Annotated in this window: 82 protein-coding genes, 2 tRNA genes and 1 riboswitch; of the genes, 64 read left to right on the forward strand and 20 right to left on the reverse strand. The window is 51.1% G+C overall.

The features are described from left to right. Nucleotides 1-76 precede the first annotated feature (76 nt). Nucleotides 77-865, forward strand: coding sequence for a carbohydrate ABC transporter permease (locus DXA36_RS21265; RefSeq protein WP_182479196.1), 789 nt, complete (start codon nucleotides 77-79; stop codon nucleotides 863-865). Nucleotides 866-886: 21 nt separating this feature from the next. Beyond that, nucleotides 887-2,428, forward strand: coding sequence for an ADP-ribosylglycohydrolase family protein (locus DXA36_RS21270; protein ID WP_118681468.1), 1,542 nt, complete (start codon nucleotides 887-889; stop codon nucleotides 2,426-2,428). A gap of 55 nt (nucleotides 2,429-2,483) precedes the next feature. On the opposite strand, the gene DXA36_RS21275 is transcribed toward DXA36_RS21270, so the two are convergent. Then, nucleotides 2,484-3,953, reverse strand: coding sequence for a helix-turn-helix transcriptional regulator (locus DXA36_RS21275; protein ID WP_182479197.1), 1,470 nt, complete (start codon nucleotides 3,951-3,953; stop codon nucleotides 2,484-2,486). A 253-nt stretch (nucleotides 3,954-4,206) separates the two neighbouring features. Between DXA36_RS21275 and DXA36_RS21280 the strand changes: the two genes are divergently transcribed. The 9 genes from DXA36_RS21280 to DXA36_RS21320 all read left to right on the forward strand — a co-directional run bounded on the left by DXA36_RS21280 (nucleotide 4,207) and on the right by DXA36_RS21320 (nucleotide 14,807). Beyond that, nucleotides 4,207-5,841, forward strand: a complete 1,635-nt coding sequence (locus DXA36_RS21280) for an ABC transporter ATP-binding protein (protein WP_118681470.1) — start codon at nucleotides 4,207-4,209, stop codon at nucleotides 5,839-5,841. Between the two features lie 226 nt (nucleotides 5,842-6,067). Then, a complete protein-coding gene (ybaK, locus tag DXA36_RS21285; RefSeq protein WP_118681471.1) occupies nucleotides 6,068-6,556 on the forward strand; it encodes a Cys-tRNA(Pro) deacylase in 489 nt (162 codons plus the stop codon). A 32-nt stretch (nucleotides 6,557-6,588) separates the two neighbouring features. Then, nucleotides 6,589-6,777 carry a hypothetical protein gene (locus tag DXA36_RS21290; RefSeq protein WP_118681472.1) on the forward strand — a complete coding sequence of 63 codons (189 nt, stop codon included), beginning with the start codon at nucleotides 6,589-6,591 and terminating at the stop codon, nucleotides 6,775-6,777. Nucleotides 6,778-6,897: 120 nt separating this feature from the next. Continuing rightward, nucleotides 6,898-7,986: an S-methyl-5-thioribose-1-phosphate isomerase gene (gene mtnA, locus DXA36_RS21295; protein WP_182479198.1), complete on the forward strand. Its 1,089-nt coding sequence runs from the start codon at nucleotides 6,898-6,900 to the stop codon at nucleotides 7,984-7,986. Nucleotides 7,987-8,030: 44 nt separating this feature from the next. Further along, nucleotides 8,031-9,311, forward strand: a complete 1,281-nt coding sequence (locus tag DXA36_RS21300) for an HD-GYP domain-containing protein (RefSeq protein ID WP_118681473.1) — start codon at nucleotides 8,031-8,033, stop codon at nucleotides 9,309-9,311. 517 nt (nucleotides 9,312-9,828) lie between these two features. Beyond that, on the forward strand, nucleotides 9,829-11,397 hold the full coding sequence (locus DXA36_RS21305; protein WP_118681474.1) for an ABC-F family ATP-binding cassette domain-containing protein: 1,569 nt from the start codon (nucleotides 9,829-9,831) through the stop codon (nucleotides 11,395-11,397). 96 nt (nucleotides 11,398-11,493) lie between these two features. Continuing rightward, nucleotides 11,494-12,195, forward strand: coding sequence for a LytR/AlgR family response regulator transcription factor (locus tag DXA36_RS21310; protein WP_118681475.1), 702 nt, complete (start codon nucleotides 11,494-11,496; stop codon nucleotides 12,193-12,195). Continuing rightward, nucleotides 12,192-13,487: a sensor histidine kinase gene (locus DXA36_RS21315; RefSeq protein WP_118681476.1), complete on the forward strand. Its 1,296-nt coding sequence runs from the start codon at nucleotides 12,192-12,194 to the stop codon at nucleotides 13,485-13,487. Before DXA36_RS21310 ends, DXA36_RS21315 begins: the two co-directional genes overlap by 4 nt. Before the next feature lie 201 nt (nucleotides 13,488-13,688). Continuing rightward, complete coding sequence (locus DXA36_RS21320; RefSeq protein WP_118681477.1) at nucleotides 13,689-14,807, forward strand: acyltransferase family protein; 1,119 nt, start codon at nucleotides 13,689-13,691, stop codon at nucleotides 14,805-14,807. A gap of 103 nt (nucleotides 14,808-14,910) precedes the next feature. On the opposite strand, the gene DXA36_RS21325 is transcribed toward DXA36_RS21320, so the two are convergent. The 3 genes from DXA36_RS21325 to ptb form a co-directional block, all read right to left on the reverse strand. Beyond that, the gene (locus tag DXA36_RS21325; RefSeq protein WP_118681478.1) at nucleotides 14,911-15,315 is read right to left on the reverse strand and encodes a C-GCAxxG-C-C family protein; all 405 of its coding nucleotides are present in this window, start codon (nucleotides 15,313-15,315) and stop codon (nucleotides 14,911-14,913) included. 33 nt (nucleotides 15,316-15,348) lie between these two features. Next, the gene (buk, locus tag DXA36_RS21330; protein ID WP_118681479.1) at nucleotides 15,349-16,416 is read right to left on the reverse strand and encodes a butyrate kinase; all 1,068 of its coding nucleotides are present in this window, start codon (nucleotides 16,414-16,416) and stop codon (nucleotides 15,349-15,351) included. 100 nt (nucleotides 16,417-16,516) lie between these two features. Further along, nucleotides 16,517-17,440, reverse strand: a complete 924-nt coding sequence (gene ptb / locus DXA36_RS21335; protein ID WP_118681480.1) for a phosphate butyryltransferase — start codon at nucleotides 17,438-17,440, stop codon at nucleotides 16,517-16,519. 408 nt (nucleotides 17,441-17,848) lie between these two features. On the opposite strand from ptb, the gene DXA36_RS21340 reads away from it, so the two are divergent. The 10 genes from DXA36_RS21340 (at nucleotide 17,849) to prfB (ending at nucleotide 30,933) form a co-directional block, all read left to right on the forward strand. Next, entirely contained in the window at nucleotides 17,849-18,580 is a 732-nt protein-coding gene (locus DXA36_RS21340; RefSeq protein WP_118681481.1) for a YveK family protein, read from the forward strand. 36 nt (nucleotides 18,581-18,616) lie between these two features. Further along, on the forward strand, nucleotides 18,617-19,378 hold the full coding sequence (locus DXA36_RS21345) for a polysaccharide biosynthesis tyrosine autokinase (RefSeq protein ID WP_118681482.1): 762 nt from the start codon (nucleotides 18,617-18,619) through the stop codon (nucleotides 19,376-19,378). 434 nt (nucleotides 19,379-19,812) lie between these two features. After that, nucleotides 19,813-21,027 carry a starch-binding protein gene (locus tag DXA36_RS21350; RefSeq protein WP_118681483.1) on the forward strand — a complete coding sequence of 405 codons (1,215 nt, stop codon included), beginning with the start codon at nucleotides 19,813-19,815 and terminating at the stop codon, nucleotides 21,025-21,027. A gap of 33 nt (nucleotides 21,028-21,060) precedes the next feature. Beyond that, nucleotides 21,061-22,275, forward strand: coding sequence for an extracellular solute-binding protein (locus DXA36_RS21355; RefSeq protein ID WP_118681484.1), 1,215 nt, complete (start codon nucleotides 21,061-21,063; stop codon nucleotides 22,273-22,275). A gap of 25 nt (nucleotides 22,276-22,300) precedes the next feature. Beyond that, on the forward strand, nucleotides 22,301-23,200 hold the full coding sequence (locus DXA36_RS21360) for a carbohydrate ABC transporter permease (protein ID WP_118681485.1): 900 nt from the start codon (nucleotides 22,301-22,303) through the stop codon (nucleotides 23,198-23,200). Continuing rightward, entirely contained in the window at nucleotides 23,197-24,054 is an 858-nt protein-coding gene (locus DXA36_RS21365; RefSeq protein ID WP_243114704.1) for a sugar ABC transporter permease, read from the forward strand. The genes DXA36_RS21360 and DXA36_RS21365 overlap by 4 nt, the downstream gene beginning before the upstream one ends. A gap of 50 nt (nucleotides 24,055-24,104) precedes the next feature. Further along, nucleotides 24,105-25,826, forward strand: coding sequence for an alpha-glycosidase (locus DXA36_RS21370; RefSeq protein WP_118681486.1), 1,722 nt, complete (start codon nucleotides 24,105-24,107; stop codon nucleotides 25,824-25,826). Between the two features lie 23 nt (nucleotides 25,827-25,849). Then, nucleotides 25,850-26,875: a LacI family DNA-binding transcriptional regulator gene (locus DXA36_RS21375; protein WP_118681487.1), complete on the forward strand. Its 1,026-nt coding sequence runs from the start codon at nucleotides 25,850-25,852 to the stop codon at nucleotides 26,873-26,875. Nucleotides 26,876-27,183: 308 nt separating this feature from the next. Continuing rightward, nucleotides 27,184-29,751, forward strand: coding sequence for a preprotein translocase subunit SecA (gene secA, locus DXA36_RS21380; protein WP_118681488.1), 2,568 nt, complete (start codon nucleotides 27,184-27,186; stop codon nucleotides 29,749-29,751). Nucleotides 29,752-29,807: 56 nt separating this feature from the next. Beyond that, a protein-coding gene (gene prfB, locus DXA36_RS21385; protein ID WP_118681489.1) for a peptide chain release factor 2 occupies nucleotides 29,808-30,933 on the forward strand; the annotation gives its coding sequence in 2 pieces (ribosomal slippage) (nucleotides 29,808-29,882 and nucleotides 29,884-30,933; 1,125 coding nt in all). Nucleotides 30,934-31,024: 91 nt separating this feature from the next. Here prfB and DXA36_RS21390 read toward each other — a convergent pair. The 3 genes from DXA36_RS21390 to DXA36_RS21400 all read right to left on the reverse strand — a co-directional run bounded on the left by DXA36_RS21390 (nucleotide 31,025) and on the right by DXA36_RS21400 (nucleotide 35,903). Further along, nucleotides 31,025-32,824 carry an ABC transporter ATP-binding protein gene (locus DXA36_RS21390; protein ID WP_118681490.1) on the reverse strand — a complete coding sequence of 600 codons (1,800 nt, stop codon included), beginning with the start codon at nucleotides 32,822-32,824 and terminating at the stop codon, nucleotides 31,025-31,027. Further along, the gene (locus DXA36_RS21395; protein WP_118681491.1) at nucleotides 32,821-34,602 is read right to left on the reverse strand and encodes an ABC transporter ATP-binding protein; all 1,782 of its coding nucleotides are present in this window, start codon (nucleotides 34,600-34,602) and stop codon (nucleotides 32,821-32,823) included. The genes DXA36_RS21390 and DXA36_RS21395 overlap by 4 nt, the downstream gene beginning before the upstream one ends. 350 nt (nucleotides 34,603-34,952) lie before the next feature. After that, nucleotides 34,953-35,903, reverse strand: a complete 951-nt coding sequence (locus DXA36_RS21400) for an AraC family transcriptional regulator (protein WP_118681492.1) — start codon at nucleotides 35,901-35,903, stop codon at nucleotides 34,953-34,955. 291 nt (nucleotides 35,904-36,194) lie between these two features. Between DXA36_RS21400 and DXA36_RS21405 the strand changes: the two genes are divergently transcribed. From DXA36_RS21405 to DXA36_RS21425, 5 genes are all read left to right on the forward strand, one after another. Further along, nucleotides 36,195-37,649, forward strand: a complete 1,455-nt coding sequence (locus DXA36_RS21405) for a Sapep family Mn(2+)-dependent dipeptidase (protein WP_118681493.1) — start codon at nucleotides 36,195-36,197, stop codon at nucleotides 37,647-37,649. Nucleotides 37,650-37,721: 72 nt separating this feature from the next. Further along, nucleotides 37,722-39,419, forward strand: a complete 1,698-nt coding sequence (locus DXA36_RS21410; RefSeq protein WP_118681494.1) for an extracellular solute-binding protein — start codon at nucleotides 37,722-37,724, stop codon at nucleotides 39,417-39,419. A gap of 98 nt (nucleotides 39,420-39,517) precedes the next feature. After that, nucleotides 39,518-40,465, forward strand: a complete 948-nt coding sequence (locus tag DXA36_RS21415) for an ABC transporter permease (RefSeq protein WP_243114705.1) — start codon at nucleotides 39,518-39,520, stop codon at nucleotides 40,463-40,465. 32 nt (nucleotides 40,466-40,497) lie between these two features. Continuing rightward, nucleotides 40,498-41,370: a carbohydrate ABC transporter permease gene (locus DXA36_RS21420; RefSeq protein WP_118681496.1), complete on the forward strand. Its 873-nt coding sequence runs from the start codon at nucleotides 40,498-40,500 to the stop codon at nucleotides 41,368-41,370. After that, complete coding sequence (locus DXA36_RS21425; protein WP_118681497.1) at nucleotides 41,370-42,359, forward strand: uroporphyrinogen decarboxylase family protein; 990 nt, start codon at nucleotides 41,370-41,372, stop codon at nucleotides 42,357-42,359. The genes DXA36_RS21420 and DXA36_RS21425 overlap by 1 nt, the downstream gene beginning before the upstream one ends. A gap of 19 nt (nucleotides 42,360-42,378) precedes the next feature. Here DXA36_RS21425 and DXA36_RS21430 read toward each other — a convergent pair whose 3' ends face one another. From DXA36_RS21430 to DXA36_RS21440, 3 genes are read right to left on the reverse strand one after another with little or no spacing between them, the layout of a single operon-like run. Further along, the gene (locus tag DXA36_RS21430) at nucleotides 42,379-43,293 is read right to left on the reverse strand and encodes an AraC family transcriptional regulator (protein ID WP_118681498.1); all 915 of its coding nucleotides are present in this window, start codon (nucleotides 43,291-43,293) and stop codon (nucleotides 42,379-42,381) included. Between the two features lie 4 nt (nucleotides 43,294-43,297). Beyond that, entirely contained in the window at nucleotides 43,298-44,050 is a 753-nt protein-coding gene (locus DXA36_RS21435; protein WP_182479199.1) for a DUF975 family protein, read from the reverse strand. A 21-nt stretch (nucleotides 44,051-44,071) separates the two neighbouring features. Continuing rightward, nucleotides 44,072-44,515 (reverse strand): hypothetical protein, encoded by a 444-nt coding sequence (locus tag DXA36_RS21440; protein ID WP_118681500.1) that lies wholly within the window; start codon nucleotides 44,513-44,515, stop codon nucleotides 44,072-44,074. A 313-nt stretch (nucleotides 44,516-44,828) separates the two neighbouring features. Here DXA36_RS21440 and DXA36_RS21445 point away from each other — a divergent pair, with 313 nt between their 5' ends. Together DXA36_RS21445 and DXA36_RS21450 are read left to right on the forward strand one after the other, a co-directional pair. Next, a complete protein-coding gene (locus DXA36_RS21445; RefSeq protein ID WP_118681544.1) occupies nucleotides 44,829-47,537 on the forward strand; it encodes a sensor domain-containing diguanylate cyclase in 2,709 nt (902 codons plus the stop codon). 164 nt (nucleotides 47,538-47,701) lie between these two features. Then, nucleotides 47,702-50,086, forward strand: a complete 2,385-nt coding sequence (locus tag DXA36_RS21450) for a Tex family protein (RefSeq protein ID WP_118681545.1) — start codon at nucleotides 47,702-47,704, stop codon at nucleotides 50,084-50,086. A 77-nt stretch (nucleotides 50,087-50,163) separates the two neighbouring features. Here the strand turns inward: DXA36_RS21450 and DXA36_RS21455 are convergent, their stop codons facing one another. Both DXA36_RS21455 and DXA36_RS21460 read right to left on the reverse strand, forming a co-directional pair. After that, on the reverse strand, nucleotides 50,164-50,850 hold the full coding sequence (locus tag DXA36_RS21455; protein ID WP_118681501.1) for an alpha/beta fold hydrolase: 687 nt from the start codon (nucleotides 50,848-50,850) through the stop codon (nucleotides 50,164-50,166). A gap of 16 nt (nucleotides 50,851-50,866) precedes the next feature. Beyond that, complete coding sequence (locus DXA36_RS21460; RefSeq protein WP_118681502.1) at nucleotides 50,867-51,634, reverse strand: M15 family metallopeptidase; 768 nt, start codon at nucleotides 51,632-51,634, stop codon at nucleotides 50,867-50,869. A 191-nt stretch (nucleotides 51,635-51,825) separates the two neighbouring features. Between DXA36_RS21460 and DXA36_RS21465 the strand changes: the two genes are divergently transcribed. The 4 genes from DXA36_RS21465 to DXA36_RS21480 all read left to right on the forward strand — a co-directional run bounded on the left by DXA36_RS21465 (nucleotide 51,826) and on the right by DXA36_RS21480 (nucleotide 56,285). Further along, nucleotides 51,826-52,782: a uroporphyrinogen decarboxylase family protein gene (locus tag DXA36_RS21465; RefSeq protein WP_118681503.1), complete on the forward strand. Its 957-nt coding sequence runs from the start codon at nucleotides 51,826-51,828 to the stop codon at nucleotides 52,780-52,782. 34 nt (nucleotides 52,783-52,816) lie between these two features. Further along, on the forward strand, nucleotides 52,817-54,091 hold the full coding sequence (locus tag DXA36_RS21470; protein WP_118681504.1) for an L-cysteine desulfidase family protein: 1,275 nt from the start codon (nucleotides 52,817-52,819) through the stop codon (nucleotides 54,089-54,091). Between the two features lie 334 nt (nucleotides 54,092-54,425). Next, complete coding sequence (locus DXA36_RS21475) at nucleotides 54,426-55,340, forward strand: nucleoside hydrolase (RefSeq protein WP_118681505.1); 915 nt, start codon at nucleotides 54,426-54,428, stop codon at nucleotides 55,338-55,340. A 57-nt stretch (nucleotides 55,341-55,397) separates the two neighbouring features. Continuing rightward, on the forward strand, nucleotides 55,398-56,285 hold the full coding sequence (locus DXA36_RS21480; protein WP_118681506.1) for a ribokinase: 888 nt from the start codon (nucleotides 55,398-55,400) through the stop codon (nucleotides 56,283-56,285). A gap of 61 nt (nucleotides 56,286-56,346) precedes the next feature. Here the strand turns inward: DXA36_RS21480 and DXA36_RS34075 are convergent, their stop codons facing one another. From DXA36_RS34075 to DXA36_RS34085, 3 genes are all read right to left on the reverse strand, one after another. Further along, entirely contained in the window at nucleotides 56,347-56,523 is a 177-nt protein-coding gene (locus DXA36_RS34075; RefSeq protein ID WP_330425083.1) for a hypothetical protein, read from the reverse strand. After that, nucleotides 56,504-56,662, reverse strand: a complete 159-nt coding sequence (locus DXA36_RS34080; RefSeq protein WP_330425084.1) for a hypothetical protein — start codon at nucleotides 56,660-56,662, stop codon at nucleotides 56,504-56,506. The genes DXA36_RS34075 and DXA36_RS34080 overlap by 20 nt, the downstream gene beginning before the upstream one ends. 125 nt (nucleotides 56,663-56,787) lie before the next feature. Continuing rightward, complete coding sequence (locus DXA36_RS34085) at nucleotides 56,788-57,702, reverse strand: AraC family transcriptional regulator (protein WP_182479200.1); 915 nt, start codon at nucleotides 57,700-57,702, stop codon at nucleotides 56,788-56,790. Between the two features lie 299 nt (nucleotides 57,703-58,001). Between DXA36_RS34085 and DXA36_RS21495 the strand changes: the two genes are divergently transcribed. From DXA36_RS21495 to DXA36_RS21500, 3 genes are all read left to right on the forward strand, one after another. Beyond that, nucleotides 58,002-60,350, forward strand: a complete 2,349-nt coding sequence (locus tag DXA36_RS21495; protein WP_118681508.1) for a glycoside hydrolase family 31 protein — start codon at nucleotides 58,002-58,004, stop codon at nucleotides 60,348-60,350. A 72-nt stretch (nucleotides 60,351-60,422) separates the two neighbouring features. Then, nucleotides 60,423-60,557, forward strand: a complete 135-nt coding sequence (locus DXA36_RS33885; RefSeq protein ID WP_279221559.1) for a hypothetical protein — start codon at nucleotides 60,423-60,425, stop codon at nucleotides 60,555-60,557. Then, nucleotides 60,551-62,038: a glycoside hydrolase family 28 protein gene (locus DXA36_RS21500; RefSeq protein ID WP_243114706.1), complete on the forward strand. Its 1,488-nt coding sequence runs from the start codon at nucleotides 60,551-60,553 to the stop codon at nucleotides 62,036-62,038. The genes DXA36_RS33885 and DXA36_RS21500 overlap by 7 nt, the downstream gene beginning before the upstream one ends. Before the next feature lie 23 nt (nucleotides 62,039-62,061). On the opposite strand, the gene DXA36_RS21505 is transcribed toward DXA36_RS21500, so the two are convergent. Beyond that, on the reverse strand, nucleotides 62,062-63,078 hold the full coding sequence (locus DXA36_RS21505; RefSeq protein ID WP_118681509.1) for a hypothetical protein: 1,017 nt from the start codon (nucleotides 63,076-63,078) through the stop codon (nucleotides 62,062-62,064). A 335-nt stretch (nucleotides 63,079-63,413) separates the two neighbouring features. Beyond that, on the reverse strand, nucleotides 63,414-65,336 hold the full coding sequence (locus DXA36_RS21515; protein ID WP_182479201.1) for a sensor histidine kinase: 1,923 nt from the start codon (nucleotides 65,334-65,336) through the stop codon (nucleotides 63,414-63,416). Between the two features lie 209 nt (nucleotides 65,337-65,545). Between DXA36_RS21515 and DXA36_RS21520 the strand changes: the two genes are divergently transcribed. The 3 genes from DXA36_RS21520 to DXA36_RS21530 all read left to right on the forward strand — a co-directional run bounded on the left by DXA36_RS21520 (nucleotide 65,546) and on the right by DXA36_RS21530 (nucleotide 69,314). After that, nucleotides 65,546-66,487 (forward strand): ABC transporter permease, encoded by a 942-nt coding sequence (locus DXA36_RS21520; protein ID WP_118681512.1) that lies wholly within the window; start codon nucleotides 65,546-65,548, stop codon nucleotides 66,485-66,487. Nucleotides 66,488-66,581: 94 nt separating this feature from the next. Next, nucleotides 66,582-67,508, forward strand: a complete 927-nt coding sequence (locus tag DXA36_RS21525; RefSeq protein ID WP_118681513.1) for a carbohydrate ABC transporter permease — start codon at nucleotides 66,582-66,584, stop codon at nucleotides 67,506-67,508. 45 nt (nucleotides 67,509-67,553) lie between these two features. Then, the gene (locus DXA36_RS21530; RefSeq protein WP_118681514.1) at nucleotides 67,554-69,314 is read left to right on the forward strand and encodes an extracellular solute-binding protein; all 1,761 of its coding nucleotides are present in this window, start codon (nucleotides 67,554-67,556) and stop codon (nucleotides 69,312-69,314) included. Nucleotides 69,315-69,361: 47 nt separating this feature from the next. Here DXA36_RS21530 and DXA36_RS21535 read toward each other — a convergent pair whose 3' ends face one another. Beyond that, nucleotides 69,362-70,855 carry a helix-turn-helix domain-containing protein gene (locus DXA36_RS21535; protein ID WP_118681515.1) on the reverse strand — a complete coding sequence of 498 codons (1,494 nt, stop codon included), beginning with the start codon at nucleotides 70,853-70,855 and terminating at the stop codon, nucleotides 69,362-69,364. A gap of 186 nt (nucleotides 70,856-71,041) precedes the next feature. Between DXA36_RS21535 and DXA36_RS21540 the strand changes: the two genes are divergently transcribed. The 10 genes from DXA36_RS21540 (at nucleotide 71,042) to DXA36_RS21590 (ending at nucleotide 87,682) form a co-directional block, all read left to right on the forward strand. Continuing rightward, complete coding sequence (locus tag DXA36_RS21540; RefSeq protein ID WP_118681516.1) at nucleotides 71,042-73,381, forward strand: glycoside hydrolase family 95 protein; 2,340 nt, start codon at nucleotides 71,042-71,044, stop codon at nucleotides 73,379-73,381. Nucleotides 73,382-73,402: 21 nt separating this feature from the next. Next, entirely contained in the window at nucleotides 73,403-73,609 is a 207-nt protein-coding gene (locus DXA36_RS21545; protein ID WP_118681517.1) for a hypothetical protein, read from the forward strand. Nucleotides 73,610-73,658: 49 nt separating this feature from the next. Then, nucleotides 73,659-76,502: an alpha-L-rhamnosidase gene (locus DXA36_RS21550; protein ID WP_118681518.1), complete on the forward strand. Its 2,844-nt coding sequence runs from the start codon at nucleotides 73,659-73,661 to the stop codon at nucleotides 76,500-76,502. Nucleotides 76,503-76,504: 2 nt separating this feature from the next. After that, nucleotides 76,505-77,434 carry a nucleoside hydrolase gene (locus DXA36_RS21555; RefSeq protein WP_118681519.1) on the forward strand — a complete coding sequence of 310 codons (930 nt, stop codon included), beginning with the start codon at nucleotides 76,505-76,507 and terminating at the stop codon, nucleotides 77,432-77,434. Further along, nucleotides 77,431-78,564, forward strand: a complete 1,134-nt coding sequence (locus tag DXA36_RS21560) for a trimethylamine corrinoid protein 2 (protein ID WP_118681520.1) — start codon at nucleotides 77,431-77,433, stop codon at nucleotides 78,562-78,564. The genes DXA36_RS21555 and DXA36_RS21560 overlap by 4 nt, the downstream gene beginning before the upstream one ends. A 61-nt stretch (nucleotides 78,565-78,625) precedes the next feature. Next, complete coding sequence (locus DXA36_RS21565; RefSeq protein WP_118681521.1) at nucleotides 78,626-81,355, forward strand: hypothetical protein; 2,730 nt, start codon at nucleotides 78,626-78,628, stop codon at nucleotides 81,353-81,355. Nucleotides 81,356-81,406: 51 nt separating this feature from the next. Then, entirely contained in the window at nucleotides 81,407-82,765 is a 1,359-nt protein-coding gene (locus DXA36_RS21570) for an alpha-L-fucosidase (protein ID WP_118681522.1), read from the forward strand. Between the two features lie 10 nt (nucleotides 82,766-82,775). Beyond that, nucleotides 82,776-84,839, forward strand: a complete 2,064-nt coding sequence (locus DXA36_RS21575; RefSeq protein WP_118681546.1) for a beta-galactosidase — start codon at nucleotides 82,776-82,778, stop codon at nucleotides 84,837-84,839. A 223-nt stretch (nucleotides 84,840-85,062) separates the two neighbouring features. Continuing rightward, a riboswitch (FMN riboswitch) is annotated at nucleotides 85,063-85,199 on the forward strand. Between the two features lie 287 nt (nucleotides 85,200-85,486). Further along, nucleotides 85,487-86,212, forward strand: coding sequence for an ECF transporter S component (locus tag DXA36_RS21585; RefSeq protein WP_118681524.1), 726 nt, complete (start codon nucleotides 85,487-85,489; stop codon nucleotides 86,210-86,212). 240 nt (nucleotides 86,213-86,452) lie between these two features. Then, nucleotides 86,453-87,682, forward strand: coding sequence for an ATP-binding protein (locus DXA36_RS21590; RefSeq protein ID WP_118681525.1), 1,230 nt, complete (start codon nucleotides 86,453-86,455; stop codon nucleotides 87,680-87,682). Nucleotides 87,683-87,903: 221 nt separating this feature from the next. Here the strand turns inward: DXA36_RS21590 and DXA36_RS21595 are convergent, their stop codons facing one another. Continuing rightward, nucleotides 87,904-88,479 carry an HDIG domain-containing metalloprotein gene (locus DXA36_RS21595; RefSeq protein WP_118681526.1) on the reverse strand — a complete coding sequence of 192 codons (576 nt, stop codon included), beginning with the start codon at nucleotides 88,477-88,479 and terminating at the stop codon, nucleotides 87,904-87,906. A 363-nt stretch (nucleotides 88,480-88,842) separates the two neighbouring features. Here DXA36_RS21595 and DXA36_RS21600 point away from each other — a divergent pair, with 363 nt between their 5' ends. The 3 genes from DXA36_RS21600 (at nucleotide 88,843) to DXA36_RS21610 (ending at nucleotide 91,878) form a co-directional block, all read left to right on the forward strand. After that, nucleotides 88,843-89,523, forward strand: a complete 681-nt coding sequence (locus DXA36_RS21600; protein WP_118681527.1) for a CPBP family intramembrane glutamic endopeptidase — start codon at nucleotides 88,843-88,845, stop codon at nucleotides 89,521-89,523. Nucleotides 89,524-89,549: 26 nt separating this feature from the next. Continuing rightward, the gene (locus DXA36_RS21605) at nucleotides 89,550-90,884 is read left to right on the forward strand and encodes an MATE family efflux transporter (protein WP_118681528.1); all 1,335 of its coding nucleotides are present in this window, start codon (nucleotides 89,550-89,552) and stop codon (nucleotides 90,882-90,884) included. A 241-nt stretch (nucleotides 90,885-91,125) separates the two neighbouring features. Next, nucleotides 91,126-91,878 carry a TraX family protein gene (locus tag DXA36_RS21610; RefSeq protein ID WP_118681529.1) on the forward strand — a complete coding sequence of 251 codons (753 nt, stop codon included), beginning with the start codon at nucleotides 91,126-91,128 and terminating at the stop codon, nucleotides 91,876-91,878. 207 nt (nucleotides 91,879-92,085) lie between these two features. Here DXA36_RS21610 and DXA36_RS21615 read toward each other — a convergent pair whose 3' ends face one another. Then, nucleotides 92,086-92,295 carry a hypothetical protein gene (locus DXA36_RS21615; RefSeq protein WP_118681530.1) on the reverse strand — a complete coding sequence of 70 codons (210 nt, stop codon included), beginning with the start codon at nucleotides 92,293-92,295 and terminating at the stop codon, nucleotides 92,086-92,088. A 345-nt stretch (nucleotides 92,296-92,640) separates the two neighbouring features. Here DXA36_RS21615 and DXA36_RS21620 point away from each other — a divergent pair, with 345 nt between their 5' ends. The 13 genes from DXA36_RS21620 (at nucleotide 92,641) to DXA36_RS21680 (ending at nucleotide 102,408) form a co-directional block, all read left to right on the forward strand. Further along, the gene (locus DXA36_RS21620; RefSeq protein ID WP_118681531.1) at nucleotides 92,641-93,345 is read left to right on the forward strand and encodes an ABC transporter ATP-binding protein; all 705 of its coding nucleotides are present in this window, start codon (nucleotides 92,641-92,643) and stop codon (nucleotides 93,343-93,345) included. Between the two features lie 117 nt (nucleotides 93,346-93,462). After that, nucleotides 93,463-95,280, forward strand: a complete 1,818-nt coding sequence (locus DXA36_RS21625; RefSeq protein ID WP_118681532.1) for an HlyD family efflux transporter periplasmic adaptor subunit — start codon at nucleotides 93,463-93,465, stop codon at nucleotides 95,278-95,280. A 42-nt stretch (nucleotides 95,281-95,322) separates the two neighbouring features. Further along, on the forward strand, nucleotides 95,323-96,534 hold the full coding sequence (locus DXA36_RS21630; RefSeq protein WP_118681533.1) for an ABC transporter permease: 1,212 nt from the start codon (nucleotides 95,323-95,325) through the stop codon (nucleotides 96,532-96,534). 119 nt (nucleotides 96,535-96,653) lie between these two features. Further along, nucleotides 96,654-97,133 carry a YcxB family protein gene (locus DXA36_RS21635; RefSeq protein ID WP_118681534.1) on the forward strand — a complete coding sequence of 160 codons (480 nt, stop codon included), beginning with the start codon at nucleotides 96,654-96,656 and terminating at the stop codon, nucleotides 97,131-97,133. A 17-nt stretch (nucleotides 97,134-97,150) separates the two neighbouring features. Next, nucleotides 97,151-97,600 carry a tRNA (adenosine(37)-N6)-threonylcarbamoyltransferase complex ATPase subunit type 1 TsaE gene (gene tsaE, locus DXA36_RS21640; protein ID WP_118681535.1) on the forward strand — a complete coding sequence of 150 codons (450 nt, stop codon included), beginning with the start codon at nucleotides 97,151-97,153 and terminating at the stop codon, nucleotides 97,598-97,600. After that, nucleotides 97,597-98,457 (forward strand): tRNA (adenosine(37)-N6)-threonylcarbamoyltransferase complex dimerization subunit type 1 TsaB, encoded by an 861-nt coding sequence (gene tsaB, locus DXA36_RS21645; RefSeq protein WP_118681536.1) that lies wholly within the window; start codon nucleotides 97,597-97,599, stop codon nucleotides 98,455-98,457. The genes tsaE and tsaB overlap by 4 nt, the downstream gene beginning before the upstream one ends. A 2-nt stretch (nucleotides 98,458-98,459) precedes the next feature. After that, a complete protein-coding gene (gene rimI / locus DXA36_RS21650) occupies nucleotides 98,460-98,894 on the forward strand; it encodes a ribosomal protein S18-alanine N-acetyltransferase (RefSeq protein ID WP_118681537.1) in 435 nt (144 codons plus the stop codon). A gap of 94 nt (nucleotides 98,895-98,988) precedes the next feature. Continuing rightward, nucleotides 98,989-99,237 carry a hypothetical protein gene (locus tag DXA36_RS21655; protein WP_118681538.1) on the forward strand — a complete coding sequence of 83 codons (249 nt, stop codon included), beginning with the start codon at nucleotides 98,989-98,991 and terminating at the stop codon, nucleotides 99,235-99,237. Between the two features lie 22 nt (nucleotides 99,238-99,259). Further along, nucleotides 99,260-100,168 (forward strand): ribonuclease Z, encoded by a 909-nt coding sequence (locus DXA36_RS21660; protein WP_118681539.1) that lies wholly within the window; start codon nucleotides 99,260-99,262, stop codon nucleotides 100,166-100,168. Between the two features lie 12 nt (nucleotides 100,169-100,180). Continuing rightward, a complete protein-coding gene (gene tsaD, locus DXA36_RS21665; RefSeq protein WP_118681540.1) occupies nucleotides 100,181-101,209 on the forward strand; it encodes a tRNA (adenosine(37)-N6)-threonylcarbamoyltransferase complex transferase subunit TsaD in 1,029 nt (342 codons plus the stop codon). A gap of 16 nt (nucleotides 101,210-101,225) precedes the next feature. Then, nucleotides 101,226-101,942: a 2-C-methyl-D-erythritol 4-phosphate cytidylyltransferase gene (ispD, locus tag DXA36_RS21670; RefSeq protein WP_118681541.1), complete on the forward strand. Its 717-nt coding sequence runs from the start codon at nucleotides 101,226-101,228 to the stop codon at nucleotides 101,940-101,942. A 191-nt stretch (nucleotides 101,943-102,133) separates the two neighbouring features. Further along, nucleotides 102,134-102,219: transfer RNA gene (locus DXA36_RS21675), tRNA-Ser, on the forward strand. A 100-nt stretch (nucleotides 102,220-102,319) separates the two neighbouring features. Next, nucleotides 102,320-102,408: transfer RNA gene (locus DXA36_RS21680), tRNA-Ser, on the forward strand. Nucleotides 102,409-102,549: the final 141 nt, after the last annotated feature.

The following is a 102,549-nucleotide window of genomic DNA, read 5'->3' on the forward strand; positions in this document are numbered from 1 at the left end:
CTTGGAAATACAAGGTTTTTAATAAAAAACGGGGTGTCAGACTTGACACTACCTACTAAGGAAAGAGGGTATGAACATGAAAAGAATAAAAGGAATGGGCAGTATTCTCCGGTACCTGATCTGTATAGCCTGTGTTGCGGTGATCCTTCTGCCTATCGGTATCCTCATCCATGGCTCTTTCCAGGGCGGCGGAATTAAAAATTATGTGGATATCCTGACCAAATACCATATAGAAACGTACTTTATCAACAGCCTGATCATCAGTGTGAGCGTGGTAGTGCTGGTGGTGGTCCTGGATGTACTGGCGGGCTTCGCCCTTTCCAAGCTGAATTTTCCTTTTAAGAACGGGATCTATATTTTTCTGCTGTCCGCCCTGCTTCTCCCGGCGGCGGCTATCCTCGTGCCGGTTTTCCAGATTAATTCCAAACTGGGGATTTTAAATACCTATTTGGCGGTACTGGGTCCATATGTGGTTCTCATAGCCCCCTTCAACCTGCTCACCATTAAAAACGGGTTTGACGCACTGCCCAATACCGTGTTGGAGGCGGCATTGATTGACGGCTGCGGCATCGTAAAAACCCTGTTTAAAATCGCGGTTCCCATGTGCAAGCCCTCCATCGTCATGGCGGTCATCTGGACCTTTTTGTCCAGCTGGAATGAATACATGATGGCGTTTGTAATGCTCAGAAAAGAAGAAATCATGACCATTACGGTTATCCCCACCAAATTCCAGTCCATGTACGGCGGAAATGTGGGAAAGCTGTATGCGGCTCTGTTTATCATACTGGTGCCGGGTATTATTATTTACCTGCTCATGCAGAAATTTATTGTAAACGGCCTGAATGCCGGGGCAGTCAAGGAATAACAAAAAGAAAGAGGTCAGAATATGAATAAAGAAGAATTTCGCAGCAAAGTATACGGCTGCTGGATGGGGAAAAATATAGGCGGAACCCTGGGCATGCCTATGGAATGGGAACGCTGTAAAAATGACATCACCTATTACACCCACGATCTGAACGGGGAGCCTCTTCCCAATGACGATCTGGATATCCAGATATTGTGGCTGCTTGCCCTGGAGGATCGGGGAATCCATGTCGATGCCAAGGATCTGGGTGAATATTTCAATGAATTCATGATATTTACCCATGCGGAATACGGCGTGGCGAAAACCAATTTACGAAGCGGCTTCCAGCCCCCCGTGACAGGAAGCTTTAACAACGATTTCAAGGACAGCTGCGGCTCCTATATCCGCTCCGAAATCTGGGCCTGCCTGTTCCCGGGACATCCGGATTTGGCGGCGCAGTATGCCTTTGAGGACGCCATTGTGGATCATGGAGACGGAGAAGGCGTGTATGCCGAGGTTTTTATTGCCGCTATGGAGAGCGCTGCTTTTTACTGCAGGGATATCCGCAGGCTGATCGAAATCGGCCTGTCTTATATTCCGGAGGGATGTGCCGTGGGCCGTGGTGTGCGAAAGGCCATGGAAACCTATGATGCGGGCATGGATGAAAAGGAAACCCGGGAATACATCATGCAGAATTTCATCGGACATCTGGAGTGGCACTACATATCCGAGGAGGATGAAGAAAAAGGATATAACAACGGAAAGATGGGCTGGGACGTGCCCTCCAATATCATGATTATTATTTACGGCCTGCTTTTCGGAAAGGGAGATTTTGAAAAATCCATTCTGACAGCCGTACATTACGGAGAGGATACCGACTGTACGGCAGGGACAATCGCTTCCCTGTTCGGAATCATGTATGGAATTGAATTTTTTGAAGAAAAATGGATTGAACCAATCGGAAGAAAAATCGTTACCTGCAGCATCGATCCCTTCCGTATGGCGGGCAGGATACCGGCTACGGTGGAAGAACTCACGGACAGGGTTCTCGCCCTTCATGACACGGCCCGGGAAGAATTGGCCCTGACGGAAGAGAACCGGGAAGAATGTTTTTACGCGAAGCCATACTTTGCAAATATTTATGATGAAATGAAAACAGTTAAGTATGAATTCCCCTATCTGAATGTACGGTTGGACTACTGCGGCGATCCGGTTATTACCAGCGGGGAACCCAAGAAAATCAAATTCATTTTATCCAACACCTCCCAGTCCGTTACCTCGGACAGGGTCAACGTCTACCTGTACAACCGGGACGGCTGTACCGTCCTTCCCCAGAATGAAGCCTCCGTATTTCTCACCATGGCCCACATGGGAGCAGGAATCAAGGAGCTGGAATATGAAATCAGCGCGGAAGGCCCCCTGAAGCCGATATACCGGTTTGCAGCCGAATTCACTTATGAGGAGAATAAGAACCGGCGCGTCATGTATGTCCCTGTGGTGCTGGTAAGCGAGACCGGAACTGTCCGGGAAGTGAAATGGGAAAAGAAAGGGCCGAGGGGAATTAATAACCTGCCCAGAATATAACCGCTCTTCCATATAAAAATCCGGGATGGAAAATTCCCGGATTTTTTTCTGTGTCTTACACCGGATGCCCGTGCCCGGACGGCGGCGGTTTTACCTCAGAAGGCGGGATTCCATGATATTTTTTGAACGTGTTCCGAAAATGCCGGATATCCTCATAACCCAGAAGCCGTGCGGTTTCATAGACCTTACAGTTTGCCGCCAGCAGTTCCCTCGCTTTATCCATCTTCAGTTTCGTAATATAAGAAATATAGGTCTGCCCGGTTTCTTTTTTAAACAAGGTGCTGAAATAAGAAGGGTTCACATAAAAATAACTGGCAATGGTATTCAGGGACAAATCATCCATGACATGATTGGAAATAAACTGCAGTACCTCCTGAATGCGGAACCCGGTATTCGAACGCGTCAGATCGAAATTGTCCAGAGTATAGAGGAGCCAGGTGACAAACCATTCCTCCAGCTCATCCAACGTGGATATATGAATAATCTCATGCACCTCCAGGCCCGATTTAATGCGCTTCAGTTTCAGGCCATACATATCAAAAAGCACATACTTAATACTGGCATACAAAATGATCATATCGTATTTGACCGCATCCGGTTCGTACTCCAGCCTCCGGTATTCCGCAAACCACTGCCGTGTATAAGCCAGCGCATTCTGTCCCTCCCGGAACTGGATATCCGTGCGTATGGACCGCTCAATTTCCATCAGCTTCTCCGCCTTTAACAGCTGCCCCGGAGGACTGGATATTTCCTCAAAACAGACACAGGGCGTGCGCAGCTTATTCACATAATACACCTGATCCGCTTCCAGAAACGAAGAGCCCAGCCCCATAAGCCCATGATGGATCACCCCGAACTTAAATGGCGGAAGGAAACTATTGGTTGCGCTTACCTGATCCATCAAAGTCTGCCGGTTTACTTCCAGCCGGGTGAAGCTTCCGGTATGATCATAGAGTACAAACAAAAGGATCCCCTTTTCTTCATTAAAATAAAGAAAAGAAAGCGGATATCTGCCGGCGAGGAAGGCACACGTGTCATACAGACCTTCTTTCCCGGAACAATCGGATATCCGTGCGGCACAGGCGGCAAAGCTTAAATGGGAATAATCCGGCAGATCCGGATTCTCCTGGGGAACAGCCTGCCGGATAGAGGTCAGCCCTTCCAGATACAGGCGGCATTTCAGACCGGACCCGTCAGGTATTTCCGCCCGGTCCGGCGTCTCCCCATCCTCGTCCAACAGCTTTTCCAGCTGTTCCCGAAAGCTGCCGCTCTCTTCAAAAGAAAACACAGGAACCTGGGGATATTGAAGCGGAAGAAGCGTCAGCCATGGATTTTCCGGAGCATACTGTGCGCTTGCGGAATCAACAATAAAACAGGAAGGAAGAATTTCCGGCAGCAGTCCCACAGGCCCTTCCGGAAATGCTGCAGTCTCTATCCGGAAAACCTCCGGAAGCCAGGAAGAAAACATTCCCTCCCAATCCATTTTAAGCCTGTCATTACCAGTAAACAGAAGAATATACAACATAAGTTCCTCACTCTCAAATTCGATTCTGCACAACATTTACAACAGTTACGTCCCATCAAGATTCTACCACATTCCCGTGCCCTCTACAAAGAAAACAAGATTCCAGCCGCAACAGGACATAACGTATCTCCACTATCGGTTTCGTCAACCCCTCCTTGCGTGATAGGAGAAGGAAAACATGATATGCTGGCCTCAACCTGGAAACAGAAAGATTGCCCGGCAGAACGGGCAGGAGAGGTAAGGATAGGAGATTATGAAACAGATTAGATGGATTTGGTCGCTTACGAAGAAGAAAAGGGGATTGCTGCTGGGGCTGGTAACCCTGGTCTGTGTGATTGCCGTATTTCAGGTGATTTTGGCAATCGCCGTTCAGTTAATTGTGGATAAAGCACAGGGAAGGGGCACGGTCCCTCTTTTTTACCTGATGGCCGGCGTGGTGTGTATCGGTCTTATCAGCATGGTGCTTGACGGCATTAAGCTCTATTTACAGAACCGGTCTGTCCTGGGGCTGGACGGAAAGCTGCGGGAAAAACTTCTGCTGCATATGGAGAAAATCCCGGTGCAGAAAAGCCAGGCGTACCACAGCGGCGATATGCTTACCAGGCTGACGGAGGATTCGGCACAGAGCGCAAAAGTAATTCCGGAGTCCGTTGTGAACATGGCGGCCGGGATATTTTCCTTCCTTTTTGCTTTTGCCTATGCGTTCCTTGTGAACTGGAAAATCGCCCTGGTGCTGGTGCTGCTTTCTCCGCTGCCCGTCCTTTTCAGTAATTTCCTCATGCCGGCTCTGCAGAAGTGGTCGCTGGAAGCGAAGGATGCGGAAGGAAAGGTGAGGGGCTATCTTCAGGAACAGCTTGCCACCCTGGTCAGCATTAAATGCTTTTCCGGCTACGAAAGGTCGGCCCGGGATTTCGGGCGGATATTCGGTGATAAAAAGAAAAAGCAGTTACAATCCGTGAAGATTCAGGCCGTGATGAATGCGGGCAGCGGGTTCCTGGGAATCATGATAAATTTTGCAGCTATAGGCATGGGCGCCTGGTTTGTGATCAAAGGAGAAATGTCCATCGGTGCGGTGCTGGGACTGGTGCAGGTGAGTAATTATATCTGCTGGCCTTTCATACAGATGATACCGCTGGTAGGAGAACTGCAGAATAATCTGGCCTGTACCAGACGGGTAATGGAAGTGATGGAAATCGAGGAAGAGCCGCAGACGGAGGAGCCGGACACGGACTATAAAGAGACGGCCGCCGCCCTGTGTTTTTCGGAGGTGTCCTTTGGCTATGGAGACGAGGAACGTGTGCTGGAGCGTTTCAGCCGGGAGATGGGAGGAAGCCGGATTGTAGGGATTTTCGGGCCGAGCGGCTGCGGCAAATCCACCTTCCTCAAGCTGGCCCTGGGCCTGTATGAACCCCAGGAGGGAGAAGTGGCCGTATGGCTTGACGACAGGAAAATTACCGGGACGGGGATGCGCCGCTGTATCTCCTATGTTCCCCAGGATCATATTCTGCATACCGGAACGGTGGAAGATAACATACGCTACGGCAATAGCGGAGCCTCCTTCGAGGCGGTTACGGAAGCGGCGTTGAAAGCCAATATCCATGATACGATTCTGGAGCTTCCCGAGGGCTATAAAACGATGATAGAAGAAAATGGAAAGAATCTCTCCTTCGGCCAGGCACAGCGCATTATTGTGGCAAGGGCACTGTTATCCGGCCGGCCTATCCTGGTTTTTGATGAACCTACCGCTTCCCTGGATCCTGTGAGCCGGGACGCCATCATCAATACCCTGGTGGAGGAGGCAAAGGAAAAGCTGTGTATCATCGTTTCCCATGACTATGACCTGAAACAGTACTGCGACACGATTATTGAACTGGCTTCCGCAGGCTGAACCGGGGAAAAGATAACAGTCCGGATAGTTTGAGGAGACTGGACTGATGGATGGAAAACCGGGAATCCGGCTGGGGGACAGCGGATTCCCGGTTTTTAACGTCCTGTGACAGTTATGTTTAAAACTATTTTAGTAATATCGGATTTGCGTTTCCTGATTTCCGTTTTCCGTTCTGTATGATATAATGATTTGGTATCAAGTCGGTTCACAGGCAGAGGGAACAAAAATGGCGAAAAGTAAAGATAGCAAAACCAATGCCATGCGCATTCTGGATCGTATGAAAATTCCTTATACGCATTATACTTATGCATGTGAGGAATTTGTGGACGGTATCCGGGTGGCGGACATGCTGGGGCTTTCCCATGAAAAGGTATATAAGACGCTGGTGACGCAGGGACCGGCCAAAGACTGTTTTGTGTTTGTAATCCCTGTTGCGGAAGAACTGGATCTGAAAAAAGCGGCAAAAGCCGTGGGGCAGAAGTCTCTTAGCATGTTGCATGTGAAGGATATCAATGGAGTCACCGGTTATATCCGGGGAGGCTGTACCGCTATCGGCATGAAGAAACAGTACCCCACCGTCATTGAGAAAAAAGCGGAAGGGCTGCCTTCGGTCATTGTGAGCGGCGGCCGTATCGGTTCTCAGATCGAACTGCTTCCGGCGGATTTGGCGAGAGCGGCGGAGGCACAATTTGAAGATGTGGTGACGGAACCGTAACCGTTCAGACGGTTGGAAAAGGAGATTTCACTATGGCTAAAAAAGCACTGACAACAGAAGAAAAAATAAAAAACTGGGAAAAGAAAATGGCCAAAAAACTAGACATCCTTATCCTAGGTATTTTCTTTCTAATCTTTGCCTCTGCAGCTCTCCTGCAGGCACTGGAAGCCAGAGGAATTACAGTGGGTATGCTGAAGGGAAAATTCGGGCAGGGAAAATAACCGGACGGACAGATGTTATGGACGGTTATCAGTAAAGCGGACAAGAGAAGTTTGAGTTCTCTGTGAGTGCATCCGTTTTGGCTCGTTGTTCGCAGATATAAAAAAAGGGAGATCAGGAAAATGACGGAAAAGAAAAATATAATGGATTATGAAACGGTGGAGCTGGATGATCAGGAGAATGCCCTTGTCATTATTGATCAGACAAAGCTGCCGGGAAAGACGGAGATCCTGCGGCTGAAAACGGCTCAGGAGATGTGGGATGCCATTTATCTGCTCCAGGTGAGAGGCGCCCCGGCTATCGGAGTGGCCGCTGCTTTCGGGATCTACCTTCTTGCCAAGCAGATTCAGGCTGCGGATTTTGATACGTTTTACAGCGAGTTCAGAAAGCAGAAGGAATATCTGGATTCCTCCCGCCCCACGGCGGTGAACCTTTCCTGGGCATTGAACCGCATGGAGAAAAAAGTAACGGACAATGCAGGCCGGACGGTGGAGGAAATCAAAGCGCTTTTAAAAGAAGAAGCCGCGGCAATCAAGGAGGAGGATATTCTGGTATGCAAAACCATCGGCGAATACGGGCTCAGCCTGGTTAAGCCCGGAGACGGTATTCTCACCCACTGCAATGCAGGGCAGCTCGCCACCAGCAAATACGGAACCGCTACGGCCCCCATTTATCTGGGGGAAGAACGGGGGTATCATTTCCGGGTATTTGCCGACGAGACACGTCCCCTTCTTCAGGGGGCAAGGCTTACCGCTTACGAGCTGCTATCCTCCGGTGTGGACGTCACCCTGATCTGCGACAATATGGCGGCTGCGGTCATGAAAAACGGCTGGGTGAACGCGGTTTTCGTAGGCTGTGACAGAGTGGCGGCAAACGGGGATACCGCCAATAAAATCGGTACCTCCAGCGTAGCCATTGCGGCTAAATATTATCATATTCCGGTTTATATCTGCGCACCCACCTCTACTATTGATATGGGCACGGCCACCGGTGCGGATATCCATATTGAGGAGCGTCCGGCGGAGGAAGTGACGGAAATGTGGTATAAAGAGCGTATGGCCCCGGAAGGTGTGAAGGTATTTAATCCGGCTTTTGATGTGACGGATCACGATTTGATAGCCGGTATTGTCACGGAATACGGGATTGCCACCGCGCCTTTTGAAGAATCTTTCCGGGAGATCTTTGCCAGAAAGGAAGAGGCGAAGGGGTAATCATCCAGACCTGTCTGAACGGTTACACGAAGGGAAAATAAATTATGATAGAATACACCAATTATATCGATAATAAGGGCATGATAGGCATCATCCGGCGCACCTGCAATTATGTGGACGCAAGGCTGGTGGATCATGGTTTCCGCGTGGCCCGCATGGTTTCCCGGCTCCTGGAGCGGATGGGAACCTGCGATACGGCAACGGCCCGGGATATCTCCATCCTTGCCATGTTCCATGATATCGGTGCCTATAAAACAGAAGAAATCAACCGCATGCTGGAATTTGAGACCTGCAATGTGCAGGAGCATTCGGTTTACGGTTATCTGTTCATTAAATATTTTACGCCTTTGACGAGGCTGGCCCCGGCAGTGCTTTTTCATCATACGCCCTGGTGTATTCTGGAAAATCTGGAAGAGGTGTCGGAAGAGAATAAAACCGTGGCCCAGCTTCTGAACATTACCGACAGGGCCGATGTATTTATGGAAAAAGAGGGAGGGAGCTTTCCGGATTTCCTCCGTCAGCTGCAGACCGACGGAGGAAAGAAATACTGCCCCCGGATAGCAAAGCTGCTCATGGATGCGGATTTTGCGGAGACCATGCCCATACAGGAGGAAGGGGAAGAAGAATTTTGGGAACGTATATGGAACTACCCTTTTTCCAGGGAAGAGATTCAAAAATATTTGAACATGGTTATATATACCATTGATTTCCGCAGCCGCCATACCGTAACACATACCATGACCACCACCAGCATCAGTTATGAACTGGCAAAACGTATGGGGGTTACGGGACAGGATCTGAGCGACATCTATTTCGGTGCCCTGCTCCATGACCTGGGCAAAATCGGGATACCGGTGGAAATCCTGGAATTTCCGGGAAAGCTGAGTCCCCAGGCCATGCGTATCATGCGCACCCATGTGGAGCTGACCGGCAGAATCCTGGGGCAGGACGTGGAAGAAAAAATCAGGAAGATCGCCCTTAGGCACCATGAAAAGCTGGATGGCTCAGGTTATCCAAAAGGAATCCCGGGGGCGGAACTGACCATGGGAGAGCGGATTGTGGCCGTGGCGGATATTGTCAGTGCCCTGGCAGGAACCCGGAGCTATAAGGAGGCTTTCCCGAAAGAGAGGATCCTGTCCATCATAGAAACTATGAAGGCGGATGGGCTGATAGACAGGGATGCAGTGGATAAAATAGCTTCGGACTTTGATGAAATCATGGAAGAGACCGCCGGACGCTGCCAGCCTATTTTGGACATGTATCATGGAATCCAGGCGGAATATCTTCAGATTGAAGGATATATGGCATATATTGGAAACAACTGAGACAGATTTGTGCGTGAACCGCACAGATCGTAAGAAAGTATATGGAAACAGAGGTGTTGACAAGATTTTATTCGTATGATAGCATAGTCAATATTCAGGGAAAGGCAGCGGAGAGAAGAAAATGAGACATCCATCAGAAACCGATCAGATAACAAGGCGAAGCAGCTCTGTACAATTGCAGTCGATGAAACATTGTACAGAGGTTAAATAAAGGTAAGAGAATTCATCGGAAAAACAGGGACAGAGAGAGCGTGTATCTGCCGTTTAATCAGTGACGGCGGGTTGTTTTTTGTATACCGGTTTTTCCAGAAGGTTCCTTTCTTTGGGTGAGGCCGCGGACAATGTTTTGTCTGCGGCCTTTTGTATTGTGCCGGGGAGCGGCATGATCTTTTCTGCAGCAGGGAGTCCCCGGCATCGGAAAGCAGAAGGCCGTATGTAAAAATACGGCCTTCTGTTTTTTGATCCGGGGGATTTGATCGGAAGTTTTTATGTATAAGAGATGGAGAGGAAAAATACAATGAGTTTATTAGATATAAAGGAACTGTCCCTTACCTTCGGGGACAAATCGATTTATAAGAATGCGGAGGTTGCTCTTTTTAAAGGAGAGCATATGGGTATTGTAGGAGCGAATGGGGTGGGAAAGAGCACACTCATACATTTGTGCGCAGGCCTGCTGGTGCCGGATGAAGGCCGTCTGGTATGGCAGCCGGGGATTCAGATTGGTTATCTGGATCAGCATGTGAGGACGGAGGGGAAGGAGACGGTTCTGGAATATCTGCACTTTCCCTTTGCCGGGCTTTATGCTCTGGAACAAAAAATGCTGGAGGCATATGAAAGCTGTGCGGCACAGGAGAAAGCCGGTCTGCCGGACAGCGGCGGAGAGGAGGCCTGGAAACAGGCCGAACGATATCAGCGGCTGCTGGAGGCTTCGGATTTTTATTCCATCGATTACCGGATACAGCGGATTGCCGGAGGGCTTGGGCTAACGGCGATCGGGCTGGATAAAGAGCTGGGAAAACTGAGCGGCGGGCAACGGGCGAAGGTGATTCTGGCCAGACTTCTGCTGGAGGAGCCGGATGTGCTCCTCCTGGACGAGCCGACTAATTTTCTGGATAAGGAGCATATCCAGTGGCTGTCCGATTATCTGGCGGCTTTTCCCAAAGCCTTTATGGTGGTATCCCATGATTATGGTTTCCTGGAAAAAATATGCACTTGTATTTGTGATATTGAGGAACGCGGTATCCATAAGTACACGGGAAAATATTCTGATTTTCTGAAGCAGAAGAAGCATCTGCGGGAGGAATATATCCGCCGGTATGCAGCGCAGCAGAGAGAAATTAAGAAAACGGAGGCGTATATCCGGAAAAATATCGCCGGCGTAAACAGTAAAATGGCGAAGGGACGCCGGAAGCAGCTGGAACGGCTGGAAAGGCTGGAGCCGCCGGCCAGGACACAGGTTAAGCCCCTTTTTGCCTTCCCTTTGGCAGGGGAACCGCATGGTGAGATCGCTCTGCGGGTATCCCATCTGGCGGCAGGCTATTATTATCCGGTTATTTGTGATATCAACTTTGAAGTGCGCAGAGGGCAGAAAATTGCGGTCACCGGCTTTAACGGCATCGGTAAATCCACTCTGCTGAAAACGCTGGTCGGGGAGCTTCCGCCGCTGCAGGGCGGTTTTGTCCTGGCGGATACCACCCGGATCGGCTATTATGAGCAGGAATCCGTATGGGAGGACAACGAAGCGACGCCTTTGTCGGTATTGCTGGACTGGTTCCCGCAGCTGACACAAAAGGAAGCCAGACGTCATCTGGCAGGCTGCGGCATAGACAGGGAAAAAGCGGACCGTCAGCTGTCTACCCTCAGCGGCGGGGAACAGGCCAAGGTAAAGCTCTGCCGTCTGACGCTGACGCCCTCAAACCTTCTCCTTCTGGACGAACCGACCAACCATCTGGACGAGCTGGCAAAGGACGCTCTCAAAGAGGCGCTTGCCGCATATGAAGGGACGGTTATCCTGGTGTCCCATGAGGAAAGGTTTTACAGGGATTGGACGGATAAGGTGATTTCCATGGAAAGCCCATGTCGGTAAAACCGGAATTATGATATACTGGGAGATAGGTAACGATAACAGCAGACCCCGCCACGGGCGGAGGAGTGTCTGACAACAGGGCGGAGAATATGGAGCATGCTGGAAATAACCATTTGTGATGATGAAAAGAAACTCAGAAACGACCTGCATCATATCATCGGGATGCAGTTGGACTTAAGCGGGATGGAATACCGCATTACGGAAATGGAGAGCGGGGAGGAGCTTCTGCGCAAGAACGGGGAAAGGCCTGCGGACATCATTTTCCTGGATATCGAAATGGGAGGGATGAACGGTATGGAGGCGGCAAAGGCGCTGCGGAAGGCGGGCGGTAATGCTATCCTCGTTTTTGTCACAGCCTATCCCGATTTTGTTTTCCATGGGTATGAAGTGAAGGCGCTGAATTACATTCTGAAACCATATGAAGACAAGAAAATCCGGGAGGTGCTGGATCAGGCCCTGCAGGAGCTGGATATACAAGCGGAAAAATATTACATCGTGGAACAGAAGGCAGGGACTTGCCGGCTTCCCCTGCGGGAAACCAGGTATTTTGTCAGCGAGGGCAGGAAGGTGACGGCAGTTACCGGAGGGGAACCCATCACCTTTTATGGAAAGCTGGGGGAAATAGAAACCGAACTGCCGGATACCTTTATCCGGTGCCATAACCGTTATCTTGTTAACCTGAGTTATGTAACTAAGCTGGAAAACGCCTCCCTACTGTGCGGCGGCGAGAAAATTGCCGTGAGCCGGTCCTGTGCCCAGGAAACGGCTGCGGCTTTTGCGAGGTTTATGCTGCGATGATACTAAAAGCATTGGAATATCTGATATTACTGACGGCAACGTTTCTGTACGTTTTCTATATTTACCGCATTACAGGCTGTTTTTTGAAAATAAAACAGGGGCCTGTCTGGAAAGCCGGCGCTTTTATCGGGATATGGCTAACCGGCGGCATGGTAGTATTCCCGGATGATCCCATTAACATTTTTGCCATGCTGGCGCTCTTTCTGTTGACCGTAGCTTTCTTTTACAGGGGGACAGCGACGGAAAAAATATCCGTAGTGCTGATTTTCTTTCCGATTATGGTATCCCTGAATTTCCTGACTACGGATGTGACGGGATTGATCTATTTCCGCCTTACGACAGGAGGATATTTTCTGGATCGGTTTTTGACGCTGGTAAGCTTTGTTATGCGTATCCTGTTCTGGGCAGGCGTCTATTATGGATTCCATAAAAAGCTGTCCGGAATGGCGGGGCTGATGAATGACCGGATGTGGCTGCTTCCGGATGTGATCTGTGCGGCGGCTTTTGCCGGCAGCATAACCGTCATTTCTACGGCCAGGCTTGAACAGGCCTGGATAGCTTATCCCTCCGGCATTGCCTGTATCATTACGGGGCTGGGCTGTATCTGGCTGTGCCTTTACATAGGCGGAGCCGTCCGGCAGGAACTGGAAAATGAAAATATGAAGCTGCGGCAGACCTATTATGAAGAATTGGAAAAGAACCAGCTTGCCATACGCAAGCTTCGGCATGATATGAACAACCACCTGGGTATCATAGGCTCTTTCCTGGAAACCGGGGATTATGGAAAGGCGCTGGATTATTTCAGGCAGCTGCATGTCGCCTCGGCGGCCCGAAGCCGTAAATTCTGTGATAACAGCCTGGTGAATGCAGTGATAAACGCCAAATACAATCTGGCGGAGGAAAAGGAAATCCCCTGCTTTGTCAATATGGAACTGAAAAAAATATATGACATAGACGATGTGAGTCTATGCACCATTTTTGCCAATCTTCTGGATAACGCCCTGGAGGCGGCCGCCTGTATTCCGGAGAAGGAAAACCGCAGGCTCGCCCTGAAAGCCCGTCTGCTTAACGATGCCTTATGCATTGAGGTGGAAAATACGTTTGCCGGGGAGCTGAAGGAAGTAAAAGGGAGGCTGGCGACCACGAAGGAAAAGACGGAGGGGCACGGCTACGGGCTGCGTTCGGTGCAGGATGTGGTGGAGCTGTACGACGGGCAGATGCAGATAAGCCATGGAGACGGTATTTTCCGTGTGGTCATCTGGATTGGGCATCTTTCCGGGGCAGGAGCCTGAAAACGGGAAAAGAGGAAGTTTTTTGTTGTAAATATGTTCTGTCCGCTAAGAAATTCTTAAAAATTTTTAAGGATATTCCATCTGGACAACCGTTAGGAAAAGGGCTATAGTTGGAAAGACAATTATAGCGTGACATCCCGGAGGTAAATCCTCTGTCCGCAGCGGGGTCGTATTTTGAACCACAAACACAGGAGGATTAACATGGAACAGAAAGTGGGGGCGGCCCACATGCCTGCAAACGGTATTGACAGAAGAAATTACCAGATGGATAACCTGAAGTGCCTGCTCATATTTTCCGTAGTTTTCGGACATATGCTGGAGCTGTTTATGGGAAAAAATTCGCCGGAAAGAGTACTGTATCTGGTGATTTATTCTTTCCATATGCCCCTTTTTGCCTTTGTGTCAGGGGTATTCGCCCGGTATAACCCGGTTAAAATAAAAAATAACATGATTTATCCCTATCTGATTTTCCAGACCCTTTATCTGCTTTTTTCCAACCGGATCCTGGAAAAGGATGCGGATGTACAATATACGACCCCATACTGGCTGCTGTGGTATCTGTTTGCCATCATTGTATGGAATCTGGTGCTGCCGCTGGTGCAGGTGGAGGGAGTGAAGAAAAAGCTCTTTATGCTTCTGGCGGCCGCGGCGGCCAGCGTGTTCATAGGCTTTGATGATAAAGCGGGATATTTTTTATCCGCATCCCGGATCGTGGAATTTTTCCCGTATTTCCTTCTCGGCGTTTATTACAGGGACATAAAGAGGAAGGCCAGGGAAAAGACCTGCGGGCTGCAGAAAGCGGCGGGACAGCCGGACGGCGTATGGGGAAAAAGGAAAAAATGGATTCTGAAAGGCGCGGCAATCCTTGTTCTCGGTATAATTCTGGGGGCCTTTATCTGGCTGATCGGACAAAATGTGGAGGACATCAAGTCCGCGTGGTTTTATGGATCCGTTTCCTACGAAAAAGGAAACTATGGCTGGCAGTTCCGGATTCTGAGTATAGGTGCCGCCCTTCTTTGGCTTGCCTTTTTCCTCCTGTGTGTACCGGCGGGGAAAATCCCGTTTCTGTCTTATATAGGGGCGAATACCATGCCGGTATATCTTCTGCATGGGTTCGTTATCAAACTGTTAAGCAAAGGTAAGTTTTTCAGCTATATCGAGAAGGAAGAAGCGGCGGCCTTCCTTCTCAGCATTCTGTTAGTGGCGGTATTTTCCTGGAAACCTCTCGTGGAATTCCTTTCTCCCCTGTTTCGCTGGAACCGGCAGGATTTTGGCCGGAGGGGAAGGAAAAGGATGGGGAACCGGATGAATATGAGCTGAATTAAGCAGTGCAGGATGCCTTCTTTTCTGACTATATAAAAAGTGCCGGTCCGGGCAAACTTGCCGGACCGGCACTTCTTGATCCTGTATTACAGGCAGGAATTTACAGCCCCAGGACCTCCTGGACAATTTCCACTGCATCTTCGATACAGCCGGGACAGGTGCGGAGCACCTTTCCGGTATCCACGCCTTTGAGATCCCTGCATATGGTAGAGCCGTTTTTTTCTTCGAAGCGTTTCACAATTTCCTTGGAAAGCCTGTAAGTATCGGCTTTTGTTTTGGGATCGTTCAGTTGTCCGTCACTGTTAAGGAAGCCTGCCAGCATTACCGCGCCGGAAATGGCGCCGCAGGTCCCTTCCATTCCGCCCATGCCCAGTCCGAAGGCTTCACCGGCCCTGAAGAGCGTTTCCTCATCCACACCGGTTTCTTTGCAGAAGGAGCAGGCTACGGCCTGGCAGCAGTTGTATTTCTTATCGTGGTTGGCAATTGCCAGTTCTTTTTTCGTCATATTCGTTCTCCGTCCTCTTTTGCGTGCTGCCGTTTAATAGGCTTTTGCCTCTTCCTCGCCCTTGATGACACGAAGGCCGCCCTGGGCCAGCGCAAGGAGTTCATCCTCGCCGGGATAGATAACAAAATCAGCGATCCAGCCGACACGCTTCTTCAGATCTTCACAGGTTACCTTGGAATAAGCAATGCCGCCGGTAAGGATGATTTTGTCTACTTTGCCGTTCAGGACAGTAGCCATGGCTCCGATATCCTTGGCGATCTGGTAATGGAAAGCATCCAGCACGGCCACATATTCCGGAACGCCTTCCAGTGCCTTGTCTTCCACGATACGGGCATCGTTGGTTCCCACATAACCGTTGAAGCCGCCGCCGCCCACCAGCTTTTTATAAATTTCTTTTTCCGTATAGTTACCGGAGAAGCACATTTTAACCAAATCACCTGCGGGTACGGTTCCGGCACGCTCCGGAGAGAATGCGCCTTCGCCGTCCAGGATATTGTTTACATCCACTATTTTGCCGCCTCTGTGCGCACCCACGGAGCAGCCGCCGCCCATGTGTACCACAATCAGGTTCAGCTGATCATAGGGAATGCCGGACTCCTTGGCGTATCTTCTGGCAACCGCTTTCTGGTTCAATGCGTGGAAAATGCTTCTTCTGGGAAGCTCGGGACAGCCGGAAAATCTGGCAATAGGCTCCAGCTCATCCACAACAACCGGATCCACGATGAAAGAAGGAACGCCGATGGAATCACCGATTTCCCTGGCAAGGATACCGCCCAGGTTGGAGGCATGCTGCCCCTGGTAGCCGATGGTTAAGTCATGAAGCAGTTCGTCACTCACCTTATAGGTGCCGCCCGGAATGGGTTTTAACAGACCGCCGCGTCCCACGATAAAATCAAGGGAATGGATATCAAAATTTTTCTCCTTCAGAAGGTCCGTGATAATTTCCTTACGGAAATCCTTCTGGTCGATGATGGAAGCGTATTTGGAGATTTCTTCCGTGGGGTGCCTTAAGGTTTCCTCAAAAAGAAGGGTTTCATCCTCAAATACACCAATTTTAGTAGAAGTAGAACCGGGATTGATGATTAAGCTCTTATAAGACATAGTTTTCGATCTCCTTTTCTAATCACAAGCGGCTGTGCCGCAAAGTTGTAACTTTTCGGAACAGTCCAGACTTATCTGAACTATTACAACGGTTCTGTTCTCAGCGGGTCTTGTTCAGTTCTTCTGCAACCACGGCGGCCAGAGCGATGGAATTGACCTTTGTTTCAAAGGAATCGGAGCGGCTGGTCAGGATGGCGGGCACCTTGGTTCCCGTTAAGATGCAGCCGTTCTTTACGCCGTCAACCATATGGACGATAGCTTTGTAAACCAGATTTCCCGCATGGATATCCGGGAAGAGCAGGACGTCGGCATCTCCCTGGATTTTACGGTGGGTTGCCCCTTTATGACGGGCTGCCTCTTCGTCGATAGCCAGGTCAAGGGATAGAGGGCCGTCTACGATACAGCCGGTAATCTTTCCTTCTTCATTCATTTTCGTCAGTTCTGCGGCATCCACGGTAACGGGCATTTTGGGATTCACAACCTCAACGGCGGCCAGAGGGGCTACCTTGGGATTGGGAACGCCGCAGGCATGGGCCACTTCCACGGTATTTTCAATAATATGTACCTTATCCTCCAGCGTGGGATAGGTCATGAAAGCGACATCGGTAAAGAAGAGAAGCTGTTCAATACCGGGGATATCAAAAACACAGACATGGGACAGAGTGCGTCCTGTGCGCAGGCCCACTTCCTTGTCCAGAATACTCTTTAAGAAGGTTTTGGTTTCCAGAAGTCCTTTCATATACATATCGGCTTTTCCGTCATGGGCAAGCTTCACGGCGGTAAGGGCGGCAGTCCATTCATCCGGCTCATTGATGATTTGAAAATCGGAAACATCAATTTTCAGTTCACCGGCAATTGCCTTGATCTTATCTTCGTCACCAACCAGAATGGCATTGGCAATGCCCCGGTCCTTGGCGGCCCTCACTGCTTCAAGAACGGCGCTGTCCTGTGCCACAGCAACGGAAACCGTCTTTTGTCCGCATTCTTTTACTTTGGAAATCAGTCCATCAAAACTTGTACTCATTTGTCCATACCTCATTTAATAGAATTGAATTTGTATAACAGGTAACAGGTTCACCGGGCACGGGAAGACACAGTGCCCCCTCAAAAGCCCATTGTTAAAATTATAACACTTCTATATATAAAGGTCAAGAGCAGGCTGAACGGTTACAAATGCTTTCTGCACTCATGCAGATGAGAGATGCGGAGGATATCTGGGCGCTTGACATGTTTTGTGTGGTATAGTATAAATGAGTTAAACGTTGTATATTAATTTGCGTCATTTGATTATAGTGTTACATAGGATCTGTATAGCGTTGCCTGTACGGATCCATTTTGTCTTACCGATACGGTTGGACTGCCGGGCGGCAGTGCAGCAAAAACAACAGAGAGAAACAAAGCGGGCCTTGTAAGGGCACAGTGAGGGAAAAACATGGAAGATAACAGAGGGTTCAGCCGGCGTGAGGAGGAATGGGAAATAGATATGGGAGATCTGGTGCGGATGCTTCTGCACCGGCTGTGGCTGATCCTTCTGGCGATGATAGGCGGCGCTGCGGCCGCGTTTATAATCAGCCGTTTTCTGATAACCCCCCGGTACCAGTCCACCACAAAGATTTATATTCTGAACAGAGAGAACTCCAATACGGTTACCGCTTCTGATTTACAGCTTGGGACGCAGCTTACGAAGGATTATGCCGAGCTTATCCAGTGCAGATATGTATTGGAAACCGTATCCAGGGATATGGGGCTGGGGCTGTCCTATAAGGCCATGAAGGAGATGGTAACGGTTGCGAATCCTGCGGATACCCGGATCCTTTCCATTACCGTTACGGATACCGATCCGGCAAGGGCAAAGGAGACCGCGGATTATATCAGGGATGTTTCCGCAGAGCATATACGGAAGGTCATGGATATTGAAGCCGTTAATATGGTGGAAGATGCGGATTTGCCTCCGGAACAGCACAGCCCTGATACTTCCCGGAATATGCTGCTGGGCGGTGCGGCCGGCGGTGCGGGAATGGTACTGATTCTGGTTTTGGTTTATCTGTTGGATGATTCCATAAAAGGCGCCCAGGATGTGGAGCGTTATCTGAACATGAGTGTATTGGCCGTACTACCGCTGGATGAGGAAGGAAAGACGGCCAAAAGCAAAAAAAGAAAATAAGCAGGTATAACAGATTCAGTCAGGGAGGGAACCCATATGCACCGGATTACACTGCGCGGACTTAAGGAGCTGGATTTCAGAAGGCAAGAGGCCTATCATACGCTGCGTTCCAATCTTGAGTTCTGCGGGAAAACAAATAAAGTGATAGAAATCACCAGCTGTGCGCCGGATGAAGGAAAATCCACGATAGCTGTATATCTGGCGAAATCGATAGCCGATAACGGGAAAAAGGTTATGCTGCTGGACGCGGATCTGCGTAAGTCCGCACTGGTTGAAAAATACCAGGGCGGTGGCGGGAAAAGCGGGCTTTCCAATTTCCTCAGCGGTCAGATGCCGTTTGAGGACATTTATTTTGAGACGGATATCCCTAATTTATATATTACCTTTGCCGGGCCGATCCCTCCGAATCCCAGCGAGCTTTTAGGAAGCCCTTACTTTCAGGGAGCGGTGGACACACTCAGGAGGACGTTTGATTACGTGATTATCGATACACCTCCGCTGGAAAACGTAATCGATGCAGCGGTTATTGCATCCTGCTGTGACGGTTATATTCTTGTGGTGGAAGATAACCGGATCAGCTACCGGTTTGCCCAACAGGTTAAAGAGCAGCTGGACAGGACCGGATGCCGGAACCTGGGATGTGTGCTGAATAAGGTAAACATGAGCGGCAAAGGGTATAACGGGAGGTATTACCGGAAATACGGTAAATATTCTTATGACGGCGGCTATTATGGACGGACCCGCGGCAAGGCATACCCGGATAATGCGATGGACAGGAAAGCGGACGGACCTGGATAATGCTATGGACAGAAAAGGCGGACGGAGAAAAAGCGGAAAAAGGCCGGATGCCGGAGAAGCATGCCGGCTTGCGTCAGCATCCGGAAGCGGATTTTGGGGAACGGGGGAATAGGAAATAAAAAGGAAACAGTTTCGTTAAAAATTCACAAAATTTCTGGTATATTAGTTAAAACGGAAAAATGATTGGACTTATCATCTAAAAAAGAAACGGAAAAATATATGGAATAAACAAAAAATAAGGTAAACGGTTACCTAAATACGGATTGCCGGCAGCAGTGAGGAATGCTAAAATCGGAGCATAATCAATCCGGATTCCCTTAAGGATGGGAAACGGGGATTTGGCAGGCGTCCCGGCAGAGAGGCGATCAGGTCTCCCCGGCAGGATCCTGCCGCAGCCATATGGAAGATAGAGAGAAAAACGAGGAGGATGGGTTATGCGGAAACGATGGAAGAATTGGGGGCTGTTTATCCTGGCTGCGCTGCTGTCTGTATTTGCAGTGCCGCTCACCGCCTTTGCCCAAAAGGGGGAAGAAAGGGCGGCGGTATACGTCCAGGTGCCGCAGGATTGGGAGAACCCCTGTATCTGGGCATGGGATGAGGAGGGGAACAATGCGTTTGCCGCATGGCCCGGAGAGGGAATGGATGCGGACAGCGCAAATGAAGGCTGGTATTATATATGGATCCCTTCCTGGGCGGATCATGTGATCATCAATGCAAACGAAGGAAATGTGCAGACCGGCGAGCTGCTGCTGGAGGGGACGAATACCTGGATTGTCATTACGGATGCGGAAAATACGGAGCTTTTCACTGAGCAGCAGACGAAGGGGGAAATCCCGGAATATGTGGAGAAATTCACGGTTCACGTAAAAGTGGAGGAAAGCTGGAAGGATCCGTGCCTGTGGGCCTGGTCGGCGCCGGACGGCACCAATGTGTTTGAGGCATGGCCCGGGGAAGCATTGGAACAAAAGGAAAGCGGATGGTACGAAAAGAAGCTTCCTGTATGGGTGAATTCCCTTATCGTCAATGCGGGCGGAGGCGAGGTGCAGACGGAGGATATTTCCATCGATCCCGCCGATCTGTGGCTGACGGTGAACGGGGACGGAAGCTATGATTTCAGCTATGAGGATCCGGATGCGGAGGAAGTTCCCGATATAACGGTGTGGGTGCAAGCTCCTGCGGACTGGGATACCCCGTGCCTGTGGGCCTGGTCGGCGCCGGACGGCACCAATGCTTTTTCTGCATGGCCCGGGGAACCACTGGAGGAGGACGCTTCCGGGTGGCTGAAGAAAACCGTGCCGGGTTGGATCAATTCCGTGATTGTGAACGGATCGGAAGGAAGCGTGCAGACCGGGGATCTTTCTGTGGATACCGGAAAGGATATCTGGGTGGTGGTGGACAGCCCGGAGGACGTGGCGGTTTCCTATGAAGAACCCGGGGATACGGCAGAGAAGAAGGATGCAGAACTGCAGACGGCGGCGGAGGAATCACAGGAGCAGCCGCAGGCGGCACCGACACAGGCACCGTCCGCAGAAGAAAATCTTCCGGCGGCACAGGATACCGGAAGCCGGATACCGTTGGCGGTGCTGGTAATTGTGCTGGCCGCGGCCGCCGCAGCGGCTGTGGTGCTGATAAAGAAGAAAAAATCGTAATGGAAAGCTCTTTATGAGGGCGGAAAGGTGCGTATGAAAAAGAGAATTCGAAGCGCGGTCCTTGCCTTTATCATTGCTGCGGCCTCCCTGGGGGGCTGCAGCCAGAGCGGGAAAGATACCGCGGATGCATCGGTTATTACCATATGGCACGATAAAGAGGATGCGGTGGCACAGGTACTGCAGAAGCAGCTGGATCAGCTGGCTCCGGAGGTGACGGTGAAGCTGGAGCGGAAAAGTGATTTGACCGAAGCCTTGAAGATGGTGGGAAACGATCCCAAGGCAGCGCCGGATATGTATTTTTTCGCCCATGATAAGATCGGCGTATATGCGGAAATGGGAATCCTGTCGCCTGTCACCGATTTTATCCCCGGGGAAGAGCTGGATCCGTATATGGATATGACGATACGGGCAGCCACCTATCAGGATGTGGTTTACCAGCTGCCGGTGTACTATGAAACACTTCTGTTTATGTATAACAAACGGTATATGAAGGAAGAGGAGGTCCCCCGTACCACGGAGGAACTGTATTCCTATATGCAGGAAAATACAAAGGGCGGTCATTACGGGTTCGTGGAGCAGCACAGTACGGCCTATTACAGCGCCGGATGGATTCACGGCTTCGGCGGCTATCTCCTGAATGACCAGGGGGAACCCGGACTGGATCTGCCCCAGACAGAGAAGGCGCTGGCCTATCATAAGAAGTTTGTGGATCTCATGCCCGGAGAGAGCGAATACGCTACGGTTAACACCCTTTTCAGCGAAGGGAAAGCCCATGCGACCATAGCGGGTCCATGGCTGGTGCCTACCGTACGGCAGGCGGGAATGGATCTGGGAATTGCCCCCATGCCCGTGGTGGAGGAAACCGGTATGGCACTGGCGCCCTACAGCGGGGTACAGGGAATCCAGGTGCTGAAGAACGCAGGGGAAACCAAAAAAGAAGCGGTGGAAAAGGTTCTGCGCAGTCTGATGGATCCCCGGCTGCAGGTGGATTTGGCAAAAGCCAGCGGCTGCGCCCCCGCAAGCGAGGCCTGTTATGACATGGAAGAAATCACCTCCGATGATGTGGTGATGGCTATGAAGCAGACGGCCGAAAATGCGGTCCCCATGCCAAACCGTCCGGAAATGGATGTTATGTGGACGGTGGCAGGCAATCTGCTGGCGGATATTAATATGAGCGGCAGGGATGTGGAGGAATGCTGTGCCGGTGCACAGAAGGAAGCGCTCCGCCTGATCGGGCAGATGAAGTGACCGTGCGGGAAGGGGGAGTACACAGATGGAGCGAAAGGGAAAAAAAGAAAAGATAATCGCAGCATATCTATGGTCGGCGCCGTCACTGCTTCTGATCCTGCTGATAGTTGTCTTTCCTATTATATATACGGGTTACATATCCCTGACAAATATGAATGTATACCATTGGTTCGATTACGAAATCATCGGGCTGGAAAACTACAGGGATGCCCTGCTGGTTTTTGACAGCGGGTTTCTGCAGGCGCTGGTGCTTACGGTCGTGTGGACGGCCGTAAATATGGTTGCCCAGCTGGTGATCGCTTTCTTTCTCGCCAGCCTTTTGAACCTGCCCGGGCTGCGGCTGCGCAATCTGTATAAAACGCTGCTGATATTCCCGTGGGCAATGCCCGGATATGTTTCTATCCTGCTCTGGAAAACGGGGATGTTTAATTCCCAGTTCGGGCTTTTGAACCAGTGGCTCGTGAAATGGGGGCTGGAACCGGTGGGCTGGCTGTCGAAGGATGCCCTGGCGTTCTTTTGCTGTACGGTGGTAAACCTTTGGCTGGCGCTGCCTTTTATGATAACCATCATTGACGGGGCGCTGCAGAGTGTGGACAAATGCTTTTATGAAAGCGCGCTGCTGGAAGGGGCGGGCTGGACGGCAAGAACACGGTACATTACCATTCCCATGATCCGGCCTATCATCGCGCCCTCCGTCGTCATAACCATATTCACTACGTTCAAGCAGTTTGACGTGATTTACCTGCTGACGCAGCAGGCGGGCGGAAAAACGGGAGCACATATCCATACGATTCTGACCTATGCTTATGAAAATGCATTCATAACCAATAATTACGGATACAGCTCGGCGGTTTCTATCCTGATTTTCGCCATGCTGATTCTGTTTTCCTGCCTCACCGGCAGAAAAGGGAAGGAGGAGGCATGATGTCTGTCAGAAGCGGTAAAAAAGCCCGGAAAGCGGCTTTGCTGCTTGCGGTCAATCTTTTTTTCCTCGTGTTGTGTTTTTTGGTGCTGGTACCGGTGCTGTATGCCTTTTCCGTTTCCTTACATGCGGGCAACAGCCTTCTGGGATCTGATTTTACTTTCCTTCCCAGGCAGATGACCCTGGCGAATTACCGGGCGGTATTTGTGGAGGAACCCATCCTGAGATGGTTTTCCAACAGTATGCTGATGGCGGCGGCAGCGGTGGCGGTATCCCTGGGGACGGGGATCCCTGCGGCCTACGTCTTTTCACGCAAACGATTTCCGGGCCGCAGGGTGATTCTGCGCCTGCTGATCCTGTTGTACGCCTTTCCCGCCCTGCTTTCCATGACGGCTTTATATAAGCTGTTAAGCCCCATGGGGCTTATTAACAGCAGGCTGGGGCTGATCATCGTGTATACGGGGACTATGGCGGTTTTTGCCCTGTGGAATATGAAGGGATATTTTGACACGATACCGGTGGAAATTGAAGAAGCGGCTATGATTGACGGTGCAAGGCCGGTGCAGATCGTGATGAAAATCGTCCTGCCGCTTGCCAGGCCGACGATTGTGGTGACCGGCATGATGGTGCTTATCTATGTGTGGAATGAATATATTTTTGCCATTAATTTTATGACAGGGGAGGATACGTTTACCCTGGCGGCAGGGCTGTATTCCCTGCAGGCTACGGAAATGAGCGGCAGCTGGCCGGTATTTGCGGCGGCCTCCATCGTGGTTTCTATTCCCATCCTGCTTATATTCTTCCTGCTGCAGAAAAATATGACAACCGGCCTGACCTCAGGCGGTGTAAAAGGCTGAAAGGAGATAACCATTCAGGATCGCCTGAACGGGTTACGATAGGATACGATATGAACAAAAAAGCTGTTTTGCATATACCCATGTCGCAGTACGCCTTTGCCCTGGATGAGGAGCGTATGGTTTTCCGGATCCGCACGGCACGGGGGGATTTGGATTCCTGCCGGCTGTATTACGGTGACCGTTCCTGCAGGCAGACACCGGTGCTGTTTGCTTCCCTCCCCATGGAAGCGGCGGCACGGGATGAGCTGTTTGATTATTACGAGGCGGAGCTGGTCAGCCCCTACAGACGGTTATGTTATTATTTTGAACTGACGGCGGGGGAGGAACGGGTTTTGTATTATGGGGATTTTTTTACCGATCATTGTGTGGAGGATCGTTCGGAATACTATCAGTTTCCCTATATGCACCGGGCGGATCTGGTCAGCCCTCCCGGCTGGGCACAGGATGCGGTGATTTATAATGTTTTTCCCGACAGCTTTGCCACCGGGGAAGGCTATATCAGCGGACGGGAGAGCCAGAAGGAATTCCGGGGCAAGACGGTGCGGGGAAAACGGGGAGGCACTCTGCGGGGGATAACGGAAAATCTGGGGTATCTGGAGGAACTGGGGATTAACACGCTGTATATGAATCCGATCTTTGCAGCGGGGGAATATCATAAGTATGATCTGCTTGACTATTTCCATGTGGATCCGTGCTTTGGTACGGATGCGGATTTCCGTGAGCTGGTGGATACGTGCCATGAAAAGGGAATGCGGGTTATTATAGACGGGGTGTTCAATCACTGCGGCTGGCAGTGGGACAAATTCGAGGATGTGGTGGAAAAAGGACAGGCTTCCCCGTATAAAGACTGGTTCTACCGGCTGGAATTCCCGGTGGAACGGCCGGAGGATCCGCAGGCCTATCCGGGGTATGAATGCTTTGGTTATGAACGGCTGATGCCCAAGCTGGCTACCGATCGGGAGGAGACGGCGGAATATTTCTGCGGCGTCTGCCGGTACTGGCTGGAGGAATTCCGCATTGACGGCTGGCGGCTGGATGTGGCAAGTGAAGTGAATGATGATTTCTGGCGCCGGTTTTACCGGACGGCAAAAAGTGTAAATCCGGAGGCGGTTCTGATCGGAGAGGTATGGGAGAGCGCGGGACACTGGCTGGACGGGAAACTGTTTGATTCCACGATGAATTATGATTTCCGCAAACACTGCCGCCGGTTCTTCGCTTCCGGCAGCATAGATGCCGCCGCCTTTGACGGACGGGTTACCCATATGCGGATGCGCTACAGGCGGCAGAGTGTTTACGCCCAGCTGAATCTCCTGGACAGCCACGATGTGAGCCGGTTTCTCTCCTTGTGCGGCGGGGATCGGGAAGCGTATGAGCTGGCCGTGCTTTTTCTCATGACGTTTCCGGGCATGCCGTGCCTATTTTACGGGGATGAGCTGGGAGCGGAGGGCGTCCGGGAGGATGCATACAGACAGGCCATGCCCTGGGGGAAGGCGGATCCGCTTCTGGCCTTTTACCGGACGGCAATCCGTCTGCGGAAGGAGATAAAGGCTCTGCGGCGCGGGACATTCCGCACGGTCAGCGCGCAGGAAGGGAGCCGGCTGTACGTGTATGAAAGAAGTCTTCCCGGGGAAAGGGTGCTGGTGGCACTGAACCGAGAGGAAACCCCTGCGGCGCTCCTGCCGGAATGGCTGGAAGGACGCGTGCTGTGGCAGCACAAGCTCCGGAAAGATGAGCTGGGCGGCAAAGGTTTTGCCGTTGTGAAAGCGTATTAAAAAAGAAGGTTGAGGAAAAGCATATGTCGGTGACAATCAGGGACGTGGCGAAGGCCGCCCAGACCTCGGCGGCTACGGTTTCCAAGGTGATGAACGGTTCCGGTTCCATTTCGCAGGCGACCATAGACAGGGTGGAGCAGGCGATGCGGGATTTGGGATACCATCCCAACGCCAGGGCGCGCAATTTCGCCAGGCAGACGAACAAAACGGTATTGTTTTTGACAACACTGGGGAAGGATGCGGGTTTTACCAATCCTCATATGTTTGAAATCATGGCGGGTATGGAAGAGGCCCTGTCCAAAAAGGGCTATTTGCTCTGTGTAAAAAGCATTGCGGCCGAGGATGCCTGTCCCTTTGTGGAACACATCTTTGATTCCGGGGAAGCGGACGGCGTGGTGCTGCATGCCTCCGTTATTTCACCGGCAATGGACGAGCTGGTTTCTGCGAAAGAGATCCCCCATATTGTGATCGGCATCCCGGACTTTCCCAGCCATTTGAGCTGGATAGATATCGATAACCGGCTGGGCGGCGAGCTGGCGGCCCGCCATCTGCTGCAGTGCGGTTACTGTTCCCTTGCTTTCTTAGGCGGAAGGCAGGAGGACCGTATCAGCGGCCACCGTCTGGAAGGGGTCCTTTCCGTGTTGAACGAGCACGACGTACTGATCCCCGGAGGCTATCTGCGCCGGGGGACATCCGACTGTGACAGCGGATATGCCATGACGGAGGAGCTGCTTTCACAGAAGGAGCGCCCGGATGCCATTATCTGCGCCAATAATTACATCGCCTACGGCTGCGTCATGGCGCTGCAAGAGCACGGGACGGCGATCCCGGAGGAGATCGGCGTCATTACCTTTGACGAGTATCCCCTGTCCCGTATTTTAAAACCCATGCTTACGGTCGTTGACATTGATGTGTTCGATATGGGATACCAGACAGGAAAATGTATATTGTCCAAAATCAGAAAGCCCAATCTGACAGTTCGCTATTACAGCACGCTGCCTTCCGTACTGGAACGGGAATCCACCAGGAAAAAAGGGTTGCCCCGGTAAGCCGCATTCCTTCCGTACTTATGATTACAAAATTTACAGACTTTTCATAGTTTATCTATGGATTTTTTTTGTGAAAAGTCATATAACAATAATGATGTATGGAAATGGCGGCCGGCGGAAGGGTATTTTTCCGGGATTGGCTGCAAAAAACAGGCTAAGGTTTTGCCGGAAAGCAGATAAAAGTTGAACAAAGAGCGCTTTTCTGCTATTATAAGGGGTAGTGCATGTCCGGCCTGTGCCGTAAATGGCAGGAAAACAGGCTGTGACAGGTTATTTTTGTCGGACAAAACGATTGGAGCAAATACAAAATGAATGTAATTCAAAAAGTTTTCGGCACGCACAGTGAGAGGGAACTGAAGCGCATCATGCCTATCGTGGACAAGATTGAGTCCATGAGACCTGCCATGATGGAGCTTTCCGATGAACAGCTTAAGGATAAGACGAAGGAATACAAGAAGCGTCTTTCCGATGGGGAAACGCTGGACGATTTGCTTCCGGAGGCGTATGCCACGGTACGTGAAGCGGCCAGGAGGGTACTGAATATGGAACCCTTCCCCGTACAGCTGGTAGGCGGTATTATCCTGCATCAGGGACGTATCGCTGAAATGAAAACCGGTGAAGGCAAGACGCTGGTATCCACGCTTCCCGCGTATCTGAACGCCCTGGAGGGCAAAGGGGTGCACGTGGTTACGGTCAATGATTACCTGGCCGCCAGAGATGCCGCCTGGATGGGCGCTGTGCATGAGTTTTTGGGCCTGGAGGTAGGTGTGGTTTTAAACAGCCTGAAGTCTGAGGAAAGACGGGCTGAATATGCCAAGGATATTACCTATGTTACCAACAATGAGCTGGGCTTCGATTACTTAAGGGATAACATGGTCATTTACAAGGAGCAGCTGGTGCTTCGTGATCTGCATTATGCCATCATCGATGAGGTTGACTCCGTCCTGATTGACGAGGCGCGTACGCCTCTGATCATTTCGGGGCAGAGCGGGAAGTCCACGAAGCTTTACGAAGCCTGCGATATCCTTGCCAAACAGATGGAACGGGGCGCGGATATGGAAGACCTGTCCAAGCTGGATGCCATCATGGGTGTGGAGCAGGAGGAAAGCGGCGACTTTGTTGTAAATGAAAAGGATAAGGTGGTTAACCTTACGGAGCAGGGTGTTGCCAAGGTGGAACGGTTTTTCCAGATCGAGAACCTTGCGGATCCGGAAAATCTGGAAATCCAGCATAACATCATCCTGGCTTTGCGTGCCAATAACCTGATGGCCCGCGACAAGGATTATGTGGTAAAGGATGATCAGGTTCTGATAGTCGATGAGTTTACGGGCCGTATCATGCCGGGACGCCGTTATTCCGACGGTCTGCATCAGGCGATTGAGGCGAAGGAGCATGTGCAGGTGAAGCGGGAAAGCAAGACGCTGGCTACCATCACCTTCCAGAACTTCTTTAATAAGTTTGAGAAAAAGTCGGGTATGACGGGTACCGCCCTTACCGAAGAAAAGGAATTCCGTGACATTTACGGGATGGATGTCATTGAAATTCCCACCAACAAACCGATTCAGAGACTCGATCAGCAGGATGCGGTGTATAAGACCAGGAAAGAGAAGCTGCATGCGATTGTGGAGGCGGTGGAGGCATCCCATGCCAAGGGGCAGCCGGTACTGGTTGGTACGATTACCATCGAGGCTTCCGAAGAACTGAGCGGGCTTCTTAAAAAGAAGGGAATTCCCCACAAGGTACTGAACGCCAAGTTCCATGAGCTGGAAGCGGAAATCGTTGCGGATGCCGGTGTACACGGGGCCGTAACCATTGCCACGAACATGGCCGGCCGTGGTACCGATATCAAGCTGGATGATGCCGCGAAGGGCGCGGGCGGACTGAAGATCATCGGTACCGAAAGGCATGAATCCAGGCGTATTGATAACCAGCTGCGCGGCCGTTCCGGACGTCAGGGGGATCCCGGGGAATCCAAGTTCTATATTTCCCTGGAGGATGATCTGATGAGGCTGTTCGGTTCCGAGCGTCTGATCAATATGTTCAACACCATGGGTGTCCCGGAAAATCAGGAAATTGAGCATAAGATGCTGAGTAACGCCATTGAAACGGCGCAGAAGAAGATTGAGAGCAACAACTTCGGTATCAGAAAGAACCTGCTGGAATACGATCAGGTTATGAATGAGCAGCGTGAAATCATTTATGCGGAGAGACGCCGTGTCCTGGATGGGGAAAGCATGCGGGATGTGATCTACAAGATGATTACGGATATTGTGGACAATACGGTGGACATGGTAATCGGGGAAGATGCGGATGTGGAGGACTGGAACTTCAAGGAACTGAATTCCCTTCTGCTTCCTATTATACCGTTGGTTCCGATAACGAAGGATCGGGTGAACAAGCCTAAGAGAAACAGTCTGAAACAGCAGCTTAAGGAAGAGGCTGTGAAGCTGTATGAGAGCAAGGAGGCGGAGTTCCCGGAGCCGGAGGCAATCCGTGAGCTGGAACGTGTTATCCTGCTGAAGGTGATTGATAATAAGTGGATGGCCCATATCGACGATATGGATCAGCTGCGTCAGGGAATCGGTTTACAGGCTTATGCCCAGAGGGATCCTCTGGTTGAGTATAAGATGAGCGGTTATGAGATGTTTGACAGCATGACCGACAGTATCAGGGAGGATACGATCCGTCTGCTGTTCCATGTGAGAGTGGAGCAGAAGGTGGAGAGGGAGCAGGTTGCCAAGGTGACCGGCACCAATAAGGATGATTCCGGCCCGAAAGCTCCGGTGAAGAGAGGCTCGGCTAAGGTATATCCGAATGATCCCTGCCCCTGCGGAAGCGGGAAGAAGTACAAGAATTGTTGCGGAAGGAATAAGTAACATTCCTTGGAATAAGTAACATTCCTATATTAAAATTGTAAAGGTGGTGTTCGGCATTGGTTTTATTAGATCAGATGAAACAGGAATTACAGGCTTACAAAACTCCATTGGCGGAAGTGAGGGATTCACTTTAACTTAGCAGAAAAGTTGAAGCGGATCGAAGAGCTGGAGCGCGAGATGGAGGCTCCCGGATTTTGGGATAATCCGGAGTATTCCAACAAGAAAATGAAAGAATTGAAGAACCTGAAGGATACGGTGGAACAGATAGAGCATCTCGGAACCCAGTATGAGGATATTGAAACACTCATCGAAATGGGGAATGAAGAAAATGATGAATCTATGGCGGAGGAAATCCGTTCGGAGCTGGATTCCTTTACGGATGAACTGGAAACGCTGCGTATCAGCACGCTGCTTACAGGGGAGTACGACAAAAATGGTGCTATCCTTAAGCTGAATGCGGGCGCGGGCGGAACGGAAAGCTGTGACTGGTGCAGCATGCTGTACCGTATGTATACCAGATGGGCGGAGCGTAAGGGCTTTGGCCTGGAGGTGCTGGATTATCTGGACGGGGATGAGGCGGGTATCAAATCCGTTACCTTCCAGGTAAACGGGGAAAACGCCTATGGTTACCTGAAGTCGGAAAAAGGGGTGCACCGTCTGGTGCGTATCTCCCCCTTCAACGCACAGGGAAAACGCCAGACTTCCTTCGTGTCCCTGGATGTTATGCCGGATATCGAAGAAGAGCTGGATATTGAAATCAACGAAGAGGATCTTCGTATTGATACCTACCGAAGCAGCGGCGCGGGCGGACAGCATATCAACAAAACGTCCTCCGCAATCCGCATTACCCATCTTCCTACGGGAATTGTCGTGCAGTGCCAGAATGAGCGCTCCCAGTTCCAGAATAAGGATAAGGCCATGCAGATGCTGAAGGCCAAGCTGTATATGCTTAAGCAGGAAGAAAATGCCCAGAAGCTTTCGGGTATCCGGGGCGAGGTAAAGGAAATCGGCTGGGGCAACCAGATCCGTTCCTATGTATTCCAGCCCTATACCATGGTAAAAGATCACAGGACCAACCATGAAACCGGCAATGTGGACGCGGTAATGGACGGCGCGCTGGATCCCTTTATCAATGCTTATCTGAAATGGATCAGCACAGGTAAAACAGCGGGGGATGAATAAAAAAGAAAGGCCATTGCATCCCGGGAGGAATCCTGGAAATGCAATGGCTTTTTTGATTTCCTAAGATACAGGGACGGCAGATAGTCACAGTTTACACAGATTCCTTTTCCTCCTGCCTTTCATACCACTGGGCCTGTTTCTCCCACATTTCTGCATATTTCCCCTTGCGGGACATTAACTCTTCGTGCGTCCCGATGTCGGCGATCCTCCCGCCGTCCATAACCACAATGCGATCCGCCAGCCTGGCGGATCCGATGCGGTGGGTTACCACCACTGCGCATTTTCCCCGGGCCAATTGTTCGAACTGCTTGTAAATCTTTGTTTCTTCTATGGGATCGATGGCGGACGTGGGTTCATCCAATACGATAAAGCCATTCACCCGGTACAGCCCTCTGGCGATGGCGGCACGCTGCCATTGCCCTCCCGATAAATCAACCCCTCCAAATTCCGGGGAAAGCATGTCGTCAAGCTTCCTTCCGCCCATCTCAAAACCGGCCTCGGACAGTACGGAACGGATTCGTGTTGGATCCGCTCCGGCTGAAACATCACTGATAGCCACATTTTCCTGAAGAGTCATCTTATACCGCTGGTATTTTTGGAAAACCCCCGATACCCCCTGATAAACGCCGGGAGCGGAAGCGGCTGCCGTATCCAGGCCGCCAAGGAGTACCTTCCCTTCCGAAGGGCGGTAAATCCCGGTAAGCAAGCGTACAAGCGTGCTTTTCCCGGCCCCGTTTTCCCCCACCACGGCAAGCGTTTCTCCGGGGGCGATCTCCAGGGATACCTTTGAAATAGCCGGCTTATCCCTGCCGGGGTATGTAAAGCTGATATCTTTTGCCGTGACCCCTTTGGTGAAATCCGGGATACCCTGCGTTTCGGTACGCTCCGGCATAGCAAGCAGCCGTATGAAATTCACGACCTTTCCCATATCCCTGTTCATGTTGCCGATATGCTGCCTGACAATTTCCTGCATAATGCCGAATATCTGCCCCAGTGCCGCGAAAACGGCGGCGAACATGCCTATGGTAATCTCTCCCGCCATCGTGGCGCGAAACAACATATAGGAAGAAAGCGCCATCCCCGCAAAGGAGGAGAAATCCAGCAAAAGCTGCAGCAGTGCCGTTTTACGTTCTGCTTTCCATATTTTACCGGTGAGCAGCATCAGGGTTTCCTCAAAGCGCTGATAAAAAAAAGTAAAAGCGCCCAGAATACGGGTTTCCTTGAAATATTCCCGATCGCAAATGGTTTTCTGGTAATAGGAAGACTCCCGACGGAGGGGAGCGCTCTGTTCTTCCAGCTTTGTAAATACTTTTATATTGACGGTCTGGGCAGCCATGGCGGGGAGAAAAGCCAGAAGCAATGTCAGGATCAGCACAGGCTTCAGCCGGAACAGATAGGCCCCTATCGACACAAAATAAACGCCGTAAAAGCTGACACAGACAAACACGATCATACAGAACATGGTGATGGCCCGGACGCCTTCTTTCGCTTTGTTAAGATCGTCCAGAAAACCGGTATCCTCAAAGTACACAGGATCGATACGTCCCAGCTTCTGATGAATCAATGCGGTCAGCCTTCCGGCCGATTTCGGAAGCAGCACACCGATTCCGTGGAAATTCTGGACGCCATTGATAATCTGCTGTCCGAACGTAAAGGCGGCTAAGATTAGAAGAGGAGACAGGCAGTCCCAAAAATCCGCTTTTCCCGCGGCGGCCCCGGAAATGGCATCAAACAGCTTCTGCGTTGCCGCCACAGTCAGGGTGAAAGACAGGCCGTTCATAATTCCCAGGGTATTTTCAAGGAGACAGTTCCATGGCGCAGACTTAAACTGTATGGGGATAATCCGCAGTATGACTTTTAGCAGACTGTACTTTTTCGTTTCCGTATTCATTGATACCACTCCCTCTGCGTCTCAAACATATCGGCATACTGTCCCTTTCGGGCCATCAGCGTTTCATGGGTACCCCGTTCTGCAATCCTGCCGCCATCGATTACCAGTATTTCATCCGCCAGCTTGGTCGATCCCAGACGGTGGCTGATAAACACCGTTGTTTTTCCTTCCATCAGCTTCTCAAATTCGCTGTACAACCGGCTTTCGCTGATGGGATCCAGGGCGGATGTCGGTTCATCTAGGATCCTTACAGGCGCCTGACTGATCAGTGACCGGGCAATCGCAACACGCTGCCATTGCCCTCCTGAAAGATCCTGCCCGCCCGGCAGGATCTTGCCCAGCGGCGTGAGGATCCCATTCTTCAGCCTGCCGATGGTTTCATCCAGTCCGGCTAAATGGGCCGCTTCTTTCTCGTTTCCTTTGGCATGTAGATTGCCAAGTGATATGTTGTCTTTCATTCCTATATAATATCTGGCGAAATCCTGGTATACCACAGAAAACATCGCCTTGACGGTGCTGGCAGGATAGGTTCTCAGTTCCCTGCCGTTTACCAGGATCTCTCCTTCATATTCCGTATATAAGCCGGTTAACAGCTTGGTGATCGTGGTCTTGCCGGCTCCGTTTTTACCAACGAAGGCATAGTGCCGTCCCGCTTCCAGCGTAAAAGACAGCCCGTCCAGAATATATTTGTCTCCATTCGGGTACCGGAAACGTACCTTACAAAATTCCAACCGTTCTATGGCTGTCGGTTTTGCATCCGGTTCCGTCAGGGCATCTCCGGCATCGCTCAGTGCAGCAAACGCACTCAAATCCTTCATAAATTCGCCCGCCCGCGATATATTCTCCAGAGAGCGTGACATCTGAAAACCCAGCTTCTGAATCATACCAAACACGGCGCTGATAATACCCATAAACATACCTGCCGTCATCTGTCCCTGTATGACCGGCCCGATCAGGGTAAGCGCCACCAGCAGCGAAATCAGTGCCAGAACCAGGCTGGACCCCTTGGTGATCAGGAACATTTTCGCCGTAACCTTCACCTGCATTTTTCTGCCTGCCTCGTACTGCTCCTGCCATTGCCGGTTGACCGCATCACTGTAGTCAAATAAAGTGCGCTCGTCCACATTATCCCGTCCGGTTAACACTTCCCCCAGATAATCCGTGCGGCGGTTGAATTTCTCCGCTTCCCGTTCCGCCTGGTAGTTCTTTTTTCCCGCGCGCATGGATAACCAGAACATGGGAACCGAAAATGCCAGGATGATCACCGCCGCCCACCAGACCTGTGTCACAATTAAAAGGAAAACCGAGGAAACGGATACCATGATCTGCAGAAACTGTATAAAAGCATCCGCCCCATCCATAATGGATTTCACCGGATCCCTGGATACACGCGATATTAATTCCCAGCTTTCCGCGTTCTCTATATGTTTATAATCAAAGGCCGCATAAATCCTGACGAGTGAAGGCTTGATTTCCCGTTCCAGCCTTACTCGGATCCGCGAACCCGCCAACCGTGCCAACGCACCCACAGTACCGGCCACCCCCAGCGTAAGCATCAACAAAACCAACGGCAGATAAATATCCCCCTGCGGCCGTAAATGGGTAAGGATTTCCGCAGCCGTATCCACAAAACCCGCCGTAGCCATGGCCATAACCGCCGTCTGCATGACGGACTGCGTAACGGACAAAACAAAATAAAGCACCATACAGACCGGCGATGCCTTCAAAGCCAACGACAATACCTCATATGACTGATATCTTTTATTTTTGATTATCATGTTCGCGCCCTCATCTCTGGCTGATTTTTGTAGTATATATAAATCCTGTCATGCACTCCCATTTTATAGCACCCATCTATGAAAAGGCTATTTTCCGGTTCTGAGGAGTGCGTCCTTTCCTTTGCCACCCTGCTGCCCGCAGAGCGATGTCCCCGGGACGGAAAAGGAATGTTCACCAGATCCTTTCAGGCCATGGAGATGAGACCGGTCAAGTGCGTCAGCCTCATCTGACACACTTGACGCCTTCGGGCTCATCGGAATGTCCGGCCTGATGGACTGGCGAATATCCTTTTCCGTCCCGGGGACATCGCTCTGCGGGCAGCAGGGTGGCAAAGGAAAGGACGCACTCCTCAGAACTGGAAAATATGTCTGGTACTGTTATCCTCATAGGATCGCACTTCATGCTCCGGCCTCTCGGACAGATGCTCCTTTTTCCACCCGGAAGGAGACAAATGCATGTACTGCAGAAACTGTCTGTTGAAGCTGGACAGGCTGCTATAGCCCACTTCCCGGGCAATGCAGTTGACAGGCAGCCGGTTCAGGTGAATCAGGTGGCAGGCCTGCTGGATGCGGTAATGCTGCAGATATTCCAAAGGACTGATCCCCACCATGCTTTTGAACAGCCGGCGCAGGTGGCTTTCACTGATACAGCAGTGGGCGGCCAGGCTGCGTACGGAAAACGGTTCGTTATAGTGGGCGTATATGTAGGTAAGGGCGGTGCGGATATAGGAATAGCCATCCTCCGATTCCGCGGTATGGGAAGCCGAGGCCGCCAGTGTGATGCGGTTGATTTCCGAAAAGAGGGAAAAAAGAAGACCGTGCACAGCCTGTTGGTAGAGAGGCTGTTTTTCATGGAATTCCTGAAAAATACGGGTCAGGTAATAATGAAGCAGGGGAAAAGCGCCCTCCCGGATGATCACGGGTATTTCCTGGAGCATATAGAAAACCTGCCAGATATCGGCCCCGCAGTCCGCCGCGGATTCCAGAAAATGCCGGGGTTCAATATAGAGATACTCCCACTGGCTTTCCTGCGTGCCGCAGACCGCCATATGGGGAACCTGGGGAAAAAGGATGCTGAAGGCTCCCGTTTCGTAAGGAGAGGAGGTCTGTCCGTTCAGAAACAGCCGCCCGTTTCCCCGGATACAGTGCCCGATTTCCAGGCCGTTATGGAAATGCAGATATGCCGGGGAGTCCACGGATATCGTCCAGTTTTCACCAAGAAAGGCGAGAACCGGAAAACGGGCAGGAAAATCGTAGGGACGGTAGCGGAGGGGAAACCGTTGGAATGATTGTTTCTGCATAGTTTTTATCTCCTTAATGATAGGAAGCCGGTGCTTTGTATAATTATAATAACAGTAAATCAATCAGCGAACAAAAATGTAATAAAGTGCATAAGAAATCGATAATTCCGGGATGCCGTAACCCCCTTTTCCTAAAAAATTATAACGGAAAGAAGGGGAAAAGTAAAGGAATACCGACAAATATGGGGAGACAGAACAGTAGTCAAACGTAATGGTGCCCTGTGGGTTTTCCCAAAAAGTGGGGAATGGTATCAAACCGGTAGGGAGTTGGTTTTTGAGGAGAGGGAAGAAATGATAAGGGATGGTATTTTACAGGAAGGAAAAGCTGATCTGCCGGCAATCCGGCAGTGGATAGATAACAGGATGCCGGATATCGTAAGGGATCTGACGCGTATCTGCCGGATCCGGAGTGTGGCGGAGGCGGAAGCTTCCCAATACCCGCCCTTTGGAAAAGGATGCCGGGATGTTCTGGAAGAAATGCTTCACATCGGGGAGGAAAACGGTTTTTTGGTCCAAAACTTTGACAACTATGTGGGGAAAATATCCTATGCCGCTTCCCCGCAAGCGGATACGATAGGTATCTGGGCGCATCTGGATGTAGTGGAGGAAGGGGAAGGCTGGGAGTATGAGCCTTATGATCCGGTGGTAAAGGACGGCTATTTTATCGCCAGGGGCTGCCAGGACAATAAAAGCTCCGCTATTTTAGGGCTTTATGTCCTCAAATATATGAAGGAACATCATATCAGCCTGTCCCATGGCCTGGAGCTGTATCTGGGGACCTGTGAGGAGCAGGGGATGTACGATTTGGATTATTATGTCGCTCACTATCGCCTCCCGGCGCTGTCCCTTGTACCAGACAGCGGTTTTCCGGTCTGCTGCGGGGAGAGAGGTTCCTTCAATGCGGAATTGATATCCCGCCGGGAATGCGGAAAAGAGCTTTTGGAGGTTTCCTGCGACTGCGGGCTGTATACCATACCGGATCAGGCCCGGGCGGTACTTGCCTACAGCGGGGAACGCTGGGAAAAAGCCTCCCGCCTCAGCGCGCCGGTCACCGCTGAGAGGGTGGGGGAAACCATACGGATTATAGCACATGGCGTCCGGGCCCACGCATCCCGGCCGGCGGACGGAGTGAATGCGCTGACCCTGCTGGCGCAGGCCCTCTGCACGCAGGAACTGATAGACGGGGAAAACAGGGAATTGTTCGGGATCATTCCCGCTATTAACCAGGACAATACAGGACAGGCCCTGGACGTATTCTGCGAGGATGCGCTGTCCGGCCCGATTTGCCTGACGGCGACACAGCTTCGTATGCAGGAAGGGCGGCTGGTCATCGGATTCATGTCCAAATATCCGGTAACCTGCAGTGATTTCCCATTTGCAAAACGGGCGGAAAAAGCGGCACAGCGCCGGGGGTTTGAGATAAAGATAACCCGCCTTGCCAAAGCCAGCTATTTTGACCCGGAGCACCCGGTGGCCCGGACGCTCACCCAAACCTGCCGGGAGATTCTGGAAAATGAGGACGGCCCGTTTGTCATGAGCGGCGGTACCTATGCCCGAAAGCTTACCAACGCCTTTGCTTTCGGCACGGGAATGAAGCTTCCCCCGCCGCCGGAAGGGCTGTTCCGGCCGGGGCACGGCGATTACCATCAGCCGGATGAAAGCATCCCGCTTCTCAGGATACGCAGGGCGCTGGAGGTATATATCTGCGGAATCCTGCGGATTGACAGGCTGGATATAAAACCCTGAACAGGCAGTATCACGTGGATACCCATGTGTTGTAGCATATGAGAAACATATGACAGAAAGGATGAAGAGGTTATGAGAAAGGGAAGAAAAACAAGCACAGTACTTACGGCGGCCATTCTGGCGGCGTCAGTCATACTGGGAGGCTGCGGCGGCGCAGCGTCGGAGACAGCGCAGGGCGGCACCGCCGCCCAGGATGCGTCTGCCGCCCAGGGGACGGATGCAGGGACGGAGACGGCTGCGGAGACGGGAAGTGCCAAAATAGCAGATGGGGATGTTACCCTGACTGTTTTCTGTGATTTCCAGACGGCGGCACGGGCATATTATTCCGACTTGGGGGAAAACCCGGTGGTGCAGAAGATTTCCGAGGATACGGGATTGCAATTTGAATTTATCCACGCGCCCGTAGGGGATGACGGTTCTTATTTCCAGCAGCTGCTGGCATCCGGGGATTTGCCGGATCTGATGTATACCAACCTGTTCCAGACAACCTATCCCGGCGGCGTGGAGGGAGCCATTGCGGACGGCGTGCTCCTGAACGTAACCGATTTGGTGGAACAGTATGCGGTTAATTTTAATGCACTCTGCGAAGAAAGCGGGGATCCGGACGTACAGAAAAAGATCCGGGGCGACGAAGGCAACATTATCAAATTCGGTACCACATGGCTTCCCCCCACCGATAACAACAAGGTATTCAACGGCCTTATAGTCAGACAGGACTGGCTGGACAAGTACAATCTGGAGGCTCCGGTCACCCTGGAGGATTATACCAATGTACTGCGCACCTTTAAAGAGAACGGCGTGCAGATCCCCCTGGCCCTCTGCGAATTCAACCAGGCACAGTTTTATGCCAACAACCCCATTTCCTCCGCGTTTGATGTTTCCATCAAGGATTTCGATCTGGATGAGGAGGGACAGGTACACTATAGCAGGACCCAGGACGGCTACAAGGAATTCCTGAAGGTGCTGAACCAGTGGGCGGAGGAAGGTCTCATCGATACCGACTTCGTTTCCCGTACCATCGACGATTCCCTGAAGCTGTTCCAGAACGGTACGGCAGGCATGTGTTTTGCCCATACCTATAATGTGAAACAGTCCGTAACCGCCGGCGCAGCCGTGGATCCGGAATTTAAACTGACCTCCTGTGTGCTGCCCAGGGTGAATGCGGAGGATACCACCCATATGTCCAAAATTACAAGTTCCATCAATTCTTATTCCTGGCAGGTTTCCGCAGCCAGCAAGCATGCGGAGGAGGCAGTGAAATTTGTGGACTATCTGATGGATCCCGAGGTGATGCTTCTCACCGCCTGGGGTACCAATGAAGGCGAAGAAAAGACCTATACGGAAAATGCGGACGGAACCAGGGAATTTACCGATTTTGTCAGCAATAACCCGGACGGCCTGGACTATGATACGGTAAGATCCCTTTATATGTGCGCGCCCTTCCAGATCAAATATGATGAAACCATGGAAGCTGCCCAGTATGCGCTGGAGGAATGCCACCAGTCCTGGGATGCATGGGGCATGCAGAACGATGATAAGCATACGCTTCCCGGCTACCTGACGCTTACGACGGAAGAATCCAAGGAGCTGACACAGATCAAAACCAAGCTTGCCAACTACTCGGATGAAATGGTATACCGTTTTATCTTCGGAGAGGAGGATCTGGAAAGCGGCTGGGACGGCTTTGTGGCACAGCTGAAGGAACTGGGCAGCGAACGGGGCGAAGAAATCAATGAAGCAGCATATGCAAGATATGAAGCCCGTGAATAGAAAGATATAACCCCCATAAAGAAATACAGGAGAAAGGCTGGCGGGAGAAAAGCCGGCCTTTTTCCATAAAAAGCCGCGGGCATCCGCAGAGAGGAGCAATGATGAAAAGAGGTACGCATGCAGCGCTGAAAGAACCTTTTTTTAAGAGACTGTGGAAAAACATGAGGTCGCATCCCCTTCTGTACATCATGATTTTACCGGTACTCGCCTATTTTCTGGTATATCATTACTATCCCATGTATGGAATGATCATATCCCTGTTTGACTATGTTCCCACGAAGGGTGTATTCGGAAGTGATTTCGTGGGACTGAAGCATTTCAAAGCCTTCCTGGGGGACCCCTATTTCTTCCGTACCATGCGGAATACCGTTTCCATCAATCTGCTGTTGCTTCTGTTCGGATTCCCTTTTCCGATCCTGTTTGCTATTTTGCTGAATGAACTCACCGGAACCAGGCTGAGGAAAATAACCCAGACCATTACTTATATGCCGCATTTCATATCTGCCGTGGTAATCTGCGGGCTTATGCTGGATTTCTGTAAAACAAACGGTGTTATCACCAGCGTTTTCTGCGCCCTGACAGGCCGGGAGGCCTCCAATATGTTCAGCCATTCCGCCTATTTCCAGCCGCTGTATGTGCTGATGTGTATCTGGCAGGAATTCGGCTGGGATTCTATTATCTATTTTGCCGCGCTGACCGGTATCGATCAGAGCCTGTACGAAGCCGCCGAAATAGACGGGGCGAACCGCTGGAAGAAAATCCTCCATGTCACCCTTCCCGGGATATCCCCCACGATTGTGATTCTTCTCATCATGCGCATCGGGAACATGATGACCCTGGGCTGGGACAAAATCCTGCTCCTTTATAATCCCATGGTCTATGAAAAAGCCGATGTTATATCCACATATGTTTACCGGATCGGACTGATGAATTTTGAATACAGCTTCGCTGCCGCAGTGGGATTTTTTAATTCCATCATTAATTTCATCCTTCTGATCCTGGCAAACACCGTGAGCCGGAAGGTGAACGAAACCAGCCTGTGGTAGACGCAGCGTATGCTGACAAAGTGAGGTGCAAAATGAAGAAAAAATTGAAACCGTTCCAGGTCGTGAATGTCCTGATCATGCTTTTTCTGATAGGAATTACTCTGTATCCCATGTATTATGTGGTGGTGGCCTCCATAAGCGATCCCATTCTTCTGAAATCCCATACGGGCCTTTTGTGGATGCCGCTGGGAGAAGCCACACTGGCGGGATACCAGAAAACCCTGGCCAATAAGAGCCTGTTCAACGGCTTTAAGATCACCCTGTTTTACCTGGTTGCCGGAACCCTGCTCCAGGTGGGGCTGACCAGCTTCGCCGCCTATGTGGTTTCCAGGAAATGCTTCCTGATCCGCAGAGGCGTGCTGAAGCTGATGATATTTACCATGTTTTTCAGCGGCGGGCTGATCCCCCTGTTCTTCGTCATCCGGAATACCGGGCTTTACAACACCATATGGGTATCCAGTATCCCTTATGCGGTAAGCGCTTATAACATGATCATCATGAAAACCTTCTTTGAATCCATCCCTGAGAGCCTGGAGGAGGCCGCTGTCATCGACGGGGCCAACGATTTCACTATCTTTTCCAGGATTATCATGCCTCTGTCCAAACCCGTGGTGGCGGTGATGATCCTGTATTACGGCGTGGGGCAGTGGAATTCCTGGTTTCCCGCAGCCATGTTTACCAGAGACAGGAAAATTTATCCTCTCCAGATGATACTGCGGGAAATCCTTATAGAGAACCAGGCGCAGAATGCGGATTCCCTCATCGCTGCCGTGGAAGATACCTTCAGCAGCGAGCTGGTGAAATACTGTACTATCATCGTATCCACCATCCCCATTCTGATTGTGTACCCGTTTCTGCAGAAATACTTTGAAAAAGGCGTGATGATAGGAGCGGTAAAGGGCTGATGGAACAAAAACGAGAAAATCTCCGGCGTATGCTGGAGGGGCTGCCCCATGAACATATCCCCGTAAGCTTTTTCCAGCATATGCAGCCGCAGGAGCTGCACGGGGAAGCCTGTGTGAAGGCCCATATCCGTTTTTATAAACGGACGGATCCGGATTTTCTGAAAATTATGCATGACGGCCTTACGGCCCCCGTCTGCCTTGACCTGACAAGCCTGGAGGAGCTGAAGGCCTACCGTCCGGGAAAGGATCGGAACCCTTATATAAGGGACTATCTGGACCGCGCCTGCCGCATCAACGAAGCCCTGGCGGGAGAGGCGGATACCTATAGCAATGTATTTACGCCCTTCACCCTTCTCCGGCGGATTGGGGATGACAGGCTGCTTGGATTCCTGAAGGAAGATCCGGGTGCGGTACGGGACGCCCTGCTTTTTCTGGGAGAGGATCTGGCCTGGCTGAGCGAAAGGCTGATAAAAGAAGCGGGCTGCCTGGGCATTTTTCTCGCAATGCAGGGAGCGGAAACCGGTCTTTTTGCCCCGGAAGAATTCACCGCTTTGGTGGCGCCGTCCGAACAGCTGGTAGTAACGGCCGCCGAGGAGAACTCCCCCTATAATATCCTGCATTTCTGCGGCTGGAACCAGATCAAAAACCAGCTGGAGCTTTGGCGGGATTATCCGGGAAATACGGTGAACTGGGCAGTATATGTGGAAAAACTCTCCCTGGAAGAGGGAAGGAAGTATTTCGGCATGCGCAACTGTCTGGGCGGTTTTGACAACCGGAGGGGAAAGCTGCTGTATTCCGGGACACAAGAAGAAATCCGGCAGGAAACCAGACATATCCTGGAAACCTACCGGCGTACATTCGGCAATACGGACGGGCTGATGCTGGGCGCAGACTGCTCCTTCCTGCCTGACTTTGAAACGGAACGGTTCTGCTGGGTAACGGAGGCGCTCCGCGAATGGGAGCGGGAGGGAAAAGCAGCCTTTGGATGAACGCATCCGGCATACCCGGTTATCCGGCGTGATAGGGAGCATACCTGGGATCTTTTTTGACAATGACGCGTCTGTCGTTGCGGAAGGCCTGGGGATTGCTCCCTACTATTTTGTGGAAATACCGGTTGAAGCTGGAAAGGGAATGGAAACCGGTCTGGAGGGCAATATCCAGAATGCCGGTTTCCGTACTGGTCAACAGCCGGCAGGCCTTTTGGATACGGACGGTACGCAGATACTGGAGCGGCGTCTGGCGGAAGCATTCCTGGAAATGGAGGAGGAACTGTCTTTGGGAAAGGCCGCACAGATAGGCCAGATGGGCCGTATCCAGCTCGGAGGCATATTCGGCATCCAGGTATGAAACAGCCGGGAAGAGCTGGGGCAGGGCGGAGACCGTCCCGCCGAAAACGGGACAGCTCCGGTGCTGCCTGTACAACAGCACAAGGAGCGTTTCCACCAGACCCCGTACGGCCTGGCGGTACTGTCCCTCTTTTTTTCGCAGCTCCTGCAGGATCATCCGGAGAAGCCTTGCCTGTTCCGGGAAACTGTCGGCAGGCAGTATTTTGGAAAAGTCCGTATACTGATACCAGGTAAACTCCCGCGGAAGGCCGCTGGGATAAAAAGGCGCCAGCAGCTGTTCCGGGTTAAAAAACAGATAGGTGCAGGATACCTCCCCCTCCTGAGGAGGGAAAAAGGAACCATGGGTAAAGAAAGGCGGGAGAAAACAGATATTTCCCGGTGTCAGGGAAAATACCCGGTTCTCCAGATTCCAGGTCATAGTTCCTTTGTTGCAAAAGGCGATTTCTATGCAGTTATGGAAATGGATAAAATCAATTTGCGGGGAAGTGCTTTTCCCCTCCATCAGGAGGATAGGAAACTCCTCCGCAAATTTATATTCCCTGTAAGTGATGGGAAGGCTTTTGTTATTGGCAGTCATCGCTTTATTCCTGTGAGGGATTGGTACGGCTGTGGTTATTCCGGTAGCTCATCAGTTCCAGATAGAAATTACAGAAGGCCGTGTTTGAATAAGGAATGACAAACAGCAGGCCGATGCAGCAGGTGAGCAGCCCCAGCAGATAAAGCGGGAGAAAGCTTACGCCCAGATAAAAACGGCGGGCCTTGTTCCCCTTCATGATTTCCCTGCTGTAACGCAGACACTGGACTGCTGTGAATTCAGGGAAATCCAGCATGACAAAATAGCTTTGGGAATACTGCAGGCTTATGATGGTGGAACCCACAAGACCGATGCAGAAGGTGACCGAAAGTAACAGGAGCATTACCGAAAAAGTCCCGTCAATAAAGGTAAATACGCCCAGGCATATAAAGAGCGGTACAAAAAAGGCGAGGCAAAGCAGGAGCTGCAATAGCTGAATCAATATGGCTTTATCCGGGTGGTTGGTGAAGCCGTAAAAAACATCACTGATTTTAATATTGCCCCCGCAGGAAACATTCAGGTACATATAGGTCTGCCCGGCAAGAAAAATACCGGCCAGAAGCTGCAGCAGGCATTCGATGACAAATTGTATGGTAAGCCCCGGCATGGTCCTGGTATCCAGGGAAAAAGTAGCCATGAAATTAATGGCCGTCATGATGACCTCCACCACGAGGATGGCGGGAACCAGAGTTCCGTATTTCCCAAGCATTTGCCCCTTTGCCTTGGCTTTCAGTTCGGCTGATGATGCGTGTCTGTCCATAGATGAATACTCCTTCATATCCTAATAACGTCCCGTTCCTTCTTCAATCTGGTTCCACATATCGTCAAAGCTTTCCCCGTAAAAATATTCCGAATACTGGTTCAGCTGCCTGTGGAAATCCTCTTTATAAGAAGGATTGGTGAAAAGCATAACCATAACGCTTCCCACAACAAGAACATTGATAACCATTCCCAGAATGGCGGTGAGCATGCCAACCTTGGCGTTGGGAAGCATGGCCTTGTCATTTCCCTTGGACAGAAGCCCCAGGATGACAGCAAGCCCTCCGCAGATAACAGGCGGATAAACCGTACCGAAAAACGCGGAAATAACGGCAATAATCCCCAGAATCATGGAAGCGGCGGCAAAACTGCTTCCGGGATGGCGGGTGGGCGGTGTATAGTATGGAGGATAACCGGAATTGTTATTCTGGTAAGGCGGGATCGGCCCGTTGTTGTAGTTATCCATAACAAAATCTCCTTTATGCAGACTATGATGCCGGATCGCTCCCGGAACAGGGGGATCCTTATCGTTGCTATTGTAGCACGTTTGGGAGCGCTGTACAAATGAAAAAAGTATGAAGTGCGCGCTGTTGGTTCTGCGGTTACTGTTACCCGCCGTCCCATTCTCTTTTCCGCAAAAAGGGTTTCCTTCTTCTGCAAAAAAGACTATAATCAGACTTATATTGTGTTCAGATGCCAAATCATGTAAGCAGCAGGCATATCAGTTTACATAAAAAGTTTCTTTTGCAGGAAATGAAAAGATAGGATGAATGAAGCATATGAAAAAGAAAATAATACCGATAACATTATTTGCTGTCCTGCTCTTATCGGGCGTATGGTCACTGCTTTCTATACTCAGCATCCAGGGAAATGCCCGGGTCATCAATTATACCGGAGTGGTACGCGGGGCATCCCAGCGGCTGATAAAAGAGGAACTGTACGGAGAGCCGAATGACGCACTGATCAGCCGTTTGGATCAGATTATAGATGAGCTGCTGACCGGGAAAGGAAATAACCGCCTTGTTAAAATGCAGGATCCGGACTATCAGGAAGCGATGGGGGTTCTGAAAGACAGCTGGATTTCCATGAAAGAAGAGATCGGTAACGTAAGGCAGGGCAAATCTGCGCAGACGCTCTACCAGCTGAGCGAAGCATTTTTCCAGGAAGCCGATCTGGCGGTATCCAGGGCGGAAGATTATACTGAAAAACAGGTTAATGATACAGTCAAAATCTTTTGTGCCCTCTTTGTTCTGGTAGCCGCAGGAAGCTGTTTGTTTGTGGTCAATGAATATCGGGGCCGGCGGCGGCTCAGGCAGATTGAAGCTGCCGAGGCGGATAACCGGAAGGAAAAAGAGAAATTAGAGAAAATGACCGTCGCTCTCCGGGCACCGCTGGACGATTTGTCGGAGCTGATGTATGTGGCGGATCTGGAGAACTATGATCTGCTGTTCTTTAACAGGACGGGCCTGCGGAATTTTGAACTGGAATCCTACGAAGGGAAAAAGTGCTATCAGGTGCTGCGCGGACGGGATACCCCCTGCGAAAACTGTAAGCAGCATGTGTCGCCTGACGGGGATACCTATACCTGGGAGGACACCAACCCGGTTACAGGCCGCCATTATATGCTGAAGGACCGTGAAATATTGTGGGAAGGCCGCCCTGCACGGCTTGAAATTGCCTTTGACATCACGAAAGCCGAGGAGGAGAAGCAAAAACTCAGATATACCCTGAAAATGGAAGATATGATTATGGACTGCGTACGTACTCTGTACCAGGGGCAGAAGCTTGCCGAGACGATTCCCCGGATTCTGGAAAACCTTGGCGAATTCCTGGAAGCGGAGCGATGCTATATTTTCATGGTGCATGACGGTCTTGCTTATAACGAGTTCGAATGGTGCGGACAGGGTGTCACACCGCAGCGGGAAAACCTGCAGGATTTGCCGCTTTCCTTCTTTGACAGCTGGATGCCCAGGTTTAACCGGCGGGAATGTGTGCTGATAACGGATTTGGAACAGATCCGGGACAGTTCCCCCGAAGAATACGACATCCTGAACAGCCAGAACATCCACAGTCTGGTGGCGGCCCCGATGGAACGCAGCGGCGCATTCTGCGGTTGTCTTGGTGTGGATAATCCTCCGGAGGAAAGGCTGCCTTATATCGGTACCATGCTGCAGACATTGTGCTATTTCCTGATGCTCTCTATCAAACGTGCGGAGGATGAGGAGCAGCTGGCACATCTTAGCTTTCATGACACACTTACCTCCTTTTATAACCGCAACCGCTATATAAAGGATTCGGAAGCCCTGCAGAACTCCCATATTCCGGTGGGGGTTGTCTATCTGGATGTTAACGGGCTGAAGGATGTGAACGATAAAAGAGGCCACTCTTACGGGGACAGGCTGTTAATGGAGGCGGCAAAGCGTCTCAGGGAGGTGTTTTATGACGCGGATTTATACCGGATCGGCGGTGATGAGTTTGTTGTGATCTGCCGGTACGTGGAAGAACAGGCATTCAACGAGCGGCTGCAGGAACTGAAAAGGCGGTTCCGGGAGGACAACGACTGCCGTGCGGCAATCGGCAGCCAATGGTGTGCGCAGCTTGCGGATATGAATGAAATAACCTCACAGGCCGACGCGCTCATGTATGAGGACAAAAAGGAATTTTACAGGAAAAATCCGACCTCAAAGCGTTATCGCCACCAGAGCGATGATTTGCTGGAGCTATCCAACCCCAACATCCTGGAGACGGAGATTATAAAAAACCGTTTTGTCGTGTATATGCAGCCCAAGGTATCTTCCAATGACCTTACGGCCATCGGCGCCGAGGCATTGATCCGCTATTATCCCGATGCGGGGACACCGGTCCTGCCCGGTAATTTTCTGCCTATGCTGGAGGAAACACGGACGATCAGCCAGATTGATTTTTTTGTTTTTGAGTCGGTCTGTTCCCGGATTAGAAAATGGCTGGATATGGGAAAAGAGGTCTATCCCGTCTCCATCAATTTTTCTCCGCTTACGCTGGCCCAGCCATCCTTTGTAAAGCAGCTCTGTTCCCTATGCGAAAAGCATGAAATTGCCACAAGGCTTTTGGAAGTGGAGATCACGGAGGGTGTCATGGAATCGGAGGAATCCGATTTGCTGAACCTGGTCCATCAGCTGCGCCGGGCGGGATTTGTTGTGGCGCTGGCCGGCTTTGATACGAATGCCGAAGGGATCCGGCTTCTCAGTTCTGCTGAATTTGACGTCCTGAAGCTGAATAAGGGGATGATTGTTGATGTCCTGCAGAATCTGGATGCCATAGTTTCCATTGTGGATACCTGCCGGAAAAAAGGGATCCGGCTGGTTGCTGAGGGGATAGAAACGGAGGAGCAGATGCAGGAGCTATGCAAATGCGGCGTAGAGCTGTTACAGGGCTTTTTGTTCAGCAAACCCATTTCCATGGAAGAATATGAGGAAAAGTATCTTACTGCGGAAGGATACCGGAGATGAAAATCGGACAGGCACTTGAAAAGGGAGGCCGCTTTCAATTATAATGAAGGACAGGTGAGTGCCAATTCACAAAGTAGTTGAAAGAAAGGAAGCTCCATAGAGGCGGAAGCGCTGCGGATACACGTATCGGCGGGTTTTTGCGGGATAGGGGGCAGTGTAAACGAATGGATATTATAAGGAAACTGACGGAAGAGCTGAAGGTGGAACGATGGCAGGTGGAAGCCGCCGTCAAATTGATTGATGAGGGAAACACGATTCCTTTTATTTCCCGGTATCGGAAGGAGGTTACGGGTTCGCTGGATGATGAGCAGCTGCGTAACCTTTTCGAACGGCTGAATTATCTGCGTAATCTGGAGGAAAAGAAGGAACAGGTTCTTGCCGGTATAGAGGAGCAGGGGAAGCTGGATGAGGAGCTTAAGGCCAAAATCCTGGCAGCGGAGACGCTGGTGGTTGTGGAGGATCTCTATCGGCCCTACCGGCCGAAGAGAAGAACCAGGGCCAGCGTGGCAAAGGAAAAAGGGCTGGACGGGCTGGCGGAATTCATCCTCGCCCAGGAGACGCGGGTTCCTCTGGAGGAAGAGGCGGCGAAATATGTAAGTGAGGAAAAAGGTGTGGAGTCGGCTGCGCAGGCTCTTCAGGGTGCGAAGGATATCCTCGCGGAGGCGATATCCGATGAAGCGGATTATCGTATTTATATCCGGAATATTACCTTTGAGGAGGGAAAAATCAGCAGTACGGCCAAGGATGAAAAGGCAGCCAGCGTGTATGAGATGTATTACGCCTATGAAGAGCCGCTGAAAAAGGCGGCGGGACACAGGATCCTGGCGCTGAACCGGGGGGAAAAGGAAAAGTTCCTTACAGTTAAAATAGAAGCGCCGGAGGAACGGATTCTCAGGTTCCTGGAGAAAAAAGTGATCACAAAGGAGAATCCGGTCACGGGGCCTGTCCTTCAGGAAGTGGCGGCGGACAGCTATAACCGGCTTATCGCACCGGCTATTGAGAGGGAAATCCGCAACGAACTGACGGAAAAAGCGGAGGACGGAGCGATTTCCGTGTTCGGAAAGAACCTGGAGCAGCTGCTGATGCAGCCTCCTATTGCCGGGAAGGTGGTTCTTGGCTGGGATCCGGCCTTCCGTACAGGGTGTAAGCTGGCGGTGGTGGACGCCACCGGGAAGGTGCTGGACACGAAGGTTATCTATCCCACAGCTCCCCAGAATAAGGTGGCGGAAGCCAAGGCGGAGCTGAAGCGGCTGATTAAAAAATACGGCATATCGCTGATATCCGTAGGAAACGGGACGGCGTCCAGGGAATCCGAGCAGATCATCGTGGATCTGATCAGGGAGCTGGATGTGCCGGTCCAGTACATTATTGTAAACGAAGCCGGCGCGTCGGTTTATTCCGCGAGCAAGCTGGCAACGGAAGAATTCCCTAATTTTGATGTGGGGCAGAGAAGCGCCGCTTCCATCGCAAGACGGCTTCAGGATCCCCTGGCGGAGCTTGTGAAAATCGATCCCAAATCTATCGGCGTGGGGCAGTATCAGCATGACATGAACCAGAAAAAGCTGGGAGAAGCCCTGAATGGCGTGGTGGAAGACTGCGTGAATAAGGTAGGGGTGGATTTGAATACGGCTTCCGCCTCCCTGTTGGAATATATATCCGGGATTTCCAAAACCATTGCCAAAAATATAGTGGATTACCGGGAAGCAAACGGCCGATTTACCAACAGGAAACAGCTTTTGAAGGTAGCCAAGCTGGGGCCTAAGGCATTTGAACAGTGTGCAGGTTTTATGCGCATTACGGATGGGGATAATCCGCTGGATGCCACCAGCGTGCATCCGGAATCCTATGAAGCTACCATGAAGCTTCTGGATACGCTGGAGCTGTCCATGGAGGATGTAAAAAAGCTGCAGGCGGAAGCAAAGACCATGAAGGCCGGACGGAAGCAGCAGGCAGCGGCTCCCGCAAAGCCCAAGCCGCAGAAGCAGGTAGTTATCCGCAATACCAATACGGCTATGGGAAAGGCGCTTGCGGCGGCTATGGGAAACACGGCCCTTCAGGAAGAGCCGGGAAAGAATGGCACAGTATCCGGTACCGGCGGGGGAAAAGAAGGGGCCGCCGGAAGCAAAGCAGCAGCTTACGGATTGGATCGGCGGGTTAAGGATAAGGAAAAAATGGCACGTGAGCTGGGAATCGGAGTAATCACACTGACGGATATCCTGAAAGAGCTGGAGAAGCCGGCAAGGGATCCCAGGGAGGACATGCCCGCTCCTATTTTAAGAAGCGATGTGCTTGATATGAAGGATTTGAAGCCGGGAATGATTCTGAAGGGTACGGTGCGCAACGTGATTGATTTCGGTGTTTTTGTGGATATCGGAGTCCATCAGGATGGGCTGGTGCATATCTCCCAGATTACCGAACGCTTCATTAAGCATCCGCTGGAGGCTGTGAGCGTTGGTGATATTGTGGATGTGAAGGTGCTGGATGTGGATTTGGCTAAGAAGCGGATTTCCCTGACCATGCGTCTTGACAGGGAAGCTTTGAAAAAATAAAAAGAAAATGATAAACAGGCAGGGACTATCAAGAAAAGAAGCCCTGCCTGTTTTATCGGTAACTATAGTGCCGCCGTTTATTTGCGTTCCGTAAAAAAGGCATCCACACTCCGGTTAAAAGCTTCCCATTTTTTGGAAGCAATAAAGTGATCCCCTTCCAGGATGGCAAGTTTGCTGCCGGGGATGGACCGGGCTATGAGCTGGGTGTGGCTCAGCCGGATCATATCTTTGGTGCCGGCGATGACCAGAACCGGCATATTCAGGGAAGCCAGTTCCCCGGGGGCAATACACGGCTGGGTAACCATAAGTCCCAGCATTTCTTTTTTGGGGATCGCTTTTTTGCTGAATAGAGAAAGGAAGGAAACGATTCCATAACCGATTATAATCGGGATCTGTACCGAACGTTTCACCCCTTTGGGAAAGAGATCCGCGCCGTTGAGAATCAGGCGGCGGACCCGGCCCGGATTCTTCAGTGCAAAAAGAAGGGCGATGTTGGCCCCGTCGGAAAAGCCCAGGATATCCGCTTTCCCTATCCCTTTTTCATCCATAAAATCCTTCAAATCCAGGGCGAACTGCTCCAGCGTGAAGGGGGCGGTGCCCCGGGGAGATTTCCCGTGCCCTCTCGTATCCGGCGCGTATACGTGAAAAGTTTCCTGAAAGTAATCTATCTGGCGGCAGAAATAATCCGAATTTTCACCGTTACCATGAAGGAGAAGCAGCGGCGGGCCGCTTCCCTTTTCCACATAATGCAGTTGAATGTCCATAGGTTCCTCCCTGAGATCAGTCTGCGGGCAGGCTTTTCTGGAAATGCTGGTAATCCTTCATGGTTTTCCAGCTGCCGCCCCAGGTAAATCCATATTCCTTAAAAAGCTGGTAGCACAGGTCGTTTTTATCAATTTTACAGGGGAACTCCTGACTCCGGTCTGCGTAGATAGCACTGGCGGCTGGGGAGACCCTTCTTTTGCCATTCGGATAAGTAACGTAGGGATTATAAAGGGGATTGATATCAATTGCCATACCATAAGCATGCCTGGACAGGCTTGAGGTGCCGTCAACCACCCGGTAATTGAAGCAGGAGGTATTGTTATCCTCCATGGATAAGGTATCGTCCCCGTCATATTCATCTATCAGGCGTATTTTTTCAATGGGATAGCCGGCTGTATAAAGCGCATAGAAAATCTCCGCCAAATCCTGGGCAATGGCCTTATTGCATATGATTTCCCCCACCTGGGGAAGGCCCTGGAAATTGATATGCATTACCTGCAGATATCTTAGATCCTCATAAGGAACAATACATCCCTCTCCATAGGATATCCCGGTTATCCGTTCCTTCACCGCTTCGCTCAGGGACTCGTAAAAAAATCCTTCCTGATAGGTGACACGGTCAGCCTGGGGCACGGCAGCAGCAGAGGTCCCGCCGCCGTCCGGGGAGGCGCCCGCCCCCTGTATGCCTGCCGCGCTTAAGGGCAGGGGGATGGCGGCACAGAATACCAGACAAAGCACAAACAGTAATGCGGGCGTCAAAACCCGCTTTTTTCTTATTTTCATAATAGGAGTCCTCCAAAGATAATTTCCGTTATCTGACCTTTATTATAATCTATGCATGCCTGCCTGGCAAAAAGAATTTACATAAATATAAAATGATTGAAACTGCACAGTTTTTGGGGGAATAGGATATAGAAGGATACCGCGGGGATTTTTATAATAAAAGGACAGACTGAGAGAGGAAGGTAAAGAATATGAATAAAAAAGAGAGAGTCCTGTCCGCATTGGAAAACCGGGAAACGGATTATGTCCCGGCTGCATTCTGGTTTCATTTCCCCGCAGACAGGGCGGAGGGCCAGGCTTGTGTGGATGCCCATCTGCAATGGTACCGGGATACGGATCAGGATTTTATCAAAATCATGTGTGACGGCTATTTTGGCTATCCCAATGAGACGCTGGAGAAGCTGGAGGAGGTGTCACAGCTTTATGAGATGAAACCTCTGGGGGCGGATCATCCCTTTATCCGGGAACAAATCGCGCGTGCGGCGGCTATCGTAAAGGCTGTGGACGGGGAATGCTGTGTTTTCTATAATGTATTCTGTCCTCTGTCCTTTTTCCGGCTGCAGACGAGCTGGGAAAAAATGATGGCATGCATGAAGGCGGATCCGGAAGCCATGAAGTATGCCTGCAGCGTAATTGCCCGGGATGCAAAAGCGCTGGTGAAGGGCCTGATCGAAGAGGCCGGCTGTGACGGCATCTATTATTGTGTGCAGAACGCGGAAACCTTCCGTTTTACGGCAGAAGAGTACCGCCGCCAGGTTACACCCTCCGATAAGGAGGTGCTCGACTATGCCAATACCCTGAGCGCGCATAATATCCTTCATTGCTGCGGCTGGGGCGGAGATAAGAACCGGGTGGAGGTATGGCAGGACTATGAAGCCGCTGCCATCAACTGGGCTGTTTATGTGGAGGATATGGATATCCCTTCAGGCAGACAGTTTTTTGGGGGAAGACCGGCTCTGGGCGGCTTTGATAACCGGAAGGAAGGCATCCTTTATTCCGGAAGTGAGGAGGAGATCCGTAAGGCGGCCAGAGCGTTAATAGAAACCTGCGGCAGGAAGGGATTCCTTCTGGGTGCGGACTGCACGATCCCTTCCGACCTGCCGGCGGAACATATCCGGTGGGTGCTGGATACGGCCAGAAGTATGTAAGCGGAGGCGTGAGCGGCGGAAAAGGAAGGAAAGCATGGAACGGGATAGCAGTATATATAAGGAATACCTGTGTATTCTGGAGCGGGAGCTGGTGCCCGCCCTTGGATGTACGGAGCCTATAGCGATAGCTTATGCGGCGGCACTTGCCGCCGAGGTACTGGGAAAACGGCCGGATACAATCCGGGTGGAGGCCAGCGGGAATATCATTAAGAATGTGAAAAGTGTGATTGTGCCGGGCACCGGCGGCATGAAAGGAATACAGACGGCTGCCGCGGCGGGTATTATAGCAGGCAGTCCGCAGCGGAAGCTGGAGCTGCTGGAGGAACTGGACGCGGCGGATCGGCAGGCAATCCGGGAATATATGGAGAACACAGAGATCCGGATAGAGAAGGCCGGGGGCAGCCGTACCTTTGATCTGACGGTGACCGTGTGGGCGAAGGAAGAGGAAGCAAAGGTGCGGATTGCAGATTCCCACACGAATGTGGTTCGGATAGAAAAGGACGGGCAGATTCTCCGGGGAGAGGAAACGCCCGGCCCGGAAACGGAGCCGGAGGAGGGAACGTCCCCGCTGTCTATGGAAGGCATTGTGGATTTTGCCATGACGGCCGATACCGCGGATGTGAAGGAGCTGCTGGAGCGGCAGATCCGATACAACATGGCGATCGCGGAAGAAGGGATGAAGAATGACTACGGCGCCAATGTGGGGAAGGTACTTCTGGCGGCTTACGGGGATGATGTAAAAATCCGTGCCAGGGCCAAGGCTGCGGCGGGATCGGATGCCAGGATGAACGGCTGTGAGCTGCCTGTGGTTATCAATTCCGGCAGCGGAAACCAGGGGATCACCGTTTCCGTTCCGGTAATTGAATACGCGGCGGAGCTGGAGGCCGGCAGAGAGAAGCTTTACCGTGCGCTTCTTATTTCCAATCTGACCGCCATCCATCTGAAGGAAGGCATCGGAAGGCTGTCCGCCTACTGCGGGGCGGTCAGCGCCGGTACGGGGGCGGGAGCCGGGATTGCTTACCTCATGGGAGGCGGTTATGAAGAAATTGTCCATACCGTCGTCAATACGCTGGCTAATGTGTCGGGGATTGTATGCGATGGGGCGAAGGCCTCCTGCGCCGCCAAGATCGCATCCGCTGTGGATGCCGGAATCCTGGGCTGTTATATGTACCGCAGCGGACAGGAATTCGTGGGCGGGGACGGCATAGTAAAAAAAGGTGTGGAATCCACCATTGCCAACGTAGCCCGGCTGGGACGTGACGGCATGCGGGAAACGGATCGGGAGATCCTGGATATGATGCTGGCGTAAAGGCAGCGTCGGCGCAGAAGTCTGTTGCCATGGATTGGGGAAAGCAGGAGTTCGGGTCGGTCGGAACGGTTAAGCCGCTGTGTAACGGTTCCGGCCTGTCTGTCCGGTCAGGAAATGACAAAATCCGGTACAGGAAGTCATAAATTTTAAATGACAAGCAGGAAGATAGCTTATATAATATATGGGTAAGTAATAGGTAACCGTTCGGACCTGTCTGAACGGTTATTGTAATATAGTGGTGCGGAGGAAGGCAGGGAATGGAAACGACCCGCAGACTCCGGTTGGAGTGCGGCTTTGTCCGCATATGCGCAGGGGAGCGCAGAGGGGAGAAGAAATGAATAGTGATTCAGGTTTATTAAGCCGCCTTAACAAGCCGGCAGGTCCTGTAGACGTTGTGCTGGATACGGATACCTACAATGAGATCGATGACCAGTATGCGTTATCGTATCTTATGAAATCAGGTGATAAGCTGCAGGTAAAGGCTATTTATGCAGCGCCCTTTTATAATGAGAAATCAACAGGGCCTGCGGATGGGATGGAAAAGAGCTACCAGGAAATTATGCACATACTGACGTTGCTGGATAAGGAGGAATATAAGGATCAGGTCTATAAAGGATCCGCAGGATATCTGCCGGACGAACAGACTCCGGTGGATTCTGCCGCCGCCCGTCACCTGGCGGATCTGGCAATGGGATATACGCCCGAAAAGCCTCTGTATGTGGTGGCTATCGGCGCCATTACCAATGTGGCTTCCGCCCTTCTTATGCGCCCGGAAATCACAGACAGGATGGTTCTTGTCTGGCTGGGAGGACATGCCCTGGAATGGCCGGATAATAAAGAATTCAATCTGTTTCAGGATGTGGCGGCAGCGCGGGTGGTATTCGGCTGCGGCGTGGCGCTGGTGCAGCTGCCCTGTATGGGCGTAGTATCCTCTTTTGCCACAGGTGCCGGAGAGCTGGAAATGTTCCTGCGTGGCAAAAACAAGCTTTGCGACTATCTTGTGGATTATACGGAAAAAGAGGGGGCCGCAGGCAGCAAAAACAGCTGCTGGACCAGAGTGATATGGGACGTGACGGCAGTGGCCTGGCTGCTGGATGGGGAATTCATGGAGGATAAGCTGATACCCAGCCCTATTCCCCAGTACGATCATCATTACAGCTTTGATCCTACCAGACATTTTATCCGGTATGTGTACCATATTAACCGGGATAACCTGTTTGCGGATTTGTTCCGGAAGTTAGCAGAATAAAGGAGAAGGGGACAGGCTGGAAATTCCAGGTTTCCAGTCCTGGGGATTGGTGTTATTATGAAAATTCTGAATTTTGGCTCACTTAATATAGATAAGGTATATAAGGTCCCTCACTTTGTAAGGCCGGGGGAGACCATTTCTTCCCGGAGCTATGAAAGCTTTCCCGGCGGGAAGGGGTTAAACCAGTCCATAGCCGTTTCCCGGGCGGGAGCGGCTGTTTTCCATGCAGGGACCATCGGAAAGGACGGGCTTTTCCTGAAGGAAATACTGGAGCGCAGCGGTGCGGATACCCGCTATCTCAGAGAATGCGGAGAGGTTACCGGACATGCGCTTATCCAGGTATCAGAGGAAGGGGAGAACTGCATCATCCTGTTTAACGGAAGCAATTATGAAAATGACAGGGGATTTATGGATGAGGTACTAAAGGATTTTTCCAAAGGGGATATCCTTCTCTTACAGAATGAAATCAGCAATCTGGATTATCTTCTGCAAAGAGGGAAAGAGAAGGGAATGCGGATCATGCTGAACCCTTCTCCTATGGACGGGCATCTGAAAGAAATGGATTTGTCGGGGGTTACCTGGCTGATGCTGAATGAAACGGAAGGAAATGAGATCACCGGGGAAAAAGAGGCTTCCCGTATTGCGGAAACACTGCTGGCACGCTATCCCCATATGAATATCATCCTCACCCTGGGAAAAGAGGGTGCTTTGTTCCGGAGTGGTGAAAAGGAGTTCCGGCAGCCCTGCTTTCCTGCGAGGACGGCGGATACCACAGCGGCAGGGGATACCTTTACCGGTTACTTTATCGCCGCCCTTTCTTTCGGAAAAACGCAGGAGGAGGCTATGAGGCTTGCAGCCTGTGCGGCTGCGGTTACGGTATCCCGGGAAGGGGCGGCGGTTTCCATACCGGTAATGGCGGATGTGGAGGCCAGTATAAATAAGTAACGAAAAGTTCGCGGCGTGGAAAGGCCATGCGGCAGCTGCCAACTTTGCGTAAGTAAGCAGCTTACAGCGGCAAATCCTTCTTATGGAAGGATACAATGCCTCCTCCATATAACACAATGGCGGTGCCGGTCATGATCAGGCACCGCAGGGGCACATTCTCCCTGCCGTCCACGATATCTTTGCCGGGAAACAGGCCCTCGCAGGTGCGCGCCACCTCCTCAAATAAATGGGAGGACATAAAAATGGTTGTCCCTTTCTTTTTTTCTTCTATAATCTATAATAAGAACGATGAACCGGTTCTGCATCAGAGGAACCAGACCGCTGGTGGGTTCATCCAGAATAACAATTCCCGGGTTTCCCATAAATGCATTTATCATTCCCAGCTTCTGTTTTATCCCCTTTGACATCTTCCGTACTTTGCCGGAAGGATCCAGCTCCAGCAGATCGGCCGGTTCCTTCAGCCGGTTTCTGTCCCGTATCCCTTTTATATCCGCAAGGAAGTTCAGAAGTCCCCGGCCGGGTTAAAGTTTACTTTCAGTCTGGCGGATTGACTGGAATTTACAACCCCCTTTTGGTAGGCTTTTGGAGTGATGCCGTATTTTTGTTTGAAGAGACGGATGAAATGGCTGATATTGTCCAGCCCTGTTTTCTGGGCTGCTTCCGTTACGGTGCATCCGGAAGCGAGGTGGACGCAGGCGGCTTCCAGTTTCAGGTCGGTGAGGAAACGGGCGGGTGTGGTATGGGTATATTTTTTGAAAAGTCTGGTAAAGTAGCCTTCGGATAACCCGGCAGTATCGGCAAGGCAGGGGATGGTGAGTTTTTCATCCAGATGGAGGTACATATAGCGGATGCTTTGTTTGATATAGCGGATGCATCGGGCATGTTCGTCGGGGGCGGAGGGGAGGAGGCGGTTTTCTGCAAGCAGGGCGGAGAGGAGGGAAAAGTAAAGGGATGCCAGGTGAAAGGCCATGGCTTCGTCGGACGGGGGCTTCATTTGGGACATTTGGCATACGGCGGGGAACAGCCTGCCATAGGCGGGATCCCCGGGGGAAAGCAGGGAGGGAAAGGAGAGTTCTCCTTCCATAAGCTTGCGTGCGGCGGAGAAGAAGGGGGTATCGTGGAGAAATTGGAAGCAGTCGGTACGCAGGAGGATATGGCAGACATCTCCGGGCTGGCGGACGCTGGTTGCGTGGAGTTCATAGGGATTTACGAACATGATATCCCCTTGCTGGAAGGGATGGCGGTTTCCGTCGATCTCCAGGCATCCGGGTACGGAAGGGAGTATGATTTCCAGTTCTTCGTGCCAGTGGATGGGGACATGGGGGCCGGGGGTTTTTACGTGAAGAGGATAGATGTAAAAGGGGATGTCCCTTATGGGACGGGTTCCGACTTCCTGGTATTGTAAAAAGATATTCATAAGGCAGCCTCCTGTCGGGTATTGGATAAGGGATTCCGGAAACGGTTTTTGGGATGTGGCCATGGGGTCTTCCGTCACAGACGTAAATAGTAGGTGATGTCAGAATTATACTATTTTTCTATAGGAAAGTGCAAGAAAAACGGATGAGAAAATGGTAATATGAATAATATTGGTTACTGTTCAGACAGGTCTGCGCATGTACTTTGCAGACCGTAAGAAATCGTGTTGGCACCGTCCGTCCGGTAACTATCGTAACGGCCGGAAGGAGAACCGGAGAGAAAAGGAAGAAGGGGACTACTATGCTTGAGGTTGTGAAAAGAAAACAGGATGTGGTGGAAGGAATATACAGACAGGACAGCGGTTTGTTTCTGCAGACGCGTAAGGGCCTTCTGCGTCTGAAACCCCTAAACCCATCCATTGTGCGTGTTACTTATACGCAGAGGGATGCGGTTGCAGGGACCTGCGGGGTTGGCATTCTGGAAGAGCAGGATTGGGACGGCTGGGAGTATGAAGAGCAGGAAACAAAAGTGCTTCTGCATACGGAGAAGCTGGTTCTGGAGGTGGATAAAAGGACGGGCAGTATCCGTTATCTGGAAAAGGGCGGCCGCCTGCTTCTGGCAGAGAGGGAGGAAAACAGCAGGGAGCTGGAGGAATTTGATTCTTATAAAACAGTGATCGATGAAAATACAAAGGTGGAAGAGGTGGAAACCGCGGACGGGATAAAGCGGGTCATCAGGGAAGCCGGTTCGGTATTTGACAGGAAGCTGTATCATACCCGTCTCCATTTGAAGTGGCAGGAGTCGGAGCGGCTGTACGGGTTGGGGCAGGCAGAGGAAGGGCTTCTGAATCTGCGGGGGAGCGTGCAGTATCTGCATCAGGCCAACCTGAAAATCGCTATTCCTTTCCTGGTGTCCAGCAATGGTTACGGAATTCTTCTTTCCACGGGAAGCACGGCTATATTCCAGGATACCCAGTATGGATCGTATCTGTATACGGAAGCGGATGAAGAGATGGATTACTATTTTATTGCCGGAGAATCCATGGATGCGATCATCAAAGGCTACCGGCTTCTTACGGGGAAAGCGGTCATGCTGCCCAGATGGGCCTATGGCTTCATCCAGTCCCAGGAACGGTATGAAAGCCAGGAGGAGATTCTGGAAGTCGCCCGGGAATTCAGGGAAAGGGGCTTCGGGCTGGATGCGCTTGTGCTGGACTGGTGTTCCTGGGAGGACGGCATGTGGGGGCAGAAGAGCTTTGATACGTCCCGTTTCCCGGATCCGGAAGCGATGACAAAGGCGCTGCATGAGATGGATGTGCATTTCATGCTGTCTATCTGGCCGAATATGAGCAAGAGCACCAGGGACTATGGAGAATTCCTGGAAAAGAAGCTTTTGCTGCCCGCCAGTGAAATCTATGACGCCTTTGATGAAAAGGCCAGGGAGCTTTACTGGAAACAGGTACAGGAAGGGCTTTTCCGCCATGGCGTGGATGCCTGGTGGTGTGATTCCAGTGAGCCCTTCACTCCGGAATGGGCCAGAAAAGTGAAACCCGGGCCGGAAGAAATGTATACCGCTTTTGTGCGGGATGCGGGGAAGTATATACCAGCACAACATGTGAACGCTTACGGGCTGTTTCATGCCAGGACAATCTATGAGGGGCAGAGAGCGGTTACGGATGAAAAAAGGGTGGTAAACCTGACCCGGAATGCCTATGTGGGCGGACAGCGTTACGGGGTGATTCTCTGGTCCGGTGATATTTATGCATCCTGGGAAACGCTGCAAAAGCAGATAGCGGCGGGACTGAATTTCTGTGCCAGCGGCTTTCCCTACTGGACGCTGGATATCGGCGCTTTCTTTGTCAAAAAGGGGGAACCCTGGTTCTGGAACGGGGACTATGAAGAAGGGCTTTCGGATCTGGGGTACCGCGAGCTATTTGTGAGATGGTTCCAATATGGGGCATTCCTGCCCGTGTTCCGAAGCCACGGAACAGACGTGAGACGGGAGCCATGGCTGTTCGACAGCCGGGAAGCGGGTTTCTATGATGCGCTTTGCTCTGCCGTCTCCCTGCGCTACCGCCTGCTTCCTTACATTTATTCCTGGGCGTACCGGGTGTGGAAGGAGGACAAAACCTTCCTTCGTATGCTGGCTTTTGATTTCCTGCAGGATGAACAAGCTTTGGATATTGCGGATCAATATATGTTCGGGGAGAGTATCCTGGTGTGTCCCGTAACAGAACCTATGTATTACGGAACCGGATCCCGGGCGCTTGTCGGAATACCTGAAACGAGAACCGTATATCTGCCGGAGGGCTGTGACTGGTATGATTTTTATACCGGGGAACGGTACGGGGGAGGACAATATGTGGAAGCGGATGCGCCGCTGTCCCGGATTCCGTTGTTCATAAGAGCAGGAAGCATCCTTCCCATGACGGAAGCGGTGCAGAATACGGCACGTGCGGCAGAGGCGGAGGTGGAATACCACGTTTATGCAGGGGCGGACTGCCGGTTTACGTTATATCAGGACAGCGGCGACGGTTATGGTTATGAACGGGGCGAGTATACACTTACGGAGCTTGTCTGGGAGGATGAGAGGAAAATGCTTTTTGGCAATGGGATGCAGCAGACGGAACGTGTGGTGGTGCATAGTTAGTATCCTTCCTAAACGATTACTATGGATTGTAGTCAGTGGCTTAACGGAAAAAAGGGAACAGGGAGAAGGGGAATGGAACTTGTGATATTAATGCTGACCGCGGGAAGTGCTGTGGTGGAAATCAGATGCGGCTGCATTTACAGCCTGGAGGAAGAGTATACGCTTCTTCTCAATGGAAAACATGGGGAACCGCACAAAAAGTGGTAACCTCTTTGTTCGGGCTGTGTCCCGACAGGGATTACCGGCTTCAGCTTGCCGGGGCGGACGGGAGGATTCGGGGAGAGGTATGCTTTCATACGGAAGCGGAAGCCGCCGTCCTGAATGTGCGGGATTTCGGGGCTTCGGGAGACGGAGAGCAGGACGACACCGTATTTATCCAGGCCGCGGTTATGGCATGTCCCAAGTCAGGCAGGGTACGGATCCCTCGGGGGAAATACCGTGTGACCAGTCTGTTTTTAAAAAGTGACCTGAATCTGGAGCTGGAGGAAGGGGCGCTCCTTCTCTATGACGGGCGGCCGGGCCGGCTGCCCGTCCTGCCCGGACACTTTTCCGGTGAGGGGGCGGAGTCCTTTTCTCTGGGCAGCTGGGAAGGGGAAGCCGCCGATATGTACGCGGCCCTTTTTACAGGCTGCGGGGTGGAAAATGTAAATCTGTACGGAAGGGGATGCATACAGGGCGGGGCTTCTATGGATAACTGGTGGAAACAGGAGAACCGGCAAAGTACGCCTCACCGTCCGAGGATGCTGTATCTGACGCGCTGTACGAATATCCGGGTGCATGGGCTTCATTTTTCCATGTGCCCCAGTTGGTGTATCCATCCTTGTTTTTGCAGGGATCTTGGCTTTTATGATATCGAAATCAGGAATCCGGAGAATTCTCCTAATACGGACGGGCTGAATCCCGAATCCTGCGAGTGCGTGGATATTGCAGGCTGTCATTTTTCGCTGGGGGATGACTGCATTGCCATAAAATCCGGAAAAGGGAAGCGGGCGCAGGATAAGCCTGTACCCGGCTGTCATATTACGATCCGCCAGTGCTTTATGGAAAACGGTCATGGAGGGGTTACGATCGGCAGTGAAATCAGTTCCGGCATCCATCATGTGACTGTGCGTGACTGCCGTTTCCGGCATACCGACAGAGGACTTCGGATTAAGACAAGACGGGGCCGGGGGAAAGCCTGTGTGGTGGATGATGTCCTTTTTGAAAACATATGCATGGAGGAGGTGGAGACGCCCTTTGTGCTGAACTGTTATTATTCCTGTGAACCGGACGGACGTTCGGATTATGTGCAGTCGAAGGAAGCTCTTCCTGTGGATGCGCGCACGCCCTGCGTGGGAAATCTGGTTTTCCGGCATATCTATTGTACGGATTGTCATATCGCCGGGGCTTTCTTCTATGGGCTGCCGGAGAAGAAAATCAAGTCAATCACCATGGAAGATGTACGGATCCGTTACGCAGCGTTTGCCAGGGCAGGACTGCCTGCCATGATGTGCGGGATACCGGAAATGCGGCGGACGGGTTTATTTTTCCGTAATGTGGAACGGCTGAACCTTTCCGGGATAGATATCCGGGGACAGGAAACGGAGGCCGTGGATGCGGTTAATGTGGATATCATCATCCGGGAGGATGGACCACAGACAGGAGGAACTACAGTAAGACCTGTTTATGCAGATATTTTAATGAAATGACAAACCAGGCCGTTTAAAGGCTTTTATCCCTCTAAGAGATTATAAACGGCTTCTCTGGTATATTCCGGATGGTCCTTCACTAATTCATAGATCGGCTCAATGACGGTTTCCGGCTCTTCCAGTTCTTCCGCAATGACGGTAAGTGCTTTCCCCTTACGCATTTTTTTCTGGACTATGGAAATCAGCATAAGTCTTTCTCCTTCGTTACGGCCTTCCTTCAAACCTTCTTCTCTTATTTCCAATAATGCAGTACACATATCATAACCACCCTTTCTATTCCGGTAATTTTTCCGTTCCTCTTCTCCCAAATTTTCCATTCCGATAAATACCTCCAGTAAATCACATTCCTCGGCAGTCAGATTTTCAAAATGTTCTGCATGGCTGTGGACGTAACTCTGCAGCATCCCTTTATCCGCAGCAAAAGGAAGTAACTCAAAAACAGTTCCCAGCCCTGTTTTAAAATGCTCCGGCCTCACATTCCAGGCATGTATCAGATTCATCGGGAAATCAGGGCATAAAGCTCTCATATCTTCGTATCCTTCCGGGAATTGAAGGATATCGTGGAGTCTGGTGCCTCCGTCCCAAGGAGTTTCCCCATGATAAAAGGTGATGCATATTACCGGATGCAGCCTGTCCTGCTTTGCAAAGCCGCTCAGGTATTCGCTTCCCGTCCTGAGATCATGCATTTTACGATGGGAGTCTGTTATTTGCTCCTTTTGCTGCAAATAGGCCAGCGCCGTATCAAGCATATTGCGTAAGGGCATTGTATAATCTGTCTGTGTCTGGTTTTCATCCATAAGCAGCAGATAATCTTCGCCGGTTCCTGCCGCATATATCACGTCCGGTATCCGTTCCAGGCTGATTTCCTTTCGCCTGTTATCGCAGCCGGAAAAACCCAGAACCTCCGGCTTTCCCCGCAGCATACCGGGTATGAGCCGCTGTCTGCCCTGAAACAGACCTCCGTTAATCAGATCACAGAAAAAAGCCGGCCGTCTGAGCAGCTGTTTTCCTTTTACGTTCCTTCCTTTCTTTTTAAGCAAGATATGCCTCCTTTGACTGTGCCGACCCGTTTACTTAATACGAATCCGGCAGGAATTATGAATACTGTCTCACAGGAAAGGCTCCCGGACAGCAGATGAGAGTGATTGGCACAGCAGAACCTGTGCCGAAAATTAAGAACAGTAATGTTTTTGTAATTGTTTTTTCTTATAATAAAGGATTTCGGACGGCGGAACAATTGGCAAAATGACGTTTTTACGAAGAATATTTCTTATAAAAAGGCTCTTAAACCGCATGAATACGGCATTTTTTCCTGTCAAAAGGAATTTTCCCACACCCGCTTTCCCCTCCCCGGCCGGTGGAGGCCGTTTCTGCATTATTTTGCAGGGATGGTCCCGCTTCGTTCCTCCATGACGGTCCGGTTCATGCGCTCCTCCAGCTGTACCGGAAGACGCTTCGGGAAAACAAGGCTCAGGGAAAAGCCGGTACCGTCGGCAGGTATGGAAGGGTTCATGGAGCTGTCGCTGCCGAATACGATTTTCAGCCGGTTATTGATATTGGTGAGCGCGAAGCCCCCTTCCTTTGGCATATTCGACGGTTCCGCGGATTCGGATGCACGGCGGTTATCCGCATACATATTGCCGGAGAGTTTAATCCGCAGGGCTTCCAGATTTTCCGGGGATATACACAGACCGTTGTCCGATACCTCCAGGCAGATATATTCCACCTCATTTTTAACAAAGGAGCTTCCTATGATGGTAAAAAGATTATCATCCCGTGCCGGATCGATTCCGTGGACGAAATAATTTTCGATCAGCGGCTGGAGCGTATTTTTCGGCAGGCCATAGGGTAACAGCCCGGAGGGGACATCAAATTCATATTCAAAGTTCCGGAACCGGTACTGATACAGAACCATAAAATTTTCACAGGCTTCCAGCTCCGCGCCGATGGAGACATACATGCTGCGGTTGGTCTGGGAACGGTAGATTTTGGAAAGCAGAAGTATCATCTGGGACGCGTCCGCATTTTTGCCCTGGGTCAGCTGCACCCGGATGATTTCCAGGGTATTATACAGGAAATGAGGGTTGATGCTGGTCTGCAGGGCATATAAATCCGATTTTTTCTGCTGCAGTTCATAGATATAGGACTTTTCCACGTTTTCCTGCAGGGCATCGCACATATGGTTAAAGCCGGATATGATTTGGGAAAATTCATCCTGTCCTCTGGTGGACGGGATCCGGTAGGATAAATTGGTGGCTCCGATATGCTTCATGCCTTCCCGGATGCTGTTTACCTTTTTATTCCCGAGAAAACAGGTAACCAGATACATACAGAGTGATACCAGAAAAAGGCAGACGGATAAAATAAAAATCAGGGACAGCGTGTAGTTGGCAGGCAGGCTGTTTTCCGGAATCTGGTAGTAGGCACAAAAGGCGTGGTTTTTATTGGGAAGGGAGGATACATAATAACGGTTCCCTTCCAGGGACAGCAGGGCGGGAAATGAGCCGGAATCCGAAACCGGGATATCTGCATCCGAAACCACAGTCGGCAGGGATGAGGCGAGGTTCTGGTTCGAGCTGAAAAGAATCCGGTTATCGGGACCGGTGATGAGGAAGGTACTGTCTTCGTCCAGTGGATAACGGTTCAGCACGCCGGTCAGCTCTGATGTGGAATACAGGGCTATCAGGGAACCGATGGGTTCCTTTGCGCTGCGGAACAGGGTTCCGGTCAGACCGTAAATATGGGCAGAAGGCTTTGGGATCCCGTTTTCCGTAAAACTTTCCGAAAGCCATTCATCCGGCAGCAGCTGTCTTGTAAAGGGTTCCAGTTGGGAAAAACTGTCCGGCGTCCGGGACAGGTAGGTAAGGGAGGATACACGGCTGTAATAATAAAGATGTCCTTCTTCGGAAGAATACAGAAGAAAACCGGTCAGGTAATTGTCGTTTTGCACAATGGAATGCAGCACGGAGATAACACTGCTTCTGATAGCCGGCGTTATCTCTTCATAATCACGCGCTTCCAGAAGGCGGCAGACAGATTCGTCGCATCGGGTGGTGCCTCCGGTGATTTTAAGCGCAATCCCATTGGGAAAATCGATGATTTTGTTCGCAAAGGTTTCCGAAATGCTCTGCAGCGCATAATCATAATTCTTAAAATACCGGGCCTTTTCATAACGCTGCGCCATACTCCCCGCAATCATGGCGCTGAACAGGGAAAAAACACCCAATATGATGACGCTCAACAGGAACATGCTTGTGTAGAAGCCTTTGGGTAACAGTAATTTCCGTAATTTCTGCATAGCCGCCTCCTTGGTTCTTTTTTTCATTAAAACAGATCTGCCCATCCCTTGCAAGCATGGAAGGGGGAATACTGGCACTTTTCACCAGTTAGTTGCAATTATTTCAAAAACTTAAAATAAGTACTATATACAATGTAAACACTTACACCCCATAATAGAGACAGGAAGAGCGACAACAGTGAAATAGGATTAGGGGGTATCCAGAGAAAATGAGCAAAAATAACCAAAAAGTAAAAGCAGGAGTCAACCCGAGAAAAAAAGCCGGTTTTCGTCTGTTTCTGCTGACCACACCTATATTGATAGGAATTTTTATTTTTTCCTACCTGCCCCTGCTGGGGTGGATTTATGCCTTTTTTGATTACAAACCGGGCCTGTCCATCTGGGACTGCACGTTTACCGGTTGGAAGTGGTTTACCATGCCTTTTGCCAACCCCGTCCTGCGTTCACAGTTCGGAAGGGTTATGGCCAATACGCTGGGAATTAATTTCCTGTATCTGCTCGCTATGATACTGCCGATGTTTTTTGCGGTTTTCCTCATGGAAATCCCGTCCAAACGCTATCGGAAGGCGGTGCAGACGCTGACCACCATACCGAATTTTATCAGCTGGGTCCTGGTTTATTCCGCGTTTTATTCCCTCCTGTCCACGGAAGGTCTTTTAAATAATCTGCTGGTGGGTATGGGAATCCTGGAATCCCCGGTAAACTATCTGGCAAGCAGCAGCCATATGTGGCTTAAGATGCTGGGGTATCATCTTTGGAAAGGGCTGGGCTGGGGAGCTATTGTTTATATCAGTGCCATTACCTCCATTGATGCGGAAATCTATGAAGCAGCAAATATTGACGGGGCCGGCCGGTTTGCCAAAATCAGACACATTACCATCCCCCACCTGATTCCCACCTTCTTCGTTATGTTTATCCTGCAAATCGGAAATATCATCAACAACGGAATCGATCAGTATCTGGTATTTTCCAATGCCATGAATCAGGATTTTATAGAAGTGCTTGACCTGTATGTTTACAGAAACGGCCTGGTACAGGGGAATATCTCCTATGCCACCGCGATCGGCATGTGGAAATCCATCATCAGTCTGGTTCTTGTATTCGGGGCGAACAAGCTGTCGAAGAAAATCAGGGGCACCGCCCTTTTCTAGGATTTTGCCTGAAAAGGGACAAGACGGCACCACACAAGCCGCAGGCGCATTATCGTTTCTTGGGTAAATCCGGAAACAGGAGAGGAGAGGAAACATGGCAAAGAAAGAAGCCGAAGAGAAAAAAAGAGTTGGAAAAAAGAGTGCAGGGGACTGGGCGGTTGATATTTTCATAAGCATTGTGTTCGGCCTGTTCACTCTGGTGTGTATTTTCCCATTTTATTATATTTTCATCAACACCATAAGCAATAACAATCTGGTCATTACCGGCAAGATTTCCCTGTTCCCCCAGGGAATCCATTTCGAGAATTATGTCAGGGTGCTGACCTTAAAGGAGCTGCCCCCCGCCCTGTTCGTTTCCCTTGCGAGAACGGTGCTGGGAACGATATTCACGGTTTTCGCAGCGTCCTTCCCGGCCTATGCGTTCACCAGAAATGAATACTGGGGCAGGAAATTCTTTTACCGTTTTGTGGTGGTGACCATGTACTTCAGCGCAGGGCTGATCCCGTTGTTTTTGACCTACAGGACCATCGGTATCTATAATACGTTCTGGGTCTATATCATTCCCGGAATTGTGACTCCGTTCAATCTGATTCTGTGCAAAACCTACATAGAATCCCTGCCGGCATCCCTGGAGGAATCGGCGGAAATAGACGGGGCCGGATATCTGGTACGTTATTTCCGGCTCATCCTTCCCCTTTCCAAACCTATCCTCGCCACCATCTCCGTATTTTCCGCGGTGGGGCAGTGGAATAACTGGATGGATACGGTATTGTATACCAAAGACAAAGCGCTGCAGACACTGCAGTATGTGCTGTACCGTTATCTGAATGAAGCCAATACCCTGGCGGAGATAGCCAGAGAGGATCCGTCGGCCATGAATGCCGACCTGGCGACCCAGCTGTCGCCGTTAACCATCAAATATACCATTTCCATAGTCACTATCCTGCCTATACTTCTGGTGTATCCGTTCTTCCAGAAGTACTTCGTAAAAGGGATCATGATTGGAGCCGTCAAAGGATAAGAAGCACTTACAACCATTTCAATTAAAGTCAGAAGGAGAAGAAAAATGAGAAAAAGAGGATTGGCACTGGCAATGGCAGCGATACTTGCTGTCGGCACACTGGCCGGCTGCGGCAAAAATGCGGAGAGTGCGGCAGGCGGACAGACCGCAGCGCAGGGCGAAACACAGGCAGCGGGCGGGGAACCAGGCAGGGAGGAAGTGACCCTGAGCGCGTTTATCCAGCAGTCCGTGACCGGGGAATCCGGCATTTGGCAGGGCTGGGGAGCGCAGAAGCTGTATGAAGACCTGAACATGAAGATTAATTTTGACCCCACCGGAAATGAAGTGGAGTCCAAACTGAGCCAGTATCTGGTGGCGGGAGAGCTTCCTGACATTATAGGCTTCAAGGGGCTGGATCAGGCGCAGCTGGCTATGGATGCAGGTATGCTTCTGCCTCTGGATGAATATCAGGATCAGCTGCCCAACATTTTCGGCGAAGAAGTATACCAGAATGCGATCAAGTATTCCCAGGATTATACCAGCGGCGGTTCCGGCAAACTTTATATCATGCCTACCGCAATCGGGCCTACCGCCTATAATGCATATAACTGGGTACCCCTGCTCCAGTGGTCGGTCTACAAGGCACTGGGCAAGCCGGAAATCAATACGCTGGAGGATTATCTGGATGTGGTGGAACAGATGGTAAAAGAAAAACCCACGACACCGGACGGCGAAAAAGTGTACGGCTTCTCCCTGTTCTCGGACTGGGATAAATATACCGCACTGGAAATCTCCACCCTTTCCTTTATGTACGGAATCGATACGGAGTATGTATCCACCCTGATGGAAACCAATATTATCACCAATGAGACAAAGTCTCTTCTTGCCGATGACAGCTTTTACAAAAGAGCCCTTAAATTCTACTTTGATGCCAACCAGAGAGGGCTTCTGGACCCGGATGCCATGACCCAGACCTACGATGAAATGGTAGCGAAATTAAGCTCCGGCCGCGTTATGTTTTCCTGGTTTTCCTGGCTTACCGGAACCTATAACGATCCCAATGCGGGACATGTGAACAATGAAGAGGATCCGGACGGCTATGCATCCGTGGTGGCAAACGATATGAAGCTGTATGAAGCGCCGGATCAGACAATCGGCCGTAACTGGTATTTCGGAATCAGCAAGAGCTGCAAGAACCCGGATGCGGCACTGGAATTCCTCAACTGGTTGTATGACCTGGAGGTCTGCAAATACCTTACCAACGGGCCGGAAGGCGTGGCCTGGGAAAAAGGGGAGGACGGGGAACCTGTCATAACAAACTGGGATATTGTTGACCAGAAAACGGAAATGCTTATGCCCGAAGAAGTGGGCGGAGGCGCTTTCCAGGACGGCGTATATGCCTTCAACACCCTGGGGCCGCAGGCGGCTACAGAGCTGGAAGACGGATTTACCCTGAGCTACCGTTACTGGCCGGCTACCATTGAAAGAGACGCCACCAAAACCAAAATGAAGGTGGAGGTGAACGAATGGCTGGGAACCACCACCCTTGCGGAATACCTGTACGCCAACGATATGGTGGGCAAGTCCACCCAGGCTGTGAATATGGTCCAGATCCCTTCCGACGATCAGCAGATCATAGAAACCCAGATCGGCGAGGTGGTGAAAAAATATTCCTGGCAGATGGTATATGCCAAGGATGAAGCGGAATTCGAAAGCCTGTGGCAGACCATGGTGACCGACGCCAAAGGGCTTGGCCTGGATCAGATAACCGAATATTACACCACAGAGTGGAATCATGCACTGGAGAAGGTTAAGGACTACGAATAAGACCAGAAAAGGGGCTGTGCAGACAGCCCCGGTTCTTTTTGAAACCGTCAGGAATTTATTTTTTTGTCCCGCCGGTAAGTAACGGGAGATACATTGAAAAAGCGTTTGAACATCCGGTTGAAATAGGTCTGGCTGGAAAAGCCCACTTTTTCCACGATATCCTTCATTTTCATATCCGTGGTTTCAATCAGCTTTGCGGCATACCGGATACGCGCTTCCGTGAGGTAGTCGTTGAAATAGTAGCCTGTCTGCTGCTTGAATACCGTTCCCAGATAGGAAGGGGAGACATGCAGCCGGGCAGCCAGGGTTTTTAGGGAAATATCCTTTTCCTTAAACTCCTCAATGGACTTAATGACCGCATTCACACAAGGATACATGGATTGACTGGCTGCGCTTTTGATGGCTGTGCATTCCTCCGCAAGGCGTTTGATATAGGAATAATGGCTGTCCGCGTTTTCCTCTCTGCCGGGAAAAGGAAGCAGAAGTTCTGCAAGCCCGGGATGTTTTTCCGGAAGCTCGTCCAAATCGGCGGACAGATAAAGCAGCAGGCAGGAGGTAAGGGTGACGGAACAGCGGAAGGGCTGGTATTGTCCGTAAAGGTCCGGACAGCATTCACAGAAGGCGTCCGTGCCTCCCTTTTCCAGCAGCATCAGCAGCTTTTGCACGATTTCCTCTTCCAGGAAATCGTCGTGGGAGACAAAAGGAACCTGGCAGCAGCTGCAGAAGAGCGTGGAGCAGGCCTGGCGGTAGCTTTCCCAGACAGACTGGTAAAAGGGGACCGTATCCCCCATGCTGGCGGAAATGGAAATGCCCATGCTTTCGGACAGAGCCAAAAGATGGAGGATGAAGGAGCGGATATCCATGGAGGGATTAAGCCGGGAAAAGATACAGACCAGACGGTACGGCATTTCAAAATAAAAATGAGCCAGCAGCCTTCCGGGCAGCAGGGATAACAGAAAATCGAAGAACTGGGACATGGAAGCCGCATTCCGGTTATCCGCACTGAAGATGACCGCGGTATAATTATCCATTTCCAGGTTGATTCCCAGAAGTCCGGCCCGTTCCAGAAGGGTTTCCGGTGTCAGGAGATTTTTCAGCCACTGCTCCACAAAGGTGCTGCGGAAGGTGAGCATGGTACCTCCGTAATTCAGGTTCAGAACCTCCCGTTCCCTGACGTGGGAAACCACGTTGCGGACGGAATCGCTTAACTCATCGGTAGAAAGAGGCTTTAACAGATAATTTTCCGCCCCATAGCGGAGCGCCCCTTTGACATAATCAAAGTTATCATAGGCGCTGAGGACTATGACGGAAAGCAGGGGAACGAGGGCTTTGGCTTCCCGGATCAGCGCGATGCCGTCCATTTCCGGCATGGAAATGTCGGTTATCAGAAGGTGCACCGGATGAACAGCCAGAAACCGGAGCACTGTGGCAGGGCTTGTGGAGGCCAGGGCAATTTCAAAGCCGAAGCCTTCCCAGTCCAGCGCGTCCCGGATGCCCGATACGATGACCGGTTCGTCGTCCACAATAACAGCCTGATACATAAAAACCCCCTTCCAACCGTCTTTGCTTTACGGTGTTACGGCAGTCCGGGCAGAACCGGACCATTTACAATCATAATAAAGAGAATAAAAGGCAAAGTCAAGCAAGAGGAAGTTTTTCCGGGTTTGGCGTGCTGCCCCTGCGGCACGCCAAACCCGGAAAAGAACCCAGAAGGAGCAAGGAAAGACATGCTGGATAGGATATGGTCTGCCCGGGAGGCGGGCAGATGGCAGGAGGCATACCCTTTGGGAAACGGCAGGATGGGCGCCGTTGTTTACGGAGGAATAACACGGGAAACTGTGGATTTATCGGAACTTACGTTCTTTTCCGGGGCGCCTTCCCGGGAGAATAATAAACAGGGGGCGGCCACAGCCTTCCGGGAAATGCGGGCTCTCCTGCAGGAAGGGAAAGAGGAGGAGGCTATGGAAAAAGCCTCTGCTTTCATGGGAAACCGGGGAAATTATGGAACCAATCTTCCGGCGGGAAAGCTGCATATTGCCTTTGATGACGAAGGAAAAGACATACGGGGATACCAAAGAAGCCTTGATTTGCAAAACGGGCTGTTTTCCATGCAATACCGGCAGGGAGGGAATACGGTGGACCGGAATGCGTTTGTATCCTGGCCGGATCAGGTATTCTGCTATGAAATAAGGACGAGTGAGCCGCAGAGCCTGACCGGAAAGCTGTGGGTGGACGGCGGGGAGAATCCCTTTCTGTCACAGAAGGCAGGGGAGGAGTTCCGTTTTCTGGTACAGGCGAGAGAAACGCTGCACAGCGACGGCAGCAGCGGGGTGGATCTTACAGGCACCGTGCGGGTATGGTGTGAGGACGGGGCGGTTTCCTGTACGGATGAAGGGATAGCCTTTGCCGGATGCAGCCGGCTTCTCGTAGGCCTGTGGATGGAAACGGACTATGAGGAAAAGGCAGGTATCCGGGTTCGGAGGCACAAAAATACGGCCGATGACAGACGGAGGCTGCCGGAGCAATATGACCGGATACGGAAAACGCACATGGAGGATGTAAAACGCAGGATGGGACGGGTTTTTCTGCGCCTTGGTACCGGAGAGGAACAGGAAAGGGCGGCAAGGATCCCTACGGATGAAAGAGTGTCCGCCCTGCGCCGGGGAACGGAGGATCCGTCTCTTTCGGCCCTTTCCTTCCAGTTCGGCAGATATCTTCTGCAATGCGCCTCAAGAGAAGATTCGCCCCTGCCGGCCCATCTCCAGGGTGTGTGGAATGATAACGTGGCCTGCCGCATCGGATGGACCTGCGATATGCATCTGGATATCAATACCCAGATGAATTATTGGCTGAGCGGGCCGGGAAATCTGCCCGAATGCTGCAGGCCGCTTTTTGCGTGGATGGAAGAGCTGCTGCTTCCTTCCGGGCGGATCAGCGCCCGGGAAAGCTATGGCCGGAAGGGATGGAGCGCCGATTTGGTGTCCAACGCCTGGGGCTTTTCCGCCCCGTACTGGTCCCGCACCATTTCGCCCTGCCCCACGGGAGGGATCTGGCAGGCTTCCCTTTATATGGAATATTTCCGGTATACCGGCGATGAGGCATTTGCCAGGGAACATGCGTATCCGGTGTTCCGCGAGGCGGTGGAATTCTTTACCGAATATGTGTTCCAAGAGGAGGACGGATATTATAGTTCCGGCCCGTCCGTGTCGCCGGAAAATGCGTTTCTAAAGGACGGGAAGAAACGGTATTTTTCCAACGGCTGTACCTATGAAATCCTTATGATACGGGAGCTTCTGGAGGAGTTCCTGGAACTGGCTTCGCTGCTGCCGGAAGCGGGGGAAACGGACAGGGAGCTGAAACGGCGGGCGGAAACGATCCTTCCCCGCCTGCTCCCCTACCGGATCCTGCCGGACAAAACACTGGCCGAATGGAAGCATTCCTGGCCGGCGGCGGATCCCCAGCACCGGCATACCAGCCATCTGCTGGGCGTATTCCCCTACGCCCAAATCACGCCGGAAGAGACTCCGGAGCTGGCGGAAGCTGCATGGAAGAGCCTGGAGGGCCGGCTGTACCCGCAGGAAAACTGGGAGGATACCGGCTGGGCCCGTTCCCTGCTGCTGCTTTACAGCGCCAGGCTGCGAAAGAAGGAAGCGGCCTCCCTCCATCTTGGGAGTATGCACAAGACCTTAACCCATCCCAATCTCCTGGTCATGCACCCGCCCACCAGAGGGGCCGGTTCTTTTATGGAGGTCTATGAACTGGACGGCAATACCGGCCTGAGCATGGGAATCGCCGAACTGCTGCTGCAGAGCCATGGCGGGAAAATCCGCCTGCTTCCCTGCCTGCCAAAGGCATGGGATGACGGCTGCGTGGAAGGCCTTATAGCCAGAGGGGGAATCCGTGCGGACATCCGCTGGCAGGAGGGAGAGTTGAGGGAAGCCGGTTTCACGGCGCCGCGGCAGGAAAGCATCTGCCTGGAATACCGGGGAATCCGCAGGACCCTTTTCCTGAAAGCGGGGGAGAGGGAAACGATTACCGTGGAATTTTTTGGGTCTGCTGAAAGATAACGGCAGCCGGCCGGGCAGCTTGTGACGGATACAGGAAAAGAGAGGGAGAACGCGGGTATCCAAAGAAGGAATTTATGGCAGTTTTGCGATACCCGGGTCAGTGAAGAATGGTTCGGGCCAAGGCCCCGGACCATGAACAACAAAGGCGTTGTGGATGAGCTGCGCAGGAAAAAACTTTCCTATGATGTAGTGAAACGGCTTTTCAGGGAAAAAGGCAATTACCGGTAACCGTTCAGGCTTGTCGGAACAGTTACAATTACCGGGAAGGGAGAAAAGAATGAAGATAACAAGAATGCGGACAAACCGGATGGAAAATCCGCTGGGGTTTTCCATGGACAGCGCCCGGGTTTCCTATGTGGTGGAGGAAAGCCGGGGGAGACGGCAGACTGCCGCAAGAGTGACGGCTGCCAAAGAGGAGACTTTCACAGAGCTTCTTTATGATTCGGGAAAGTCGGAGGCTATAGACAGTATCTGCCACGAGCTGCCCATACGGCTGCAGCCCCGGACCAGATATTACTGGAAGGCGGAGGTATGGGATGATGCCGGAGATTATTGTGAAAGCGCACCTGCCTGGTTTGAAACCGCCAAAGGAGAGGGGGAAGCCTGGGAAGGCGTGTTCATAACCCAAACCTTTTCCCAGCAGGAGCATCCGGTTTTCCGGAAGGAAATCCGGGTGGAAAAGCCCCTGAAGTACGCCCGCCTCTATGCGCTGGGCCTGGGGGTTTACGAGCTGTACCTGGATGGGGAAAAAATAGGGGAGGAGGTTCTTCTTCCGGGACTTCATGCCTATGACAGCTGGCTGCAGTACCAGACCTATGAAATAGAAATGACGGAAGGCGTCCATATGCTGGAGGCCATGCTGGGGGACGGCTGGTACAAAGGCCCCTACGGGCTGAAGGCGAAGCTGCCCCGCCATGGGGAGGAGTATGCGTTTATCGGCGAACTCCATCTTTTTTTCCGGGATGGAGAGGAGCGGATAACCGGCACGGACAAAAGCTGGGCCGTGCGGAAGGGAAAGGTTCTGTTTGACAGCATCTATGACGGGGAAATCTACGATGAGAGGGGACAGGGGGAGACGGATTACCCGGTGAAGGAAGCCGGATTATCCACCGGGCGCCTTACCCCAAGACTCAGCCCTCCCCTTGTGATCCAGGCCCGTCTCAGGCCGGCGGCCCTGCTTCATACACCGGCCGGGGAAACCGTATTGGATATGGGGCAGAATATGGTGGGCTGGATGGAGTTTTCCGTGAACCAGCCTGCGGGGATTGCCGTCCGTCTGCAGTTCGGGGAAATCCTGCAAAACGGGAATTTTTACCGGGACAATATGCGCACGGCAAAATGTGAGTACACCTACATATCGGACGGGAAACCCGGTACGGCCCGTTCCCACTTCACCTTTTACGGGTTCCGTTATGTGAAAGTAGAAGGCTTTATAGGGACCGTCAGCCCGGAGGATTTTACCGGCTGCGTGATTTCCTCCGCTATGGAGGAAACCGGCATGCTGCAGACCTCATCGCCTATGGTGAACCGGCTGCTGTCCAATATAAAATGGGGCCAGCGGGGAAATTTCCTGGATGTGCCCACCGACTGCCCGCAGAGGGATGAACGGATGGGTTGGACGGGAGACGCCCAGATCTTTGCGGATACGGCCAGCTTTCACAGCGACACCTATGCTTTTTATCTGAAATTTTTAAAAGATTTGGCCCTGGAACAGGAAAAATGCGGGGGAAGCGTGCCGTATGTGGTTCCCATGTCCCGCTATGAGCTAAACGGCGCCTGTGCGTGGGGAGATGCGGCAACCATCATTCCCTGGGTGGTTTATATACACTTCGGGGACCCTTATGTGCTGAAGGCCCAATATCCCAGCATGAAAGCCTGGGTGGAGTATATCCGGGGAGAAGAGGAAAGGAACGGAGGCGGCCGGCTGTGGCGTACCGGCAGACATTTCGGCGACTGGCTGGCACTGGACGGAAAAGTGGACGGCGGGGTGTACGGAAGCACGGATCCTTATTTCCTTTCGACCGCCTACTACTATTATTCCACCCTGCTTACCGCAAAAGCCGCCGGAGTCCTGGGAAAAGAAGAAGATCAAGAATCTTATGCGGCACTGGCGGAAGAGATCAGACAGGCTTTTTTCCGGGAATACTATACCCCTTCGGGAAGGCTTGCGGTGGATACCCAGACCGCCTATGCGGTGGTAAACGCCTTCGGCCTGGTGCCGGATGCGTTCCGGGAACCGGTGAAAAAGGCATTTTTTAATAAGATGAAAGAAAATGCCTTCCGGCTCAATACCGGATTTGTCGGCACACCCTATCTGTGTCCGGCACTGGCGGATTCCGGCTTTACGGAAAAAGCATACGGGCTGCTGCTGAACGAAACGTACCCGGGCTGGCTGTATGAAGTGAAAATGGGAGCGACCACCGTATGGGAACGCTGGAATTCGGTGCTGCCCGACGGCTCTGTCAGCGGCACGGGAATGAACTCCCTGAACCATTACGCCTATGGTTCCATAGCCTCCTTCCTGTACCGCTATGCCGCAGGTATCAATCCCGTGGAGGATGCGCCGGGCTTTCGAAAGGCGGTCCTGGCTCCCCGGCCGGATTACAGGCTGAACTTCGTAAAGGGGGAATTGCGGACCCCGGCAGGAACCTACCGTTCCGGCTGGGAACTGGAAGCGGACGGCACACTCCGGCTGCATTTCACGGTTCCGTTCGGGGCTTCGGCAAAGCTGGTGCTGCCGGGAGGGGCCGGTGCCGAGATACGGCAAGAACAAGACGATGCTTATACGGAGGAAAAAGAGCTTCTGTTTTGCGAAGAAGGGACGGATGCATGGGCGACGGTGGAGGCCGGCAGCTACCTCTTCACCTACCGGCCCAACCCCTCCATACGCCGTCGCTTCGGGATGGACAGCAACTTAAATGAGCTGCTTTCCCTCCCGGAAACAAGGGAAATCATTGTGCGGCATTTTCCGAAAGCGGCCACGGGCATCCCATTCCAGGGAGAGGGAACCATAGTGGAGGAGATTGCCCGTTCTCCGTTTGCGGAAGTGTCGGATGAAGCGCTTTTGGCCATGAAACAAGAACTGGAGCAGCTTGTGCCGGCTCCGGAGGGGAGGAAGTAAACATGCGATACCAAAATTACCGGTTTCAGGTGCCGCGGGAAAAAGAGATCCGTGTCATCACGGATACGGATGCGAAAAATGAGGCGGATGATCCCTTTGCCGTGGTACACACCCTGCTTTCCCCCCGCTTTGATAATGTGGGGCTGATAGCCGCCCATTTCGGGACAGACAGAGCGGCGGACAGTATGGAGCAAAGCTTCGGGGAACTGCGGAGGATCCTTTCCCTGATGGATATCCCGGAAGAAAATCTTCTTTTCCGGGGAGCCGGCCGGCCGCTTCCCGGGCCGGGAGTGCCTGTGGATTCCGAGGGTGCAAGGCTGATTATCAGAGAGGCCATGCGGGAAGATGACCGCCCCTTATTTGTGACCTTCCTGGGGCCGCTCACGGATATTGCCAGCGCTTATCTGCTGGAACCCGCCATAGCAGGACGGCTATCGGTCATCTGGATCGGAGGGGGACAATATCCTGACGGAGGGCCGGAGTTTAACCTGGGGAATGATATCCACGCCGCCAACGTGGTATTTTCCTCCCCCATCCCTTTGTGGCAGGTACCCAAAAACGTATACGAAATGATGCCGGTAAGCTTTGCGGAGCTGGAATACCGGGTATTCCCCCAGGGCAGGCTGGGAAGGTATCTGTTTGAGCAGCTTCTTGCCTGCCAGATGGAGGAAGCGTCCCGGAAAAGCCCTTTCCGGACAGGGGAAACCTGGGTGCTGGGGGATTCCCCCGCGCCGGGCCTCCTCCTCTATGAACACCGGTTTTGCTTTGACTGGATCTGCGCACCGCTGATAACCGCAGATATGACCTATGTACATACGAAACGCAGCCGCCCCATACGCGTATATAACAGCGTGGATCCCAGACTGATTCTGGAGGATTTTTATTGCAAGCTGGCATTATTTGCACAAAAAGAAAGGGAAAAAGGGAAATGAAATATAAGGAAAACTGGGAAGAGACCAAACAGAAATGGGAAAAGTACTGGAAACGGGAGAACACGGGCAGGCCCCTGATGAGCATTATTGCCGAAAAACCGGAAGCGGCGGACCCGGTCAAAGCGGCGCGCATGAAATCCGTGGATATAGAGGATAAATACTGGAACCCGGAACGGATAGTGGAACGGTTCCGCTACTTTTGTGAAACCCATGACTTTCTGGCGGAAAGCTTTCCCAACCTGAGCGTGGATTTCGGCCCCGGATCCATGGCCGGTTACCTTGGCAGTGAAATCCTCTTTGACATGAAAACCGTATGGTTCCAGGAATGTGTGGAGGACTGGCTGGAATATCCGGATCTCACCTTCGATCCGGAAAACAAATGGTTTCAGAAGCACCTGGAGGTTTTCCGGCGGGTATGCGAGCTGTCGGAAGGGGATTTCTATGTGGGTATCCCGGATATAATGGAAAACCTGGATGTCCTGGTATCTATGCGGGGAGCGGAAAATACCATTTTTGACATGATGGATGAACCGGAGGAGCTGCTTCGCCGGGTAAACCAGGTACAGGATTTGTATTTCCGGTACTACGACGCCTTTTATGAACTGGCAAAGCAGGAGGAAAACGGAAAAGACAGCTCCTGCTATACCGTTTTCCAGATCTGGGGGGAAGGGAAAATTGCCAAACTGCAGTGTGATTTCTCCGCCATGATTTCTCCCGGCCAGTTCCGGGAATTCGTACAGGAGGCTCTGCGCGGGCAGGCAAAGCGGCTGAACCATGCCCTTTACCATCTGGACGGCCCGGATGCGGTACGCCATCTGGATGCCATTATGGAGATTGAGGAAATCGATGCCCTGCAGTGGACCAGCGGGGATTACGGCCCGGACGGCACCTTTGAGGAATGGTACCCCATTTACGACAAGGCCGTGGCAGCCGGAAAAGGCCTTTGGGTCAAAGTATACAGCGGCAGCGTGGATGAATGGCTGGAACGGCTGGATAAACTTGTGGCCCGTTACGGAAGCAGCGCCCTGTTCCTGTATTTTAGCCCCATGTCCAGGGAAAATGCGGACAGAATCCTGGAACACGCGGAGCGGTATTGGAGTGATGTGAAAGGAAGCTTTCATGGCAGGTAGGCCAGGTCTGTGCATTCACTGTACAAACCTGTGCGAACCGTTATAAGGGAGAAAGGAAACTATGGGAAAAAGAGAAATTACCCTGCTCGGAGATCAAACGCGGCTGGAAAAAGAAGCGCCCCGGATCGCCTTCGGGATTAGACTGGTACGAAACGCACTGGAGGAAACCGGCTATGTCACCCGGTGGGCAAAGATACCCGAACATCCATGGGAATACCGCCTGCTTCCCGGTGAAAAGATCTATGTGGGAATCCGTAAGGAAGAGGAACTGATGACCTGGCTGGAAGAGGAAGAAGTGCTTTGCTTCCATCGCAGGCAGCCGGAAGGGGAAGGCTTTTATCTGCAGCGCGTTCCCGGGAAAATGCTTGTGGTCTGCGGCGGAAGTGCATCCGGCGCCCTGTACGGCTGCCTGAAGCTGGCGGGACTGCTGCGGGCGGAAAAGGAACTGCCGGCCGATCTCAGCTTCTATGATGCGCCGGCCTTTCAGCTGCGGGGGCCTTGTGTGGGCCTTCAGAAAACCAAACTGGAGCCGCCGAGGCATACGTATGAATACCCCGTCACCCCGGATCGGTTTCCCTGGTTTTATGATAAGGGAATGTGGCAGGAATTACTGGACAGGATGCTTCAGGAACGCTGCAATGTCCTCTATATCTGGAGCGGACACCCCTTTGCTTCCCTGGTGAAGGTGCCGGATTACCCGGAGGCCCTGGAGGTGACCGAAGAAGAATACCAAAAAAACAGGGCGCTTTTCGGCTGGCTCACCCGCGAATGTGACAGAAGGGGGATCTGGGTGGTCCTGAAGTTTTATAACATCCATATTTCCCTGCCCTTTGCCCGGGCACACGGACTGGATCTGAACCAAAGCAATATCCATCCCCTGGTGGCGGATTACACCTATAAATCCATTGTGGAATTTATAAAGACCTACCCCCATATCGGCCTGATGGTCTGTCTGGGGGAAGCGCTGCGTGGAACACAGAATAAAACGGACTGGTTTGCCAAGACGATTATACCAGCCGTTAAACAGGGGGCGCAGGAAGCCGGGCTGAAGGAGGAACCGCCGGTTATCCTGCGGGGCCATGACTGCGATCCGGTGGCTGCCATGGAAGCTGCTTCGGCCCAATATTCCCATTTGTATACCATGTGGAAATACAATGGGGAGAGCCTGACCACCTATCTGCCCAGGGGAAACTGGCAGCAGCTTCACCGGAACTTAAGCGCCCTTGGGGGCAGCCATATCATGAACGTACATATTCTGGCCAATCTGGAGCCATTCCGGTTCATGGCGCCCGGATTTATCCAAAAATGTGTCCAGGCAGGAAGCGCCAGGCTGGGGGCCAACGGGCTGCATCTGTATCCGCTGTTTTACTGGGACTGGCCTTATTCCCCGGATAAAACGGAAAAAAGACTTACCCAGCCCCGCCGTGACTGGCTGTGGTACGAGGCATGGTTCCGCTACGCCTGGAATCCCTGGAGGCCGGAGGAGGAAGAACAGGAATATTGGAAACGCAGGCTCGCCCGGGAATACGGAATGCCGGAGGAAGGCGCGGGATGCTTACTGAAAGCGCTGGAGGCCATGGGCCTGTGCGCGCCCAAAATCCTTGGCAGAGTGGGAATCACGGAGGGGAACCGCCAGACGATGAGTCTGGGGATGACCATGTCCCAGCTCACTAATGTGGTAAAATACCGTCCCAACCGGGAACTGTGGCATTCCGTGGCGGCCGTGGGAGAGCAGCCGGATGATTATTGGAGAAAAGAAAAAGAAGGCCTTCCCCATGTGGGGGAAACACCCTGGGATCTGGCGGAAGATTTGGAAGTCCTGGCGGAGCGCATGGATGCCTGTGCGGCGCAGGCCGCCCGGTTTCCCGCCACGGATCAGGAAGGGATCCGGGGAATCCTGGACGACTGCAGGGCGGTAAAAGCCATGACCCTGTTTTACTGTTTTAAAATCCGGGCCGCCATGCATATTCTGGCCTATAAATACGGAATGGACGATACCTGTCTTGGGGATATCACCTATCTGGATGAGGCACAGGAGCAATGGGAACAGGCGATGGCCTGGTACCGCAAACTGACTGCCCTCACGGAAAAAACATACCTGTACGCCAACAGTATGCAGACTCCCCAGCGGAAAATCCCTTTCCCCAACGGGGAAACCTACGGCCACTGGACACAGTGCCTCCCGGAATATGAAAAAGAATTTTCGAATTTCAAAAAGAATCTGGAAAAGCTCAAAGAAGGCTGGCTTCCCGGAAACGAGGAAACGGACACCGAAAGAAGCAGACTCCCGGAAGCGTCCTTTACGCTGGAGGGAAAAGGGCTTGAAACCTATCCCCTGCAAAAGGGGGAATGCCTGTTTACGGACAGCGACAGCCGGATCCAGAATATCGCGCCCGAGCTGCAGGGGCTTACCGGAATCCGTTTCGGTATGGGTGAAGCCATTGTTACCGGTATCACCGTAAGGATAACCCTGGCCCGGGATTCCAAAATACTGATTGGTTATTTTGATGACAAAGGGGTGGAATGGCTGCAGGTGCCCCAGCTGGAAACCAATACCCATGCGGACGACAGAGGCGGCCTTGCTGTGGTTTATGCCAATGCGATAAAGGCCCAGGGCTGCAGGGCAGTCCATATTCACGCTTTTTCCTACGAAAAGGGAACCCATGAGATTTACCTGGGCACAGGTGCTTTTGTGGTTGCGGGCGTGATACCAAAGGAGACGCCTATTGTCCCGCGGAACGCGGGGCTGGAGGGGGAAGGCGTGGAAACCCTCGATTGGTTGTATGAGTAAGTGACCGGTCCAAAGGGCGACGGACCGGTCACTGGAAAGGCGGAAAAGGTAATGGAAAAGAAAATACCCAGAGAAATGACAGGGGCGGAACTGAAATCCATGCTGAAAAGCAGCATTAATTTTAAAAGCCTGGGAGGGGTAAAGGTCCCCGGCCTGAAGCTGGGGCCGGAGGATATGCAGTGGTGGCGGGATGCCAAAATAGGGATGTTCGTGCACTGGGGACTCTACTCCCTTTTGGGAAGAGGGGAATGGGTGCGCTTTAATGAACAGATCCCGGAAAAAGAATATGAAGCCCTGGCCGAAGAATTTAACCCGCAGAATTTTTCCACGGATGAATGGGCGCAGATGGCGGCGGAAATGGGAGCAAAGTATATGGTTATGGTTACCAGACACCATGACGGCTTTGCCCTCTGGGACAGCCCGGGCAGCTTCGGGCAGTTTACCACGGCACAGACCGGATCCGGCAGGGATTTTGTGGCGGAATATACCGAAAGCTGCCGGAAAGCCGGCCTGAAGGTAGGATACTATTATTCCCCCATGGACTGGCGGTTCCCCGGCTATTTTGATCCGGAGGGCCTGCCGGAGAATGCGGCGCTGATGAAAAAACAATGCTACGCTCAGGTAGAAGAACTGGTCACCCGTTATGGCAGCCCCGATATCCTGTGGTACGACGGCGGCTGGCTGGCTCACAAGGGGAGCGATACCTCCAGCGCCTGGTTCTGGGAGCCGGGAAAGCTGAATGCCATGGTGCGTTCCCACAGCCCCAAAACGGTAATCAATCCCCGCTCCGGCTGGGAAGGCGATTTTTACTGCGATGAAGGCTCCCATGAAATCCAGGGGGGAATCATTCCCGTACCCTGGGAGAAAAACATGTGCATCTGCAGCGGAAGCAGCTGGGGATGGATGGCGGAGGATCCGGTATCCGATTTTGACTGGCTGATCCGTATGCTGGTGAATGTGGTATGCCGGGACGGCAACCTTCTGCTGAATATAGGCCCTGACAAAAACGGGAAAGTATCGGAGGAAATCCATAGCCGCATCCGGCAGATCGGCGGCTGGCTGGGCCGCTATGGCGAAAGCATTTACGGCACAAGAGGAGGCCCGTTCGAACCGGTGGATAACGTATACGGAACCACCTTCCGTGATAACCGGATCTATCTGCATATCCTGGATACCGGAGCTTTTGCAGGCCGCCTGCTCCCGGATCCGGGCATCGGTGTCCGGCGCTGCACCCTTTGCGGAGAGGAAAAAGAACTGGCTTTTGAACAGAAGGGAAATGGCCTGCGGCTGATACTGCCGGAAGAGATACAAACCGATTCCCGGGAGCCGGACCGCATCGTGGTCATAGAACTTGACGGAAAGGTACCCCGAAACGAAGAAAATGTCATTTATTTTACAGGAAAGGAATAGGGAAAAAAGGATGTTATACGGCGTTTCCTATTATCCCGAGCAGAAACACAAAGACGAACTGCAGCGGGATCTCACCCTGATTAAGGAATCGGGAATCAATACGGTACGTATGGGGGAATTTGCCTGGAGCCGCCTGGAACCGGAGGAAGGCCGTTTTGTGCCGGACTGGCTGGACGAGGTGGTGGAAACGCTGGGGCAGGCCGGGATCCGCACCATTATATGCACCCCCACGGCATGTCCCCCGGCCTGGCTTGTGACCGGCTGCCCCGAAATCCGGTATCAGGATAACCGGGGTGTGGTAAGACCCTTCGGGGGAAGAAGGCATTACTGCTATAATAACGACCGGTACCGGGAAGCCTGCGCCCGTATCACCCGAATGCTGGGAGAGCATTACGGGAAGAACCCCCATGTGGCCGGTTTTCAGATCGATAATGAACCGGCCCAGGAGGGGACGGGCCGGTGTACCTGTCCGGTATGCCGGAAAAAATTCAGCCTCTGGCTGGAGAAAAAATACGGCACGATAGAAACCTTTAACCAAAGAAGCGGCTCCGTATTCTGGTCCCAGGAATATCAGAGCTTTGATCAAATCACCCCGCCGGTCAATACCATCGAGCCGGGGGCGCAGAACCTGATAAATGCTTTTTACGAAAATCCCCTGGTACGTCTGGACTTCGAACGCTTTTCCAGTGACAGCCAGATCGCGTTCCAGAATATCCAGACGGCTGTTCTGCGGGAATACACAGACCATCCGGTCACCACCAACGCCACGGGGCTGGCTACCAACAGCATAGACTACTATAAGAGCACAAAGGCGCTGGACTGCTATGCTTTTGACTATTACCCGGGGCTGCGCAATGCCCGTGTGGACTCTTTTCCCTACGCATTTGCCAGGGGCGTAAAAGAAGGGGCCCCCTTCTGGGTGCTGGAATTTATGTCCGGAGGCGGCCACCGTCTCAGCGGATCCGGCAGGCTGCAGCCAAATCCCGGGGCGCTGAAGCAGGCCGTCATCCAGGCCTTTGCTCACGGGGCACAGGCGCTTCTGCATTTTCAGTACCGCACCTTTCCCTATGGGGCGGAGCAGCTGAATTATGCGATTGTGGATATGGACGGGATTCCCCGGAGACGCTACAGGGAAATGAAAGAAACGGCGGCGCTGTTACAGCAGCTGGAGCCACTCGAACAGGCGGCCTTCCCGTCGCAGGCGGGGATCCTTCTGGACTATGATACCCACTGGGCGCTGCGCATCAAACCGGTGAACGATCCCTGCTTTACCTATCTTGATTATGCAAATAAGCGGTATCACAGCCTGGAACGCATCGGTATCAATGCGGACGTCCTTTCCTTCCATGCGGCCTGGGAAACCTATAAGGTCCTTCTGCTCCCTGCGGCTTTCCTGCTGGATGCGGCTGCCATAAACAGACTGCGTGCATATGTTAAAAAAGGAGGCATTCTGATCGCCACCTTCCTCACCGGCGTCAAAAACGAAGATAATGCGGGCTATACCCAGCCGCTGCCGGCCGGCCTTACCGATGTGTTCGGGATATGTGTCGAAGAGGTGGAACCTGTTTTTGAAGAAAACCATACGACCTATACCCTCACCCTTCCCGGAAAGCAAGAGGACGGGGAAGAACAACCGGAGAACGAGGATGAGGTGCTGACCGTGAAGGACGGCCTGTGGAGTGAACTGCTCTCCGGTACAGGGAAGCCCCTGGGCGTATACCGGGAGGACTACAAACAGGGCAGCATGGTCCTGTCGGAAAACCAATATGGAGCAGGGAAAGCTTACTACGTGGGAACGGATATGCCGGAGGAAACCTGGCAGCGCTTCCTGCGCGCAGTTTGTGATCCCGTCTGCCCGTCTTACAGACAGATTGCCGTTCCGGACGGCGTGGAATGCGTAGTCCGTTTCCTGCAAGGGCGCCGGATTTACTTCCTGTTCAATTTTGCCGGTGCAAACCGGAAAATAACGGGCTGCAGGGGATACCGGAATTATATAACACAAATGCCCGCAGCTGATGAAGAAGAGATGGGGAAAAACGGGTTCCTCATATTGGAGGAAGAAAAACACGGTTGACATTTAGGGAAATCCTGCTATGATAAAAAAGTGTAAGGATTCAGTCCGGTCAGCCCACCTGCTGCCCTGATCGTAAGAAAAGGATTCATGAGTGCCAAAATCCATTACCGAAGGCGAGTTGGGATGGATTTAGGTTGTAACTGTGAAGGGACCGAACCGTTACAAAAAATAACAAAAGAGCAGCTTCCTCAGCAAAGGAACCTGCCGGCAACTGCATAAAGGTAAAGTTCTTCAGGGTCGGGTGCAATTCCCTACCGGCGGTGAAGCTGCGTGAGCAGACAAGTCCGCGACCCGCATTATGCGGCTGATTCCGGTAAGAATCCGGAACCGACAGTAAAGTCTGGATGAAAGAAGAAAAATCATGAGAGGAAAGACCGGTATATTCCTTTTCCCGTAAACAGGGAATACCGCTTTGTTCTATGGATTGGATATCTGCCCGGGGAAATTGGTTCTCCGGGCTTTTTTTATTCCCGCGGCATTATCCTCGCGGGCATGGAGCAAAAGCGGATGCACCGGTTTGTCCGCTTCCGCAGAAAACCATATCTCCGGAACGCATGGAACCCCGGGCGTCCCTCTTATGAAAAGGCAGAAGAATTTTCCTTCATCTTACCAATTCCCAAACAGGGAAAAAGAAAAGGAGAGTATCTATGAGTAATTTAGCAGCAACATTTACGGAAAATTTTATTTTTGTACTGGAATTTCTGGGCCTGGTAGCCGCAATGGTAGTCATTGCCTATGTGGTGGAGAAAATGGAAAAGAAGAAAAACGGAGTGAAGGAACGTACCCTCACGACCAGAAAAATTGCCATGGTCGGCGTATTTTCCGCAATAGCAGCCGTCCTCCATGTGATGGATTTCCCGATCCCTTTTGCTCCCGGCTTTTATAAAATGGACTTCAGCGAACTGCCGGCCCTCATCGGGGCATTCTCATTCGGACCGGTAGCCGCCGTCATGATAGAATTCTGTAAAATCGTTTTGAAGCTGTTGTTCAAAGGCACGTCCACCGCATTTGTAGGAGATCTGGCAAACTTTATTATCGGCTGTACATTCCTCCTTCCGGCCTCCATCATTTACCTGTTCCGGAAAAACAAGAAAAATGCAGTGATCGGCTGCATCGTGGGAACCCTGATCATGACGGTGTTCGGCACCGCCTTTAACGCAGTTTACCTGCTCCCTAAATTTGCGGAGCTTTATGGAATGCCCCTGGATTCCATAATTGAAATGGGCCATGCAATCAACCCGGCGATCAACAGCGTGAACACGCTTGTTATTTTTGCGGTAGCGCCTATGAACATACTAAAAGGCGGTATTGTATCCCTTGTTACGATGCTGGTGTATAAGAAACTCAGCCCCATAATCCATAACAGTAAATGACGGTTTGCTGCTGTTCCTGCAATAAAGTAAAAAATAAGGGCTTGTGATTGGAATAAAAAAACAGTCGCAAGCTCTTATTCAATCGCATTTTGCATGGAATTACATTGTGGGTTTGAAGGTATTTGTACAGATTACAAATACGTTCAGCAATTCCCAACGGAAAGATGTCTCCACTTGCTATTTTTTCGTTTTTCGGCTAAAATATGAATGTGTCATAAAATAGCCGAAAGGAGCGTTGGGATGGAATATATCAAGCGTAATATGGAGGAAATTTTTCTTACATTAAATAAACAATATCCAGCTATTTTGGTAACTGGCCCCAGACAGGTTGGAAAGACTACGATGCTTCAAAAATTAATTCATTCAGAAGCTTGCAAAAGAAATTACGTTTCATTGGATGACCTTAATGATCGGGCATTGGCTAAATCGGATCCGGCAATGTTTTTTCAGATTCATAAGCCGCCCATTTTAATTGATGAAATACAGTATGCACCTGAATTGTTTACCTATATTAAAATTTATGTGGACAAAAATCAACACGCCGGTGATTTTTGGATGACCGGATCTCAACTGTTTAAATTGATGAATGGTGTACAAGAGTCTTTAGCCGGTCGGGTTGCTATACTTCAGCTTTCTCCATTTTCCCAGCAAGAAATTTATAGCAGTTATGTTGGTGCATTTTCTTTAGATGTCAATGTACTCGCTGAGCGTCAAAAAGTAATCTCGCCTGTTTCAGCACCAGAAATTTATAGGCGTATTTTTTTAGGAGGAATGCCTGCATTAGTCAGCAAAAAATATCAGGAGCGTGACATTTTCTATTCTAGCTATATCAGTACCTATATAGAGAGGGATGTAAGAGATTTATCGGGAAATATTGATTCATTGAAGTTTTTGAATTTCATCACGGCTGTAGCTGCCAGAGCATCTCAAATGGTTAATTTCAAAGGTATCGCTGATGACTGTGATATTGACCAAACAACAGCAAAAAGCTGGTTGCGGATTTTAGAGGCATTGGGGATCATTTTTTATTTGCACCCTTATTCGAACAATGTGTTAAAACGTACAGTAAAAACGCCAAAGCTATATTTTTATGATACAGGTCTTGTTTGTTATCTGACGAAGTGGAGTAGTAGCGAAACTGCAATGAATGGCGCAATGAATGGTGCATTATTAGAAAATTACACTGTTAGCGAGATTCAAAAAAGTTATCAGAATGTTGGAAAGGAATCATATCTGTATTATTATCGGGATAAAGATGCAAGGGAAATCGATCTGTTAATGGAGGGAGACGGTCAATTGCATCCAATTGAAGTTAAGAAAACGGCTACCCCGGAAAAAAGAATAATCAGTAATTTTTCAGTGATAGAGAAGTCCCCTTTGAGGCGAGGTACGGGTGCTGTGCTTTGCCTTTCTGAAAAACTGGGAGCGTTTGATAACGAAAACCTTATTGTGCCGATTCCCTTAATTTAACAATGGTGATTTACTATGCTGAAAATACGGTACCTTCTAATGCTGGTAATCTGCTATAATAAGTGCCATGAAGCTATTCACGGCATAACGAGTGCAAGGATTGCGGCGATGTATAGCGGGGAGGTCCTTGCGGATTTGATTTTTATTTGACGCTTACGGTGTCCTTCCGCTCCGACAGCAGGCGGAAGGACACCGGCCTCATGCTATGCCTGCATGAGCGATTACAGGTTCCCTTTCAGGCCAAGCGCTTCGGCGTTTTCCTTCATCCCTTCAATCGTTTCCCGGATAACATCATCCAGTTCCATTCCCAGCATTTCACAGCCGGTACGGATGGTATCCCTGTTTACCCCTGCGGCAAAGGACTTGTCCTTGAATTTCTTCTTTACGGATTTCACTTCTAAATCCAGAACGCTTTTGGAAGGACGCATCAGACACAGGGCATTGATCAGCCCCGTCAGTTCGTCTACGGTGAAAAGTACTTTTTCCATCTTGCTTTCCGGCTTCACTTCGGAACAGATACCATAGCCATGGCTGCAGACCGCATGGATATAAAAGTCATCGATTCCCCGCTCCTTCATAATTTCCGCCGCTTTGCTGCAGTGTTCCTCCGGATATTTTTCATAGTCCAGATCATGCAGCAGCCCTGTTACGCCCCAGGCTGTTTCATCCTCTCCGTTAATCCGGGCAAAATGGCTCATGACCGCTTCCACAGCCAGCGCGTGCTTCTGCAGCGCAGGGGTTTTGGTATACTCAGTAAGCAGCTCCCAGGCTTCGTTTCTTGACAATTGGTTCTCCATTTTTAATCCTCCTGTAATTCTGTTTGGCAATGAAAAGTCAGCGGCCGCCAGGGCCAGGCAGGTTTTGGTTCGTTGCCTGTCTGAACTGTTACCGCGGGACTAAAAAAATACCCCTTTTAAATTGCTTTTTGGTAAAAGGTTTCCTATAATAAGCTGTACTATATTTTACGTCCGTATGGCACCTTGTTTCTTATACCGGCATATCGTAAGATATATTTTATGACTGTTCGATCTATCTGTCAATATGATTAACAGTGGTCCGCAGGGCCGATACCGTTATGCAGACAGGGAAATCGGAGAACTATCCAAGTCCTCAAACGCCTCCATCGGACATGCTGAAAAAGCCCGGAACAGGAGATAAAAATGAACGAAATAAAGAACCTCACCATAAAAGAAGCCCTGCCCTGGCTGGGCGGTTATTTCTGCATTCTGCTTTTGGATACGGCCCTTGCTGTCGGGATATGGAGAAGAGCGGGAAATCCCCTTTCCGACTGGATGAATCTGGGAACCATGCTTGTGAGCGCTTTCCTGTTTTTCCGGTTGTTAACCGTAAAGGCCCCGTGGATCCTGCATCCTATTAAGAAAATTTCTGTAAAAGGTATTATCCTTGCATTGCTGTGCGCCTTCCTTTTTTATCTCCTGCTGGATAACTGCCTGGATCCTTTCTTCGACAGCCTGTTTCCGGCCAGCAGAGAGGCCTACCAGGATACCCTTCTTTCACTGGCCAGGGCACCGCTTCCTTCCCTTATCCATGTGTGCCTGCTGGCGCCGGCAGCGGAGGAACTGCTGATGAGGGGATTTCTCCTTCAGGGACTGAAACATACATATAAACCGGTGACAGCACTGCTGGTGTCGGCTTTGTTTTTCGCCTTCTTCCATTTTAATATGGTACAGACCCTGTCCGCGTTTATCTGCGGCCTTGTTCTGGGACTTCTTTATTTGCGGACAGGCTCGCTTCTGTGCTGTGTGATAGCACACGGCGGATATAATCTGCTTTCTTTTTTCACAGCCATCCTTCCGCTGACAGGCACTGGGGCATGGTAATCTAAGATAACAGGAGCAAGCTATTCATGTACAGAGACTTGACCAAAGGAAATATAACCAAAACAATCATTCTGTTCGTCCTGCCCATGATGGCGGGAAATCTGCTGCAGCAGTTTTATAATATTGCAGATACCCTGATTGTAGGCCGCTTCCTTGGCAGCAATGCCCTTGCTGCGGTGGGATCGGCATATACGCTAATGACATTTCTCACTTCCATACTGTTAGGGCTGTCCATGGGAGCCGGCGCCTTATTTTCCATCTATCAGGGACAGGGCGACCAGGCACGGCTGAAAGCTTCCATCCTGCATGCCTTCGGCCTGATCTTTGTCATTGCGCTGGTATTGAATATCGGCGTTTATCTGTTCCTTGATCCCATTATGGCCTTTCTGCAAGTGCCGGATCCGGTTTATGCGTTGATGCGGGAATATCTATGGATTATTTTTGCCGGAATCGGGGCTACCTTCCTCTATAATTTTTTTGCCTGCCTGCTGCGTGCCATGGGAAATTCCGCAGTACCCCTTCTTTTTTTAGGGATATCCGCGGCCCTGAATATCGGCCTGGATCTGCTGTTCGTGCTCGTTTGTAATTGGGGTGTGGGAGGAGCCGCCGGTGCAACAGTCATTGCCCAGTTCGTATCCGGCCTGGGGATTGCGGGCTATGCCTTTATCCGCTGCCAAAACCTGCGGCCTTCCCGTTCGGATCTGCACTGGGACAGCCATATCCTCCGGGAAATAGGCAGCCTTTCCATCCTGACCTGTGTTCAGCAGTCCGTGATGAATTTCGGGATCCTCATGGTACAGGGACTGGTGAACAGCTTCGGACCGGTGATCATGGCTGCCTTTGCCGCCGCAGTCAAGATAGACTCCTTCGCCTATATGCCCGTACAGGATTTTGGCAATGCGTTTTCCACCTTTGTGGCACAAAATTATGGCGCGGGAAAAGAAGAACGGATCCGTGCGGGCATAAGAAAAGCGGTACAGCTGACTTTCCTGTTTTGTATTGCCGTATCCGCGGCAGTAGTGCTTTTTGCCAGACCGCTGATGCTTATTTTCGTACAGCCCCAGGAGACGGAAATTCTTGCGGAGGGAGTGCGGTATCTGCAGGTGGTCGGACTTTTTTATTGGGGGATCGGCTGTCTTTTCCTGCTTTACGGTTTTTACCGTGCCGTCAAAAGACCTGGCATGTCCGTCGTGCTTACGGTGATTTCCCTGGGAATGCGGGTGCTTCTGGCTTATCTGCTTTCGGCTTATATCGGCGTGATCGGAATCTGGGTTGCCATCCCTGTCGGCTGGGTGCTGGCGGATATGGCGGGGCTTCTTTATTACCGGTGCCATAAAAGGGAGCTGATGAAAGTGGAATAAAAGAAAAAGAAATATAAAATGGCAGGCTATGCGGCCTGCCTTATTTTTGAGGGAGGGCCCAGTATTTTAGAAAAAAATAAGAAATCCTTAAAGGAACCCCCAGGGATTTCCTGAAGGATATTATAGTATGATATTTTATAACGGTTCAGCAGGCAGGCGCATTTACTGCCGCGTCCGTTTGGGCCGCTGCCCGCAGCGTAAATAACCGTGAATATTTGCCGGTTTCGAAAAGGAGTATAAAATGAATACCTTTACACTGAAAATGATCGCACTCGTCCTTATGGTCATCGATCATATCGGCTATTATTTTGAAGGAGCCCCTTCGTGGCTGCGATGGCTTGGCCGGGGATCCTATCCCCTGTTTTTATTCTGCATGGTCTGGGGCTTGCGCTACACCAGAAACCGCGGGGTATATCTGCTGCGCCTGTATCTCATGAGCCTGTTTATGACCTTCTTTTCCTACGGAGTGGATACCCTGTTTGCAGACGGAAACGGATATGGCAACCATAATATTTTCCTGCCCATGTTTTTGGTGGGACTGCTCATCACGACAATAGAAACTTACCAAAAGGATCGGAAAAAAGGAGGCATCCTGCTTGGCGCAATAGCCCTTGTACAGCTTCTCTACTACCTTCTTCCCAACCTCCTTCCCTTTACCCGCAATCTTTCCGGGGACCTGCTCACCGGAATTGTCCCCAACCTGGCGCTTAACGAATATGGCTTCTCCTTCGTAGCCTTAGGGGTGCTCATGTATTTCTTAAAAGAAAAGAAGGATTTATTCAGCGTCGCCTATATCATCTTCTGCATCAGCCAGTTCAGTACGGAAATGCTTGAGTACGGAGGCGTCGGAGCCACCCAATGGCTTATGATCCTCTCCCTTCCCCTGATGCTGCGTTACAACAACCAAAAAGGCCCGGGCATGAAATACTTTTTTTACATTTTCTACCCCGCCCATACCTTCCTCCTGTTCATCCTCGCCAATTATGTTTTCTGAAAATACCGGACCTTTGTCCGAAACCATAAAAAAACAGGCCCGCAGGCCTGCATGTTTTTGAGGGAGGGCCGGCATCTTGGCAGATGCCGGCAAGTTATGAAAAAGAAATCTATTTTAATAAGTTATTGGCTTTGTATACATATACGATATCATCCAAGTGTGGAAGATCCGTGAGGGAAATTTGAAGAAATTGTAAAGCTTTTGGAACTAAAAAATGAATCCCTCATCTTTTGTATCTCTTGTCAGTCCCGAAACCAGATTTTCCATTTCCTGTTTGGAATTCACCTGCCGGGAACGATCAATCACATTCTGTCGGGAAGACTCGTTCATTGTGGAAAAAACACGCATGGCATCCATATTTTGGGCTAATGCCATTCCTAACCCTAAAGGTATCTCATCATTATTTAACAGACTCATATTTTCTCCTTTGCCGTTTTCGGTGTTTTTGAAGTAACGATAGTATGTGTCTTTCCATGAAAATTATTCAAAAACAATCGGTTTTTAGAAAAAATTAAGAAAATTTTAAAGGAACCGCATAGATTTTTCGGAGGCAACTATAGTATGATAGTCAAAGTAATGCTCAGGTACGATCCGGGAGGATAAAACGGAACTGAAAAAGCAGCAGGATAAAATATCCGGTTGACAAAAAGCATAAACTGCATTACTGTATTAACTGTATAATACAGATGAATTGTAAATCAGTTTCCACAGGCAAAAATCGGAAATGGATCCGGCCTGAAGGGGAACAAAGGGAGAGAATGTATGAGTGCGCTGGTGGAAGTAAAGGACATGTGCAAGGTTTATAACCCGGGTGAAAATGAAGTGCGGGCGCTGGATCATGTAAATGTATCGATTAACGAAAATGAATTTGTAGCTATTATCGGTCACTCCGGCTCTGGAAAATCCACGCTGATGAATATGCTGGGATGCCTGGATGTCCCTACAAGCGGAACCTATCTGCTTCATGACCAGGACGTATCCAGAATGAGTGATGACGAACTGTCCGATATCAGAAACCGGGAAATCGGTTTTATTTTTCAGGGCTTTAACCTGATACCCAATCTGACCGCCCTGGAAAATGTGGAACTGCCCCTGATTTACAGAGGGGTGAGCAAAAAAGATCGTATGGAGCTTTCCAAAGATGCCCTTATGAAGGTAGGCCTGGAAAAACGAATGAACCACAAGCCCTCTGAAATGTCCGGCGGGCAGCAGCAAAGGGTGGCCATAGCCAGGGCCATCGCCCAGGCGCCGCCTGTCATACTTGCGGACGAACCTACCGGTAACCTGGACTCCGGCTCTACCAAAGAAATTATGGGTATCCTCAAAAGCCTTCACCAGGAAGGGAGAACCGTTATTATCATCACCCATGACAATGATATCGCCGCCCAGGCGGAACGGGTCATCCGTATCAAGGACGGCTACATTGAAGCGGATTATAATCAGGACCTGGAGGTTTATGAGGAATAGTGGGGTTTGCGCAGTAAGGAGCAGAGCAACAGCTGCGAATCCGTATTTTTACAAGAGTGAGACAGCTCTTTATATAATAGGTAACTACCCTATGGGATAAATTATGGAGGAATCAAAATGAGTGAGTTAGAGAACAAAGATACCGGAAGCCTGGAATCCCGGGAATCGGTTAAAGAGAAAAAGAAGAGGGAAAAGACCGAGGCAAAGGAAAAGAAGGCCCAGGAGAAAAGAGAGGCCATTATGGCCGGAGGCACCGGAAAGAAGAAAAAGAAGAAAATCGGCTGGATAATCGCCCTGGCATTAGTGGTGGTTATTGTTGGTTATTCCGTGGTGACAAGCGTTATTGCGAAGAATACCCCCATGCAGATAAATACCATTGCAGCCACCGTGGGAACCATTGAAGAGACCATGTCAACCAGCGGAACGGTAAGCAGTGAACAGAGCAAAACATATTATGCACCGGTTGGTGCGACCATTTCCGAGATGAGCATTGCCCTGGGTGATGAAGTGACGGAGGGCCAGCAGCTGGTAGTTTTTGACACCACTGACCTGGAAACACAGAAAACAAAAGCCGCGCTGGATGCATCCGCAACCGCGAACGGTTATAAAAGCTCCCAGTATCAGAGCAACAAAAACCAGTCGGAATATAACGAAGCAACTATCGGCCTTCCTGAGCTGAAGGTACTGGCAGAGCAGCAGGAACAGTACGTACAGGGATTAAAATATGAACTGGAGGACGAACAGCAGGCCGAGAAGCAAAAGCTCCAGGACTGGCTGGGAAAACTGAACCAGGAGCTGGAAACCCAGAACAATAAGCTGGCCGAACAGAGGGATGAAGAGACAAGAAAAAGCATCCAGGAAATCATACAGAACCTGAATAACAGTATCCGTGATACCAGCAACCAGCTGAGTGACCTGAACATGTCCGATGAGATGAAAGAAAAACAGCGTCTTATTGATGCAGAGCAGAAGAAGCTGGAGGATATGAAGGAAGAAATCAGCAAGAGAGAAGGCAAGGAATCCTCCTCAGAAGCCGGAATTTCCGATCCTTACGTGAAACAGCAGCAGGCGGACAGCGCCCAGAGCGCGCAGATTACAGCCAGCCAGGCAGCAGACGAACTGGAAAAAGCCAAGGCGGGCGTAATTGCTGAATTCCCCGGTATCGTGACCAAGATTGCCACCGTATCCACATCCAAGGAGGCGACCAAGGGAGGCGGCCTTCTGGAGGGCGCAACGGTTTCGGAAGGAACCGAACTCTTTACCATAGAAAGCAACAAGCAGGTAAAAGTGGGAATCGAAGTAACCAAATATGATCTTCCCAAAATCGCTATCGGGCAGCAGGTGGATGTTACCATTGCCGGCAGCGTATATGAAGGGGAAGTTTCCAAAATCAACAAAGTGGCCGCAGCCAACTCCCAGGGAACTCCTGTTGTAGGCGCGGAAGTCCATATTAAGAATCCGGATGACAATATTTTCCTGGGTGTGGAAGCAAAGCTGGTGATTCATACCGCGTCTGCTGAAAATGTAGTAACTATCCCGGTTGAAATCGTGAATGCCGATAAGCAGGGTGAATTCTGCTATGTGGTGGAAGACGGCGTGGTGACCATGAGACGTATTACCACCGGCATTTCCTCGGACAGCATGGTTGAGGTTAAGGAAGGCCTGAAGGACGGGGATCAGATCGTCTATGATGTAACAGGCACCGTTATGGAAGGCATGAAGGTGATAGCGGTTCCCATGGGCGGCGCAGGGGCCGGCCAGGCTGTACCGGAGACCGGAACGGCAGCCGGTGAAACAGACGCTGTGGCTGAAACGGCATCGGAGGCCGGAACACAGACAGCAGCCGGTGAAGGTTCCTCCGAAGAAGCAGGCGGAGAAACAGAAACTGCGGAATCACAGGCGGCGGATGGCACACTGGGGTCTGAAAATGAATAGCCAGGTACTATTCGAAGCTGCCTATATAAGGAGGACTGAATAGTGGCACAGGCATGGGAATATATTAAAATTGCCCTGATGAATATCCGGAGCAATAAGGGCCGGTCCATTCTGACGATGCTGGGTATTATCATAGGTATTACATCCGTAATCATGATCATATCCATAGGTGACGGCGTGAAGGGACAGGTCAATGATGAACTGAATGCCATGGCCGGAGGGCTTATCGGCATATATGTAAACAACGAACACAGCGAGGACGAGGTTTATTTTACCACGGATGATTTCGATGCGATCAGTGAAAAGGTAGAAGGGGTAAAAGGAGTAACTCCCGTGTATACCCTCTATGGCAGCGCGATCGGGAAAAAGGGCGAGTTCACCGCCTATGTTTCCGGCGGAACAAACAGTATGGAATATTATCAGAGCGAACCAATTGTGGCGGGCCGGTATTTTTCGGCCAGTGATTATTATTCCGGAAATAAGGTCTGTGTCATTCCGGAGCAGGCAGCCAAAAAGATGTTCGGCACCACCGATGTAATCGGGCTTACCATAGAAGTTACCCTGTATGGGACTACCCAGGATTTACGGATTGTGGGGGTCCGCCAGGACAGCGCGTCGGCTATGTTCAGTATGTACGGTGATATGATCAATATTGAATTGCCTCTCACCGTGCTCAGCGCTTCCTATGGTTTATATTTCGGGGAATTCACGGATTTCTACATTATCTGCGATTCTCCTACGGAATCGGTCCAGGTGGCCCAGAGTACCATAAACCTGTTGGAAGGAAGACATAACATTAGAGGGAAAGGGCTGATTCAGGTTCAGAACATGCAGGATCAGATTTCCCAGATTAATTCCGTTTTAGGAAGTATTTCCATCTTTGTAGTAATCGTGGCCGCCATTTCCCTTCTGGTAGGCGGGATAGGTGTTATGAATATCATGCTCGTTTCCGTTACAGAACGTACCAGGGAAATCGGTATCCGAAAGTCCCTGGGAGCGCGTACCGGTTCCATCCTGCTGCAGTTCTTGTCCGAATCAGCGATTATCACGCTTTTGGGAGGAATTATCGGCATTATCCTGGGCGTTACCGGAGCGGTCCTCATAGGCGGGGTAATCGGATTTTCGGCACGTATCCAGGTGAGCACTGTTTTAATAGCATCCCTGTTCTCCGCAGGAGTAGGTATTTTCTTCGGGATATACCCTGCCAAGAAAGCGGCGAAGCTCAGCCCCATCGAAGCGCTGCGTCACGAATAGGCCGAAATCTCTTGCGTAACGGAAGAATTTCAGTATAATATAAGGATAAGTAGACAAAAGCACCTACGACGTAGGTGCTTTTTCGGGTCTGCGAATGAACAGAGACAGGAAGGTACGCTATGGAAGTGGAATTTGATGTAAAAATTGATTCGGGAATCCTTTATGATTATATGCTCCACCATACCTATACCAGCTTTGCCGGAGTGGTGGGAACTACGGTAGGCGCGCTGATTCTGGTTGCATTCGGTATGACCGGACATGTGATCTATCTGATCGCCGGGCTGGTAATTCTTTTGTACCAGCCGGGGAGCCTGCTCCTGAAAGCCAAGCAGCAGGCGCTTACAAACCCGGCATTTAAGCAGCCCCTTCATTATAAAATGACAGAAGAAGGCGTGGAGGTATCCCAGGGGGATATGGTGGAATTCCAGAAGTGGGAGGATATGGTGAAGGCGGTTTCCACAGGCCGGAGCATCATCCTCTATACGACAAGAATCAATGCCAGCATTTTTCCAAGGAGGGATTTAAAGGACAGCCTTACCAAGGCGGTGGAAATGATCTCCACGCATATGCCTCCCAAAAAAGTGAACATCCGGATGTAGCAGGAGGATTGACTATAATGAAAACAGAACAAATCGAAAGCTTCTGCCCCGAAGACACCTTTGCGCTGGGAGAAAAGATAGGCAGATTGGCCGAACCCGGTACGGTGCTTACCTTAGTCGGTGATTTGGGCGTGGGCAAAACGGTTTTTACCCAGGGTGTTGCGGCGGGACTGGGGATCCGGGAGCCGGTTAACAGCCCCACCTTTACCATAGTCCAGATATACGAGGAAGGGCGGATGCCTTTTTATCATTTTGACGTGTACCGTATCGGTGATGTGGAAGAGATGGAAGAGATCGGCTATGAGGATTGTTTCTATGGAAACGGCCTTTGCCTTATTGAATGGGCCAATCTCATAGAAGAGATCCTGCCCCCCTCTTATACCCGGGTGAAAATCGAAAAAGACTTGAAAAAGGGTTTTGATTATCGTAAAATCACCCTGACAAGGAAGGAAGCGAATCAGGAATGAAAATAGTAGCCATAGACAGTTCAGGGCTGGTAGCCAGTGTGGCGGTGACCGAAGATGACAATCTGATTGCGGAATACACCACCAATTATAAAAAAACCCATTCCCAGACCCTGCTTCCCATGCTGGATGAAGTGAAGAAAATGATTGAGCTGGATTTATCCACCCTCGATGCCATAGCGGTATCTGCCGGACCTGGTTCCTTCACCGGACTCCGTATAGGATCCGCAACAGCAAAAGGACTGGGGCTTGCTTTGAATAAGCCTCTGATCGGGGTGCCTACCGTGGATGCGCTGGCGATGAACCTCTATGGGACGGATCAGATTATCTGTCCCCTGATGGATGCCAGACGGAGCCAGGTTTATACCGGTATATACCGCTTTGTCCCTGTAAATAAAAGCGGAACGGAACATACCGCCTCCCCCCGGGATACACAGGATACCCTGGAAATCCAATATAGCCTGGATATCCTGGAGCCTCAGTGCGTGGTGCCGGTGGAAGAAATCACAGATAAGCTGAACCGGCTTCCCGGTGATGCCGGGGTTATCTTTTTAGGAGACGGCGTCCCTGTTTTCCGGGAAAAGCTGGCGGAACTGATGCGCCGTCCTTATACGTTTGCACCGGCCCTGTGCAACCGGCAGCGTGCGGCTGCCGTCGCTGTCCTGGCAGCCGGATATGCCAAAGAGGGGAAAATGGTACCCGCCTATGCGTATGTCCCGGAATATCTCCGCCCCTCCCAGGCGGAACGGGAACGCAGCGAAGCCAGGAAAATGGCGGGAGAGCAGGCGGGAGACGCCATGATGAGCAAAGGGACCTTCTCCAAACAAAAAAAATCCGGTTCCGGGGAAAGCGGAGGCTGAACATGACGATTCGCAGAATGGTCAGAGACGATCTCACCCAGGCCGCCGCACTGGAAGAAAAGTGCTTCGGGACGGATGCCTGGTCCCTGCAGGCATTTGCCGATGCGCTGGAAGATGCCAACACCCTGTACTTATCCGGTGTGGAAGAGGGAACCCTGGTAGCCTACTGCGGGATCTGGAAATCCTTTGAGGACGGGGATATCACCAATGTGGCAGTGGAGGAAATACACAGGAAAAAAGGGTATGCCCGCCTGCTGCTTAAGCAGCTGATGGAAGAAGCGTCACTCTCCGGTGTGGAAAATTTCACACTGGAGGTCCGGGAAAGCAATCTGCCGGCTATCCGCCTGTACGAGTCTTTAGGTTTTGTGACGGAAGGCGTCAGAAAGGATTTTTACAGAAATCCAAAGGAAAATGCGCTTATTATGTGGAAGAGATAGCCAGCGCATGGAATAATTACCGCTGTTTTTCGACAAAAATTTACGTTATAATGAATAAAAACGGAAAGCGTAAAATACGCGGATTGGAGTGACCATGCGGATATATCAGGATAATAATAATACCCAGCTCATATCGGTTATTTGCAACCGGTGCAAAAAAGAGTTAAAAGTGGAAAACGGAATACTGAAAGAAGGCTGTTTTGAAGTAAAACATGCCTTCGGGTATTTCAGTGACAAGGACGGACAGGTGTACCATTTTGACCTGTGCGAACAATGTTTTGATAAAATGCTCGCAGAATTTCAGGTGCCTGCTGAAGTAAAGGAGGCAAAGGAGCTTCTGTAGCGGATTGGAGTAATACGTATAAATGCTGGATGTATGCTTACTGGGAACCGGAGGGATGATGCCCCTGCCTTACAGGTGGCTCACGTCTCTTATGGCCCGTTATAACGGAAAAAGTATCATGATCGACTGCGGGGAAGGAACACAGATCGCCATGAAGGAGAAGGGCTGGAGCCCCAAGCCGGTGGATATTATCTGCTTTACCCATTACCACGCGGATCATATCAGCGGCCTGCCGGGAATGCTTCTCACCATGGGAAATGCCGAACGCACGGAACCGCTGCTTCTGATCGGCCCCAAGGGGCTTGCCCGGGTGGTGAATTCCCTGCGTGTCATTGCCCCGGAGCTGCCTTTTCCTATTGAATACCTGGAACTGACGGAGCCGGAGCACAGGATACCCTTTGACGGTTTTTGTATCGAAGCCTTCCGGGTAAACCATAATGTGATCTGCTATGGCTATAATATCGTTGTGGAACGGATCGGCCGCTTCCAGCTGGAAAAGGCCCAGGAACTGGATATCCCCAAGCAGTATTGGAGCCGCCTGCAGAAAGGGGAAACGATAGAAACCTCGGACGCAGTCTATACCCCGGATCTGGTTCTGGGACCTCCCAGAAAAGGGATTAAGCTGACCTACTGTACGGATACCAGACCCACGGAAGGAATTGTCAAAAATGCGGCGGGTGCCGATCTCTTTATATGTGAAGGCATGTATGGGGAACCGGAAAAGAAGGACAAAGCGCGGGAATACAAGCACATGACCTTCCTGGAAGCCGCGGATATGGCAAAACGCGCCCGGGTAAAGCAGATGTGGCTGACCCATTACAGCCCTTCCCTTACCAGGCCGGAGGAGTATATGGACGGTGTCCGCAAGATCTTTCCCCAGGCTGTCGCCGGGAAAGACGGGAAAAGCACAGACCTCCTTTTTGAAGAATAACGGAGAAAGTTTATGGAAAAAGAAGATATTTATATTCTCGCAGTGGAAAGCTCCTGTGATGAGACCGCGGCCTCTGTTGTCAGAAATGGCAGGGAGGTTCTTTCCAATGTTATCTATTCCCAGATTGATCTGCACACCCTGTACGGCGGAGTGGTTCCTGAGATCGCATCCAGAAAACATATAGAAAAGGTAAACCAGGTCATAGAAAAGGCTCTTTCCGATGCCGGAATCACCTTAAAGGAAGTGACCGCTGTAGCGGTAACCTATGGCCCGGGCCTGGTAGGCGCGCTCCTGGTTGGAGTATCCGCAGCCAAAGCCATAGCCTTTGCTGCGGACAAGCCTTTGGTGGGAGTCCATCATATAGAAGGGCATATCAGCGCCAATTATATAGAAAACAAAGAACTGGAGCCTCCTTTTATCTGCCTTGTTGTTTCCGGCGGACACTCCCATCTGGTCGTGGTAAAGGATTACGGGGAATATGAAATAATAGGAAGAACAAGGGATGATGCCGCGGGAGAAGCCTTCGACAAGATTGCCAGGGCCATCGGACTTGGTTATCCCGGAGGCCCCAAGATCGATAAAGTATCCAAAGAGGGCAATCCGGATGCCATCCGTTTTCCCCGTGCCAAAGTGGACGGCAGTACATATGATTTCAGCTTCAGCGGCTTGAAATCCGCAGTGCTGAACTATCTGAATTCCTGTGAAATGAAAGGGATTGCCGTTAACCAGGCAGATGTTGCGGCTTCTTTCCAGAAAGCGGTAATCGACGTCCTGGTGGGACATTCCATGGATGCTGTTTCCCAGTATCATTTTAAAAAGTTCGCCATTGCCGGCGGTGTGGCTTCCAATACCTCACTGCGTGCCGCATTCGAAAAAGCCTGCAGGGAAAAAGGGCTGGAATTCTATCATCCTTCTCCTGTGTATTGTACCGATAACGCGGCCATGATCGGAGTGGCAGGCTATTATGAATACTGCAAAGGAACACGCCATGGCTGGGATTTGAATGCAGTTCCCAACCTGAAGCTGGGCGAAAGGATTTAGAAACGGGGGATGGTTTATGAAGGAAAAAACAGCCGCGGTGGTCCTTGCTGCCGGTAAAGGGAAACGGATGAACAGCGATATTCCCAAACAATATATGCTGCTGCGGGATAAACCCGTTCTTTATTATTCCCTGAAGGTATTCCAGGAAAGCTTTGTGGATGAAATCGTTCTCGTAGCGGAAAAGGGAGAGGAAGAGTTCTGCCGGAAAGAAATTATTGAAAAATACGGATTTACCAAAGTTAAGCATATAGCAGCAGGCGGGACCGAACGCTATTTCAGCGTGGCAAACGGCCTGGAGGCAGTATCACAAGACTGTGATTACATATATATCCATGACGGTGCCAGACCATTTGTTACACAAGCTATTATAAAACAAGCGCTGGCGGAAGTAAGAACCCATAAAGCCTGTGTGGCCGCAATGCCGGTAAAGGACACGATCAAAATTGCGGACGAACAGGATTTTGCCGTATCCACTCCAAGAAGGGATCTGGTCTGGATGATGCAGACTCCACAGGTATTTCAGGCATCTCTGATCCGCGGGGCTTACCGCAAGCTGTTATCGGAAGAAAAAAAGCTGCGCAGCCAGGGAGTACAAATCACCGATGATGCCATGGTGGTGGAAACCCTCCTCAGCCATCCCGTCAAATTGTTCCGGGCCTCCTATGAGAATATCAAGATAACAACACCGGAAGATTTACTGATTGCAGACGGCATTTTGGAAAAAAGAATCTGATTTTGTAAATATTAAAGAATGGCCCTGCCCTTCATATGCAGTAAATACGGGAAAAATTCCTCTTTCGAAAAAATAATTAAAAATAATGGAAAAAATGTGTTGACACTGAGGGGCTTTTTCGCTATAATAACTTTTGCACTGCTGAGGAACACAAAAAAACAACCCATTGTTTTGCACAATTGAAAACAAATGGAGAGGTATCGAAGTGGTCATAACGAGGCGGTCTTGAAAACCGTTTGTCCGCAAGGGCGCGTGGGTTCGAATCCCACCCTCTCCGTTAGCGTAAACCGCTGCGGAAATCAGGCTGAATGATTTTCGGGACACAATAAAAATAAATAGCGGGTTAAACCGCATAAGTTGATTGAATCAGCTTGCTTGGAGAAGTACCCAAGAGGCCGAAGGGACACCCCTGGAAAGGGTGCAGGTCGTTAATAGCGGCGCGAGGGTTCAAATCCCTCCTTCTCCGTTCGCAGTTCTTCTATACAAATAGAAATATCTGCGTGGGCTTATGGCAAATGTCTGCCGATAGATAACAGACAGAGAATCTAAGCTCTGAACCTTGACAAATAAACAGTAATGCAACCCTGAAAATTCTAAAAAAGAAAAT

The organism is Eisenbergiella sp. OF01-20 (assembly GCF_003478085.1).
Lineage (GTDB): Bacteria > Bacillota > Clostridia > Lachnospirales > Lachnospiraceae > Eisenbergiella.

Coding starts and splice junctions, on each gene's coding strand:
- DXA36_RS21475 (WP_118681505.1), top strand. CDS start 54,426: ATGAATAGTGATTCAGGTTTATTAAGCCGCCTTAACAAGCCGGCAGGT.
- DXA36_RS21365 (WP_243114704.1), top strand. CDS start 23,197: ATGATGTCTGTCAGAAGCGGTAAAAAAGCCCGGAAAGCGGCTTTGCTG.
- ispD (WP_118681541.1), top strand. CDS start 101,226: ATGAAGGAAAAAACAGCCGCGGTGGTCCTTGCTGCCGGTAAAGGGAAA.
- DXA36_RS21525 (WP_118681513.1), top strand. CDS start 66,582: ATGGCAAAGAAAGAAGCCGAAGAGAAAAAAAGAGTTGGAAAAAAGAGT.
- DXA36_RS21450 (WP_118681545.1), top strand. CDS start 47,702: ATGGATATTATAAGGAAACTGACGGAAGAGCTGAAGGTGGAACGATGG.
- DXA36_RS21460 (WP_118681502.1), bottom strand. CDS start 51,634: ATGAAAATAAGAAAAAAGCGGGTTTTGACGCCCGCATTACTGTTTGTG.
- mtnA (WP_182479198.1), top strand. CDS start 6,898: ATGACGGAAAAGAAAAATATAATGGATTATGAAACGGTGGAGCTGGAT.
- DXA36_RS21595 (WP_118681526.1), bottom strand. CDS start 88,479: ATGGAGAACCAATTGTCAAGAAACGAAGCCTGGGAGCTGCTTACTGAG.
- DXA36_RS21565 (WP_118681521.1), top strand. CDS start 78,626: ATGGGAAAAAGAGAAATTACCCTGCTCGGAGATCAAACGCGGCTGGAA.
- DXA36_RS21625 (WP_118681532.1), top strand. CDS start 93,463: ATGAGTGAGTTAGAGAACAAAGATACCGGAAGCCTGGAATCCCGGGAA.
- DXA36_RS21465 (WP_118681503.1), top strand. CDS start 51,826: ATGAATAAAAAAGAGAGAGTCCTGTCCGCATTGGAAAACCGGGAAACG.
- DXA36_RS34085 (WP_182479200.1), bottom strand. CDS start 57,702: ATGAATATCTTTTTACAATACCAGGAAGTCGGAACCCGTCCCATAAGG.
- DXA36_RS21575 (WP_118681546.1), top strand. CDS start 82,776: ATGTTATACGGCGTTTCCTATTATCCCGAGCAGAAACACAAAGACGAA.
- DXA36_RS21270 (WP_118681468.1), top strand. CDS start 887: ATGAATAAAGAAGAATTTCGCAGCAAAGTATACGGCTGCTGGATGGGG.
- buk (WP_118681479.1), bottom strand. CDS start 16,416: ATGTCTTATAAGAGCTTAATCATCAATCCCGGTTCTACTTCTACTAAA.
- DXA36_RS21560 (WP_118681520.1), top strand. CDS start 77,431: ATGAAATATAAGGAAAACTGGGAAGAGACCAAACAGAAATGGGAAAAG.
- DXA36_RS21610 (WP_118681529.1), top strand. CDS start 91,126: ATGAATACCTTTACACTGAAAATGATCGCACTCGTCCTTATGGTCATC.
- DXA36_RS21375 (WP_118681487.1), top strand. CDS start 25,850: ATGTCGGTGACAATCAGGGACGTGGCGAAGGCCGCCCAGACCTCGGCG.
- DXA36_RS21660 (WP_118681539.1), top strand. CDS start 99,260: ATGCTGGATGTATGCTTACTGGGAACCGGAGGGATGATGCCCCTGCCT.
- DXA36_RS21425 (WP_118681497.1), top strand. CDS start 41,370: ATGGAACAAAAACGAGAAAATCTCCGGCGTATGCTGGAGGGGCTGCCC.
- DXA36_RS21340 (WP_118681481.1), top strand. CDS start 17,849: ATGGAAGATAACAGAGGGTTCAGCCGGCGTGAGGAGGAATGGGAAATA.
- tsaB (WP_118681536.1), top strand. CDS start 97,597: ATGAAAATAGTAGCCATAGACAGTTCAGGGCTGGTAGCCAGTGTGGCG.
- DXA36_RS21370 (WP_118681486.1), top strand. CDS start 24,105: ATGAACAAAAAAGCTGTTTTGCATATACCCATGTCGCAGTACGCCTTT.
- DXA36_RS34075 (WP_330425083.1), bottom strand. CDS start 56,523: ATGTCCTCCCATTTATTTGAGGAGGTGGCGCGCACCTGCGAGGGCCTG.
- ptb (WP_118681480.1), bottom strand. CDS start 17,440: ATGAGTACAAGTTTTGATGGACTGATTTCCAAAGTAAAAGAATGCGGA.
- DXA36_RS21655 (WP_118681538.1), top strand. CDS start 98,989: ATGCGGATATATCAGGATAATAATAATACCCAGCTCATATCGGTTATT.
- ybaK (WP_118681471.1), top strand. CDS start 6,068: ATGGCGAAAAGTAAAGATAGCAAAACCAATGCCATGCGCATTCTGGAT.
- DXA36_RS21265 (WP_182479196.1), top strand. CDS start 77: ATGAAAAGAATAAAAGGAATGGGCAGTATTCTCCGGTACCTGATCTGT.
- DXA36_RS21540 (WP_118681516.1), top strand. CDS start 71,042: ATGCTGGATAGGATATGGTCTGCCCGGGAGGCGGGCAGATGGCAGGAG.
- DXA36_RS21440 (WP_118681500.1), bottom strand. CDS start 44,515: ATGGATAACTACAACAACGGGCCGATCCCGCCTTACCAGAATAACAAT.
- DXA36_RS21520 (WP_118681512.1), top strand. CDS start 65,546: ATGAGCAAAAATAACCAAAAAGTAAAAGCAGGAGTCAACCCGAGAAAA.
- DXA36_RS21325 (WP_118681478.1), bottom strand. CDS start 15,315: ATGACGAAAAAAGAACTGGCAATTGCCAACCACGATAAGAAATACAAC.
- tsaD (WP_118681540.1), top strand. CDS start 100,181: ATGGAAAAAGAAGATATTTATATTCTCGCAGTGGAAAGCTCCTGTGAT.
- DXA36_RS21310 (WP_118681475.1), top strand. CDS start 11,494: ATGCTGGAAATAACCATTTGTGATGATGAAAAGAAACTCAGAAACGAC.
- DXA36_RS21420 (WP_118681496.1), top strand. CDS start 40,498: ATGAAGAAAAAATTGAAACCGTTCCAGGTCGTGAATGTCCTGATCATG.
- DXA36_RS21400 (WP_118681492.1), bottom strand. CDS start 35,903: ATGCAGAAACAATCATTCCAACGGTTTCCCCTCCGCTACCGTCCCTAC.
- DXA36_RS21430 (WP_118681498.1), bottom strand. CDS start 43,293: ATGACTGCCAATAACAAAAGCCTTCCCATCACTTACAGGGAATATAAA.
- DXA36_RS21395 (WP_118681491.1), bottom strand. CDS start 34,602: ATGATAATCAAAAATAAAAGATATCAGTCATATGAGGTATTGTCGTTG.
- DXA36_RS21305 (WP_118681474.1), top strand. CDS start 9,829: ATGAGTTTATTAGATATAAAGGAACTGTCCCTTACCTTCGGGGACAAA.
- DXA36_RS21535 (WP_118681515.1), bottom strand. CDS start 70,855: ATGTATCAGGCTGTTATTGTGGACGACGAACCGGTCATCGTATCGGGC.
- DXA36_RS21590 (WP_118681525.1), top strand. CDS start 86,453: ATGGAATATATCAAGCGTAATATGGAGGAAATTTTTCTTACATTAAAT.
- DXA36_RS21480 (WP_118681506.1), top strand. CDS start 55,398: ATGAAAATTCTGAATTTTGGCTCACTTAATATAGATAAGGTATATAAG.
- DXA36_RS21455 (WP_118681501.1), bottom strand. CDS start 50,850: ATGGACATTCAACTGCATTATGTGGAAAAGGGAAGCGGCCCGCCGCTG.
- DXA36_RS21300 (WP_118681473.1), top strand. CDS start 8,031: ATGATAGAATACACCAATTATATCGATAATAAGGGCATGATAGGCATC.
- DXA36_RS21600 (WP_118681527.1), top strand. CDS start 88,843: ATGAACGAAATAAAGAACCTCACCATAAAAGAAGCCCTGCCCTGGCTG.
- DXA36_RS21405 (WP_118681493.1), top strand. CDS start 36,195: ATGATAAGGGATGGTATTTTACAGGAAGGAAAAGCTGATCTGCCGGCA.
- DXA36_RS21345 (WP_118681482.1), top strand. CDS start 18,617: ATGCACCGGATTACACTGCGCGGACTTAAGGAGCTGGATTTCAGAAGG.
- DXA36_RS21470 (WP_118681504.1), top strand. CDS start 52,817: ATGGAACGGGATAGCAGTATATATAAGGAATACCTGTGTATTCTGGAG.
- DXA36_RS21415 (WP_243114705.1), top strand. CDS start 39,518: ATGATGAAAAGAGGTACGCATGCAGCGCTGAAAGAACCTTTTTTTAAG.
- DXA36_RS21280 (WP_118681470.1), top strand. CDS start 4,207: ATGAAACAGATTAGATGGATTTGGTCGCTTACGAAGAAGAAAAGGGGA.
- DXA36_RS21390 (WP_118681490.1), bottom strand. CDS start 32,824: ATGAATACGGAAACGAAAAAGTACAGTCTGCTAAAAGTCATACTGCGG.
- DXA36_RS34080 (WP_330425084.1), bottom strand. CDS start 56,662: ATGATAAATGCATTTATGGGAAACCCGGGAATTGTTATTCTGGATGAA.
- DXA36_RS21315 (WP_118681476.1), top strand. CDS start 12,192: ATGATACTAAAAGCATTGGAATATCTGATATTACTGACGGCAACGTTT.
- DXA36_RS21515 (WP_182479201.1), bottom strand. CDS start 65,336: ATGCAGAAATTACGGAAATTACTGTTACCCAAAGGCTTCTACACAAGC.
- DXA36_RS21355 (WP_118681484.1), top strand. CDS start 21,061: ATGAAAAAGAGAATTCGAAGCGCGGTCCTTGCCTTTATCATTGCTGCG.
- DXA36_RS21550 (WP_118681518.1), top strand. CDS start 73,659: ATGAAGATAACAAGAATGCGGACAAACCGGATGGAAAATCCGCTGGGG.
- DXA36_RS21495 (WP_118681508.1), top strand. CDS start 58,002: ATGCTTGAGGTTGTGAAAAGAAAACAGGATGTGGTGGAAGGAATATAC.
- tsaE (WP_118681535.1), top strand. CDS start 97,151: ATGAAAACAGAACAAATCGAAAGCTTCTGCCCCGAAGACACCTTTGCG.
- DXA36_RS21445 (WP_118681544.1), top strand. CDS start 44,829: ATGAAAAAGAAAATAATACCGATAACATTATTTGCTGTCCTGCTCTTA.
- secA (WP_118681488.1), top strand. CDS start 27,184: ATGAATGTAATTCAAAAAGTTTTCGGCACGCACAGTGAGAGGGAACTG.
- DXA36_RS21410 (WP_118681494.1), top strand. CDS start 37,722: ATGAGAAAGGGAAGAAAAACAAGCACAGTACTTACGGCGGCCATTCTG.
- DXA36_RS21275 (WP_182479197.1), bottom strand. CDS start 3,953: ATGTTGTATATTCTTCTGTTTACTGGTAATGACAGGCTTAAAATGGAT.
- DXA36_RS21290 (WP_118681472.1), top strand. CDS start 6,589: ATGGCTAAAAAAGCACTGACAACAGAAGAAAAAATAAAAAACTGGGAA.
- DXA36_RS21570 (WP_118681522.1), top strand. CDS start 81,407: ATGGAAAAGAAAATACCCAGAGAAATGACAGGGGCGGAACTGAAATCC.
- DXA36_RS21635 (WP_118681534.1), top strand. CDS start 96,654: ATGGAAGTGGAATTTGATGTAAAAATTGATTCGGGAATCCTTTATGAT.
- DXA36_RS21350 (WP_118681483.1), top strand. CDS start 19,813: ATGCGGAAACGATGGAAGAATTGGGGGCTGTTTATCCTGGCTGCGCTG.
- DXA36_RS21620 (WP_118681531.1), top strand. CDS start 92,641: ATGAGTGCGCTGGTGGAAGTAAAGGACATGTGCAAGGTTTATAACCCG.
- DXA36_RS33885 (WP_279221559.1), top strand. CDS start 60,423: ATGGAACTTGTGATATTAATGCTGACCGCGGGAAGTGCTGTGGTGGAA.
- DXA36_RS21555 (WP_118681519.1), top strand. CDS start 76,505: ATGCGATACCAAAATTACCGGTTTCAGGTGCCGCGGGAAAAAGAGATC.
- DXA36_RS21605 (WP_118681528.1), top strand. CDS start 89,550: ATGTACAGAGACTTGACCAAAGGAAATATAACCAAAACAATCATTCTG.
- DXA36_RS21615 (WP_118681530.1), bottom strand. CDS start 92,295: ATGAGTCTGTTAAATAATGATGAGATACCTTTAGGGTTAGGAATGGCA.
- DXA36_RS21530 (WP_118681514.1), top strand. CDS start 67,554: ATGAGAAAAAGAGGATTGGCACTGGCAATGGCAGCGATACTTGCTGTC.
- DXA36_RS21360 (WP_118681485.1), top strand. CDS start 22,301: ATGGAGCGAAAGGGAAAAAAAGAAAAGATAATCGCAGCATATCTATGG.
- DXA36_RS21585 (WP_118681524.1), top strand. CDS start 85,487: ATGAGTAATTTAGCAGCAACATTTACGGAAAATTTTATTTTTGTACTG.
- rimI (WP_118681537.1), top strand. CDS start 98,460: ATGACGATTCGCAGAATGGTCAGAGACGATCTCACCCAGGCCGCCGCA.
- DXA36_RS21435 (WP_182479199.1), bottom strand. CDS start 44,050: ATGGACAGACACGCATCATCAGCCGAACTGAAAGCCAAGGCAAAGGGG.
- DXA36_RS21320 (WP_118681477.1), top strand. CDS start 13,689: ATGGAACAGAAAGTGGGGGCGGCCCACATGCCTGCAAACGGTATTGAC.